Source organism: Rhodoferax sp. U2-2l (assembly GCF_020594515.1).
GTDB lineage: Bacteria > Pseudomonadota > Gammaproteobacteria > Burkholderiales > Burkholderiaceae_C > Rhodoferax.
Genome location: NZ_JAJCTH010000014.1, coordinates 1 through 115,343, shown reverse-complemented (window position 1 = coordinate 115,343; position 115,343 = coordinate 1). Strand labels below are relative to the sequence as shown.

Here is a 115,343-nt window from a genome sequence, read left to right as displayed (position 1 = left end):
GGATGCCATTTCCATATCAGTCGTGCCTAGACGCGAAGTCGATGACCGTGCTGTGACACGGCAAGGTGAAGCAACAACGGCAGGGATGATCTGGCAACGGAATTGGTTGTCGTATCAACAGCACGGCGGAAAACGAGAAACACAACGGGTTTTTGAGGGCGCTGGGGTGGTGTCTGTGGCCCTGAATCGGTCGTTCAGGCCAGAGGCCAGGTCACCAAGCACTGAGCGTGCCAACAGGGTGGCAACTGGGCAGCGTGAAGGCGCAGCCAGCGCGCCTTAGCGAATGGATGTTGTGTTGATTCTGGCGGCCACGGCCGTGTCGGACGCCAACTCAGCGTCTTCACCTGCCAACACCCGACGTGCACCGTTGAAGCGTTTTTTCCAATAGGCCACACTCATGCTTTCAACTCGCACTTCAGCACCAGCGCGGGGCGCGTGAACAAACTTGCCATCGCCAATGTAGATGCCGACGTGGCTGAAGGCGCGGCGCATGGTGTTGAAAAATACCAAATCACCGGGCTTCAATTCCTGGCGGTCGATTTTTTCGGTACTGGCGGCTTGTTGTGACGCCACTCTCGGCAGAACCATACCCAAGGTGTCCTCATACACCGTTTTAACCAGACCACTGCAGTCAAAACCGGTGTCGGCCGAGGTACCACCGCGCCGGTAGGGCACACCCAGAAACCCCAAGGCATTGGTGACCAACTCGGTCGCCTTGCTTCCGACCGTCTGTCCAACGACTTGGACTTGTTGTAACCCGGGGATGTTGACCAGCGACCGACTCGCTTCTTCGGGGGCCTCAGAGGGTGCAGCGTGGGCGACGCTGGCGAGGATCAGGCTGAAGACGAGGGGTAAAAAACGCATGGGCGCTAGCATACCAGCAAAATTGCATTTGTGGCAATGTTATTTTTAGTTAATGTAAAGTTTAGAAAGATAACGTAACTTAATGATTTAATTGAATTTAGTTAAAAATATTTGATTGCTTGGGCGTTTGCCGAGGGCATTCAGCGGGGCCGCCATCCGCTCGTGAGTGGTTGGGCGGATGTGTCCTGCGGTTTAATAGACAGCTGTTCCCAGATTCTTGAAAGACGCCTATGTTGCTAGATGCCGAACTCTCACAACTCGTTTTGGTTGATTACCAGGCGCGCCTGATGCCTGCCATTTTTGAAGCACCGCTGGTGCTTGCCAACGCGATCAAACTGGCGCAGGCCGCGCAATGCCTGAAGGTGCCGGTGATCGGCACCGAACAAAACCCGTCGAAGCTGGGTGAAAACGCACCCGAACTCCGGGCGTTGTGCCAGCGCACCCTGGCCAAGATGCAGTTCAGCGGTGTTGAAGAGGGGTTGGGGGAGTGGCTGCGCCCGCCGGTAAAACCGCCTGCAGGTAACGCCCGCAGCCTGCCCAAACACTTGCAGAAGCCGTCCAACACCCCCACTGAGCGCAGCACCATTGTGGTTGCAGGGTGTGAGGCGCATGTGTGCCTGCTACAGACGGCGCTGCATTTGCTGGAAGACGAATTTGACGTATGGGTGGTGACAGACGCCTGCAGTTCGCGCACCGAGCGCAACCGGGATGCTGCCTTTGACAGGCTGGCTGGCGCCGGAGCCGAGCTGGTGACCACTGAAATGGTGGTTTTTGAGTGGCTGCGTTCGGCTGAACACCCGCAGTTCAAAGTCGTTCACGCCCTGATCAAATAGGCCGTGAGGGCGGGCGCCATCGGTGGCGTCAAGCTATTGATTTAAAACAAGTGTTTGTCAGTTTCAGAGGCGGCGGTGGGGCAGTCAGTCAGGGTACTGCAAGTTCACAGAACATAATTATGAATTCAGTACAGCCATAACCACCGGAGACTTTCACAATGACCACCTATGCCGAATTTCACCAGCGCTCCTTGACTGACCGCGACGGTTTTTGGAGCGAGCAAGCGCAGCTGGTGGACTGGAAAGTACCCCCGCAACAGATTTGTGACTACAGCAATCCGCCGTTTGCCAAGTGGTTTGTGGGTGGCATCACCAACCTGTGTCACAACGCGGTGGACCGGCATCTGGCAACCCGTCCTGACCAAGCGGCATTGATCTTTGTCTCGACCGAGACGAATCAGGAAAAAGTCTATTCTTTCAAAGAGTTGCACGCTGAAGTTCAACGAATGGCTGCAGTGTTGAAAGAGCTGGGTGTGCAAAAGGGTGACCGGGTTTTGATCTACATGCCGATGATTCCCGAGGCCGCGTTTGCCATGCTGGCCTGTACCCGCATTGGTGCCATCCACTCGGTGGTGTTCGGTGGTTTTGCTTCGGGCTCCTTGGCGTCGCGCATTGAAGATGCGGAACCCAAAGTGGTGGTCAGCGCCGATGCCGGTTCGCGTGGCAGCAAACCGGTCCCCTACAAGCCACTTCTGGACGAGGCGCTGCGCCTGTCCAAATACAAACCGGAGGCGGTCTTGCTGGTGGACCGTGGCATGGCTGCCATGGACTTGGTGGCTGGGCGCGACCACCTGTGGGCGCCGCTGCGCGAGAAAAACCTCAACACCGTCGTTGAGTGCGAGTGGGTTGACGCGACGCACCCGAGTTACACGCTGTACACCAGCGGCACCACCGGCAAACCCAAAGGCGTGCAGCGCGATACCGGCGGCTACTGCGTGGCGTTGGCTGCCAGCATGAAACACATTTATGCGGGCAACCCTGGTGAAACCTATTTCTCCACCAGTGACATCGGCTGGGTGGTGGGCCACAGCTACATCATTTACGGCCCGCTGATCTCCGGCATGGCCACCATCATGTACGAAGGCCTGCCGACCCGTCCGGATGGCGGCATTTGGTGGAGCCTAGTCGAGAAATACAAGGTCACGGTGATGTTCAGCGCGCCCACAGCCGTGCGTGTGCTCAAGAAACAAGACCCGACCTTGCTCACCAAATACGATCTGTCGAGTTTGCGGGCGCTGTTTCTGGCTGGCGAGCCGCTGGACGAACCCACGGCACAGTGGATCAGCGACGGCTTGGGCAAGCCCATCATCGACAACTACTGGCAGACCGAAACCGGCTGGCCGATCCTCTCCTTGTGCAATGGCGTGGAAAAAGCGGTCACCAAGTTTGGCTCGCCCGGCAAGGCGGTGTATGGCTACGACGTGAAGCTGCTCGACGACCAGACCGGCGCAGAACTCACCGGCCCGAACCAGAAGGGTGTGGTTGCGGTGGAAGGGCCGCTGCCGCCGGGCTGCATGCAAACCGTGTGGCGCGATGACGAGCGCTTTGTCAACACCTACTGGAAAAGTGTGCCGGGCAAGCTGGTTTACAGCACCTTTGACTGGGGCATTCGGGACGCCGACGGTTACTACTTCATCCTGGGCCGCACTGACGACGTGATCAACGTGGCCGGCCACCGCCTGGGCACCCGTGAGATTGAAGAAAGCATCGCCGCGCACCCGAACATTGCCGAAGTGGCGGTGGTGGGTGTGGCCGACCAGCTCAAGGGCCAGGTCGCCATGGCGTTTGCCGTGGTGAAAAACGCCGCGCTGGTCACCGATGACGCCAGTGCCAACGCACTGGAAGCCGAAATCTTCAAGCTGGTGGACCGCGATCTGGGCGCGGTGGCCCGTCCGGCCCGCGTGCGGTTTGTTACCGTGCTGCCCAAAACACGCAGCGGCAAGTGCCTGCGCCGCGCCATTGCCGCGGTGTGCGAAGGGCGCGACCCAGGCGACTTGACCACCATGGACGATCCGGCGGCCTTGCAGCAGATCAAGGACATGGTGACGGCCTGATCAAACAAAACTTTTCTCTGTAAGTTTGGTGCCACCGTAGCGGTGGCACAATTGTGCTTCGAAAACGGCCCTTCCCACGCCACTGTCGCATCCGCCAAACGGTCAAGCCGTGACGCGGAAGGTTAACTAACCCAGCTTTAACCAGCTATAGCTCCCTGAAGGGGAGTGAAAGTCAGCGAAACATATGAGTGAGACAAACTCGGTTTACCAGGCCTATCAGGCCAACACCTACCTTTTCGGCGGCAATGCCCCGTACGTCGAGGAGATGTACGAAAACTACCTGGCCAACCCCGGCAGCGTGCCCGATACCTGGCGGGATTACTTCGACGCCTTGCAGCATGTGCCTGCTTTGGATGGCAGCAACACCCGCGATGTGCCGCATCAGCCGGTCATCAACGCTTTCGCCGAACTGGCCAAACAGGGCAGCAGCAAAGTGGTGGTGCAAACCGGTGCCGATTCTGACCTGGGCCGCAAGCGCGTTGCCGTCCAGCAGCTGATCGCCGCTTACCGCAACGTGGGCGCCCGCTGGGCTGACCTGGACCCGCTCAAGCGTACCGAGCGTGAGCACATCCCTGAGTTGGACCCGGCTTTTTACGGCTTCAGTGATGCGGATCATGAAACCGTCTTTAACACCAGCAATACCTTTTTTGGTAAAGAAGTCATGACCTTGCGTGACCTTCTTAATGCTTTGCGTGAGACGTATTGCGGCACCATCGGTGCCGAATACATGTACCTCACCGACCAGACGCAAAAGCGCTGGTGGCAGCAAAGGCTGGAGAGTGTGCGCAGCAAACCCAACTTCGATGCCGAGAAGAAAAAACACATCCTGGATCGCCTGACCGCTGCCGAAGGCCTGGAGCGTTTTCTACACACCAAATACGTGGGCCAGAAGCGTTTCTCGCTCGAAGGTGGCGAGAGTTTCATTGCGGCCATGGACGAGCTGATCCAGCAGGCCGGTGCCCGTGGCGTGCAAGAAATTGTCATCGGCATGGCCCACCGGGGCCGTCTGAACGTGTTGGTGAACACCTTGGGCAAGATGCCTGGCGGTCTGTTTGCCGAGTTTGACCACACCGCCCCTGAAGACTTGCCTGCTGGCGACGTGAAATACCACCAGGGCTTCAGCTCGGACGTCACCACCCCCGGCGGCCCGGTGCATTTGAGCCTGGCGTTTAACCCGTCTCACCTGGAGATCGTCAACCCGGTGGTGGAAGGCTCGGTGCGCGCCCGCATGGACCGCCGCGCAGACCCGACCGGCCGCCAGGTGCTGCCAGTGCTGGTGCACGGTGATGCCGCGTTTGCCGGTCAGGGAGTCAACCAGGAAACCCTGGCATTGGCGCAAACCCGTGGTTACACCACCGCGGGCACCGTGCACCTGATCATCAACAACCAGATCGGTTTCACCACCTCCGACCCGCGCGATTACCGCTCCACGTTGTATTGCACTGACATCGTCAAAGGCGTCGAAGCCCCGGTGATGCACGTCAACGGTGACGACCCCGAGGCGGTGGTGATGGCCATGCAATGGGCGCTGGACTACCGCATGGAGTTCCGCAAGGACGTGGTGCTGGACATCATCTGTTTCCGCAAACTCGGCCACAACGAGCAGGACACCCCGGCGCTCACCCAGCCGCTGATGTACAAGAAAATTGCCCAGCACCCCGGCACGCGCAAGCTGTATGCCGACAAGCTGGCTGCCCAAGGCCTGGGCGCTGACCTGGGTGACCAGATGTTCAAGGCCTACCGCGCTGCCATGGACATTGGCCGCCACACGGTGGACCCGGTTCTGACCAATTTCAAGAGCAAGTACGCCGTCGACTGGTCACCCTACCTGAACAAGAAGTGGACCGATGCTTGCGACACCGCCATTCCGCTGGCTGAGTGGAAGCGTCTGGCCGACAAGATCACCGTGATTCCCGCCAGCGTGAACCCGCATCCGCTGGTCAAGAAGGTGTATGACGACCGCGCGGCCATGGGCCGGGGCGAGGTACCGGTGGACTGGGGCATGGGTGAACACATGGCGTTCGCCTCACTGGTGGCCAGCGGTTACCCGGTGCGCCTGTCTGGCGAAGACTGTGGTCGCGGCACCTTCACCCATCGCCACGCGGTCATTCACGACCAGAGTCGCGAGAAATGGGACACCGGCACCTATGTTCCCTTGCAAAACGTGGCCGAGAACCAGGCACCGTTCACCGTCATCGACTCCATCCTGTCCGAAGAGGCGGTGCTGGGTTTCGAGTACGGCTACGCCTCCAACGACCCCAACACCCTGGTGATCTGGGAAGCCCAGTTTGGCGACTTCGCCAACGGTGCCCAGGTGGTGATCGACCAGTTCATCGCCTCCGGTGAAGTCAAGTGGGGCCGTGTCAACGGCATCACGCTGATGCTGCCGCACGGCTACGAGGGCCAAGGCCCGGAGCACTCTTCCGCCCGCGTTGAGCGTTTCATGCAACTCGCCGCCGACACCAACATGCAACTGGTGCAGCCCACCACGGCCAGCCAGATCTTCCACGTGCTGCGTCGCCAGATGATCCGCAACCTGCGCAAACCGCTGATCATCTTCACGCCCAAGTCGCTGTTGCGTAACAAGGATGCCGCGTCCCCGCTGTCCGAGTTCACCAAGGGCAGCTTCCAGACCATCATTCCTGACCACAAGGCGCTCAAGGCCGACAAGGTCAAACGCGTGGTCGTGTGTTCGGGCAAGGTCTTTTTTGACCTGTCCAAGAAGCGCGAGGAAAAGGGTCTGGACGACGTGACCCTGATCCGTGTCGAGCAGTTGTACCCGTTCCCGCACAAGGCATTTGCCACCGAACTGAAAAAATACCCCAACGCCACCGAGGTGGTCTGGGCGCAGGACGAGCCGCAAAACCAGGGTGCCTGGTTCTACGTGCAGCACTACATTCACGAAAACATGCTTGAGGGTCAAAAGCTCGGCTACTCCGGACGTGCCGCCTCGGCGTCACCCGCGGTTGGCTACGCCCACCTGCACCAGGAGCAGCAAAAAGCGCTGGTGGAAGGTGCGTTTGGCAAGCTCAAAGGCTTTGTTCTGACCAAATAAGCGCGCCTGATCTTTATTGCACTGGCGCAAACCTCAAGAAATTTTTGAAAGAATTGTTATGGCACTCGTAGAAGTCAAAGTCCCGCAACTGTCCGAATCCGTGGCCGAAGCCACCTTGTTGCAGTGGAAGAAAAAAGTGGGCGACGCCGTCGCCGTGGATGAAATCCTGATTGATGTCGAAACCGACAAGGTGGTGCTGGAAGTCCCGGCCCCCTCAGCCGGGGTGATTGTGGAGATCATTGAGCCCAACGGCACCACCGTGGCGGCCGACCAATTGATTGCCCGCATTGACACCGAAGGTGTGGCGGGCGCTGTGGTCGCCCCGGTGACGCTGGCGATGGCGGCTGTGTCGGCTGCCGCTGCGGCGCCTGTGGCGACGGCTACCGTGCCCGCCAGCGCCTCCATGGCGGGTGTGGCCATGCCTGCTGCTGCCAAGCTGATGGCAGACAACCAACTGGCAGCCGGGTCGGTGCCAGGCACTGGCAAAGATGGCCGTGTGACCAAGGGCGACGTGCTGGCTGCGGTGGCGGGTGCTGCACCTGTTGCTGCCGCTAAAGTTGCCGCTGCGCCGACCATGCCTGCCAAGGCAGCTGGCGCGTTGTTGCCCCAAGTGGCCACGCCGGCCAGCAATCTGGCGGCCGAGCTGGCGGGTCGCCCGGAACAACGTGTGCCCATGAGCCGTCTGCGTGCCCGTGTGGCGGAGCGCCTGATCCAGTCGCAAAGCACCAACGCCATCCTAACCACGTTCAACGAGATCAACATGGCCCCGGTGATGGACATGCGCAAACGCATGCAGGACCGTTTTGAGAAAGAGCATGGTGTCAAGCTGGGCTTCATGAGCTTCTTCGTCAAGGCCGCCGTGCATGCCCTGAAGAAATTCCCGGTGCTCAACGCGTCGGTGGATGGCAATGACATCGTCTACCACGGCTATTTCGACATCGGTATCGCGGTGGGTTCACCGCGTGGCCTGGTGGTGCCGATCCTGCGCAACGCCGACCAGATGAGTTTCGCCGCCATCGAGAAAAAAATTGCCGAATTTGGCCAGAAGGCGAAAGATGGCAAGCTGGGCATGGATGAGATGACCGGCGGCACGTTCTCGATCAGCAACGGTGGCACCTTCGGCTCAATGATGTCCACCCCGATCATCAACCCGCCACAAAGCGCCATTTTGGGTGTGCATGCGACCAAAGACCGCGCCATGGTGGAGAACGGCCAGGTGGTGGTGCGCCCGATGAACTACTTTGCCATGAGCTACGACCACCGCATCATCGACGGCCGCGAAGCCGTGTTGGGCCTGGTGGCGATGAAAGAGGCGCTGGAAGATCCGGCTCGCCTGCTGTTTGATATTTGATAGCCCTGGGGGATAAACCCAAAAGAGCGCAGCTTTTTTGCTTAATTCCCTGCGGAGGTGTTAAACATTCATTCACCATGCCCAAGCAGTCTGTTTTAGCCCGCAGCGCGCATTGGGTATCTAACTACGCGAATGTCCCCCGGTTTGGGCTGTGCCCAAACCTCCTCCTTGATTTCGCTACGTCAGACACCCAACCCAAGCCGCTAGTCGCTGTTTGGGGGGGAATTCATTCATCAGCATGGCGTTTCGTCATGGACATTGGAGAGTAAAAAATGAGCAAACAATTTGATGTGATCGTGATTGGTGGCGGCCCCGGTGGCTACATTGCCGCCATTCGCGCCGCCCAACTGGGCAAAAACGTGGCCTGTGTGGACGAGTGGAAGAACGCCAAGGGCGGCCCGGCTCCGGGGGGCACCTGCACCAATGTCGGTTGCATCCCGAGCAAGGCGCTGCTTCAATCGTCAGAGCACTATGAGCAAGCCGCGCATCACTTTGCTGACCATGGCATCACGGTCAAGGGCCTGAGCATGGACGTGGCCAAGATGGTGGCGCGCAAGGACACGGTGGTCAAGCAGAACAATGACGGCATCCTGTACCTGTTCAAGAAGAACAAGGTCAGCTTCTTCCATGGCCGCGCGTCGTTCGTGAAGGCTGTTGAAAGTGGCTACGAGATCAAGGTCACTGGCGCAGCTGAAGAAAGCATTGTCGGTCAGCAAATCATCATCGCCACGGGGTCCAACGCCCGTGCGCTGCCGGGTACCCCGTTTGACGAAGAACTGATCCTGTCCAACGACGGCGCCCTGCGCATCGACACCGCACCGAAAAAGCTGGGCCTGATTGGCTCAGGCGTGATTGGTCTGGAAATGGGGTCGGTCTGGCGCCGTCTGGGCGCCGAAGTGACCATTCTGGAAGGCTTGCCGACTTTCTTGGGCGCGGTAGACGAGCAAATTGCCAAGGAAGCCAAAAAAGCGTTTGACAAGCAAGGCCTGAAGATTGAGCTGGGCGTGACCGTTGGCGAGATCAAAACTGGCAAAAAAGGTGTGAGCATTGCCTATACCAACGCCAAGGGCGAAGCCCAGTCGCTGGACGTGGACAAACTCATCGTGTCGATTGGCCGGGTGCCCAACACCATCGGCCTGAACGTGGAAGCCGTTGGTTTGAAGCTTGACGAGCGCGGCGCGATTGTGGTCGACGGTGACTGCAAGACCAATTTGCCAGGCGTGTGGGCGGTGGGTGATGTGGTGCGTGGCCCGATGCTGGCGCACAAGGCCGAGGAAGAAGGCGTGGCCGTGGCTGAGCGCATTGCCGGTCAGCATGGGCATGTCAACTTCAACACCATCCCGTGGGTGATTTACACCAGCCCGGAGATTGCCTGGGTGGGTCGTACTGAGCAGCAGCTCAAGGCCGATGGCGTGGCTTACAAAGCGGGTACTTTCCCGTTCCTGGCCAATGGCCGTGCCCGCGCTCTGGGTGACACCACCGGCATGGTCAAGATGCTGGCTGACGCCAAAACGGACGAAATTCTGGGCGTGCACATCGTCGGCCCGATGGCCAGCGAGCTGATTGCCGAATGTGTGGTGGCGATGGAGTTCCGCGCCAGCGCCGAAGACATTGCCCGCATTTGTCACGCGCACCCGTCTTTGAGCGAGTCCACCAAAGAGGCGGCACTGGCGGTGGACAAACGCACCCTCAACTTCTGATGCGTGGTCATGGCAACCGTGCCATCCTGCAACCTGGTCATGCCGGGTTATGGGTCGGCATCCATGCATCCGGCGTCATGGATGGCGGGTTGTGGCCCGCAATGACGGCCATTTTTCATACGCCGGGGTGGCTCAACGGCCACGCCAGTTAGCGCCAAGCTTGTGACTGTCAAAAAGATCTACCTGGAAGAGCTCGCGGCGCGTGGCTTCAGCACCGATCCGGCGCAGTTGCGCGCGGTGCAGGCGCTGGAGACGTGTTCGCGCGCCTGGGGCCATTTCAAGGAAAAGCGCTCCAACGCGTTCAAGAAGCTCATCAACCGCCCGCCGATTCCGCGTGGCGTGTACCTGTATGGCGGGGTAGGGCGCGGCAAGAGCTTCCTGATGGATTGCTTCTACCATGCGGTGCCCCTCAAACGCAAAACGCGCCTGCATTTTCATGAGTTCATGCGCGAGGTACACCGCGAACTGGCCGCCATGCAAGGCACCGTCGATCCGCTGGACCGGCTGGCCAAACGCATCGCCACGAAGTACCGGCTGATCTGTTTTGACGAATTTCACGTCTCGGACATCACCGACGCGATGATCCTGCACCGCCTGCTCAAAGCCTTGTTTGAAAACGGCGTGGGCATGGTGACCACCTCCAACTTCAAGCCCGATGACCTGTACCCCAACGGACTGAACCGGGACCGCCTGTTGCCGGCCATCGAGATGCTCAAGCGCGAGTTGCAGGTGATCAACGTCGACAACGGCACCGACTACCGCGGCCTGACCATGGAGCAGTTGCAGCTCTACCACACACCGCTGGGCCCTGAGGCCGACACGGCCATGACCGGTGCGTTTGAGCGCCTGGCCGAGCAGCAGGACCAGGACCCGGTGTTGCAGATTGAGTCCCGGGTGATCCAGGCGCGCCGACGCGCTGGGGGTGTGGTGTGGTTCGATTTCAAGGCCTTGTGCGGCGGACCACGCTCGCAGAACGACTATCTGGAGCTGGCGACACAGTTCCACACGGTGCTGCTCAGTGATGTGCCACAGATGGCGCCACGCATGGCGGCCGAGGCGCGGCGGTTCACCTGGCTGGTGGATGTGCTTTACGATCGCCGGGTCAACCTGATTTTGTCGGCCGCAGTGCCTGCCGATCAGTTGTACACCGAGGGGCAAATGGTCAACGAGTTTGCCCGCACCGTGTCGCGCATCAAGGAGATGCAGACGGGCGAATTTCTGGCGCTGGAGCGCCGTACTGTGGACACGCGGCTGACATGAAATCAAAGATTTGGGGATGTTTGTTGTTATCAGGCTGGTTGGCTGCCGCTGGCGCCCAGGAGGCGGCACCCTCACCGGATGCGCTGGATGTCACCATCGAGCGCCAGCGCATTGGCCAGGAACGGGCCGAGCATGAAGCGCGGTATTTACAGGCGGAGCGGGTGTGTTACAGCCGCTTTGCCGTGTCCGACTGCTTGCGTGATGCCCGCAAGGCGCGGCGCCTGGCCTTGGATGAATTGCGCCGCGAGGAATTGATCCTGAACGATCTGGAGCGGCAAAACAAGGCGATTGCGGCGCTCAAACGCATCGAGGACAAGCTGGCAGATCAGCAGAAAGCGCTGCAAGCACCGGCCGCGCCTGACGCGCCACGCTAACGCGGCTGACCCCGTCGCCGCAACGGTCATCCGGCTTTACGGGGCGGCCAACTCCACCTTGACGACCGCCAGCGACAGGTTGTCGCCACTGCCCTTGGCACGCAGGCGCGCTTTGTTGATCAGGAACTCGCTGGCCTCACGGGCCGACAGGGTGGTCAGCACCGAGCCCAGCTCGGCGTCGGTGAAGTAGTGCCACAAACCATCGCTGCAGACCATCAGTGTGTCGCCCGGCTGCAATTTGGCGACGGAATGGAGGTCCATCGGCGGCTCTTTCTCGGTGCCCAGGCAGCCCATCAAAATATTGGACTGCGGGTGAAAGTTGGCCTGTTCCTCCGTCAGTTCACCTTTGTTGACCAAGGTTTGCACATAGGAGTGGTCCTTGGTGCGCGTGACCAGCTGCTGGTCATGAAAGTGGTAGATGCGTGAGTCGCCGGCGTGCGCCCAGTGGCAACTGGCGTCCGGATTGAGCACGCAAACGGCAATCGTGCTGTGCGGCTCTTCCTCGGTGGAAATCGCCGTCAGCTTGATCACCATGTGGGCTTCGAGCACCAGTTGGCTGAGCATGGCCAGCGGGTCATCGGTGGCAGGGACGTAACGGTCAAACAGCTGCCGCGCCGTCATCATGACCTGATCGGAGGCCTTGCGGCCACCACTGCGACCGCCCATCCCGTCAGCCAGCACCGCCATCAAACACCCGGGGACCCGGTGATGGGTGATTAGGCTGACCTGGTCCTGCTGGTAATCCCGATCACCTTTGTGGATACCGGTTGACGCGGTAACCCGGTAGCCCTTGGTGCTCATGTCCTCACCAGAACTTCCACCACGGCTGCTCTTTGGTTTTGAAGCCTTGCGTCAGGTAGGGCGACTGCGGATAGTTTTTTTCAAGCACCCGCTTGGCATCGTCACGCAAGTCGGGCATGTTGAGTTTGTCGTAGGACTTGACGACCAGAAACAGCGCTTCTTCAATGGCCGGCACACCCTGGTAGTCGGTGATGGCTGTCTGCGCCCGGTTGATGGCAGCCAGGTAAGCGCCACGCTCGTAGTAATAACGCGCCACATGCACCTCGGATTCGGCCAGTGAATTCACGATGTAATTCATGCGCGCACCGGCGTCAGCGGCGTATTTGGAGTCTGGAAAACGGGTGATCAGTTCCTTGAAGGACTCAAAGGACTCTTTGGCCGCTTTTTGATCGCGCTCGGACAGGTCTTGCCGGGTCAGGAAGCCAAACAGGCCGAGGTCATCATTGAAATTGATCAGGCCTTTCAGGTACAACGCGTAGTCCAGCGCCGGGCTGGCCGGATGTAATTTCATGAACCGGTCCAAGGTGGCCACTGCCAGCACGGGTTCACCGTTCTTGAACTGGGCGTAGGCTTTGTCGAGTTGTGCCTGCTGGGCCAGCGGCGTGCCGGCGGCACGCCCTTCGAGCTTGTCAAACAGCGGCACCGCCTTGTCATACGCGCCCGTGCTGAGTTCGTCCTTGGCTTCCGCGTAGATCTTGTTCGGACTCCAGCCTGCCGTGGGATCGACGGGGGTCGTGGAACAGGCGCCTAACAGCAGAACGCCACACGCCAGGGAGCAGACGCGGGCAGCGGATAATTTGACATCAGGCATGTAGGACAGCTTTCTTGAAAAACAGTCATCAAATTATATCGACCCCCCCCTTGGCACCGGACAACGAGGGGGCTGACGAGGGCGGGTCGGAGGCTGAATGGCGGCCCTTGTCCTTTGACCCGGCACACCATGGCCTGCGGCTGGATCTGGCGCTGACCGATCTGGTGCCCGAGTTTTCGCGCAGTTATCTGCAGCAACTGATCGACTTGGGCAGCGTGCTTGTCAATGGCAAAGTCGTCAAGAAGGCATCGGCCAAGGTCAAGGCGGGAGATGTCGGCCAGATTGAACTGCGACCCACGCCGCAAAGCCAGGCCTTCAAGGCCGAGAGTCTGCCGCTCGACATCGTGTTTGAGGATGAATCGCTGCTGGTCATCAACAAGCCCGCCGGGCTGGTGGTGCACCCGGCGCCGGGTAACTGGAGCGGCACCTTGATGAATCGGCTGCTCGGCCACGACGCCCAGGCATTTAATTTGCCGCGCGCTGGCATCGTGCACCGGCTCGACAAAGACACCAGCGGCCTGATGGTGGTGGCGCGCACCCGCTTGGTGATGGACGCCCTGGTCCAGGCCATCGCGGCACGCACCGTCAAGCGCCAGTACCTGGCGCTGGCGCACGGCGCCTGGCAAGGACCGACGTTGCGGCAGGTGGACGCACCCGTTGGCCGTGACCCAGGCAACCGTTTGCGCATGGCGGTGGTCGATCTGTCCGTGAATGCAGGCAAGACCGCGCAGACCGACTTTGCCTGCCTGGCCACGGTGGACACAGGGTGTTTGCTCAAATGCACGCTGCACACGGGCAGAACGCACCAGATCAGGGTGCACCTGGCCTCGATCGGTCATGCCTTGGTGGCGGACCCGGTTTATGGTGGGGCAGCGGCTGCAGGCATGGCACGGCAAGCCTTGCATGCGGCCCGGCTGGCGTTTGATCACCCGGTCACCGGGCAGTCCTTGGTTTTCCGGGCGCCGCTACCACCCGATTTTGCGGCTGCGCTGGCGCACTGGGGCCTCAATTACAATAGCGCTTCTTTTTAGCCTGCCCTGCAGTGCGTTTGACGTGCCACCGATGACTTGTCGGTCCAGTTCACGTTTCCCAACTCTTGATGTGCCGCACCCTACAGGTGTGTTTTGACCGGAATTTGTCAACCATGAACGCGTTGGATGCCAAGCGCATCCTCGAATCTGCCTTGCTTTGTGCGCAGCAGCCTTTGCCTGTGCGGGACATGCGCGTCCTGTTCGGTGATGAGGTGACGGCTGCCACCATTGATGCCTTGCTGGTTGACTTGCAGGCAGACTGGGTAGAACGCGGCCTGGAACTGGTGTCGGTCGCCACCGGGTGGCGCTTTCAGAGTCGTCCGGACATCCGCGTTTATCTGGATCGTCTGCACCCGGAGAAGCCGCCGCGATACACCCGGGCCACCCTGGAAACCCTGGCCATCATTGCCTACAAGCAGCCGGTCACCCGCGGTGACATCGAGAATATCCGTGGCGTGACGGTCAATTCTCTTACCCTCAAGCAACTTGAAGACCGCGGCTGGGTCGAGGTCATCGGACACCGTGACACCATCGGCAGGCCGGCGCTTTTTGCCACCACGCGTCATTTTCTGGACGACCTCGGGCTGGACTCGCTGGACCAGCTGCCGCTGCTGACGTCACCCACCGGGGCCTCCGATGCGCTGGAAACCCTGCTGGCCAGCGAGTTGTCGACATCGGATATCGCACAGTTGACGGACATGCCAGCCAAAAGCTTGACACCCTCAGGCACCGCAGATCTCGACTGGTCTGATGACACCACCGCCAGCGCCAACTCTTTCGCACCCGCATCTGAACAGGACACACCATGACTGAACATTCCAACGAGCCCACCGTGCCCGCAGACGCACTCCCGGACGTGATCCGTTTTGAGGATGTTGTCTCCGGTGTCTTTGACGCGGTGGAGAGCACCGACGAGGCGGCGACGCTCAAACGGGTCTTGCCCCCGCAACCCGAGTCGCCCAAGCTGCACAAAGTGCTGGCCCAGGCGGGCATGGGGTCGCGCCTGGAGATGGAGCAAATGATCCTGGAAGGACGCATCACCGTGAACAACGAACCGGCGCATATCGGCCAGCGCGTTCAGTTTGGTGACCATGTCAAAGTCAATGGCAAGCCGATCCGCTTCAAGATCGCACCGCCACCGGCGCGTGTGCTGGCTTACCACAAGCCCGCGGGGGAAGTGGTCAGCCACGACGACCCGCAGAATCGGCCGACCGTCTTTCGCAAGTTGCCCAAGCTCTTTCAGGGCAAGTGGCAGTCTGTTGGTCGGCTTGACTTGAACACCGAAGGCTTGCTGCTGTTTACCAGCTCCGGTGAGCTGGCGAACAACCTGATGCACCCCCGGTTTGGTCTGGAGCGCGAATACGCTGTGCGGGTGCTGGGTGCGCTGACGCAGGAAGAAAAACACAAGCTGCTGGACGGTGTGCGCCTGGACGACGGCATGGCGCAGTTTGGTTCCATTGAAGACGGTGGCGGTGAAGGTTCCAACTGCTGGTACCGGGTGACCATTTCTGAAGGCCGCAACCGCGAGGTGCGTCGGATGCTGGAGTCGGTGGGGCATGCGGTCAGCCGGCTCATCCGTATCCGGTATGGCTCCATGGTGTTGCCGCGGGGACTGAAACGCGGCGCCTGGGTGGAGTTGGATGATGCGGACATTCGTCTGCTGACACGTGCTGCGCAAGCGCAAGGAGCCCATCCGCGGGAACCCGCCTCACTGCCCCCACCGGACAAGCGCAGTCGCACCGGGCGTCCTGCCAATGGGCCCCTGCGCGGTCCAGGCAAACCCGTGCGGGGGAGCGCCAATCGCGCCAAGCCACCAGGGCAGGGGGCCTCACCACAGCCGGATCCCCTGAAAACATCCTTGGGTTACATCGGTGCCGACAGCTTGTCCAGGCAACGGCAGGAGGCCGGCAAAAAGCGCTCCGGCGGTCCGGGCGCCGGGCGCCGGGCCGGTGGACGCAGCAGATGAGCCCACCCTTCAGGGCATAAGTCAGTCAGGCGCAGGTTAAGATCAAGGGCTTTGGTTGAATGACCAAAAATCACTTTTTATTCACAAGGAAATCCCATGGCTATCGAACGCACGCTCTCCATCATCAAACCCGACGCCGTTGCCAAAAACGTGATCGGCCAGATCTACGCCCGCTTTGAGGCCGCTGGCCTGAAGATTGTGGCCTCCAAAATGGCTCACCTGTCGCAACGCGAAGCGGAAGCCTTTTACGCCGTGCACAAAGACCGTCCTTTCTTCAAGGATCTGGTCAGCTTCATGATCTCGGGTCCGGTCATGATCCAGGCGCTGGAAGGTGAAAACGCCATCCTGAAAAACCGTGAACTGATGGGCGCCACCGACCCGAAAAAAGCCGCACCCGGTACCATCCGCGCCGATTTTGCTGACAGCATCGATGCCAACGCCGTGCACGGCTCCGACGCTGCCGAGACCGCCTGTGCCGAGGTGGCCTTCTTTTTCCCTGGCATGAACGTTTTTTCGCGCTGATCTCTGGCATGACCGTTGACCATTCACACGATGAACTCCACGCCCTGGCCAAGCGGCGTGAGACGATGCAGGTGCCTGGCTCAATGGTCAATCTGCTTGAGTTCGATCTTGAGGCTCTGACCGCTTTTTGTGAGCGGCTGGGTGAAAAGCGTTTTCGCGCCGTTCAGTTGTTTCGCTGGATCCACCAACGGGGGTGCACCAGTTTCGACGACATGAGTGACCTGGCCAAATCCTTGCGCGACAAGCTCAAGGGTGTGGCCTGTGTCCGCGCGATGGATGTTGTGTCGCAGCATGAATCTGCCGACGGCACCATCAAATGGCTGTTCGATGTGGGCGGTGGCAATGTCATCGAGTCGGTCTTCATTCCTGAAGACGATCGCGGCACGCTGTGTCTGTCTACCCAAGCCGGGTGCGCCATGGGCTGCCGGTTTTGCTCCACAGGCCACCAAGGCTTCAGCCGCAACCTGACCACTGGTGAGATCATCGGCCAGCTCTGGTTTGCCGAGCATTTTTTGCGCAAGCATCTGAAGCGTGATGAGCGGGTGATCTCCAACACCGTGATGATGGGCATGGGCGAACCGCTGCAAAACTACGCAGCGCTGGTTCCGGCGTTGAAAATGATGCTCGATGACCACGCCTATGGTCTGTCACGCCGACGTGTCACGGTGTCGACGTCGGGTCTGGTCAAGAAGCTGGAATTGCTCGGGCAGGACTGCCCGGTGGCGCTGGCGGTGTCTTTGCATGCCCCCAACAATGCGCTGCGTGATTACCTGGTGCCGCTCAACATCAAACATCCGCTGGAAGAGCTGATGCCTGCCTGTGTGAATTACCTGGCGCACGCGCCCAGAGACTTCATCACGTTTGAGTATTGCATGCTGGACGGTGTCAACGACAGTGATGCCCAGGCGCACGAGCTGGTGCAGTTGGTCAAGCACTACGGCCACTCGGTGTCCTGGTGCAAATTCAACCTGATTCCGTTCAACCCGTTTCCGGCCTCCGGCCTGCATCGCTCCAAGCCCGAGCGCGTGTTGGCGTTTGCCAAGGTACTGAGTGAAGCAGGCATCACCACCACGGTGCGCAAAACCCGTGGTGATGACATTGATGCGGCTTGTGGTCAGCTCGCTGGCGATGTGGTCGACCGCACCCGCGTCACCATCCGAATCGCCCGGCAACGCAGCGCCGAGCTGAATGCCGGCCTGGCGACCGATGCGAAAATCTGAACGATGAAAGCCACGATGAAGACTGTATGGACGCGTCGTCTTGACTGGTTGCTGGCAGGGTGTGTGTTGTGCAGCTGGATCACCCTCAGTGGTTGCGCCGGGCACGCCGGACTCACTTCAGCCAGTGAAAGGCATGACGACATCATCACCGAGTCTGACGAAACCGCCGAGCGCAAGCGGGCGCGGATTCGGGTCGAATTGGCCTTGGGTTATCTTGAGCAGGGCAAGCCAACCATTGCTCTGGACGAAATCAAACAAGCCATTTTGATTGATCCGACCTATTCGGACGCCTTCAGTCTGCGCGGTTTGATTTACATGCGGCTCAATGACTACGGCATTGCCGAAGAGAGTTTCAACAAAGCGCTCTCGCTCAAGCCGCGCGACGGCAACGTGTTGCACAACATGGGGTGGCTGAAGTGCCAGGATGGTCGTTATCCCCAGTCCATGGCCTATTTCAACCAGGCGCTGGCCAATCCGCTTTACCGCGAGCGGGCCAAAACACACATGGCGCAGGGCCTGTGTCAGATCAAGGCCGGTCAGCTGCCAGAGGCTGAGGCCAGTCTGGTCAAGTCTTACGAATATGACGCTGGCAACCCGGTGACGGGCTACAACCTGGCCAATGTTCTTTTTCAGCGGCGGGACAATGCGCGCGCACAGTTTTATATCCGTCGCCTGAACAACAGTGAGATGGCCAATGCTGAAACACTTTGGCTTGGCATCAAGATTGAACGCCGCATGGCCAATCTGGAGGCGATGAACCAGTTGGCGACGCAACTGGTCAAGCGTTTCCCCCAGTCCGAGCAAGCGGCGATGTACCAGCGTGGAGCGTTTGATGAGTGATCAAGTCCTTGGCGACCCTTTGCAGGACACTTCGGCCGACAAATCGCCTTCTCAGGCCGGTGCCATGCTCAGGGAAGCCCGTGAAGCCCAGGGCTTACACATTGCCGCGCTGGCGGTGGCGTTGAAAGTCACCGTCAAAAAGCTGGAGGCGCTGGAAGCGGGCCGGTTTGAAGAGTTGCCGGACATGGTGTTTGCCCGTTCGCTGGCGCTGAGCGTCTGCCGCTCCCTGAAGGTGGATCCCGCGCCGATCATGGCGAGTTTGCCGGAGTCTAAGCCCACCCCCTTCAAGGCGAAAGAAACCGACTTGAACACCACCTTCAAGGAGTCTGGCCCCGTGTCGCACCGGGGGTGGCAGGCGCAAATCTCGACCCCGCTTGGCTTGGCCGTTGTGTTCATCGTTGTGGCGATCAGCGCGATTGTGTTCTGGCCAAACAGGCCTTTGCTGGACGGTGAAGGCGCTTCGACGACCAGCGCATCGCTGCCACTCGCGTTCAACGAGCCGCCAACTGCCTTGCCAAGCGAAGTTGATGTCAGTGCGTCGGGCCCATCCGGCCTGGCTACACCCTTACCAGCGACAGGCCAGCAGGTGGCTGCGCTGGCTGCCCCGCCCGCTGTGCCGGTGAGCAATGTTGAAGCGGTGGCGTCGACCGGACCAGCGGCCACGTTGGACCCGCAAGCGTCAGCACCTTCGGCTGTGCTGGAGCTCAGTGGTCTTGGTGAGTCATGGGTTGAAGTGACGGATGCAACGGGTCAGTCCAAATTGCGCAGGATCATCCTCAATGGCGAGATGATCCGTGTGGCCGGACAATTGCCGCTGTCCGTGACTGTCGGACGCGCCGATAGGGTGTCCGTGGCGGTGCGTGGCAAGCCGCTCGATCTGACGCCGCTGGCCCGAGACAATGTTGCCCGATTTGAGGTGAAGTGATGCATATTCCCACGCCGATTGCTGAAGCCAACGCGCAAGGCAGAACAACCCGCCAGGCCAAGGTGGTCTGGGGCAGCCGGATCGTCACGGTGGGCGGTGACGCCCCCGTGCGACTCCAGTCCATGACCAACACCGACACGGTGGACGTCATCGGCACCGCCATCCAGGTCAAGGAACTGGCGCTGGCGGGCTCCGAGATGGTTCGTTTAACTGTCAACACGCCCGAGGCAGCACAGGCCGTGCCGCATATTCGCGAGCAACTGGACCGCATGGGCGTCGACGTGCCGCTCGTTGGCGATTTCCATTACAACGGCCACCGCTTGTTGACCGAGTTTCCCGACTGTGCCCAAACCTTGTCCAAATACCGGATCAACCCCGGCAATGTGGGCAAAGGCGACAAACGCGACCGGCAATTCGGCCAGATGATTGAAGCGGCCGTGCGCTGGAACAAAGCGGTGCGCATTGGTGTCAACTGGGGCAGCCTCGACCAGGCCTTGCTGGCTGATTTGATGGACCAGAACAGCCGCCGTGCGGTGCCATGGGGCGCCAAGCCGGTGATGTACGAGGCCTTGATCACCTCCGCCCTGGATTCCGCGCAACAGGCGGTGGAACTGGGCCTGGACCCGAACCAGATCATCCTGTCGTGCAAAGTCAGCGGTGTGCAGGATCTGATTTCGGTGTACCGGGAGCTTGCCAAACGTTGCAACTACGCCTTGCACCTGGGCCTGACCGAGGCGGGCATGGGCACCAAAGGCGCTGTGGCGTCGGCTGCGGCGCTGTCGGTCCTGTTGCAGGAAGGTATCGGCAACACCATCCGGGTGTCATTGACGCCGCAACCCGGCGAGTCCCGCACGCAAGAAGTCGTGATTGCCGCCGAGATTTTGCAAGCGCTGGAGCTGCGCTCGTTTGTGCCCAGCGTCACAGCCTGTCCCGGTTGCGGCCGCACCACCAGCACGACGTTTCAGGAACTGACCCAACGCATCGAAGAGTACCTGCGGGCCCAGATGCCACAGTGGCGCAGCAAGTACCCAGGTGTCGAAAAGATGAAGGTCGCTGTCATGGGCTGCATCGTGAACGGCCCGGGCGAGAGCAAACAGGCCGACATCGGCATCAGCTTGCCTGGCACGGGCGAGGCACCGGCCGCGCCGGTCTTTATTGACGGTGAAAAGCGCATGACCCTGCGTGGGGATGCCATTGCTCAGGAATTCCAGGCCATTGTTGAAGACTATGTTGAAAAGCGCTTTGGTGCCAACGCCGCAGCCAAAGTCTGATTGTTCGTTCCATGATTGACAAAGTACCCACCCCAACCGCCAACAAACTGACTGCCGTCAAAGGCATGAATGACCTGCTGCCGCCAGATTCGGCCACGGTCGAATGGTTGGAAGCCAAAGTGCGCGGCCTGATGGCCCGTTTTGCCTATCGCAACATCCGCACCCCCATCGTGGAGCGCACACCCCTGTTCGTCCGCGGCTTGGGCGAGGTCACCGACATCGTCGAGAAAGAGATGTACTGCTTTGACGACCGGCTCAACGGCGACCCGTTGACGCTGCGCCCGGAAGCCACAGCGGGCGTGGTGCGCGCGGCCATCGAACACAGTCTGTTGTATGACGGCGGCAAGCGCCTCTATTACATGGGGCCGATGTTTCGGCACGAGCGCCCGCAAAAAGGGCGTTACCGGCAGTTTGACCAGATTGGTGCCGAGGCGCTGGGTTTTCCTGGCGCGGACGTGGATGCCGAGCTGATTTTGATGGCCACCGCCTTGTGGGCAGAGATCGGCTTGACCGATGTGCGGCTCGAACTCAACAGCCTGGGCCAACCACCCGAGCGCCTGGCACACCGGCAAGCCCTGATCGCCTATTTGGAACAGAACATCGCGCTGCTCGATGAAGAAGCGCGCAGGCGGCTTCACAGCAACCCCTTGCGCATTCTGGACACCAAAAATCCGCACATGCAGAGCCTGGTCAACGCGGCGCCCAAGTTGCTGGACTTTTTGGGCGAGGCGTCGTTGGCGCATTTCAGCACCCTGAAGGCCATCCTGGACGCCAATGGCGTCGCTTACACGGTGAATCCCCGGCTGGTGCGCGGTATGGACTACTACAACCTGACGGTTTTTGAGTTCACCACCGATCGCCTGGGGTCGCAAGGCACGGTCTGTGCGGGCGGTCGTTATGACTATTTGTTCGAGCAGTTGGGTGGCAAGCCGACCCCGGCGATCGGTTGGGCTTTGGGTGTCGACCGCGTTTTGGAACTGGCCAAAACGGCCGGACGCCTGGGGACGGCCGCGCCGCTGGACGCCTATGCGATCGTCACAGACGTGGCGGCCATGCCCATGGTTCTGTCAACACTTCAAGCCTTGCGAAACTCAGGCATCAGTGTCCAGATGCACGCCAGTTCAGCCGATGGCATGGGCAGCATGAAAAGCCAATTCAAGCGCGCTGACACCAGTGGCGCACGTTATGCGCTGATCTTCGGGACCGACGAGGTGGCATCACAACAGGTCACCGTCAAACCTCTGCGTGATGCTGGCACTGCGCAAGTGACCCGCTCCCTGGCCGACTTGGCCGCCTGGGCCCCAACCCTACAATCCTGCGTTTAGCGAAGCACGACATGGCAAATCATTTGGATCTTGAAGAACAGGAACAGCTTGACCAACTCAAGCATTTCTGGAAGCAATACGGCAATGCCATCACCTGGGCATTGATCGCCGTTCTGTCGGCGTTTGCCGCCTGGAATTTTTACAACTATTGGCAGCGCAGCCAGGCCAACCAGGCCGCAGCCTTGTTTGATGAGGTGGAGCGCTCCATCCAGTCTGGCGACACGGCCAAGATTGACCGCGTTTTTTCCGACATGAAGGAGCGCTTTGCTTCCACCACCTATGCCCAACAGTCCGGGCTGCTGGCAGCCAGACACTATGCCACGGCAGGCAAGCCGGACGAAGCCAAAGCGGCGCTGGGTTGGGTGGCTGAAAAATCGGCAGACGCGGGTTATCAGGCGGTGGCCAAACTCAGGCTGGCCGGGTTGTTGATGGATGCCAAGGACTTGGACGGCGCTTTAAGCCAACTGGGTGGCGCGTTTCCAACCGGGTTCGAAGCCCTGGTCGCGGACCGCACTGGCGACATCCTGACGCTGCAAGGTAACACGGCCAAAGCCATCGAGCAGTATCAAAAAGCCTACAAGGCGTTTGAGCCGCGTACCGAATACCGGCGCCTGGTCGAAGTCAAACTCAATGCCCTGGGTGTTGATGTGCAGAGCAATACGCCGGTGGATGCCGCGCAAGGAAAGTAAGCCATGATCTCCCATTCCCCTGTCAGTCGGCTCGCCAAGCTGGGCCTGAGTGTGTTTTTGGTTGGCGTACTCGGCGCCTGCGCCAGTGGCTCCAGCGCGCCGCGCCCGGCGGAACTGGGTGCCAACCCCGCGCTGCTGGGTGTTCGAACGGCCTGGACAACCCCGGTTGGAAAAGTTGACTTCCCGCTGTCCGTCCACACCACACCGACGACAGTCACCCTGGCAAGTTCTGAAGGCGTGGTGACCTCTTTGGACGCCCGAACCGGTGCCGTGTTGTGGCGCAACAATGTGGGTGCACCCATTGCCGCCGGGGTTGGCAGTGATGGGCAATACGCTGCGGTGGTGACCCGCAACAACGAACTGGTGACGATGGCGGGCGAGCGTGAGCTTTGGCGCTCGCGTCTGGCCAGTCAGGTTTTTACTGCCCCGCTGGTCGCCGGACAACGCGTCTTTGTTTTGGGTGCGGACCGGGTCGTGTCCGCCTTTGACGCTGTCAGTGGCAAAAAACTATGGGTCAATCAGCGACCGGGCGAAGCTCTGGTGTTGCGCCAGGCCGGGGTTTTGATGGCGGTTAACAACACCTTGGTGGTTGGCCTGGCCGGGCGCCTGGTCGGACTCAATCCGCTCAATGGCACGGTGATCTGGGATGCGCCCGTTGCCACCCCGCGTGGCACCAACGACATTGAACGACTGGTGGACCTGGTGGCAGGGGTCAGCCGTGCCGCCAATGTGGTGTGTGTGCGTGCCTTCCAAACGGCCGCTGCTTGCGTCAACACCGACCGTGGTTCGGTGATCTGGAAGCAGGCGGCCTCTGGTGCGGTGGGTCTGCATGGTGATGAGCAGCAAGTATTCGGTGTTGAAGACGATGGCAAGTTGCTCGCCTGGAAATTGACCGGCGGCACCGAGGTGTGGCGCTCCGAACGCTTGCGTTATCGGCAGCTGACGGCGCCGCTGGTGCTGGGTCGGTCGGTGGTCACAGGCGACGCCACGGGCTTGCTGCATTTCATGTCGCGCGTGGATGGCACCCCGCTGACCCGTTTGACCACTGACGGGTCGGCCATCGCCGCAACACCCGCCGTGGCGGGCACCACGCTGGTGGCCGTCACGCGCAATGGCACAGTGTTCGGCTTTCAGCCCGAATAATGCGAGACCTATCCTCATGAAGCCCGTATTGGCCCTGGTGGGCCGCCCCAATGTGGGCAAGTCGACACTGTTCAACCGGTTGACCAAATCGCGTGATGCCATCGTGGCTGACTATTCCGGATTGACGCGTGATCGTCATTACGGCAACGGCAAGCACACGGGACATGAATTCATCGTGATTGACACCGGCGGCTTTGAGCCTGACGCAACCAGCGGCATCTACAAAGAAATGGCCAAGCAGACCCGGCAGGCCGTGGCCGAAGCCGACGTCGTGATTTTTGTGGTCGATGCGCGTGGCGGCGTGTCGGCGCAAGACCATGACATTGCCAATTACCTGAGGCGGTTGGGCAAAAACTGCCTGTTGGTCGCCAACAAGGCCGAAGGCATGCTCGAAGGTGCCCAATTGGTCGAGTTCTACGAGTTGGGCCTGGGTGAAGTCCTGCCGGTGTCAGCCGCGCACGGGCAGGGCATCCGCTCCTTGCTGGACCTGGCGCTCAAGCCTTTGAACCTGGAAGAGGGCGCTGACGACGACGAAGCGGCGCCCGGCGTGATCAAACTGGCAGTGGCGGGCCGACCCAACGTCGGCAAGTCCACCCTGATCAACGTCTGGCTGGGCGAGGAACGTCTGGTCGCCTTTGATCTGCCCGGCACCACTCGGGACGCTATTTCGGTGCCGTTCGAGCGCGAAGGCCAGAAATTCGAGTTGATTGACACCGCCGGGTTACGCCGTCGTGGCAAGGTTTTTGAAGCCATTGAGAAGTTCTCGGTGGTCAAAACCCTGCAAGCCATCGAGTCGGCCAACGTGGTGCTGCTACTGATTGACGCCACGCAAGGGGTGACCGACCAGGACGCCCACATCGCGGGCTACATCCTGGAAAACGGTCGTGCCGTGGTGCTGGCCGTCAACAAATGGGATGCGGTCGACGACTACCAGCGGGAGCTGGTGAAGCGCTCCATCGAGACGCGCTTGGCGTTTTTGAAGTTTGCCAACATGCACCTGATTTCTGCCCAAAAACGTCAGGGCTTGGGGCCACTGTGGGCGTCCATCATCCAGGCCTACAAGGCGGCCAACTGCAAGATGTCCACGCCCGTGTTGACGCGCCTGTTGTTGGAATCGGTGCAGTTTCAAAGCCCGAAGCGCTCGGGCATGTACCGGCCCAAGCTGCGCTACGCGCACCAGGGCGGCATGAACCCGCCGATCATCGTGATCCACGGCAATTCACTGGAACATGTGACCGATGCCTACAAACGTTTTCTGGAAGGCCGATTTCGCCAGGCCTTCGATCTGGTCGGCACACCGCTGCGCATCGAACTGAAAACATCCGCCAATCCGTTTGCGGACAAAGCTGACTGAAGTGTCAGGTTTTAGTGACATATTTATTGTGGATATCGTCGTTCTGAAGCCGATGCGGCGGATGGCTGTGGTATCGTGGCCCCCTCTTTAATTATCCGAACACGGAGAATATCGTGAACAACAAAGGTCAACTTTTACAAGACCCGTTTCTCAACACGCTGCGTCGGGAACACGTTCCTGTATCCATTTATCTGGTCAACGGCATCAAGCTTCAGGGTCAGATCGAATCCTTCGATCAGTACGTGGTGTTGCTGCGCAATACCGTCACCCAAATGGTTTACAAACATGCCATCTCGACCATCGTTCCAGGTCGTGCGGTCAATTTCTCTGCCACTGAGGGTGACCAACCTGCCACCGCCTAACAGCATCAAGGCACCCACCTTGCTGGTGGGTGTTGATTTTGGCCTCCCCAACTTTGACGTCGAGCTCCAAGAGCTCGGACTGCTGGCACAGACTGCGGGCTTGACGCCTGTGGCGAGGGTGACCTGCAAGCGCAGGGCGCCCGATGCGGCGCTGTTCATTGGCAGCGGCAAGGCAGATGAAATCAAATTGCTGGCCACCCAGTTGGGTGTCCAGGAAATTCTGTTTGACCAAAGCCTGAGTCCGGCGCAGCAACGCAATCTGGAGCGCCATCTGGAGTTGCCTGTCAACGACCGGACGCTGCTCATTCTGGAGATCTTCGGTCAGCGCGCGCGCAGCCATGAAGGCAAACTTCAGGTGGAACTGGCGCGGCTGCAGTACCTCAGCACCCGCCTGGTGCGTCGCTGGTCGCACCTGGAGCGGCAAAGCGGCGGCATCGGGCTGCGCGGCGGCCCGGGCGAGACACAGATTGAGCTCGATCGCCGCATGATTGGCGACAACATCAAACGCATCAAAGAGCGGCTGGCCAAGGTCAAGCGACAGCGCCACACCCAGCGCCGTCAGCGCGACCGGCGTGACACGTTCACGATCTCGCTGGTCGGCTACACCAATGCCGGCAAATCGACCCTGTTCAACACCCTGGTGAAAGCGCGTGCCTATGCGGCCGACCAGTTGTTTGCCACGCTGGATACCACCACGCGGCAGCTGTATCTGGGCGATGTGGGGCGGATGATTTCGCTCTCGGATACCGTGGGTTTCATTCGTGACTTGCCACACGGCCTGATCGACGCCTTTCAGGCCACGCTGCAAGAGGCGGTGGACGCCGATCTGCTGCTGCATGTGGTGGACTGCGCCAGTGACACCTACCTGAATCAGATCGCTGAAGTGCAGGGCGTCCTGAAGGAAATTGGCGCCGGTGACATTCCCCAGATTCTGGTCTTCAACAAGCTCGATGCCCTCGACGACACGCGTCGTCCGCCCGTGCTGCAAGATGTGTATGACCTAGGGGGTGTGCCGACCCCGCGTATTTTTCTGAGTGCCCAGGATGGCGAGGGCGTGGCTGCGCTGCGCCAGTTGCTCACCGAGGCGGTGCGCGCCAGGCGCCCAGCGGTGTCTGTGGCCACGGATTTCCCTCCAGACCATGAGGCTGCCGACTGATTCGGCACAATCGATCCCTATTAGATTAAAGCTGCTGCGATGAAACTTCAATTACCGACCTTTAGCCTGGCGCTTTTGCCGCGACGCCTTCAGGGAATGTTCAACCTCAATGACCCACGCTGGGGCCGCGGCGACGACAAACCCGCTGACAACGCGGGTGGCGATGACAACAAGCCAGCGCCGACCGGGGTGGAGCCACCTCGCAACGGTGACCGCCAACCGCGTGGGGGCCCAACACAAGGGCCGCCGGACCTGGATGAATTGTGGCGTGATTTCAACCGCAAGCTGGGTGGCCTGTTTGGCAACGGCAAGCCAAACGGGCGTGGCCCTGGCGGTGGCGATTCGGGTGGCGGCAGGGGCGGTCCAGGCAACTTCCAGCCGGACATGAAAACGGCTGGCATTGGCGCCGGGTTGATCGCCGGCGTGGCGGTTCTGATTTGGCTGGGCACGGGTTTCTTCATTGTCCAGGAAGGTCAGCAGGCTGTGATCACCCAGTTCGGCAAGTACCACAGCTCTGTGGGTGCGGGTTTCAATTGGCGCCTGCCATATCCGATACAACGCCATGAGCTGGTGTTTGTGACCCAAATCCGTTCCGTGGATGTGGGCCGCGATGCCATCATCAAGGCCACCGGCTTGCGTGAATCGGCCATGCTGACCGAAGACGAAAACATCGTCGAAATCAAGTTTGCGGTGCAATACCGCTTGAATGATGCACGCGCCTTCCTGTTCGAGAGCCGTAACCCGGCCGATGCGGTGGTGCAAGCGGCTGAGACCTCGGTGCGTGAAGTGGTCGGCAAGATGCGCATGGACAGCGCGTTATCTGACGAACGTGATCAGATCGCGCCCCGGGTGCGTGAGCTGATGCAGAAAATTCTGGACCGCTACAAGGTCGGTATCGAGGTGGTGGGGATCAACTTGCAGCAAGGCGGTGTGCGTCCGCCGGAGCAGGTCCAGGCCGCTTTCGACGATGTGCTCAAAGCCGGGCAAGAGCGTGAACGTGCCAAAAACGAAGCCCAGGCCTACGCAAATGACGTGATCCCGCGCGCGGTGGGTGCCGCATCGCGCCTGAAAGAAGAAGCTGACGCCTACAAATCCCGCATCGTGGCGCAGGCGCAAGGTGATTCACAGCGGTTCAAATCGGTGCTGGCTGAGTACCAGAAGGCCCCTCAGGTCACCCGTGACCGGATGTACATCGACGCCATGCAGCAGATTTACAGCAGCGTGACCAAGGTGATGGTTGACTCCAAACAAGGGTCCAACCTGCTTTACTTGCCGTTGGACAAGATCATCCAAATGACCGGACAGGTGTCGCAAGAGGTGACTGCGGTGCCAGCGGCGGCGCCGCCTGCCACTGTGCCAGACACCACGACCAGTGCCGCCGATGCCCGTGCCCGCGACGCTGCGCGTGCCCGCACGCGTGATACCCGCTAGGAGTTAACTGATGAATCGCTTAGGTTTTATTTTTTCGACCCTGTTGCTCCTGGTGGCTCTGGGAGCATCGACCCTGTTTGTGGTGGATCAGCGCCAGTTTGGCGTGGTGTATGCGCTGGGGCAAATCAAGGAAGTCATCACCGAACCCGGCCTGAATTTCAAGCTGCCGCCGCCGTTCCAGAACGTGTCCTACATCGACAAGCGTTTGCTCACCCTCGACAGTACCGACAACGAGCCGGTGCTCACGGCTGAGAAACAACGGGTGGTCATTGATTGGTACGTGCGTTGGCGCATCTCTGAGCCCACTGAGTACATCCGCAACGTGGGGACCAACGAGGCCGCTGGCGCCAGCCAGCTCAACCGGGTGGTTCGCAACGCGTTTCAGGAAGAAATCAACAAACGCACCGTGAAAGAACTTTTGTCCCTCAAGCGTGAAGCGCTGATGGATGACGTCAAGAACGAAGTGCTGACCCAAGTGCGCGGTGCCAAACCCTGGGGGATCGATGTGGTGGACGTCCGTATCACGCGGGTTGACTACGTGGATGCCATCACCGAATCGGTTTACCGCCGCATGGAGGCCGAGCGCAAACGGGTGGCCAACGAATTGCGTTCCACCGGCGCTGCGGAAGGTGAAAAAATCCGCGCCGATGCCGATCGCCAGCGCGAGGTGACGGTGGCCAATGCCTACCGTGACGCTCAGAAGATCAAGGGCGAGGGCGACGCAGAAGCCGCACGCACCTACACCGAAGCCTTTGGTCGTGACCCGCAATTTGCCCAGTTCTACCGCAGTCTGGACGCCTACAAGGCCAGCTTCGCCACCAAGGGCGACGTGATGGTGCTGGACTCCAGCAGTTCCGACTTTTTCAAGACCATGCGCGGCGGCGCATCTGCCAACACCAGCAAATAAGCATGGAGGCCGGCCTGAACAGCACCACGTTCTGGCTGGCCATTGGCCTGGTGTTGCTGGTGGAAGGGTTCATGCCTTTTGTGTCGCCTTCCACCTGGCGACAGACGTTTTCCCAGATTCTTCGCCTCACGGACGGCCAACTGCGTTTCTTCGGCTTGATCAGTTTGGTGCTGGGCCTGCTGCTGATTTGGTGGCTGGTCTGAGTCAGCTGGCGGCATTCGCCCGGTAGAATTCAGGTTTTAACAGCCTCCCAAAATACACATGTCTGCTTGGGTCCTGCCGGATCACATTGCCGATGTCCTGCCGTCTGAAGCACGGCACATCGAAGAATTACGTCGAGATCTGCTGGATGCGGCGCGTTGTTATGGCTACGAGTTGGTCATGCCGCCGTTGCTGGAGCATCTTGAATCGCTGTTGACCGGTGCCGGTGTGGCACTCGATTTGCAAACCTTCAAGCTGGTTGACCAGCTCTCCGGGCGCATGATGGGCCTGCGCGCCGACAGCACGCCCCAGGTTTCCCGCATCGACGCGCATTTGCTTAACCGCAGCGGTGTCACGCGCCTGTGTTATTGCGGCCCGGTGTTGCACACCTTGCCCGCAGGCCCCCATGCGACGCGTGAACCCTTGCAGTTTGGTGCCGAAATTTATGGCCACGCCGGTCTGGAAGCCGACATCGAGGTTTTGACCTTGGCGCTGGACTGCCTCAAGGCCGCCAAGTTGGAGAATCCCAGCGTCGACCTGGCCGATGCGCGCCTGATCAAAGCCATGTTGTCGGGCCTGTCCCTGGGCGCCACCCAGCTCGCTGCTTTGTACGCGGCCTTGGCGGTCAAAGACAGCCCGGAGCTGGCCTCACTGACGCGTGATTTGCCAGCCCACATTCGCCAGGGTTTGTTGACCTTGGTGCAGCTGTATGGTGACGCTTCGGTTCTGGATGAGGCCCAAAAGACCCTTCCGCCACTACCCGGTGTGGCCGATGCGCTACAGAATTTGAAACAACTTGCCAGCCACTTGTCGGGTGTCCGGGTGACCTTTGACTTGGCTGACCTGCGAGGTTACGCCTATTACACCGGCTCTCGGTTCGCCATCTATGCGCCAGGCGGCAGTGGCGCCTTGGCGCGTGGTGGGCGTTATGACCAGGTGGGTGCGGTGTTTGGCCGCAACCGACCGGCTGCAGGTTTCAGCCTGGATCTGAAAACCCTGGTGAGTGCCGTGCCTGCGCGGCCGCTGCAAGCGGCCATTCGCGCACCATGGCGCAACGAGCCGACGCTGGCTGGCGCTATTGCATCTTTACGTTCACGCGGCGAGGTGGTGGTGTGTGAACTGCCAGGCCATGAGAGTGAAGTAGATGAATTCCATTGCGACCGCGAACTCGTCGAGTCTGCCGGGCAATGGCTTGTACAAACAATTTGACTGAAACCAAGCGGAACAACATGACTGCAATCAAAGGACGTAATGTGGTGGTCGTCGGCACCCAGTGGGGCGACGAGGGCAAAGGCAAACTGGTGGACTGGCTCACCGAAAGCGCCCAGGGCGTGGTGCGTTTTCAGGGCGGTCACAACGCCGGCCACACGCTGGTGATCAACGGCATCAAGACCGCCTTGCACCTGATTCCCAGCGGCATCATGCGCCCGGGCATCAAGTGTTACATCGGCAACGGTGTGGTGCTCTCGGCAGCCAAACTGTTTGACGAAATTGCCGGGCTGGAAAAGGTTGGTGTCGAGCTGCGCTCGCGCCTGCGTGTCAGTGAAGCCTGTCCGCTGATCCTGCCGTTCCACGCGGCTCTTGACGTGGCCCGTGAGGCCGCACGCGAGCAGGGTGGGGTGGAGAAGATCGGCACCACCGGCCGCGGCATCGGCCCGGCCTACGAGGACAAGATTGCCCGCCGTGCCCTGCGTGTGCAGGACATGAAGTTCCCCGAGCGTTTTGCCAAAAAACTGCGTGAATTGCTGGACCTACACAACCACGTGTTGACCACCTACCTGAACTCGCGCAGCTTCGACTTCGGCCCTGTGCTGGCCCCGTACATGAAAGACGGTGAGGTGCAGTTCCAGCCGGTGTATGACGAAGCGATGCGCCATGCCGAACTGCTCAAGCCGATGATGGCCGATGTGTCGCGCGAGTTGAACGACGCCCACCTCAATGGTGAAAACTTGTTGTTTGAAGGCGCCCAGGGCACGCTGCTGGATGTGGATCACGGCACCTACCCGTTTGTCACCTCCAGCAACTGCGTGGCGGGTAACGCTGCCGCCGGTTCAGGCGTTGGCCCGGGTTTGTTGCATTACGTGCTGGGCATCACCAAAGCCTATTGCACCCGGGTCGGTGGTGGCCCGTTCCCGACCGAACTCGACTGGGAAGTGGAAGGCACGCCGGGTTACCACATGAGCACCGTGGGCGCTGAAAAAGGCGTGACCACCGGGCGCAGCCGCCGTTGCGGCTGGTTTGATGCCGCGCTGCTCAAACGCTCAGCCCAGGTCAATGGTCTGACCGGTCTGTGTATCACCAAGCTCGATGTGCTCGATGGCCTCAAAGAGTTGAAACTTTGCACCGGCTACATGCTTGACGGTGAACTCACCGACATCCTGCCGATGGGCGCGGACGACATCGCCCGCTGCGAGCCGGTGTATGAAACTTTGGAAGGCTGGAGCGACAGCACCGTGGGTGTCACCCAATATGACAAGCTGCCCACCGCCGCGCGGTTGTATCTGCAGCGCATCGAGCAGGTCACCGGTGTGCCGATCCATGTGGTGTCGACCAGCCCGGACCGCGACCACACCATCATGATGCGTCACCCGTTCCTGGCGGATTAAACGGTCAGCCATTGATCGCCAAGTTTTCAATTTATATAAATAATCGGCCTCTGGCCCTTATACCTGTTGCGTAAGCAGCTATTTTTGCAGGAGCATATCCATGTTGACAGAAGACGGCAAACACCTGTATGTGAGCTACGACGAGTACAACAATCTGATCGAAAAACTCGCCATCAAGGTGTTTCAGTCGGGCTGGCAGTTTGACACCATCCTGTGCCTGGCACGGGGTGGCATGCGCCCGGGCGACGTGCTCTCACGCGTGTTTGACAAACCGCTGGCCATCATGTCCACCAGTTCCTACCGCTCCGAAGCCGGCACGGTGCAGGGCAAGCTCGACATCGCTCACTACATCACCACGCCCAAGGGTCAGATTGCTGGCAAAGTGTTGCTGGTGGACGACCTGGCCGACTCCGGCCACACCCTGAACAAGGTGATCGAAGAGCTCAAGAACAACTACAAACCGATCACCGAGTTGCGCAGCGCGGTGATCTGGACCAAGGCGATCTCGATCTTCACACCCGACTACTGCGTGGATTACCTGCCGACCAACCCGTGGATTCACCAGCCTTTTGAAGGCTACGACAACATGCGCCCGGAACAGCTCATCCAGAAGTGGAGCGTTTGATCGCCAACCTTTGATTTGTCAGGCTTTTGAGATATTGAACGAGGGCACCATGCCTGTTTCCAGCACCGACCTGATTCACCACAATTATGTGCCGCCAGCCGGTTTTGCCGCACCCCAACCCGGTGTTTTCAAAGCATCCACCGTGTATTTCCCCAATGTGGCGGCGATGCGGCAGTTTGAGTGGAAAGACAAGTCGGCCTACACCTACGGCCTGCACGGCACGCCCACCAGCTACACCCTGGAGGAGCGCCTGTGCACGCTGGAGGGTGGCAAGCAATGCCTTTTGGTGCCCAGCGGCCTGGCGGCCATTGCGACCGTCGCCCTGGCCCTTCTTCGAAGCGGTGACGAGGTACTGATACCCGACAACGCCTACGGCCCCAACAAAGCCCTGGCCGAGGGCGAACTTTCGCACTGGGGCATCACTCACCGGTTTTACAACCCACTCCACCCGCAAGACCTGGCCGCCAAGATCACACCCCAAACCCGGCTGGTGTGGCTGGAAGCAGCGGGCTCGGTCACGCTGGAGTTTCCTGACCTGCTCGAGCAGGTGCGCATCTGCAAAGCGGCGGGGGTGATCTGCGCGCTGGACAACACCTGGGGCGCTGGCTTGGCATTTGCGCCGTTTGACCTGCAACCCGGTTCCAAAACACCGCTGGCGGTGGATATCAGTGTGCACGCGCTCACCAAATACCCGAACGGCGGCGGTGATGTGCTGATGGGCAGCATCGTCACCCAGGATGATGCCCTGCACATGCGGCTCAAGCTGTGCCATATGCGCCTGGGGCTGGGTGTGGCGGCCAATGATGTGGAATCGGTGTTGCGTGGCCTACCGAGCCTCAAATTGCGCTACACGGCACACGACGAAGCCGCCCGCGCCCTGGCGCAATGGTGTCTGACGCGGCCCGAATTCGCCCAGGTGCTGCACCCGGCGCTGGCCAATTCGCCGGGGCACCGCCATTGGCAGGTGCTCTGCCAAGGCGGGCCAGGTACGGCGGCGGGGCTGTTCAGTGTGATCTTCAAACCCGACTACACCCAAGCACAGGTGGACGCCTTTTGTGATGGCTTGAAGTTGTTTGAGATTGGCTACAGTTGGGGCGGCCCGGTCAGTCTGGTGATGCCGTACCAACTAGTCAGCATGCGCACCCACTGGCCCGAGCACCTTGCGCGCGGCACGCTGGTGCGGTTTTCCATCGGCCTGGAATCGGTGGAAGATTTGCGTGCCGACCTGGCAGCCGCGCTGCGGTTGCTGGCCTGACGCCTGCAGTTAAAATCACGCCCTTAACTTGAAAGATCACATTGGCAACACCTAATTACGGCTACGAGAAGCGTCAGAAAGAACTGGCCAAAAAGAAGAAAAAAGAGGAAAAACTGAAGGAAAAAGCCCAGCGCAAGGTGGGTGATTCCGCGCCCGGCGATGACCATGCCGAGCCGACAGCGCCCACCGACGAGTCCGGCCAACCGGTCTGATCAAGCGCCGCCAACGTCAGACTGGCACGCTCAGTTTTTCAGCAGGATCTGAGCGGCTAGATTGGTCATCGCTCCCATGGAGCGGTCCGCAGGTGCCACACGGGTTGCTTCCTTGAATAAAACAAAATTGCGCAGCATCGACGCCATGTAAGCGGGGTCGTAATGCTGGGTCAACAAGTCCTGCACCACCTGCGGCAACTGCCCTGAGCGCGCCAGCGTCATCCAGCCCTCGACCAGCGCACGGCCTCGTAGCGGGATCAACACCGCCAAGCGGTCACACAAAAAGTCCACGTCGCGTACCAGATGGTCGTAATCTTCGATCAGCAGCGCCACCCGCTCCGTGTCTGGCAGCTGCAGATTCAGGCACGGGCTGTGGCGTATGGCCTCGACCAGGCTGGCGGGCACCGACACATTGCCCACCTTTTTGCTCTCGCTCTCGACAAACACCGGGCGGGCTGTGTCAAAACCCCGCAGTGCGTCCCAGATCAGCGTATCAAAGTGCTTCTGGCTGGGCTGCGCTAGGCCCGGAATCGCCCCCAGCACCGAACTGCGATGGTTGGCCAGCGCTTCCAGGTCCAGCACCTGGGCGCCCTGGTTGCTGAGCGCCTGCAGCAAGCGGGTTTTGCCCGAACCTGTGGGCCCGCACACGACCTGAAAACGCAAGCGGGGCACGATGCGGTCCACGTCTTCCAACATGGCCGCGCGAAATGCCTTGTAGCCACCTTCCACCAGCGTGACCCGAAACCCAATCTGACTCAGAATCAACGAGAGCGCGCCGCTGCGCTGACCGCCACGCCAGCAGTAGGCCAGTGGTTTCCAGTCCTTGGGCTTGTCGATCACCTCGCGCTCGATGTGGGCGGCGATGTTGCGTGCGGCGAGGGCAGCGCCACGTTTGCGGGCCTCAAACGGGTTGACCTGTTTGTAAAGGGTGCCAATCTGGATGCGTTCGGCGTCGTTGAGCGTCGGCCAGTTCATGGCACCGGGCAGGTGATCCAAGGCAAATTCGGCTTCGCTGCGGGCGTCGATCACGGTGTCGAACTCGGCCAGTCGGCCGATCAACTCGGCGGCGGCGATTGGCGTCAGACTCATGGCAGTCCTTTTTTGAGTTCGGGCCAGACATTGGCCAGGATCAGCGGGTGCGCGGCTTCCAGCGGGTGAATGCGGTCGGGTTGAAACCACTTCAGGCTGTCGGGCACATCGGCCAAGCCCTTGAGCATGAACGGTACCAGGCCCGTCTTGCGTGCCCGGGCGACATCCACATACACCTGGGCAAAACGGTCACTGTACGCACGCCCGTAATTGGGCGGCACCTGCATGCCCAGCAGCAGCACTTTGGCGCCCGCTGCCTGAGCCGCTTGGGTCATGGCACTCAAGTTGTCCTGCGTCTGTTGCATCGGCAAGCCGCGCAGGGCGTCATTGGCACCCAGTTCAATCACCACCAGGGTCGGGCGGTGGCTGGCCAGCAGTGCCGCCAGCCGGGCCCGCCCGCCGGCCGTGGTGTCGCCGCTGATGCTGGCATTGATCACTCTGGCCGGGATCTTTTCGGAAGCCAACTTCTTCTCCAGCAGCGCCACCCAGCCACTGCCCCGTTTGAGACCATATTCGGCGCTCAGCGAATCACCCAGCACCAAGACGGTCGTGCCTGTGCGTTTGACATTCATGGTTTGGGCCTGGGCCGAGGCTGCGCTAATCCCCGCCAGAGTCCAGGCGGTTGTCAACACGATACAGTCACGGCGATTGATATTTTTCAGATTCAAAGAATTACCCATGTCAGATTGCATTATTTCGGTCGAACACGTGTTCAAGTCTGTCACCGACTCGACCGGCACACTCGACATTCTGCGTGATATCGATTTCCAGTTGAACCAGCGGGAAACAGTGGCCATTGTCGGTGCCTCCGGCTCGGGCAAGAGCACGCTGCTGTCCATCATCGCCGGGCTCGATGTGCCGAGTCGCGGCACGGTGCGGCTGGCCGGTCAGGACATGTTTGCCATGACAGAAGACGAGCGCGCTGCCTTGCGCGCAAAAAAAGTCGGTTTTGTGTTCCAGAGTTTTCAACTGCTGGGCAACCTGACCGCGCTGGAAAACGTGATGCTGCCGCTGGAGTTGGCCAACCGGCGCGACGCACGCCACGCCGCGACCGAGTTGCTGGCCCGCGTGGGCCTGTCGCAACGCCTGGGGCATTACCCCAAGGTCCTCTCAGGTGGCGAACAGCAGCGCGTGGCACTGGCCCGCGCTTTTGTGGTGCAGCCTGCGGTTTTGTTGGCTGATGAGCCCACCGGTAGCCTGGACTTTGCCACCGGCGAGACGGTGATGGAATTGATGCTGGACCTGAACCGCGAACTCGGCACCACGCTGGTGCTGGTGACGCATGACAAGGCGTTAGCAGCGCGTTGCCAACGGGTCATCACCATCGAAGCCGGTCGGGTGCATGGCCAAGCGCAGGCTGCTTGACCACACGGCTTGCCCGGCGAGATCTTTCTCACGGGCCAACCCCACATGGGCGGGCCGGCGGGCTTAAATGTCTTGCAGCAAAGGGTAGGGTGGCGGTGTGAGTGCCAACAAGGGCCCGTCCACGCCGCCCAGTCGCACATCACCGGCTTCAAACGCGCTGATCTGCATGGCAACGATGGCGTCAAACCCGCCCGTGGGTGCGGCGGCGGCCTGCGCCACGGTGCCGCAGGGCTGACCCTCGTCCGTCGTCAAAAACACTTCATCACCGGCTTGCATCGGTGCATCCGCATGTGCCAGGTAGGCCCGGCGCTTGAGCGTGCCGCGGAACTGGCTGCGCGCCACCACCTCCTGGCCGGGGTAACAACCTTTTTTGAAGTTCACGCCACCCACCGATTCGTAATTGACCATCTGGGGTACAAAGGCCTCCACGATGGGCTGCGTCACGGTGACGATGCCGCTGCGCACCTCACCCCAGGCCCAGAACTCTGACGGCAGCATCGCGCCAGCGGGTGCGGCATGGCCAACAGGCGCCAGCCACAGCGCACGCGCCACCCCATCGGCCGGGTACAGAGAGACCACCGAAACGTCATCAAAATCAGTCTTGGCCCATGGGGCGTCTGAGTTGTTGGCCACTTTGGCGGTGGCATCCTGCACGGCGGAGCCAGCCAGCCCGTACAACACAAAGTCAGCACTGGCATCGGTCAGCTTGACCTTGGCGCGCAACACAAACATCGACAGGCGCTTCAGTGTGGCCGCCAGAAGGTCGCGGCTGCACACCAGCAAAATGTCGTCCGGGCTGCGCTTGAAGCCGATAAAACTCGCTTGCAGGCGACCTTTGGCGCTGCAAAATCCCGCCAACCGGGCCTCGGACGCTTTGAGCAGCACAAAGTCCTGGGTGAACTGGTTATGCAGAAATTTGGCCGCGTCTTCGCCCTGCGCCCGAATCAGCCCTAAATGTGTCAGCGGGGCTACGCCGTGAAGTTGGTTTTGCATGCCGCGCATTATGATGCGGTGTTCCATTTTTGGAGAAGGCATGCGGTTTTTGGGGCGTTTACTGAGCATTGTTTTGGGTCTTGTTGTGGCGGCGGGTGGTGCAGCGTTCTGGTGGATCAACCAACCGATCCGCCTGGCTACGCCGATGCTGGAGCTGTCGATTGAGCCGGGCACCAGCGCGCGTGGTGTGGCGCAAGACGTGGTCGGCGCCGGTGTGTTGACCTCACCGCAGCTGTTGTACTGGTGGTTTCGCCTCTCCGGGGACGCACGCCAGATCAAGGCGGGTAGCTACGAACTGTCGGGCGACCTGACCCCGCGCAGCCTGCTGGCCAAACTGGTGCGTGGTGAAGAAGCCCTGCGCGCCGTGACGCTGGTGGAAGGGCTCACCTTCACACAGTTTCGCCAAACACTCCTGAAAGCAGAGCAGCTCACCCCAGACACCCAAGGCCTGACGACTGATGCCATCATGCAAAAGCTGGGGCTGCCCGGTGTTGCACCGGAAGGCCGCTTCTACCCCGACACCTATACCTACACCAAAGGCAGCAGCGACCTGGCCGTGCTGCGGCGCGCCCAACATGCCATGCAGCGCCATCTGGACGCCGCCTGGCAACTGCGCACAGCAGATTCCCCGCTAAAAACGCCCGACGAGTTGCTGACCCTGGCCAGCATCATTGAAAAAGAAACCGGTCTCGCCAGCGACCGGCCCATGATCGCGTCGGTCTTCACCAACCGGCTGCGCATCGGCATGATGCTGCAGACCGACCCCACCGTGATTTACGGCATGGGCGACAAGTTTGATGGCAACCTGCGCCGCCGTGACCTGCAAACCGACACCCCGTGGAACACCTACACCCGCGCCGGTCTGCCACCCACACCCATTGCCATGCCTGGCAAGGCGGCACTGCTGGCCGCTGCGCAGCCCGCCCAAAGCCGGGCGCTGTATTTTGTGGCCCGGGGCGATGGCGGCAGCCAGTTCAGCGAGACACTTGATGCGCATAACCGGGCGGTTGCCAAATACCAGCTTGGGCGGTAAGCGCTCAAAAAAAATAGCATTGATTCATGACACAGAGCGGACTTTTTCTCAGTTTTGAAGGCATTGACGGCGCCGGCAAATCCACCCACATCGACGCCTTGGCGCGCGCTTTTGAGATGCAGGGCAGGGTGGTCACACTGACCCGCGAGCCCGGTGGCACACCCCTGGCAGAAAAACTGCGCGCCATCATCCTCAACGATGCCATGGACGCGCTGACCGAGGCCTTGCTGGTGTTTGCCGCCCGGCGCGATCACCTGCAGCAGCTGATTGAGCCCGCCCTGGCCCGTGGCGAGGTGGTCATCAGTGACCGCTTCACCGACGCCACCTTTGCCTACCAGGGCGGTGGCCGGGGTTACGACTGGACCACGCTGCTTGGTCTGGAGCAACTGGTCCAGACGAGACCCAGCCCGCAAGGTGATTTTGTTCGGCAACCCGATCTGACGCTGTGGTTTGAGCTTGACCCGGAAGTTGCCGCCCAGCGCCTCGCGGGCGCACGCGTGCCCGACAAGTTTGAATCCCAAAGCGCCGCCTTTTTTTCGCGCGTCAGTGACGGTTATGCCCAGCGCCTGCAGGCCGACCCGGGCCGTTTCGCCCGCATTGCCGCCGACAACCCGCGTGAAGCCGTTTGGCAAGACGTGTTGCAGTCGGTTCGGCAAAAAGGCTGGCTGGCGTGAGCGCCGCCGCATCACAGGCGCAGACGCCAGCCAATGCGCTGGCGCCGTGGATTGCCGCCCAGGTGCAGCGTCTGCTGTCACAGCGTGGTCACGCCTGGCTGCTGGCCGGGCCGTCCGGCCTAGGTCAATACGAGCTGGCACTGGCCCTGGCGAGCGCTTGGCTGTGTGACCACCCCACGCCGCAGGGCGCCTGTGGCGTCTGCGCCAGTTGCCACGCGATCGATGTGCACGCCCATGCCGACCTGTGTGTCTTGATGCCCGAGACCGTGTTGCTGGACATGGGCTGGCCGCTGGGGGAAAAAGCGCAATCTGACATCGATAGCAAAAAGCGTAAACCCAGCAAAGAAATTCGCGTCGAAGCCATGCGCGATGCGGTGGAGTTCGCGCAGCGCACCAGCGCCCGAGGCCACGGCAAGGCGGTGCTGGTGTTCCCCGCCGAGCGCATGAATGTGTTCACCGCCAACGCGTTGCTCAAAACCCTGGAAGAACCTGCCGGTGATGTGAAGTTTGCCCTGGCCAGCGATGCCGCCCACCTGCTGCTGCCCACCATCCGCAGCCGCTGCCTGAGCCACACCATGGTCTGGCCCGACCCGTCCAGCGCACTGCACTGGCTTGCGGCGCAAGGTGTGCCTGCGCCGCAAGCCCGGGTGCTGCTGCGGGCCTCAGGGGGCCGACCGGCAGATGCCCTGATGATGGCCCCGGTGAGTGAGCGCTGGAGCCAGCTGCCCAACGCGGTGCAGCGGGGTGATGTCAGCGTGTTCAAGGACTGGACGCCAACCCAGACGGTGGACGCCCTGCACAAAATTTGCCACGACTTGCTGGCGGTGCGCGCCGGCGCGCAGCCACGTTTTTTTGAATTGGTCGACTTGCCCCAAGGCGGGTCCTGGGCCAGCCTCACCGCGTGGGCCAAATCGCTGAGCGAAACCCGTCGCACGGTGGAGCATCCGTTCAATGCGGGGCTGATGCAGGAAGCGCTGGTCAGTCAGGCGCAATTGGCTCTAAACTTACAGCCATGAACGCCACGCACGCCGCCCAGGGCACCCCGCGCCCCAGTGTCATCCAGCTCGCCATCAAGGAAAAGTCAGCCCTGTACGCTGCCTACATCCCGCTGTTCACCGAAGGCGGCATGTTCATTCCGACCAACCGTGATTACCAGTTGGGTGATGCCGTGTATGTGCTGGTTTCCTTGCCGGACGAGCCGCAGCGCTACCCGATCGCAGGCAAAGTGGCTTGGGTCACGCCTGCCAAGGCCTCCCACAGCCGTACCCAGGGCGTGGGCATTCGCTTTCCCAAGGACGACAGCGCGCGCGCGCTCAAGCTCAAGATCGAAGAGCTTCTGGGCGGGCAATTGGCGTCTGACCGGCAAACCCAAACCATTTGAGCTTCGTCGCCCGGCTGCAGGGCGGCCTCCAACCTGACTGACGCATGTTCACGGATTCCCATTGCCATTTGAATTTTCCGGAGCTGGTCTCCAGCCTGCCCACCATTTTGCAGGCCATGTCGCAAGCCCGGGTGACCCGCGCCTTGTGTATCTGCACCACGTTGGAAGAATTTGACGGTGTGCATCAACTGGCCTTGCAACATGACAATTTGTGGGCAACCGCGGGCGTGCATCCGGACAATGAAGGTGTGCGTGAACCGTCGCTGGACGATTTGCTGGCGCTAGGTTCGTTACCACGGGTGGTGGGCATCGGTGAAACGGGGCTGGACTATTACCGGCTCAATGGCCGCAGCCTGGACGAGATGGCCTGGCAGCGCGAACGTTTTCGGGTGCACATCCGGGCGGCCCGCCAGTTGGGCAAACCGCTGGTGATTCACACCCGCAGTTCGTCGGCAGACACCTTACAAATTTTGCGCGAGGAGGGTGAAGACGGCTCGGCAGGTTGCGCGGGTGGTGTGTTTCATTGTTTTACTGAAGACTGGCACGTGGCCAAGGCGGCGCTGGATTTGGGGTTCTACATCTCGTTTTCAGGCATCCTGACCTTCAAGAATGCCCACATCCTGCGCGATGTGGCGGTGCAGGTGCCGATGGACCGGCTGCTGATCGAGACCGATAGCCCGTATCTGGCACCTGTGCCATACCGTGGCAAAACCAACAACCCGTCTTACGTACCCTTTGTGGCCCACAAGCTGGCCGAGCTGCGCGGTGTTGACACCGACGAGATCGCCAACGCGACCAGTCGCAACTTCGATAGGCTTTTTACCGGAGTTTTGTCAGCATGAAAACACGCTCTTTGAATCTCATAAATCACTTAAGAAAGTTAATTTATAGCCTTGTTTTGATTGGATTTTCTGCAGCCAACGCCGGTTCCTATGAAGACTTTTTTGCGGCCGTCAGGCAAGACGATGCCAAGGAGGTCACGGCCTTGTTGCAACGGGGTTTTGATCCCAACACGATCGATCCTGCAGGCGTGCCGGGCCTGATATTGGCCATCCAATCCGAGGCGGCCAAGGTGACTGAGGTGTTGATCCGCTGGCCGCAAACCAAAGCCGAGGTGCGCAACGCCACCGACGAGAGCCCGCTGATGCTGGCCGCCTTGGCGGGCGATGCCAGACTGTGCCGCATGCTGATCGAGAAGGATGCTGACGTCAACAAGCCTGGCTGGGCACCGCTGCATTACGCTGCAACCAAAGGGCATCTGGACGTGATGCGCATGCTGCTGGAGGAAAACGCCTACATCGACGCGGCATCACCCAACGGCACCACGCCACTGATGATGGCAGCGCACTACGGTACGCCGGAGGCGGTCAAACTGCTGCTGGAGGCCGGTGCCGACCCGATGCTCAAAAACGACCCGGGCTTGAGTGCGCTGGACTTTGCCAACAAGGCCAATCGGGAAGACTCGGCTCAGATGATTTCTGACTTTGTCCGCAGGAGTCAATCTCGCGGGGCTTGGTGAACCGCTTCCCAGCATGACGCGTATTTTTCGTCGAAGCCGCTCCAGCCTGACAAAAACGCCAGTAGATACGATATGCATTACTGGGTTTTGAGATATTCATGGAAATTCTTTCATTTGAGTATAAATAGGTAACTGCCAAATACCTGTTTTTTAGGGCGGCGTGAATCTGCCAACGGACAGGCCAATACTTCATTCGCGTCATGAACAAACTCACTGCGTGAGATTTGTTTCAGCATGCTTGCACCTCAATACCGTTTCGCTTCGCTTTCATCAGGGGCTGCGCCCCCGATACCCCGAGCCCGACTTGGTACTGGTCACTTTTGACCAGCATTTGAGGGCTAGACCAAGAGATGGGAAATCCCCCAAATTCCACGATGTGATATTTGCGGATAATTTACCCCCCGTATTACTATGACGGGGGGTAAATTCGGTTTTCAGGGTGTTTTGCCCGGGCAGGGCAGCACGGCCGAGCGCGCCCGCTTCGCCTGTCTCGTTCGTCCCTGCAGCCCCCTCACAAGCCCTTTCCTGAAGCCGCTGCAGGGCCACATCGAGTTGGTTGGCACGGGCGTACTGGCGACCAAAGCCCTCAGCCCGACGCACCAGCAAGGCCCACCAATTGGCGTCATGGGGCAAAAAGGCGTACCCCTCAGGCGACCACAAGCGCCCCGAGTGCATATGCCAGCCATCCCAACCCTGGCACGGCAAGTCGAACAAACGCATGATCCGAATCAGCCGATAGGCCGCATAAGGCACCAGCACCTTGCCGGAAATCCAGTACCGGATGGTGCGTGGTGAGACGTGCAATTCTTTCCCGGCTTGCTCAGGCGACAGACCCGCATCAAGCAGCAGGATTTTGAAGCGTTCTCCCAGCGTAGCGCGCATTTGTTTGGCGTACTTGGGGCCTACTTTCTTTGCATCGAAGTAGATACGATGTGCATTATTGGGTTTTGAGATATTCACGGAAATCCTTTCATTTGAGTATAAACAGAAACTGTTTTTCAGGGCGACGAGATACTGTCCCGTGAGTTATCCACATAACACTCGCGTCATGGACAAACTCACTGCGTGAGATTTGTTTCATCGTTCCACCCCCTTAATACCGTTACGCTTCGCTTCATCAGGGTCTACGACCCCGATACCCCGGGAAGGCCCCTCAGCGGCCCTCAGTGCGTTTTTTTGCCCAGTGCACGCACTACCCACCAGGAACGCAAAAAACGCGTCGTAGTCGTTCTCTAGCTGGTCGATGGCATCACCCATGACCCCAGGCAGCAGGGCGCTCATGCGGCACCGCCTTTGCGTGGACGGCCCCGGCCACGTCTTGGCGCGGGCAGGGTCTGGCCAGCCGATCTGGCGATCAGCCGTTCGATCAGGGATGGGGCACGGCTGGCCACCAGCTCACCCGAGCTATCCCGCTCAAGCTTGATGGGTGATGACGTGTTCAGCGCCTGACCCGCAACGAAACGGATGCTCTGCACTGGCGGCCGAAGGATGATGACTGACATGGTTGTCCCTTTTCATAAAGTGAAATGAATGCTATGGAATGCGTAGCTGGTTGAAAGCAGGTTTTCCCAATGGAGAGGGCCTGTTTTTTTTATTCATGTGCCAAAGTGTTATAGAGATAAATCTAGGCCGGTCGGCTTCGCCGCCCGCCCGACTGCGTCGGTCGGTGACGTGGCGGCGCAGCCGCCGGGCACGCTAACCGCATACCCGGCGGCGTGCACCGACACGCCATCCGGCCCCTCAAGTCGCTGCAAGGCCACGGCAAGTTGGTTCGCACGGGTGTACTGGCGATCAAAGCCCTCAGCCCGGCGTACCAGCAGGTTCCACCAGTTGGCGTCATGCGGCTGGAAGGCGTAGCCCTCAGGCGACCACAAGCGCCCCGAGTGCATGTGCCAGCCGTCCCAGCCCTCACACGGCAGCTCAAACAGCCGCATGATGCGCACCAGCTTGTACGCGGCGTACGGCACCAGCACCTTGCCGGAAATCCAGTACCGGATGGTGCGCGGCGTGACGTGAAGGATTTTCCCGGCCTGTTCGGGAGAGAGCCCGGCATCGAGCAGCAGGATTTTGAAGCGTGCGCCCAGCGTGGCGCGGGTTTCGCGGGCCTGTCTGGGTGTGCGCTTTTTCGTACCTTGGTAGATACGATGTGCATTATGTTAAGTTATGTGGATAACAGCGAAAACTCAAATCACCCACTCATGTCACTGCAAACCCGACGACCGGTGCGCTGGGATCGCTGAACGGTGTACCTAGCGAAATCTCACCGTTGCCGTGCAACACACATTCCTCACGGCGCAACAACAAGTCCGAGCCACTGCCAGCGAATCGGACCCAACAGCCATAGGAGCTGAGGTCAACCAGCACAACGCTGCCGTTGCGCCAGTCCAGGCGGGCGTGTGTCCTGGAAACGCGCGCGTCCGTCACCACAAACTCCACCTGATGTGTTCTGCCAATGTGGATCGGCAAATCAAACGCGTTGAATGACTTCTTTTGGTCCAGCCATTTCAGCTCGATATGTGCACCTAGCGCGTCGCGGTCGCTGAAACGACTGGACAGATCGAATCCTTCGTGGATGGTCAACAGTTCTGACCCCAGGTTTTCCTGCCATTCAACCTGATAAACCCGGCATGATTCGGCACGGCCCCTGATATGAATAGGTCCCAGCAGCCTGAAGCGTTCATCTGGCAGGTCGAATCCATCCTGCATGGCTTCGCTGTTGACCCAGATCTGATGTGGTCCGGTGAGTTCGCTCAGGCGCGCGGCGATATTGACTGCGTCACCATAACAGTCGTCAGCCACCAGTTCAACCCCACCGCGGGCCACACCAATGCGCAGCGGCATGTACGCCTTGGGCGGCATGTGACCCAGCAACTGTTGGTAAGAACGCTGCAGGTCCATGACCGCCAGAACCGCTTTGGTACTGTCCTCAAAAATGATCAGAACGCCGTCACCGAGAAATTTGACCACTCTGCCGCCGTGCGCGCTGCAGCGTTGCGCCACCCACGCTGTGGCCTGGGTCACCAGCTCGGTCGCCTTCGCGTTGCCCAGGGCCTCGAAGACACCGGTGCTCCCGAACAGATCAGCAAAAACGACAGTCGATTGAACACTCATTCCCGAAGACTTCCCTTGGTTGTGGCGTGAGTTTAGGACAACTGCCAACACGCCATCAAATGTGGCCCCAAACAAGGAGCACATCACGTGAATCAATACGGAGGTCGGTCTTGGCGCCGACCGGCAGCAACACCTTGGTCTGAACATGACCATAGGGCAGATTGGTCAAAATCGGCGCCTTGATGTGCTGGCGCAGCCATTGCACCACCGTGGTCATGTTGAAGCCGCGGTCGTGCGGCGTCAGCTTGAAATCGGTGAACTGACCCAGCACCACCGCTTTTTGACGCTTGAGCACGCCGGCATACAGTAGTTGGGTGAGCATGCGTTCAACCCGGTAAGGGTGCTCGGCAACATCTTCCAAAAACAGAATGCCGCCCTTGATGTTGGGGAAATAGGGCGTACCCAGCAGCGCGGTCAACACGGTCAGATTGCCACCCCACAGCACAGCATCTTCAATGCCAAAACTATTCTCAGAACGGGTGGCATCCGGGTTGGACGCTACCAATGGTGCATCAGATACGACGCTTTGGCGCGCCTGGCGCCAACCGGTGCCCTCCCCTTGCCCGCACAACATGTCGTCAAAACACGCCTCCATGATGTCGTCTGGTGTGCCTTCCACACCAAAACCCTCGCCCAGTGCGGGGCCTGCCCACGTGATGGCGCCCGTTTTGGCCAACAGGGCACTCTGAAAAGCGGTGAAGTCGCTGATGCCCACAAACTGCAGACCCTTGTCGATGGCTTTGGCAACTTTTTTGTAGCGAACGTCGGGCAGCAGCCGGGTCAGTCCATAGCCACCACGTGAGATCAGCGCCACGTCGGCACCGCTGTCCGCAGCGCGGTGGATGGCAGCCAGCCGGGTGGCATCGTCACCGGCAAAACGTTGTTGGCTGGCCAGGGCAGCAACGTCTACCTCCACCTCATGGCCCAGGGTTTGCAGCCGTTGGATGCCGCGCTTGAAGGCGGCTTTGTCGCGCACAGCGCCAGAGGGAGAATAAATATAGATGTGTTTCGTCATCGGATGTCGCGGACAGATGGGTTGGTTATCGGCATGATTTTCAGGCAGGACAAAGCCCGTGGGCCGACACGGTGGCCGTTGTCGGGATAGGGTGCGTCCTGGGCCTGGTACGTGAGCGGGTCTGGCTGGGCCAGGTCGATGGCGCTGACGGTTTCAGGCGCCAGCACTTGCAGCGCACGGGCCAAGGGCAACGCGTCTTCTGCCACGATCAGGTTAACCTGCGGCAAACCCAAATGCTCGATCAATTCCAGCAAGACCTGGGCGTGCCAGCCAAGTGTGTGGCAGGTGGCTTTTTTGGGCTTGTCGCTCTTGCCAAAACCAATCAGGTCCGGGCAGATCAAGCGTGTGCCCTTCTCAGCCGCAAGCGCCAACTGGCTTCGCCAGGCGTGGCTCCAGGTGTTGGGACCATGCAGGCACAGGCCAGCAGGTTGGGTGTTGGACTGTCCAAGCTCTACGTAGTGCAGCCGCCAGCCCGACAGGCTGGGCAGGTCATTGAGGTAACACGATGTGCCCGGCACCGTGGGCAGGTCGGCAAACCGGTTCTCGGGCGTGCGCAGGGCGTCATCGCGCAGCGCCCTGCCCGCTTGCCATTGGTTGGCCTGTTGACGCTCGCGCAGACGTTTGAAAAAAAGCTGCAACAGGTCGCCACACGCCTGAGCCATCACGCCACCCGTGATTTGGGTCTGATGATTGAGGCCCGTCTGGGCAAAAACATTGAGTACCGAGCCAGCGGCACCGGTTTTGGGATCAGGCGCACCAAACACCACCCGCTTGATGCGGGCGTGCAGCATGGCACCTGCGCACATGGTGCATGGCTCCAGCGTGACAAACAGCTCGCAGTCGTCCAGCCGATAGTTGCCCAGATGCTGCGCGGCGGCGCGCAAGGCGGCGATTTCGGCATGGGCCGTGGGGTCATGCGTCTGGATCGGCGCGTTGCGCCCTGCCCCGATGACGTGCCCGTCCAGCACCACCACGGCACCCACGGGCACCTCACCAGCAGCGCCCGCAGCTTGGGCCTGCGCCAGCGCGGCCAACATCCACTGTGCATCAGCCTTTTCGGATGTATTGGTGGTCATCGTCACGGTGGGTCGTCGGGCAAGGGGCGCGCCTGGATGGCATGGTCCAGCGCTTGCTTGAACTGCTCTTGCACGTCTTGGTTTTGCTGCGCTGGTGCGCTGGAGGCGGGCAAGGTCACCGTCTCTGTACCGCCTTGCGCATCACCACTTGGTGTTACGGGTAGTTGCAAGACAGGCATAGGCGAGTGCGTGGCTTTCAGCTGTTGCCGCAACAGCACACCAGCGATTGCCAGCGCTACCAACAGACTCAACACCCCGAAGATCGTACGCATCGAGTCCGGCCCTAAACGGTATTCACCCGCCCCGAACCCGGCATCCGGTACGCCAAGGCGCGCTGCTCATCGTTGCCAACGGCCCTGACACCATTCATGCCTGCATGGGACGGTGTCTGTTGTATCGCGGCAAAACGGATAGAAATGTACATGCTGCGATTATTCCAGTTCGCCACTGTCACAGCGTGATGGATGAGCGCAAGCCGGGTCGTTTTCTGCATTCTTTGTGCGCCTATTGGGCTGTCAGCGGCACGCTATACCAATAGCGGCTCGGTCGCATTGGCGTGTGCTGCACCGAACGCTCCCAGTGGATCCAGCGAGATGCCACCAATGCGTCGCTGAAACCAATCTGCCAGCCGTAGCGATGGAAAAGCTTTGCGAGGTGCGGCGGACAAGCCTTGCTAGCGGATTGACAAGTGCGTCGGCCCGCACTGCCAGATGGGACAGCCAGGCTGCTCTTGATGGTCAAAAAGAACAGCGGCACTTTGGCGACTTGCTGGTATTCAGGCAAGACGATGAATTGGAGCGGGTGAAGGGAATCGAACCCTCGTATGAAGCTTGGGAAGCTGCCGTTCTACCATTGAACTACACCCGCTTAGACCAAGAGGAATGAACCACCCCACAAGGAATGTTTGTCCCCGAAGCCATGTCAGTGCGGAATTTGCGTTTTCCACAATCTTTGAACCGCACCGATTGGCGAGATTTTACAAGCAGGATAGCCTGGTTTCCCGGACTTTCTAACGGATTTACCCTGTTCCGTACTTAAAGCATGGATCATGCTTACTGCCTCAACGTCTTCTCCAACGGTATCGGTTTCATCGGCAACCGCAACCGCAACTGGCTGTCGAGCAACCTGTCTTGCCCCTTTTCGCGCGTCAGCGCAACTTGTTGCGGGCCATCCAAGGGTTCTTCATCGTGATTCCCACGCCACATATCGCCAATTTTTGTCCATCAGCGACGCAGAACGCCATGGAGTGGCAAGGCTACTCCCACTCAATCGTGGCTGGTGGCTTGCTGCTCACATCGTAAGTGACGCGGTTGATGCCGCGCACTTCGTTGATGATGCGACTGGACACCTTTTTGAGCAGCGCGTAGGGCAGCTCGGCCCAGTCGGCGGTCATGAAGTCGCTGGTTTGCACCGCGCGCAGCGCGACCACGTAGTCGTAAGTGCGACCGTCACCCATCACGCCCACGCTTTTCACCGGCAAAAACACGGTGAAAGCCTGGCTGGTGAGCTGGTACCAGGTTTTGCCGGTGGCTTCATCGACAAAGTTGTTGAGTTCTTCAATGAAGATCGCGTCGGCCCGGCGCAGCAGGTCGGCATACTCTTTCTTGACCTCACCCAGAATCCGCACGCCCAGACCCGGGCCGGGGAATGGATGACGGTAAACCATGTTGTGGGGCAAGCCCAACGCCACGCCGAGTTCGCGCACCTCGTCCTTGAACAACTCGCGCAGGGGTTCCAGCAGTTTCAAGCCCAATTGCTCTGGCAGGCCGCCCACGTTGTGGTGGCTCTTGATCACCACGGCCTTTTTGTTTTTGGCACCGCCGGACTCGATCACATCCGGGTAAATGGTGCCCTGGGCAAGCCACTTCGCTCCTCTTTTGGTGGTGTCGGAGGCGGTCAGGGCCAGCGCCTGCGCCTTGAACACTTCAACAAACTCACGACCAATGATTTTGCGTTTGGCTTCCGGGTCACTCACACCGGCGAGGTGCCCCAAAAACTGGTCGGCCGCGTCCACACGCACCACCTTGGCGTGCAACTTGCCAACAAACATGTCCATCACCATGTCGCCTTCATTCAGGCGCAGCAGGCCGTGGTCGACAAACACGCAGGTGAGCTGGTCACCAATCGCCCGGTGGATCAGCGCTGCTGCCACCGAGGAGTCGACGCCGCCCGACAAACCCAGAATGACTTCTTCATCACCCACCTGGGCGCGAATTTTTTCCACCGCCTCAGAGATGTAGTCACCCATGATCCAGTCAGCGCGGGTGCCGCAGATGTCCAAAGCAAAGCGCTCCAGGATCGCTGCACCGCGCTTGGTGTGGGTGACTTCGGGGTGGAACTGCACCGCGTAAAAACGCCGTTCCTCGTCGGCCATGCCGGCAATCGGGCAACTGTCGGTGCTGGCCATCAGCTTGAAGCCTGGCGGCAGCTCGGTGACCTTGTCGCCGTGGCTCATCCAGACCTGCAGCATGCCGTGGCCCATGGGCGTGGCGTAGTCCTGAATGCCGTCCAAGAGCTTGGTGTGACCGTGCGCCCGCACATCGGCATGACCAAACTCACGCTCATGCCCGCTGGTGACCACGCCACCCAACTGGTGTGCCATCGCCTGCATGCCATAACAGATGCCCAGCACCGGGATGCCCAGCTCGAAAACGGCTTGTGGCGCCTTGTCGGTGGTTTCTTCGTAGATGCTGGCGTGGCTGCCCGATAGGATGATGCCTTTGAGGCTGCCGTCACGCGCGTAGTCGCGAATCCACGCGTCACTCACGTCACACGGATGGACCTCACAAAATACATGCGCTTCGCGAATACGCCGCGCAATCAGCTGGGTGACTTGGGAGCCGAAGTCGAGGATGAGAATTTTTTGATGCATAACAATCAAAGAACAAAAAAAGATGGGGATGGTCGCCGCGCGCGTGCCCTCAACCAGGAACACCGTGGAACCGGCTTAGCCGGGCCACCGGTGTTGCCCCCTGCAAGGGGGTGGCGCAGCGACACGACGTGCGCGCAGCCTGGGGGTGTGCTTAGTCCGCCCTGTAGTTCGGCGCTTCTTTGGTGATCTGCACATCATGCACGTGGCTTTCGCGGATGCCGGCGGCGGTGATTTCGACAAACTCGGCGCGGTTTTGCATCTCGTCGATGGTGGCGCAGCCGCAGTAGCCCATGCTGGCGCGCAAGCCACCGGCCATCTGGAAAATGATGGCCACCATCGAGCCTTTGTAAGGCACACGGCCTTCAATGCCTTCGGGCACCAATTTGTCGGCATTCGGGTTGCCGGTGCTGGACTCTTGGAAGTAACGGTCAGCACTGCCCTGCTGCATGGCGCCAATCGAGCCCATGCCCCGGTAACTCTTGTAGCTGCGGCCCTGGAACAAAATCACCTCGCCGGGCGCTTCCTCGGTGCCTGCAAACATGCCGCCCATCATCACCGAGCCGGCCCCGGCGGCAATGGCTTTGGCGATGTCGCCGCTGAAGCGGATGCCACCGTCCGCAATCAACGGCACGCCGGTGCCCTTCAGCGCCGTGGCCACACTGTCAATCGCCATGATTTGCGGCACACCCACCCCAGCCACGATACGGGTGGTGCAGATGGAGCCCGGGCCGATGCCGACCTTTACGGCGTCCGCCCCGGCTTCCACCAAGGCCAGCGCAGCGGCACCGGTGGCGATGTTGCCGCCGATCACCTCGACGTGCGGGAAGTTCTGTTTGACCCAACGCACCCGGTCAATCACGCCTTTGCTGTGGCCATGTGCCGTGTCCACCACAATCGCGTCCACGCCAGCTCGGGCCAGCAGCTCAACGCGTTCTTCGGTGCCCTCACCCACACCCACGGCAGCGGCCACGCGCAGCTTGCCTTGTGCATCACGGGCCGCGTTGGGAAAACTGGTTTGCTTGGTGATGTCTTTCACCGTGATTAGGCCCTTGAGCTCAAACGCGTCATTGACCACCAGCAGGCGCTCGATCTTGTGCTGGTTGAGCAGCACCTTGGCCTGTGCCAGCGTGGTGCCATCAGGCACCGTCACCAGCTTGTTGCGCGGGGTCATGATGTGGCTGACCGGCAGATCAAGGCGGGTCTCGAAACGCAAATCCCGCCCGGTCACCAGGCCGGCCACCTTGCCGCCATCCATCACCGGAAAACCTGATACGCCCAATTGTTCAGACAGCGCCATCACCTGGCGCACCGTGTGCTGCGGTGTGATCACCACCGGATCACGGAGCACGCCCGATTCGTAGCGTTTGACCTTGGAGACCTCGGCCGCTTGCTGCTGAGGCGTCATATTTTTGTGCACCACACCGATACCGCCCTCTTGCGCGATGGCAATGGCCAGGCGCGACTCGGTCACCGTGTCCATGGCAGCAGACACCAGGGGCAGGTTCAGCGAGATATTGCGGGTAAAACGGGTGGCGAGGGAGGTGTCCTTGGGAAGGACTTGGGAGTACGCAGGCACCAACAAAACATCGTCGAAGGTGAGCGCTTTGCCAATCAGGCGCATGGTTAAAGCTCCAAATCGTCAATTGTATCTGGGCCAGCTCACCCAGCTCGGGCGGCCTGTGACCGCCCTTGACAGCCCGACTGGGGATCACCTGTGGCGATCACGCACCGAAAGTGGCACACCAGGCATCGGCTGGCATAAACTTGGCGCCCATGAAACCAATCATCGGATCCATCTTGCTCGTTGCGGCAGTGCTGCTGTCCACCGGCGCCCAGGCCCAGTGGCAGTGGCTGGACAAGGATGGTCGCATGGTGTTCAGTGACCGTGCGCCGCCGCCCGGCGTGCCGGATAAGCAGATTGTCAAACGGCCCGGTGGGTCCAGAGCTGGTGTACCGCCAGTGAATGTGGACGCTGACCAAACTGTTCAACCAGCCGCACCGAGCCCTGCTGCAGCGGGTACTCAAAGCGCTGCCAGTGCGCCCAAAGCCAGTGGCGTCGACAAAGACCTGGCTGACAAAAAGAAGAAGGTCGAGCAGGAAGAAGCTGCCAAACGCAAGGCCGAAGAAGACAAGCTGGCAAAAGTCAAAGCTGACAACTGCTCCCGCGCCCGGGATGCCAAGGCCAGTTACGAGTCAGGCATGCGCTTGGCGCGGGTGAACAAGCAAGGCGAGCGTGAAATTGTTGACGATCTCGCCCGAGCGACCGAGTTGCAGCGCATTCAGGCTGTCATTGACTCTGATTGCAAATAAACAGTCGGCTGGGCTGGGCCTGCATCAATAACCGGCTTTGGCCCCCGGGCGTTTTTTGACAAATAGCCCGGCAGCACGGGCACCCTGCTTAACAAAACGCTCCCGCCGCGCCACTTTGGGGTCAACGCGCAACGGCCGGTAAACCTCTACCCGGTCAAATTCACGCAAGACGTGACCCAGGCTCACTTGGCTGCCCCAAACGCCCACGATGGCGTCCTGCATATCGAGTTCAGGAAACCGTGCCAACAGGCCGCTGCATCGCAGCGCGTCGATGGCGGTGGCCGCGTCTGGCAGGTTCAACGCGACCTGCTCAACCTGGCGCGCCTGCGGTGCATACACAACCCAAACCTGCATGGCGTGGGCCTACTCGCCGTAGACCTGCTTGGCGCGTTTGATGAACGCATCCACCATGTTGCTGGCGATCTTGTCAAACACCGGGCTCACCAGCCTGCCCAGGGTGGTGTCGAAGCCGTAACTCAGCACCAGCTCAACTCGGCAGGCACGTTGTTCATCCCCAAGGGCAACAAAATTCCACTCACCTTCCAGTTTGGAAAAAGGTCCGTTCACCAACTTGATGACCACTTGTTGGTTGTCCACATGCACGTTTCGGGTGGTAAAGGTCTGGTGTATGCCGCCGAAAGCGATACCAATTTCAGCCACCATCCCGTTTTCTTCAAGCGTAACGACACGGCCTTTGTCGCACCAGGGCAAGAACTGGGGATACGCATCCACGTCCACCACCAAGCGGTACATTTCTGCGGGGCTGTACCAGATTAAAACGGACTTTTTGACAGTTTTCATAGAATGGAGTTTTGCGCGGGATTGTAGTCAAGCCTGGTTCGCATTCTTTCCCACTCAAGCTCTCCCTCATGGCCAAAAAACCCGACACCGCATCCCGCATCGCTGACAACAAAAAAGCCGCATTCAACTATTTTTTTGAGGAGCGGTTTGAGGCCGGCATCGTGCTCGAAGGCTGGGAGGTCAAATCCCTGCGCGAGGGCAAGGTGCAATTGACCGACGGCTATGTGGTCATCCGCAACGGCGAGTTGTTCATCATCGGGCTGCAAATTCAGCCGCTGGGCACCGCCTCCACCCACATCAGCCCGGACAAGCAGCGCACCAAAAAGCTGTTGATGCACCGCGAGGAAATCAAGCGGCTGATTGGCAAGGTAGAGCAAAAAGGCTACACGCTGGTGCCGATCAACCTGCACTGGAAGGCCGGCAAAATCAAATGTGACATTGCCCTGGCCAAAGGCAAGGCCGAGCATGACAAACGCGACACCATCAAGGACCGCGAAGGCAAGCGCGAGGTGGAGCGCGCCATGAAGTCACGCCAACGCTAAGCTGGGCAGCGCGGTCGCTGAAGCGGGCCGGCGCTGGGCCCGTCTCCCCGGCGGGTGTCAAGCCAGATCGCGCAACGGGTGGCTGTGAGGCGGCCAGGGGCTGTCAAAAAACGGCTGCACCATCTCGGGCGTGACATCTTCAATGCGGGCTGGTTGCCATTGCGGCGCGTTGTCTTTGTCGATGACGAGCGCGCGGACACCCTCGGCAGTTTCGGTCTGTGCACCGCTGCGGCCCAGATGGGCCGGCAAAAAGCAGTGCCGCACCATGTTGCGCTCCAAACGCAAATCGTCGGCCAAGCTCAGGTGGCGGGCGCGGCGGATCTGTTCCAGCGTCACGTGCAGCATCAAGGGCGAGCGCTGGCGCAACAAGGCAGCGGTTTGCTGCGCCCAGTCCGTGCTGGCAGCCTCCAGAGCCTGCACCATGCGGGTGACAGAGTCCATCGAAAAATAATGGTCAATTTGGTCTCTGGTCTTTAGATGATCTGCGCTGACAGCGATCGAATATGCAGTCACCCATTGTTCCAGCTGCTGCGGGTTGGCCACGTTGACACGGCCCAAGGCCTCCCAGGCTGCGGCTTGCTGATCCACTGCCAGGCAATGATCCGCCAGCCCCAAAGCGATGGCATCTGTTGCGCCGAGCGTGGTTCCGGTGAGTGCCAGCCATTCACCGGTGTGGCCCGGGCAGCGGCTTAAAAAATAACCGCCCGCCACGTCCGGAAACAAGCCGATCAAGGTCTCGGGCATGGCCATTTTGGTGCGGGCCGTCACCCAACGTATTTTTCCGCCCTGGCCACGCGCAGATGGCGATTGCCGGGCAGCCCAGGCTTGGCCTTGGCAAAGCCCCATGCCGCCCCCCATGACCACGCCATCCATGAAGGCCACGTAGGGCTTGGGATAGGTCTGGATCAGGTGGTTGAGGGTGTATTCTTCGGTGAAAAAATCCTCGGCTCTGGGGTCGCCGGACAACAGGGCCTGATGAAAAAAGCGGATGTCGCCACCAGCGCAAAACGCGCCAAACGGCCCGGCTTTGTTGCTGCCACGAATCGCCACGGCCTGCACCCGATCATCGTCGCGCCAGGCCAGCAGGCACAGCGTCAGGTCGCGGATCATCTGCAAGCTCAGGGCGTTCAACGCGCCGGGCCGATGCAGGGTGATGAACCCGACCTGACCTCGGATGTCTGTCAGCACTTCCGTCACCTCAGCCTTCATGCCCTGTTCCTCCAGGAAACAACCTCGTTGGCCACCAACGCACCAATGACCAGCGTGCCGCCAACCAACACATCATGGCCAGGTACTTCGCCCGCGCCAACCCAAGCCAGCAAAATCCCAAAAATCACTTCCAGCAGCCCCAGCAACGCCACCTCGGGTGCTTTCAACACCTTGGTACAGACGACCGCCAGCACACACGGAATGGCCAATTGACCGAGCCCCAGCCCCGCCAGCAACACCAGGTCATGGCTGGATGCCTGAAACGGCCAGGCCAGCGGCAAGGTGATCAGTGACGACAAGACGGCGCCTATCAGCACGGCGGGAATCAGGTCCACATCGTGTCCTTGCGCGTGGGAATGCTGGGTGACGGTCCAGTTGGCCGCACCAGCGATGGGGACACACAGCGCCACCAGGGTGCCCGCCATGCTGACGCCCTGTCCCAACTGGTTGGCGTACATGTAGGCAATGCCAAAACCTGCCACGCCAATGGCCACCCAGGTGCGAGCCAGGACGCGATGACCAATGAAGATGCGTGCCGACAGCGCGGTGAACAGCGGGACCAGCGACATGGTGACCAGCACGTTGGCCACCGTGGTCAACATGATCGCCACCATGAAAAACGTGAACATACCAGCCCAGCACAGGCCGGAAATCCACAGCGCGGCGCCGCCGTGACGCATGCGGGCAAACACGCCCCGCCCTCGTATCAGGGGCAGGATGAGCAGCAGGCTCAGCATCGTGAAGAAGCTGCGCCAGAACGTGACTTCAAACTTTTGCGCGTGTTCCAGATGGCGTGTGACCACACCCGCGGTGGCCCACATCAGGGTCACCGCCACCATCAGCAACACGGCCCGGTTGTGACTGAGCTTCAATGTGTACCTTGACAGCAATGCTGGGCAGTTGGCGTGGCTGGGCGTTGTCAGGCAACCCCGCCATGGGCTCGCCCGAAACTTGATCCGCTGCCGGGCCATGTGCGGCGGTCAGCGACCACCCGCACACGCCCCGGCGCTGACCGCTTAGGAGCGGCTGGCCTTCTTGCGGTCGCTTTCCTTGAGGTGACGCTTGCGCAGACGCACGCTCTTGGGGGTGATCTCAACCAGTTCGTCGTCCTCGATGAATTCCACACCGTATTCCAGCGTCAGCTCGATGGGTGGCGTGATCTTGATCGCGTCTTCCTTGCCAGACACGCGGAAGTTGGTCAGCTGCTTGGTGCGCGTGGCATTGACCACCAGGTCATTGTCACGGCTGTGGATGCCCACAATCATGCCTTCATACACCGGGTCATTGGCGCGCACAAACATGCGGCCGCGGTCATCGAGCTTGCCCAGGGCGTAGGTGAAAATTTCACCATCGTCCATCGAGATCAACACACCGTTTTTACGGCCGCCGATGTCACCCTTGTGCGGCTCGTAGCAGTCAAAAATGTTGGAGATCAGGCCGGTACCCCGGGTCAGGTTCAAAAACTCGTTGGTGAAACCGATCAGGCCCCGTGCCGGAATGCGGTATTCCAAGCGCACGCGGCCACGGCCATCCGGGTCCATGTTGAACAGCTCGCCCTTGCGCTCGCCCAAAGCCTGCATCACGCCACCCTGATGCGTTTCTTCAATATCAGCGGTCACCAGTTCGATGGGCTCATGTTTTTCGCCGTTGATGTCCTTGAACACCACGCGCGGCTTGCTCACAGCCAGCTCATACCCTTCACGGCGCATGTTTTCCAAAAGGATGGTCAGGTGCAATTCGCCCCGGCCCATGACTTCAAAAATGCCTTCTTCGTCGGTTTCCTTGACGCGCAACGCCACGTTGTGCTGCAGTTCTTTTTGCAGACGGTCCCAGATCTGACGGCTGGTGACATATTTACCTTCGCGACCGGCCAGCGGGCTGGTGTTGACGCAGAAGTTCATCGTCAGGGTGGGCTCATCCACCTTCAGCATGGGCAGCGGCGCGGGGTTGACGGGGTCGGTCACCGTCACGCCAATGCCAATGTCGGGAATGCCGTTGATCAACACGATTTCGCCCGGGCCGGCCTCGTCGGTCTGCACACGCTCCAGCCCCTGGAACGTCAGCACCTGGTTGACGCGACCTTTGATGGCCTTGCCATCCGGGCCTTCCATGACCACCACGTCCATCATGGGCTTGAGCGTGCCCTGGCTGATGCGACCCACGCCAATGCGGCCGACAAACGTGGAAAAGTCCAGCGCTGAAATCTGCAGCTGCAGAGGCGCCTTGGGGTCACCCAACTGGTGCGGCACGTGTTCCAGAATGGTGTTGAACAGGGCCGACATGTCGGGGCCCCACTGCTCGCCCTGGCCGCCTTCCACCAGGGACGACCAGCCGTTGATGCCCGAGGCGTACACCACGGGAAAGTCCAGCTGCTCGTCGGTGGCACCCAACTTGTCAAAGAGGTCGAAAGCGGCGTTGATCACAAAGTCCGGGCGCGCACCGGGCTTGTCCACCTTGTTGACCACCAGAATCGGCTTCAGCCCGAGGGCCAGTGCCTTTTTGGTCACAAAACGGGTTTGCGGCATCGGGCCTTCCTGGGCGTCGATCAGCAGCACCACACCGTCCACCATGCTCAAGGCGCGTTCCACCTCGCCGCCGAAGTCGGCGTGGCCGGGGGTGTCAACGATGTTGATGTGAGTACCTTCCCAGGTCACCGCGCAGTTTTTGGCCAGAATCGTGATACCACGCTCTTTTTCAATCGCGTTGTTGTCCATCACCGTGTCCACCACTTTTTCGTGCTCGGCAAAGGTGCCGGACTGGCGCAGCAACTGGTCCACCATGGTGGTTTTGCCGTGGTCAACGTGGGCGATGATCGCAATGTTTCGGATTTGTTTATGAGCCATGGTTCACTTTCTTAAATAGCTTGAGTCATTTGTTCAATGTCGGTCTGGCTCAGCAGCCGACCGGGGATCAATTCACCGGCCACCACCTGCGCTGTACCCAGCAGCACCTGACCTTTTTCTGCATAAACCGCCACCTTCGACGCGTCTGGCCAAGGGCCTCGGCGCCGCAAGCCGTTGGAAAACCTGGCGGCATTGTCGTCGTCCAGCGTGACTACCGTGTGATCAGCCAACAAGGACGACACCGGCAACAGGCAAGCCAGACGCTCTGGCTCACTCATGGCTTCCAGGTCGGCCAAGGTGACGCACTGCGCCACGTGGTAAGCACCCGTGGCCACGCGGCGCAGCGCGCTCAGATGTGCGCCACAACCCAATGCTTCGCCAATGTCTTCACCCAAGGTGCGGATGTAAGTTCCCTTGCTGCAAGTCACGTCCAAATCAATCGCTTGTCGCCCTTGACTGTCAAGACTGAGCGCCATGGCCAGCTGGTGGATCGTGACCGCTCGCGGCGTGCGTTCGACGTCGACCCCGGCTCGGGCGTACTCGTACAAGGCCTTGCCGTCCTTCTTCAGCGCACTGTGCATCGGCGGCAACTGGCTGATGGGCCCGGTAAATTGCACCGCGACGCGTGCCACGTCTTGCGCAGAAACCGACACGGGACGGGTTTCAATCACCTCGCCTTCAGCGTCTGCCGTGCTGGTTTTCACACCCAGGCACATCACGGCTTGGTAAGACTTGTCCGCATCCAGTTGCAGTTGACTGAACTTGGTCGCTGCCCCAAAACACAGAGGCAACACGCCACTGGCCAGCGGGTCCAGCGTGCCGGTGTGCCCCGCCTTTTCAGCGCGCAACAGCCATTTCACCTTCTGCAAAATATCGTTGCTGGACCAGCCCAGTGGCTTGTCCAGCAGCAGCACCCCATGCACGGGGCGCCTTGCAACCCGTGCACGCGGCGCTGTGGTCATGCTTAATCGTCCTTGGCTCGCGATGCCACGGCACGTGCAATCAGCGCGTTCATGTCGGCTGCACGTTCAGGCGTCTGATCAAACACAAAGTGCAGGGTCGGCACCGTGTGGATGTGCAGGCGTTTGAACAAACCAGCGCGTAAAAAGCCTGCAGCCTGGTTCAGGCCTTCGGTGCAGGCTTTCACATCACCGGCCAGCAGGCTGAAAAACACCTTGGCGTGGGCGTAATCGGGCGTGACTTCCACGCCCTGAATCGTGACCATGCCCACGCGCGGGTCTTTCAACTCGCGGGCGATCAGTTCGGTCAGATCGCGCTGGATCTGGTCAGCGACCTTGAAGGCGCGGTTGGGGGCGGCTGCTTTTTGACGCACGGTGAGGTCTCGTCAGATTACAGGGTACGCGCCACTTCGCGGATCTCGAAGAACTCCAGCACGTCACCCTCTTGGATGTCGTTGTAGTTCTTGATGTTCAAGCCGCAATCGAAACCTTCGCGCACTTCCTTGGCATCGTCCTTGAAACGTTTGAGCGAGTCGAGTTCGCCGGTGTAAACCACGGTGTTTTGGCGCAGCAGGCGCAGGCGCGCCGTGCGGCGAACAATGCCTGAGGTGACCATACAACCTGCGATCGATCCGATCTTGGAGACTTTGAAAATCTGGCGGATTTCGGCCGTACCGATGATTTCTTCCTTCTTGTCGGGCGTCAGCATGCCGGACATGGCCAGTTTCAGGTCGTCCACCGCGTCGTAAATGATGTCGTAATAACGAATATCGACACCGTTGTTCTCGGCCAGCTTGCGGGCACCGGCATCAGCACGGGTGTTGAAGCCGATGATGACAGCTTTGGCGGCAATGGCCAGGTTCACGTCGGACTCGCTGATGCCACCCACGGCGGCATACACCAGTTGCACCTTGATCTCGTCGGTGGAGAGCTTGAGCAGCGACTGCGCCAGCGCTTCCTGCGAGCCTTGAACGTCGGCCTTGACGATGATCGGCACCATCTTCACTTCGCCAGCGGTCATGTCGGTGAACATGTTTTCCAGCTTGGCGGCTTGTTGTTTGGCCAGTTTGGTGTTGCGGAACTTGCCGGCACGGTAGGTGGCAATTTCACGGGCCCGACGCTCGTCAGACAGCACCATGAACTCATCACCAGCCTGTGGCACTTCGGTCAAGCCCTGGATTTCCACCGGAATGGAGGGGCCTGCCGATTTGATGGTCTTGCCGTTTTCGTCCAGCATGGCGCGCACACGGCCAAAGGTTTGGCCGGCCAGCACCACGTCACCCGTTTTGAGCGTACCGCTTTGCACCAGCACGGTGGCGACCGGGCCGCGGCCCTTGTCCAACTGCGCTTCAATCACCAGGCCCTTGGCCATGGCTTGTACCGGTGCCTTGAGTTCCAGGATCTCGGCCTGCAGCAACACTTGTTCCAGCAGCTCGTCAATGCCCATGCCGGTTTTCGACGACACGGGGACAAATGGCGAGTTGCCGCCGAATTCTTCCGGGATCACCTCTTCCACAACCAGTTCGTTCTTCACACGTTCCGGATTGGCATCGGGCTTGTCAGCCTTGGTGATGGCCACCACGATCGGGACACCAGCGGCCTTGGCGTGTTTGATGGCCTCTTTGGTCTGCGGCATGACGCCGTCGTCGGCTGCCACCACCAGAATGACGATGTCAGTGGCTTGCGCGCCCCGGGCACGCATCGCGGTAAATGCTTCGTGGCCAGGGGTGTCCAGGAACGACACCATGCCCCGCGCAGTTTCCACGTGGTAAGCGCCAATGTGCTGGGTGATGCCGCCCGCTTCGCCCGAGGCCACTTTGGTGCGTCGGATGTAGTCCAGCAAGGAGGTTTTACCGTGGTCCACGTGGCCCATGACGGTCACCACAGGTGCGCGCGGCAGCGACTCAGCCTGCTGCAAGGACACTTCATCGTCGGTGAACGCTTCCGGGTCGTCCAGTGCAGCCACGATGGCTTTGTGGCCCATTTCTTCCACCAGAATCATGGCGGTGTCCTGGTCCAGCGGCTGATTGATGGTGACCATCTGCCCGAGCTTCATCAGGTGCTTGATCACTTCAGAAGCCTTGACCGCCATCTTGTGCGCCAGTTCCGCCACGGTGATGGTTTCTGGCACGTGCACTTCCAGCACGCGCGCTTCCACCGGTGCGGGTTGGTTGTGGTGGTCATCGCGGTCGCGGTCATTGCTGCCACGGCGGCCACGCGGCCCGCCACGCCAGTTGCTGCTGCGACCGGCACCGGCGCCGGTGTCACCGCGTGTCGGAATCCCCTTCTTCTTGGCAGGATCGCCGGCCCAGCTGCTGGACAGCTTGGCGGATTTGACTTCTTTGCCAGCACCCGCGGCGGCGGCGGTACCGGGTGCGGCTGGCGCAGCCGGTTTGGCCGTGGGGCTACCGGCCGGCTTGTGCAGCGTGCCCTTGAGACCCGCCTTGGCAGGTTCAACGACCGGTTTGGGGGGCTCTTCCTTCTTGGGTGGGAGTTTTTTGCCGGGTTGCGACATCATCAGCCGGATGGCGGCAGCTTCGGCTTCCGCTTTTCGGCGACGCTCGTTCAAGTCCGCCGCCCGTGCCTGCTCTTCAGCGGCACGATTTTTCGACTCGGTAGCGGCCTGTTCCTTCGCTTTGTCTTGAACCTGCTGCTGCGCCGCCGCTTTTTCGGCAGCGGCGGCTTTGGTTTGGGCCATCGCTGCCTCGGCAGCTTCATTGCGTGCAGACATCGCTTCGGATTGCACCGCGGCCTTTTGCGCCTGGGCCTTTTGCTGTTCCGCCAGCGCCTTGGCGGCCTGGGCGGCGGCAAGTTCAGCCTCGCGGGCGGCGGCCTCCTGGGCCTCACGTAGGCGGCGGCGTTCAGCCAACTCTTCTTCCTGGCGGCGAATCAGCTCGGCCTGACGTCGCGCTTCTTCTTCCCGGCGGGTCAGTTCAGCGTGATCAATTTGCGGCTCGACGCTGGCATGATCTTCTTCGACCTGCTCGGGCGCCGATGCGGCGGCAGGTGTGTCCAGTGGGTCGTCGCGGCGGACAAAAGTGCGCTTCTTGCGCACTTCCACCTGAATCGTACGGGCCTTGCCGGTGGCGTCGGCTTGCTTGATTTCCGTGGTCGATTTTTTGACCAAGGTAATCTTCTTGCGCTCAGCCGATGCCGTCCCGTGGGCGGTTTGAAGGTAACCCAGCAGGCGCTGTTTGTCAGCCTCTGTCAGGGTGTCGTTCGGGGCTGTTTTAGCCACGCCGGCCGACTTCAATTGCTCAAGCAAGGTGCCGGTGGATTTTTTGAGTTCGTTTGCAAACTCGGCGACGGTCATACTGGACATGTGTGGGGTAACCTTTGGTTTCGGCAGACTCAGCCCTGCGGGCGGTCATCGGCCGTTACTGAAATTTTGTTTTCATAATTCAAGACGTTTGAGACGCCGCATCACCGGAAAACCAGTGTGCACGCGCTTTCATGATCATCGCCGTGGCATCTTCTTCAGACTGCCCCGTGATGTCGGTGAGTTCATCTCCCGCCAGATCTGCCAAATCGTCCAGGGTATGAATGCCATGCTCTGCCAATTTGCTGATGAGATCATCCGTGAGGCCTTCCAGATCGCGCAACTCGGTCGCCACGTTGGCGACATTTTCTTCGTTGGCGATTTCCATCGTCAAGAGGGCATCTTTGGCACGGGTACGCAACTCGTTGACCGTGTCTTCGTCGAAGCTCTCGATCTCCAGCATTTCTTCCAGCGGCACGTACGCCACCTGCTCCAGGCTGATGAAGCCTTCGGCAATCAGCAGGTCGGCAATTTCTTCATCAACGTCGAGCTTTTCCATGAACAGAGCCCGGCTGGCATCCACTTCGCTCGCCTGTTTTTGGGCCGACTCGGCCGCATCCAGGATGTTGATCTTCCAACCGGTCAGCTCGGACGCCAGGCGCACGTTCTGACCACCCCGGCCAATGGCAATTGCCAGGTTTTCTTCGTCCACCACCACATCCATGGCGTGACGCTCTTCGTCCACCACGATGCTGGTCACGTTGGCCGGTGCCAGCGCGCCAATCACGAATTGCGCCGGGTCTTCGCTCCACAGCACAATGTCCACACGCTCGCCGGCGAGTTCGTTGGTCACGCCATTAACACGCGTGCCGCGAACGCCCACGCAGGTGCCGATCGGGTCGACGCGTTTGTCATGTGACAACACGGCAATCTTGGCGCGCGACCCAGCGTCACGGGCGCAGGATTTGATCTCCAGCAGGCCTTGTTCGATCTCAGGGACTTCGTTGCGGAATAACTCAACCATGAATTCGGGGGCCGAGCGCGACAACACGATCGGGGCGCCGCGCAGGTTCAGGTCCACTTCCATGATCATCGCGCGCACCCGGTCACCGGTGCGGAAATTTTCCTTGGGGATCATCTCACCCCGTCGCAAACGGCCTTCCACACGACCCGATTCCACAATCAGGTCACCTTTGTCCATGCGTTTGACGGTACCGACAAAAATCTTGTCGCCGCGCGACATGAAATCGTTGAGCAGCATTTCGCGCTCGGCATCACGGATTTTTTGCAGGATCACCTGCTTGGCCGCCATCGCGCCAATGCGGCCGATCGGCACGGACTCGATGGTTTCCTCGATGTACTCATCCACTTCAATGTCAGGAATTTGTTCGCTGGCTTCAAACAGCAAAATTTCCTGATCTGGCAGTTGCAGCCCGGCTTCGTTGGGAACCACATGCCAGCGACGGAAAGTTTCGTACACACCGGTGTCGCGGTTCAGCGAGACACGGATATCGACATCACCCGCGTACAGTTTTTTTGTGGCCTGCGCCAGCGCGGCTTCCACGGCGCCGAACACCACATCACGCTCCACGTTTTTCTCACGTGAGATGGCGTCTACCAACATCAACATTTCGCGATTCATGCCATGACTCTCCTGTTTCAATTCAATTCAACTGTGTCGCCGTCGGGGCCATCCACTGCGGCATGGCCCCGGCCTTTAAAACTGACGATGGGCGCCAAACGAGCGTCGCGCAATTCATCCAGCGTGAACCCCAGGGCCTGCAACGGTGCCAACGGCCGCTTCTTGCTGACCCGGGCGCCAGGTTTGACGTCCGGCTCATCACGCCAGACAATCTGCCAGCTACCGACTGCCGGCGCATCAGCACCCGCCATCTGCTCGGCACGCTCCAGCACCCCTCTAAACTTCTTGCGATTGGCGCTGACTTGACCGGCAGCAGCGGCGCCGAGCGGCGCCTTCAGGGTGATATCCACCACCTGACCGGCAAAACGCTCAAAGTCCAACTGGTGGCGCAGTGGCCGGTCGATACCCGGCGACGACACTTCCAGCCTTTTGTATTCAATGGCGTCAACTTCCAGCGCAAACTGCAACTGGCGTGTGACTTTTTCACAATCTTCGACGGTGACAAACTGTTCTGGCGCCGCCACGCCTTCAGCGGGCGGTGTCCAGGGCAAGTCAATGGTGATGCGCAGCAAACCACCGGCGGAGCGCTCAATCTCCACCAGGTCATAGCCTAAGCCGATAACGGTTTGTTCAACAATTTCTTTAAGCGCCACCAAAACCCCAGATCAATCTGAAAACCAGCCAAAAACAATCGACCAAAAAAAACGGGCGGAAGTGACTCGCCCGTTTGGTCGTGAAGCGACGGATTGTACCTGAAAATCAATCAGAACGCTTTGATTTTGAACGCTTTAACCAGCGGCACTGACCAAAATCCGGGTGTAAGCATGTTTTGGGTTGGTAAGCACGGCATGCACCAGGCCCGTCTCCACCACCTCGCCAGCCCGCATCACCAACACCGTGTGGGCCATGGCGCGAATCACCGCGACATCATGGGTGATCAGCAAATAGCTCAAGCCGTGTCCGCGCTGCAGGCGTTGCAGCAGTTGCAGCACCTGTTTTTGCACGGTGACGTCCAGCGCGCTGGTGGGTTCATCCAGCACCAAGATCCGGGGCCCGATGATGAGCGCGCGGGCAATCGCCAGGCGCTGACGCTGCCCGCCCGAGAACTCATGCGGGTAACGCCCCAGCAAAGCCGTGACCGAACCCGTGGTGTCTGCGTCCAGCCCGACATCCTGTAGCGCTTGCACCACACGTTCGCGCCGTTGGCTGGCGGGTAGCGTGGGCTCAAACACGCCCAGTCCCTCGCCGACGATTTCTTCCACCGTCATGCGCGGTGACAGGGACGAAAACGGGTCCTGAAACACCACCTGCACCTGTCGGCGCAGCGCCTTGTTGCTGGCGCTGTCATGGCCCCAGCTGTCGCCCGCAAACGTCAGCTTGCCCTGAAACGGCAGCAAACCCAGCACTGCCAGCGCCAGCGTGGATTTGCCGGAGCCCGACTCACCCATCACGCCCAGCGTTTGGCCTGGTGCCAGCGCAAAGTCGGCACCATGCACCGCGACAAATTCACCGCGCTTGAACCAGCCACGCAGGCCCGGCAAGGGCGTTGGGTAACTCACCCGCAGACCGGTTGCCGTTAAAACCGGTGCTTGCCCCAAAGGGGTTGGCGCCGTGTCGGCCAGCGGGTCGCGCTCGGGCTGACTGGCCATCAGCCGCTGCGTATAGGGATGTTGCGGGTTGGCAAACAGCGTGCGGGTGGCGCCCTGCTCCACCACGCGCCCCTGCTCCATCACCACCACACGGTCGGCAAAACGGCGCACCAGGTTCAGGTCGTGGGTGATCATCAGCACCGACATGCCACGCTCGCGCTGCAGCCGGTCCAGCAGGTCCAGAATCTGGCCGCGCAGGCTCACATCGAGTGCGGTCGTCGGCTCATCGGCCAGCAGCAGCTTGGGGTGGCAGGCCAGCGCCATGGCAATCATGGCGCGCTGACGCTGCCCGCCACTGAGCTGGTGTGGGTAGGCCCGGTAACGGCGTGCGGGGTCGTCGATGCCCACTTCCGCCAACAAGTCAACGGCTGCCAGCCCCGCCTTTGGCGCGGCCAGGCCTTGCTTGAGCGTGATCACTTCGGCAATCTGGTCGCCCACACGCATCAGCGGATTGAGCGCTGTCATGGGTTCCTGAAAAATCATGGCGATGTCCTGGCCACGAATCGCACGCAATGCCCGCTCTGGCAAGGCGAGCAAGTCTTGCCCGTCAAACCAGGCCTGGCCAGAGACAGTGGCCTGCTCAGCCAGACGCAGCAGGCTCAGCGCCGAGACGGTTTTGCCAGAGCCTGACTCCCCCACCAGCGCCAGTTTTTCGCCGCGCGCGATGCTGAAGCTCACCCCATGCACCACCGTGCGGCTGCAAAAAGATACCGACAGGTTCTGCACATCCAGGAGCGGCATCGGCTTTAAATCATGGGCACCCGAACCCGCACTGGACGACATGCCGCCAGCGTTGGACAACACGGCAACAGGTCGGCTCATTTGTCGGCCTTGCGCGGGTCCAGCGCATCACGCAACGCGTCCCCCATGAAGGTCAGCAGCAGCAGCGTGATCACCAGCACGGCAAAGGTGAACAGCGAAATCCACCATGCGTCGATGTTGTTTTTGCCCTGTGACAACAATTCCCCCAGTGACGGGGTACCGGGTGGCACGCCCAAGCCCAGAAAATCGAGCGAGGTCAGCGCCAGAATGGCGCCACTCATGCGAAACGGCAGAAACGTCACCACCGGCGTCAGGCTGTTGGGCAGCAGGTGCCGGGTGATGATGTGCCAGTTGCTCACCCCCAGCGAACGCGCGGCTCGCACGTAATCGAGCTGGCGGTTGCGCAGAAACTCGGCACGCACATAGTCCGACAGGCCCATCCAGCCAAACAGGCTCAGCAACACCAGCAGCAGCGCCAGACTGGGTGCAAACACCGCGCTGAAGATGATCAACAGGTACAACTCGGGCATGGAGCCCCAGATCTCGATGAACCGCTGAAACGCCAGATCGGTTTTGCCACCAAAAAAGCCCTGGATCGCCCCGGTGACGATGCCCAGCACCGTGCCCACCAAGGTCAGCGCCAGCGCAAACAACACACTCACGCGAAAGCCGTAGATCAGTTGCGCCAGCAAATCCCGGCCTCGGTCGTCGGTGCCCAGCCAGTTGTCAGCCGATGGCCCCGACGGGTTGGGCGCCTTGGCAAAATAATTCAGCGTTTTGGGGCCGTAGGGGTTGGGGGCAAACAGCGCCCAGTTGCCGTTGCTGCTGAGCTGCTTACGGATGAACGGGTCCAGGTAATCGGTGTGGGTATCAAAATCGCCACCGAAGGTTTTCTCAGAATAATCCCGCACGATGGGCACATACAGTTCACCCTCATAAGACACCAGCAGCGGGCGGTCGTTGCTGATCACCTCGGCCAACAGGCTCAGCACCACCAGCGTACAAAAAACAACCAGACTCCAGAAGCCCAGCCGATTGCGCCTGAAGCGTTGCCAGGCGCGCGCAGACGGTGTTTGGGAAGAGAAAGTCACGAAAGTCCGCCCTTTCGCACGGCGACACAAAGTGAGTCCGCCACAGGCGGCTTAGTCAAACTTGACACGCGGGTCCACCCAAACATAAGACAGGTCGGAAATAAGTTTGGTCACCAGACCAATCAACGTGAAGAAATACAACGTGCCCAGCACCACCGGGTAATCACGGCGGATGACACTCTCGTAACTCAGCAGGCCCAGGCCGTCGAGTGAAAAGAGCGTCTCGATCAGCAGCGAACCGGTGAAAAACGCGCCGATAAACGCCGCCGGAAAGCCGGTGACGATGGGAATCAGCGCGTTGCGAAAGACGTGTTTCCACAACACCTGGCGCTCGCTCAGGCCCTTGGCGCGCGCGGTGATCACATATTGTTTGCGGATTTCTTCCAGAAAAGCGTTTTTGGTCAGCATGGTGGTCACGGCAAAACTGCCCAGCACCATGGCGGTGACCGGCAGCGCAATGTGCCACAGGTAATCGATCACGCGGGCGCCCCAGCTCAGTTCGTCCCAGTTGCCCGATGTCAGGCCACGCAGCGGAAACCACTGCAACTGGCCGCCAAAAATGACCAGCAGCGCCACCCCCAACACAAAACCCGGAATGGCATACCCCACCAGTACCACCAGCGTGGTCACCAGATCAAACCGGGAGCCGGCGCGCACCGCCTTGGCCACGCCCAGCGGCACTGCAACCAGGTAACTGATGAAAAACGTCCACAGCCCCAGGCTGATCGACACCGGCAACTTCTCCCAGATCAGGTCGGCCACACTTTTGTTCTGGAAAAAACTCTTGCCCAGGTCGAACCGGGCGAATTGGCCAAGCATCTGGAAAAACCGCTCGTGCGCCGGTTTGTCAAAGCCATACAAGGCCTTGATCTGCTCGATGCGCTGCGGGTCCACCCCTTGTGCACCGCGGTAACTCAGGCCACCGCCCTCGGCGGCTGCGCCCTTGCCAGCGCCCGCCTTGGCTTCGGCCAGATATTGCTCCACCGGGCCACCGGGCACAAACTGGATCACCACGAACGTGATCAGCAACACCCCGAACAGCGTGGGGATCATCAGCAACAGGCGTTTGAGGATGTAAATCCACATATCAATACCGTGCTATCAGTTGGTGCGGGACAGCTGTAGCGCAAAAGCCAGAAACACCGTGGAACCGGCTTCGCCGGGCCACAGGTGTTGCCCCCTGCAAGGGGCTGAGGTCAGCGGCTCCAAGTCTGCCTGCGCAGACTTGGACTGACCGAAGGGCCCCGCCTTTGGCGGCTGGCATGTCAAGCGGCCACGAGCGGCATCGGCAAGAGCCGATGCCGGGGCAGTGGGCAAGCCGGGGGGTGTTCATCTTTTAGCCCACCAGGTGTCAATCGCCCAACCCTCGCCCTGGGCGTACGGCGGCATGGCGGCGGGTTGGTCCAGCCGCCAGTTGTTGAACACCATCCGGTGCGTCGGGGCTGACCACTGGGGGATCAGCACATGGCTGTGGGCAATCACCCGCTCCAGCGCACGGCAAGCAGGCAACAACTGCGCCTTGGTTTTTGCGGCGGTCATCTGGCGGATCAAGGCGTCCACGGCTGGGTTCTTCATGCCTGACATGTTGCCGGAGTCTTCCTGATCGGCCGCCTTGGAGCCAAACAGGTCGGCGTATTCCTGCCCGGGGTTGTGCGTGCCGCCATATGCCAGCGAGGTCATGTCGAACTCAAATTTTTGCAGCCGTTGCTGGTAGAGCGCAAAGTCCACTGGCCGGAATTTGAGCGTGATGCCAAGTTTTTCCAGATTGCGTGCCCAAGGGGTGACCACCCGCGCGCTGCCTTCGTTGCTGTCCAGAAACTCGATCTCCAAAGCCTGACCCAGGGCGTTGCGCAGCACACCGCCCTGCACTTCCCAGCCCGCCGCCTTGAGCAGCGCCTGCGCCTGACGCAGGTTGGCACGCAGCGACGACGGCGGGTCGGTGCGCGGCGGCACGGTCATGGGGCCAAACACAGCCTGCGGCAATTGATCACGCCAAGGTTCCAGCAACGCCAGTTCTTCCGCACCCGGCAAGCCGCTGGCCGCGCAGTCGGTGTTGCCAAACAGGCCGTTGACGCGCTGGTAGGCGTTGTAAAAAAGCTGGCGGCTCATCCATTCAAAATCCATCGCCAGCCCCAGCGCCTGGCGCACCCGCACGTCCTTGAAAACCTCGCGACGGGTATTGAGCACATAACTCTGAAAACCGGTGGGCAGGCGGTGCTGGAATTCCTTTTTAACCAACTCACCGGTGTCAAAACGCTTGCCGTTGACACGCCGCGCCCAATCACCGGCCGAGAAAAAGCGCATCAGGTCAAACTCACCCGCCTTCAGCGCCTCCAGCCGGGCCGTGCCGTCTTTGTAAATTTTGACGGTGATGCGGTCGAAATTGGCCGTGCCGCGGCGCACCGGCAGGTCTTTGGCCCAGTAGCCGAGGTCGCGCACGTAGGTGATGTCCTTGCCAAAACGCACCGGGCCAATTTTGTAGGGGCCGCTGCCAATGGGTGTGTCGGTCACGATCGCATCAAAACGTTTGGCCTGGCCGTTTTCCACCCCCCAGGCCCGGCTGAACACCGGCAAGCCTCCTACCGTCAGCGGCAGTTCGCGGTTAGGCTTTTTGAAACGGTAACGCACCGTGTGGTCATCCAGCACATCCAAGCCCGCCACATCGTCGAGCAGCGTCTTGTAGGCCGGCGAGGTGTAAGGCCCCATCAGCGCGTCGAAGCTGAATTTGACGTCTTGCGCCAACACCGGGTCGCCGTTGTGAAATCGCGCCGCCCGGCGCAGGGTGAAGGTGGCGCTCAGCCCATCCGGGGCCACGGTCACGTCTTGTGCCAACAGGCCGTAGCCGGAGCCGGTTTCGTCCAGCGCACCCGTCAGCAGCGAGTCAAACATCAGGTCAGACAGGTAGGCTGGGGCGGAGCCTTTGATGGTGAACGGGTTGTATTTGTCAAAGGTGGAGACCCGCAAATTGCTGACCAGCCGCAGCTCACCGCCTTTGGGCGCGGCCGGGTTGACATAGTCGAAATGCGCAAAACCCGCCGGATACTTCAAGTCGCCCCACAGGGCGTATCCGTGCGCGGCCCACAGCGGGTTGATCCAAGTCAGGCACACAAAAAACAGAAGGCAACGCATGCGACAATTCTGCATCATCTGTCACTGCAGTTTCATCGGCCAGTTGAATGGCGTCGTTTGCAGTGCTTTCCAGCAGCAAGAAAAATTGAAGAGGTCGAAATGGGATTCCTGACAGGCAAAAAACTATTGATCACCGGTGTGTTGTCCAACCGCTCCATCGCTTACGGCATTGCCAAGGCCTGCCACGCACAAGGCGCCGAACTGGCATTCAGCTACGTGGGTGAGCGGTTCAAGGACCGCATCACCGAATTTGCCGCCGATTTTGATTCGAAGCTGATTTTTGACTGCGATGTGGGGGACGACGCCCAGATCGAGAAGCTGTTTACCGACCTGTCGGCCCATTGGCCCAAGTTTGATGGCTTTGTGCACAGCATCGGTTACGCCCCGCGCGAAGCCATTGCCGGCAATTTTCTGGACGGTTTGACCCGCGAAAACTTCCGCATCGCGCACGACATCAGCGCCTACAGCTTTCCCGCCATGGCCAAGGCCGCCCTGCCGTATCTGAACGACACCGCGTCGTTATTGACCTTGACTTACCTGGGCGGCGTGCGGGTGGTGCCCAGCTACAACACCATGGGCTTGGCCAAGGCGTCACTTGAATCGTCGGTGCGTTATCTGGCCGACGCTGTGGGTGCCAAGGGCATCCGTGTCAATGGCCTGAGCGCTGGTGCCATCAAGACGCTGGCCGCCAGCGGCATTAAGGACTTTGGCAAGTTGCTGGGCATCTCCGCTGCGGCATCTCCGCTCAAGCGCAACGTGACGATTGACGAAGTGGGCAATGTGGCCGCCTTTTTGCTCAGTGATCTGGCATCGGGCATGACCGGTCAGATTTCTTATGTCGATTGCGGCGTTAGCCAGACCGCCGTGGCCGTGGTCGAATCCAACGGTTCTTGAAAGACATGAGACGCCAGTCCTGATGTCATCAGGACTGGCGTCTATCCGTTTTAGATTGTCTTGACCGCGCTCAGGGCTTCACACAGTCCGCAAAGTAGCGCACCTGGCCATCTGCCCCCAGCTCTTCCACCAAGCCGTGGATGTCGGTCTCAAACCCTGGGCACTGCGCGTTGAACTCGCGTGAGAACTTGAGGTAATCCACGATCTTCTTGTTGAACACCTCACCCGGGATCAGCAGCGGAATGCCCGGTGGGTAAGGTGTCACCAGCCCAACGGTGATGCGGCCTTCCAGATCATCAATCTCGACCCGCTCGGTCTTGCGCAACGCAATGTGGGCGTAGGCATCGCTCGGTTTCATGGCCGGGGTCAGGTCGCTCAAGTACATGTCGGTGGTGAGTCGGGCAATGTCGTACTTGGCATACAGCTGGTGGATGTGCTGGCACAAGTCGGCCAGGCCCATGTTCTCGTACCGGGGGTGTTTCTGGCAAAACTCGGGCAGGATGCGCCACATCGGCTGGTTTTTGGCGTAATCGTCCTTGAACTGCTGCAGCGCGGTCAGCATGCTGTTCCAGCGGCCCTTGGTGATGCCAATGGTGAACATGATGAAAAAGCTGTAGAGCCCGGTTTTCTCCACCACCACCCCGTGCTCGGCCAAAAACTTGGTCACGATGCTGGCTGGAATGCCGGTCTTGGCAAACTTGCCATTCAGGTCCATGCCCGGCGTGACAATGGTGGATTTGATCGGGTCCAGCATGTTGAAGCCGGTGGCCATCTTGCCAAAGCCGTGCCAGTTGACACCGCTCTTGTTGGTGCGTGATTCGCCCTTGATGATCCAGTCATCGGCGCGGCCAATGCCTTCATCCACCAGCTTGTCCGGGCCCCAGACCTTGAACCACCAGTCGTCACCGTACTCTTCGTCGATCTTGCGCATGGCGCGGCGGAAGTCCAGTGCCTCGGCAATGCTTTCCTCCACCAGCGCGGTGCCGCCGGGCGGCTCCATCATGGCGGCGGCCACGTCGCAGCTGGCAATGATGCTGTATTGCGGGCTGGTGCTGGTGTGCATCAGGTACGCCTCGTTGAACAAATGTTTGTCCAGCTTGACGGTTTGGGAGTCCTGCACCAGCACGTGGCTGGCCTGGCTGATGCCAGCCAGCAGCTTGTGGATCGACTGCGTGGCATACACCATGGCGTGTTTGGGCCGTGGGCGGTGTTTGCCCATGGCGTGGTAGGTGCCGTAAAACGGGTGAAACGCGGCATGGGGTAACCAGGCTTCGTCAAAGTGGATGTTTTCCACGTAGCCGTCGAGCATGTTCTTGACGGTTTGGGTGTTGTAGAGCACGCCGTCGTAGGTGGACTGGGTCAGCGTCAACACACGCGGCTTGATCTGGTCCACATCCACGTCTGGCAGATGTTCCTTGACCAGCGGGTTGGCCTTGATCTTGGCCTTGATGGTGGCCGGCTCAAACTCGCTTTTGGGGATCGGGCCGATGATGCCGAAGTGGTTGCGCGTGGGCTTCAAAAACACCGGAATGGCGCCGGTCATGATGATCGCGTGCAGGATCGACTTGTGGCAATTGCGGTCCACCACCACCACATCGTTGGGCGCCACCGTGTGGTGCCAGACCATCTTGTTGGAGGTGCTGGTGCCGTTGGTGACAAAAAAGCAGTGGTCGGCGTTGAAGATACGCGCGGCATTGCGCTCGCTCTTGCCAATGGCGCCGTCGTGGTCCAGCAGCTGACCCAGTTCTTCGACCGCGTTGCAGACGTCGGCGCGCAACATGTTTTCACCATAAAACTGGTGGTACATCTGGCCCACCGGGCTTTTCAGGAAGGCCACACCGCCCGAGTGCCCCGGGCAGTGCCAGGAATAAGAGCCGTCTTCGGCGTAGTCCAGCAAGGCTTTGAAAAACGGCGGCTGCACGCCCTCCAGGTAACTTTTGGCCTCACGGATGATGTGGCGCGCCACAAACTCGGGCGTGTCCTCAAACATGTGGATGAAGCCGTGCAGCTCGCGCAGGATATCGTTGGGCAGGTGGCGGCTGGTTTTGGTTTCGCCGTAGATGTAAATCGGCACGTCCAAATTTTTGCGGCGCACTTCCTCAATGAAGTGGCGCAAGTTGACCACCGCGGGGTCCAGCTCCGGGCCCGTGGAAAACTCTTCGTCGTCAATCGACAAAATAAACGTGCTGGCGCGGCTTTGCTGCTGGGCAAATTGGCTCAAATCACCATAACTGGTCACGCCCAGCACCTCTGAGCCCTCAGACTCGATGGCCTGGGCCAAGGCGCGAATGCCGAGCCCCGAGGTGTTTTCGGACCGGTAATCTTCGTCGATGATGACAATGGGAAAGCGAAACTTCATGGCGGACTCCAACGACTCACAGTGATTGAACAAATTGGCGCGAAGTGTAAGGACTAAACCAGACCGAACGATGGCAAGGCCGCTCTTTCATCCGAAAATGGCATGCTGACAACACAACAGGAAACCAGGATGGCTGACTCGACACTTTGGTGGCTGGCTGCAGGGGCTTTGGTGGCGGCCGAGCTGGTGACGGGCACGTTTTACCTGCTGATGCTCGCCGTGGGTCTGATGGCGGCGGCCTTGGCAGCGCATGCCGGTGCCAGCACCACCTGGCAGTGGGTGGCAGCCGCGTTGGTGGGAGGCGGTTCCACCCTGCTCTGGCGCGCTTTCAAACGGTCCCGGCCCTCGGCTGCCCCGGCCCGGGCCAACCACGATGTGAACATGGATATTGGTGAGACCGTCCACGTCGCGGCATTCAACGACGATGGCAGTTGCAGTGTGCACTACCGCGGTGCGCGTTGGGACGCCAGCCTGGCGGCCGGGGAAGTGGCCACTGGGGGCGTGTACCGCATCACCGAGGTGGTGGGAAGCCGCCTGATCCTGAAAAAAAACTGAACAACCATCCTCTTGGAGATCGTCATGGAAATCGCTGTCATTCTGTTCATCATCGCCGCCATCTTTATCGGGCAATCCATCAAAGTGGTGCCGCAGCAGCACGCCTGGGTGGTGGAGCGGCTGGGCAAGTACAACGGCACACTGACGCCGGGGCTGAACTTTCTGATGCCCTTCATCGACAAGGTGGCCTACAAACATGTGTTGAAGGAAATCCCGCTGGATATTCCCAGCCAGGTGTGCATTACCCGTGACAACACGCAGTTGCAGGTGGACGGCATCTTGTACTTTCAGGTGACCGATGCCATGCGCGCCAGCTACGGCTCCAGCAACTACATCGTCGCCATCTCGCAACTGGCCCAAACCACGCTGCGCTCGGTCATCGGCAAACTGGAGCTGGACAAAACGTTTGAGGAACGCGACATCATCAACGCGCAAGTGGTGCAAGCCATTGATGAAGCCGCGCTGAATTGGGGCGTGAAAGTGCTGCGTTACGAGATCAAGGACCTGACGCCGCCCAAGGAAATCCTGCACGCCATGCAGCAGCAGATCACCGCCGAGCGTGAAAAACGCGCGCTGATCGCCGCCTCGGAAGGCCGCCGACAGGAGCAGATCAACATCGCCACGGGTGAACGCGAGGCTTACATTGCACGCTCCGAGGGTGAAAAACAGGCGGCCATCAACAACGCGCAAGGCGAGGCGGCAGCCATTCTGGCCGTGGCAGAGGCCAATGCCCAAGCCATTGAGCGGGTAGCCGCTGCCATTCGCCAGCCGGGTGGCGAACAGGCGGTGCAGCTGAAAGTGGCAGAAAAAGCGGTGGACGCCTACGGCAAGGTTGCCGCCGATGCCACCACCACGCTGATTGTGCCGAGCAACATGACGGAAGTGTCGTCGCTGCTGGTCTCGGCCATGAGAATGATTCAGACGCAGAAATAGAGTGCCCAGCAGGCGCGAGACAACGCCCGTACCCATGAGCGCACATCCGCCATGCCAGTTTCGCCCGGCCACGCCGCAAGATGCCGAAGCTGCGGTGCCGCTCATCTACAGTTCCGGCCCGCAGGCCATTGATTACGGCTTTCCTCGTCACGACAAGACCCAACAGGATTTTTTGCATTTCGCGTTTGTTGACGGCCAAGGATTTTTGGGCTACCAAAACCACACTGTTGCCACCCTTGACGACCAGGTGGTGGGCATTGCCGCGCTGTACAACCTCTCGGCCTACCTTCGGCTGACCCTGGCACATCTTTGGCAACTGTGGCAGTTCTATCCAGCGTGGAAGTTGACCGACTTGGCCGTGCGGGGTGTTCACCTGACATCCCTCATGCCGCCGCCCGCTCAAACCATGCATTACCTGGCACATTTTGCAGTCGTCAAACAATTTCAAAGCACCGGCATTGGCAAATGCATGCTGGACTACCACCGAGCCCAAGCCCGGGCGCTGGGGCGACACCAGTTTGCGCTCGATGTCTCCGTCAACAACCCCCGCGCCCAGGCGCTGTATGAACGTTATGGGTTCAGTGTCGGCAAAGAAAACCGGTTTTCCGGGCCCAGGGCGGCGGTGCCAAATACCCGTCGCCTGGTTTTGGCGATCCAAAACAAGCGCGTGGAATAATCAGGCCGTCAACACACCGGTTGCCTGTTTACCCTCTTGAATGAATCGCCCCATCTGCACCCGTTTGCCTAGAAAAGCTGAAGACATCGGCGCTTTTTTGTTTCTTCAAGGCCCAATATCTCCCTTTTTTACCCAGATCGGCAACGGTCTGGCGTCGTTAGGCCACCACGTCCACTGCATCAATCTGAGCATCGGCGATCAGTTGTTCTGGCGCCGACCCGGGGCCACCAACTACCGTGGCCGCCTGCAAGACTGGCCAGCTTTCATCGAAGCCTTCCTGGACAAGCATCAGATCACAGATCTGGTGCTGCTTGGCGAGCAGCGCGACTACCACAAGCAAGCGATTGCTGCGGCCAAGACGCGTGGCATCCACGTGACCGTGACAGATTTTGGTTACCTGCGGCCCGACTGGATCACCCTGGAGCGTGACGGCATGTCTGGCAACTCCTGTTTTCCCCGCGACCCGGCTGTGATCCGGGCGCTCGCAGCCAGGGTCCCGGCGGCTGACATGAGCAGAAAATTCACTGACAGCTTTTTCCGCATGGCAACCTGGGACGTGGTTTATCACATCGCGAATGTGTTATTTCGTTGGCTTTTTCCACACTATCGCACCCACAAGATGCAGCCGCTTCCGCTGATCTATTTGGGCACGGGCTGGCGCATGCTGAAGGAAAAACTGCTCAGAAAGCGTACACATCACGCGATCTCGGTGTTAACCAACAACCATCCTCGCTACTTTGTTCATCCGCTACAGCTTGCCTATGATTTTCAGCTCAGGGCATATTCCAACTACCCGGACCAGGGGGACTCGATCAAAGAGGTTGTGACCTCCTTTGCTGCCAAGGCGCCACCAGACACCCACCTGATCGTCAAGGTTCACCCGATGGACACCGGGCTGCGTGATTGGAACAAGCTGATCCAAAAAATAGCCTCACTGCAAGGTGTGGCGGGTCGGGTTCACTATCTGGACGGCGGCAATCTTGACCACCTCTGCGAAACCGCCCTTGGCATGGTCACCATCAACAGCACATCAGGGTTGCGCGCACTGCAACTGGACTGCCCGGTCAAAACCCTTGGTCAGGCCATCTTCGATGTGCCCGGTTTGACCTTTCAAGGTAGCTTGGATGCCTTTTGGTCAGAAAGGACGTCGCCCGACAAACCGTTGCGCGATGACTACATCAAACTGATGGCAGCCAGCATCCAGATCCGCGGTGTTTTCTACAACCAGCCTGGCCTGGACAACGCCGTGGCCGCGGCGGTAGACCGGCTGCACAAGGTTCAGGTCAACACGGCTCGGGGCATTCACCAAGAGCTGATCAGGCTCTAAGCGTCGTTTCTTACGAGCGCTTCTGCGGCGACAGACCCAGAAAGCTCATCACCGCGTCGCCCCAGGGATCAGGCAAGGCATTGAGCAACTTGAGACCCAGCCACAAAATGGCAGGAAAGGCGATGGTGGCCTTTCGGGCATCCAAACCACGTCGAATGTGCGCAGCAGCCCGTGGCGCCTCCATCAAAAACGGCGTACTTGCCGGAAACGCATCGCTCATTTTGGACCGCACAAACCCAGGGTAAATCAGAGTGAGTGAAATTCCTTTGGCGCGCAGCAACGGCCTGATGGACTGCCCCCAGGCATGCAGCGCTGACTTGCTGGCGCAATAAGCCGGCGAAATCGCCATTCCCCTCAAGGCCGCCAGCGAACTCACGATGGCGATGTGTCCGCGACCGCGCTCTCGCATGCGCTCTGCAATGGGCTGCACGGTGTTGATGGTTCCCAACAAATTGGTGCTGATCACCTCTTCCACCGCAGCAGGCGTTTCCCAATGACCCAGGTCGTCCAGCACGCTGGCCACCCCGGCATCGGCAATCAGCAGATCCACCGGGTGATCGGTGTCAAACGCTTCCAGCCAACCACGCAGCGCCTGCGCATCCCGCACATCCATTTCGCACACAAAAACGTCAGCCCCCTTGGCTTGACACTGCTTGACTGTGGCATCCAGGCGCTTGGTATGGCGCCCTTGCAGTGCCAGGCACATCCCCGGCGCGGCGTACACATCCGCCAGCGCCGCGCCAATAGCGCCGCTGGCCCCTGTGACAACCACGATGCGCGGCAAGGTAGGCTTCATGGTGAATCGTTCATATAACCAACTCATCTTTAAGTTGCTTTAACCAAATGCGCGCCACCGTGTTTAACTTTCGGAGTTGTCTTCTGCCATAGCCCACACGCAGTTTTTCCAGCCCGCCACTGGCCTCTAACGCGCTGCGGGTTTCCACAAGACGGTGCAACACCGCCTCGCAGGTGGTGTAGCCCTTCAATGCCGAGTCCCAATAAATGGGATAACGCAGCAAGGTGCCGGCTACCAACTCGTCCAGCGACAAACGACGTTTGCGGCGTGCAAACGCGACGCCTGCCGTCAGCACATCATCTGTCAGCCCCCAACCCGCATAAAACGGCTGGCCATACACCACCACCCGCTTGCCACGCAACAGCGCATCAAAACCCGTGAGCGACGTCATGGTGTGCACCACATCGCAGGCCGCAATGCAGCTCACCACCGACAGCCGCGCCTCGACATGGTCCGCCCATGGCTGCGCCTGCGCCAGGGCCAGCTGGCCAGCCCGGTTGCCCGACAGCACATCCGGGTGAGGCTTGTAAACCACAAAAGCCTCCGGGTGCGCCCGGCGCGCGGCCTGCAGCAGGCCCAAATTCGTTTTGACGTCTGTGCAGCCAAAGCGAATGGAGGCGTCGTCCTCCACCTGGCCCGGCACCAGCACCACCTGCTTGCCGCCGCTGGGCCAAGCCACCGCCTCGCGCGGTTCCAGGTTGTATTTGGTGATGCCATGCGCCACCATGAACGCCCGCACTTTGCGGGCCATGGCCAATTCATCGTCTGTGAAAGCGGCGGTGCCCAGCAGATGCTCCAGATCAGACGGCTGCCTCGGGTCAAAATAAATGCCACGCCCGTCCAGCACCAAAGACAATGGAGGGATCAAGTCCGAGCCCAACCCCACTGAGCGCACAAAGCCATCCTCCATGTGCAGCAGCTGCGCCCCGGTTTGTTGCGCCAAAGCCGCGGCGCCTGTCGGCTCTGTGGCGCCCCAAAACACCAGCGCATCACCCGGCACGGGCTGCAGCTGTGCTGCCGCTTCGGTGTTGGGGACAAAATGCACACGCTCGGGAGACAACGACAACAGCGGCTTGATGTATGCCGCTTTCCAGCGCCCGAAACCCAGGCAAATCATGCTGCGCGGGGCTTTTTTGTCAATGCCCAGGCCGGCGGCTTGGCGCTGTCGCACCAGCCAATCAATGACATCAAAAATGGTGCCTCGCTGATGCGTCACCGGGTTCAAATACCTGGTGTAGTGAAAGTACGCTGCGGCAAACAGTTCGTCTACCGAACGTTGGCGGGAGCGGCGGCTGCAGGTCTGGCGGTCATCTGTTGCCCCCCAGCCGGCATACCAAGGCAATCCGAACACGGTCACGGGTTTGCCCGCCAGCAAGGCCTCAAAACCCATGGTGGACGTCACCACATACACCCTGTCCATGTGTTCAATCAAACTCAGCGGATTGATGGCCTGACGCAGCACCACCGTGTGTGCGTCATCCTGCACCTGGGTCAAATATCCCCCCTTGCGGCCCGAAGTCACTTCGGGATGCGTCTTGACATAAATGGTGGCCTGCGGGTTCTCCGAACGTGCTGCAGCCAGCATGGCGACAAAGGTGGCCGCGTTGGCACCGCCAAGCGCCACACTCAGGTCGCCAGCAGTCTGGTCCACCACCAGCACCCGCCTGATACCCACCTCCCCCGCATTTGTCCCCTCTCCCTCTGGGCGAGGGTTCGGTTGAAGGCAGTCGCCCCAATCCGGCGCATGGTTGTACTTGCTCAGCCGGTGGTCAAGCACCAACGCCTTGGCGCGTGCCACCTCGTCAGCGAGGCCAGCCATGACATCAGCTGACGAATTCAACATGCTCTCAAGGGCACAAGGCGCTGTGCAGTCATAGTAAATGCCTTGCGCGTCCACCACGAGCGACATGGCGGGAAAGTGCTCACCCGTTCCAAAAGAGCGCAAAAAACCGTCTTCCAACTGCACCAGCGGCAGACGCCGTTTTGCGCAAGACGGGCCGCCAACCGTGCACTTGGCTTTCGCCCCCAAGCCACGACTGCTTGTGCAACCTGGGTCTCACGCAACTCGTGCGGGGACAGCAACGGTTGCCCGAGCAAGGATTCCGCTTGAACCATGCTGCGCAGGCGTCGCGTCGCCGCAAGCCATACCGGCTGCTGCCCCTGCTGTGAATCTGGCCGCTCAATCATCCCCACTGTCCATCTGTCGAACAGCGTCATCCAGACAGCGTCGTGCATGAACCTGCGAGACCGCAATAGCCTCGGGCACGGCATAAGGCCTGGCATGCCGAACGTCTGGCATCACCGGCTTTTGCTTGGCATGAAGCGAAGAAATATGCCAATGCGTCCAGGCTTCCCAATAGGCAAGCCGTATTGGCGACACACCGGTGGCACCGTAACCGGTTTCAGTAGCGGTCATCAGCGAGCCCGGCCGGTGTGACCCCAAGGTCAGTGGCAACACCAGTCGCTTGATCGCCTGCCGTCCAAAAACCAGGCGCAACCTGCTCAAAAACTCACTGTCTGCACCCGTGCGCACGGCGTCCCACAACCCGGCTCGCTCGACCACCTCCTGGCGTCGAAACAGCGGCGAGGCCGGGTTCAAACGCGCCAGTGGATGCACAGGGCGTGCATAGAAGTTTCCGTTGTCCTCCATCCGCACCCACTGTGACGTGGTGGCTATCAGCCGGGGGTTGGCGAGCAAGGGGCGCACCTGCTGCTCAATGCGCTGCGGGTGAGACCAGTCGTCCGAGTCGTGGCAGGTAGCGAACTCACCACGCGCCAGATGCAAGCCCACCGTTTTGGCAACATAAGTGCCCACATTGCACGGCAATCGGCAAAGGCGCACCCGGGCATCTTTGGCTGCCAGTCCCTCGACCAATTCGGCCGTGCCATCGGTACTGGCATCATCCACCACCACCACCTCCAACTGGCGCCAAGACTGAGACAGCATCCCTTCAATGGCGTAACCAATGCGATCCTGGGCGTTGAAGGCCGTCATGATCACACTCACCAGTGGCCCTTGCAGGCCAGGCAAAGGCTGTGCACTACGCAAATTGCCGGGCACAGGTGGCAGAGCCGCATCCTGCAAAGCAAGGGCAGGCAATGCAAACGAGCCCAGATAGGCGTTCAAACGCTGCAGTTGCTCTGCGGGCTCACCCCCAAAAGCGTTGGTCGCCAGCAGCCACAGTTCGGGCTGATGGGCAGCAGCACCATGCGCAAATGCTGTTTTCAAAACTGCGTGCGCTTGATCCATCTGGCCATTTCGCAGTAGCAAGGCCAAATGAAGCACCCTTGGCGCGTGCAACGGCTTCAGCAAGTCAAGCGCCAGCGCTGGCGCAAATGGTGCCAGGTCGTCTGCGAGTCTGTGCAGGTAAGCGCCGTCACCGTGGCGAGCCTTCAGGCGCCGTACCACCGCCGCGGCATCCTCGGCATGCCCGCACGCCGCAAGCGACACAGCCTTTGCCATGCCACCCATTTGGTGTCGGCCGTCCCAGCGAGCGCTTGCCACCGTGGCGTAAAGCCCCAGCCTGTAAGCCGCCCATAAATCCCAGCCGCTTTTAGGCCAGGTTTGCGGCTCCAATTGCGCCAAGGCATCGGCAAAGCGCCGTTGCGCAAGATACGTGAAAAATCCCAGTCTGCGCCGCACGCTTTATGCACCCTGAATGTTGTCAATCTGACAGAGCACCAGCACTGCCTACCCAACCTGGCGACAAATCTTGCTGTCTTTGCAAATATCGTATTTCAATGGAACCTTTGGATATTCGAGTTTGAGCTGTTTGCTAGCCTCTAGCCAAGCATTCCCAAGCAATTCATCAAATTCATCTGAAAAACGGTACATGGACCCATACCATGGCCCGCCAGGTGTGGATGTGAGCTCCCCGATGACAACGCCATTATTTGTGGCATAACAATCTACAGAAACAAAAGGGTACGCAAACTTACGGGATATCTCACTTGCTGACTGAAGTATCTGGTTGTAACACTGGGGCTTCCGTTGATGCCCCATTGATTCCGCCTTAAAGGTTGGAATAATAACCCGTCCGTCAGTAATCGGGTCAAATAAGCCATCATAGAAAAACAGCTTCGGTTTTTGATGATTTCGATCCACCTGCAAGATAAATTTATTTATCCCGTTGAAAGAGAAAACTTTGTAATCCAACGGAATTATATTGTCGATATTTTCATCAAACACACGTTCTTCGACTATGAATTTAATTGGCTTTTTTAATTTAATTTCCAGATTTTTCTGAGAATCAATAATTCGATCTTCAGAAATAACAGATTTTGTCATCGCATTGAAATACAAATTAGTTCCATGCACACGATGCAGCAGCATAACCCCAGTGGCCGACCAAAGTGAACTTGGTTTTAATACAAACGCCTCAGGCAATCCAGCAAGTAATATTTTTGACGCAGAGTCAAATTCGGCAATTTTCTTTGCGCAAGAAATGCCAATCTCAGCCAAACGAGTCTTTAATATTATTTTGTTTAATCTATTTATTTTGGGCTCTTTTTGTTTCCATCGGAGATATGAAAAATCAGTCCAGGTCTTGGGATTCCTGAATTCACCCAAATTATCTACATTGGTATTCATTGGCTCGTCTATTAATTAAATTCATTGCATTTCCAGCGGCGCATCAAAAGCGCGGTAGCGTGCCGGGAAGTCGATGCGGGTTTTTTTGTTTTTCTGGTGCCAGTGCTTCCAGCTGTCGCGGTAGGCTCGGCGGGATTCTGACAGGCCGGACTCTTCAGATATGCCCGTTTCCGTGTTCATGGTCAGGCTGTCTTGGTGGTACAGCGCAAAGCACAGTGGCCGCTCCATCTTATGCACCGCCTTAGGTCCAAAGTGCTTTTGCAGGCGGTGATAAAACTCGGTGTCTGCGGCATACCGCACGCTGTCCCAGTAGCCAATGCTCTCCAGCACCGGCTCTCTGCGGATCATCAGCGTGGCCACTGCCTCGTGCAGGTAAGAAGCGGTCCAGTTCTTGAACACAAATCTGCCCGCCGGCGTAATACGCACCCAGTGGCCCAGCGTGCCCACCCATGCCGGGTTGCTCTCCAGGGCTGCCACCTGCTTCTGCAGGCGGTCAGGCAGGGCCAGATCGTCGGCGTCCAGCGTGGTGAAAAAGCGCCCGCTGCACTGGCTAAAAACCAGGTTGCGTGACACATAGGTACCGAGGTTGCTGGTGTTGTGCAGTGTTTTGATGCGCGGGTCTTGCGCCTTTAGCCGCTCCATGATGGCTGCAGAGCCATCCGTACTGCGGTCGTTCACGATATACAGCTCAAAATTGGCATGGGTTTGGGCCAATACCGAGCGCACCGCGTATTCCACCGTCTTCTCCGCGTTGTAACAAGACATCATCACCGTGACCAAGGGCGTATCACTCGCACCGCTCGCCGCTGGCGTGTTGGCCCCAGTCGGGGTTGCCTGCAATTGGTGCAACACAATGTCGTGTGAGCTAGCTGGTGCAGTCAGGCCCAGCGGCGCGGCACCATGGCTGGCCAAATACCCGTTCACCGCCTGCAACCATTCGTTTGAGGCCTTGTCGGCAATCACATTGGCCTGGCCCATCAAGGCCTCAGGGCTTTCCTTGGCGACTGCCAAGCACCACTGTGCTTGCGCAAGGTGCCCGTCTTCAGCCAAGAAGTGGGCCGCGTGCAAGGCCCGGTAAATCATCTTGCGCGGCACTGTGATTTTGTCGCTCTTCAAAAACGGCCGGATCATCTCCCGGTTGGCCCGGTAAGGCGCAAACGCTGGATACATCTTGGCCAACAAGTCGTACAACACATAGGCCTTGTCAAAAGCTTGCCGCACAACATATTGATTCGCCAGGTTAAAAATGTTTGGTAAATCCATATCAAGAAAAGCTCAAATTGAAAGTTATAAGAGGAGAACCCCATTCATTCCCAGGGGTTGACAATAACCACTGGCACTGCCGCAAAGTCTTGCACGTTGCGCGTAACGAGCGCCAATCCGTTTTCAACGGCTGATGCTGCAATGATCGAATCAAAAGCCGCTATGGACTTACCCACGCTTTCTGCGCGGGCACACATCGCCGCCCAGTGCTCGGCCGTCTGTGACGTAAAGGGCAGCACCCGTTTGTCAAAAGCCTTTTGCAGATTCTCTAGCCACTGCGTCAATTCCTGCTTGCGTCTTGAACTGGCAAGCCTGGTTACACCTCGATGCAACTCAGCCAAGACCATAGCTGCTGTAAAAAGATCTGAATCGGCACGCGCACTCACCCAGTCCAGCACCGCCCGGTTGGGTTCTGGCTTGATCAGCTCTGACAAAACACATGTATCGAGCAGGTATTTCATAAATAAAGGTCGCGAACAGGCTCGACTGAGCGCTGCAACACCAGCGGCTCGCCCCTGGGCGCGTTTGTTAACACTTTTACCAGTGACGGCCCTTGCTGGAGCAGGCGGTAGTCGGCCGCAGCCAGTACCACCACAGCCTCTTCGCCGCGGCGGGTAACCCACTGCGGACCGTTGGACAAAGCCTGTTCAACCAATTCACTGAAGCGACTTTTCGCCTCTTGCAGCTGCCATGTACTCATCATTTACCTCCGGAAATACGCCAGTCAGTGTAGCTTCTGACTAGTCTGATTAGGTGCTCTATCACGCATCCCCACCAAACAGATCCCGCGTGTCAACCTTGTTGGCCACATCATCAAGCTCTGGCGCTAGGCGGTTGTCCACCTTGGCTGGGCGCGATGTCCAGCGCCACCACCTCGTTGTGTTGGGACAGAAGCTCGGCCAAGGACAGGCCGAGGTAGCCGGTATCGGAGATGGTGATTTTCATGACTGAAGTTTTGAGCACTTTATATAAAGAATATGCCTCTAGCCTTTACGGGTAAAGAGCGAGAAGCTACAAATTTTGAGACCATCACAAGGCCAGACGCGGCGTCAACTCCAATGAACGTACCGCAGAAACCATGGGCGCCACATTCATGTCCCAGGTCAGCGCATCCAGCGCGCTGCACCTGGCCAACGGCGCATCACACCCAGCCAACACCTTGGCAAGCTCTTCAGCCAGCGACTTCATATCGCCCTTTTTGAAATAGCTGAAATTCGGGCACAACGCTGCCAAATCCGCCAGCGGGCCAACATCTGACATCAACACACGCTTGCCATGTGCTGCTGCCTCCAGTGGCTTCAAGGGCGAAACAATCTCACACACAGCTAAAGGCCGCCGGGGAATGACCACCACATCCAGCAGGGCGTAATACTGGTCGGCCAAATCTGGCGCCACGCGGCCCGGCGTGAACACAACGTCACCAATACCTAGACGCTGCGCCAAATTGCGGTAGGCCAACGTAGCCGGGCAGGCCATGCCAACACCCGCGCCCAGCCCGCGCGACTCTGATGAGCCCACCAAAAGCAGCGCCACGTCCAGCCCACGCCCGCGCAGCAAAGCTACGGCCTCTATCAAGTCTTCCAGCCCCTCATAGCCATTGAACGACCCGATGTAGCCCACCACATAGCGTGCCTTGATGCCCAAATCAACCCGGCCAAGCGCCTTCGTCTCAAGCGGGGTGGGCCACCCCGCGAACCCATTGGGCACCAACTGCACCCGCGCCTGATCCACGCCACGGCGCACCAGCTCGTCTCGCATAAATCGGTTGATGGTAAACACCGTCTGCGCAGACAGCGCCACAGCGGTTTCATGCGCCACTTCCCGGTGAAATTGTGGTGACTGCGCCCAAACGGCGTCCCGGGCTGCGTGAGATAGCTCCCAAAACCCACGCACCTCGTAAAAAAATGGCATCCCCAGCTCACGCGCCGCAATGGCCGCTGGCAAGGCATTGCGCCAATTTGATGCGGCCATCACAACAGTCGGCTTAAAAACCCGCATCAGTTCCTTGAACACCTCAACAGCACGGGCCATGTATTGGGCCAGCGGCCCATCTTTTTCTGATGGCTTCGGCGTGTGCACATACCGCACCCCGTCAATAACATGGCTGCATGCAAAGTCTTGCCCCTGAAAACCCGGCTGATCCCACGGCGCGCCAGGCCGGGTGGCAGCAATTACATCCAACCCCGCCTTGACCAACGCACTGGCTACACCATGCGTACGCACCGCATAGCCGTTAGACGAAAAAGGCATGGAATGGTTGACGGCATACAGTAATCGCGCAGGCGCAACGTAACGCCGCAGTGGTGCAATCAACACACCATCAGATGCCGTCAGGCGGTTAATTAACTCATCCATAGGTAAATCCAAATCACACCACGACCCTACCCAGCCCCATACTCATTAACCCAAAAAGCCAACTCACCCAACGCCTGCGCCAGCCGCAGTTCGGCCATAGCCGACGATGGGCGATTCACCGCGGTGGACCAATCGCTGGTTAAAAACTCTGCTCGCATCAAGCCACCTAGCGTGCCAGCCGCGCGCTGAATCTCGTCGTGATAACTTTGTGTGGCGGCCGTGGCCATGACTGGGCGGCGGCGGGCCAATCCTTGTCGTTGCTAGATGGAATCTTTTCAAGCGCGGGGCGGTTCGTGCGCAGCACCCGGCGATACAACTCACCCGACAGCTTGCCCTGCGGCGGCACAGCCATGGCGAGTGCCATGAACTCACGGTCCAGAAACGCGGCCACGCTGTTGAGTACGGTCAGCTTCCGTGATGGCAAACTTAGCATATTTGATCAAGATACGCGATGGACGAATGGCCTATTCCATCAAGCTATTTGAAAAATTCGTGAGTTTAACGCAGGAATGTGTCGTGATGAATCAATTTTTTTATGTTTGTGGAAAATACCAATCTAAGAATCTTGCCTCACCGCCAATGTTTCCCTTGCACCAATAATAGCCGGAATATCTTTCGAAGTTGTTTCGAGTTACCATTCCGACAACTCTAGCTGGGGAGCCAGCAACTATCTCAAATGCTGAGACATTGGTTAATACTACACTATTCGCGCCAATGATCGCGCCATGATTAATTGTTATATTTCCGATTACTTTACAGCCAGAAGAAAAGAAAACATCATTCCCAACGGTCGGGACACCAACTCTATCCCCTCCAATAGTTACATTAGATCCAATATTCGCCCGCTCACCAATCAGCGCGTTAGCATGAATGATTACACCTATTCCTCCATATGCAAATACGGTATTTTTTCCGATATCAGCTGTATATGGTATTTCCGAATTATGCAAAAAATAATTTAAACGTTTAATTTTTTCAGCCCGAGCCAAATCACCTCGAAGAAATGAATCTCGACTTTCTTTATACAGAGCATAAGCCTTTGGAATTCCATTCTCAAGTAACTCCGTATATTTAGAAAGCATGGAATCGATAAAACCATCTAGGTTTTCTTCATTATAATTAAGTTTTCCCATGGGGAGCACCAATAGTAATTTCAAATGCAAGTCGAACAGATGTATCTTCGCCATGAAAGCAGATTGTGCGATTTTCAATTTCTTTCATAAAAGTTGGCGAATACCTGGTGTGCTCGATCTCTAACTTACCACGTCCGTTGATCTCTCGCAATCCTATTTGCGTACTTCCATTACGCAAAATTAACGAATTCGCAAGCTGATCTACCTGGCTGATGACAACATCCGGATGCAAAACAAACTGAACTCTCCATTGCTCGGTTTGATGGGATTGGAAATGATCAGTGATTGTCAAGGTGTTGCATTGATATTCCAATTCCCTATTGACTTCAATTTTAGATAACTTATGTACTGCCTTTATATTAAAAAATTCGGAATCATGCCGCTCAGATGTGAATTCTGACATCGCCATGGGTGATTCGAAATTTTTGAATAGTATATGACCCGCTGATTCAAGATAAATACCACTGTGTGCTCTGCTGGATATAAACCACCTTCGCAACTTGTCGGAAGTGTCATAGTTATACATGCCTGAGTCGATTATGAATTCCTTACCCTGCACCCAAAGGGTAAAGCTCAAATCATCAACATGCCGATGTGTGAACTTTGATCCGCCAGCACGAAATGTAAGGTGTAAATTATTTATGCTTGCAACAAAAATACCGGCACTTGGGTAATAACCTATTCCGCCTATTGAAGACTCATCTTCTATTTTAGGAAAAAATGTACCTGGGCGAATCTCTGAGTCACCCACAAGTGGAATCGTGCCATCAGGTCGTAATAGCAAATGGCCAACGTATCTTGCCTTGGCTAGTTTCGCACCCCATTTGTCAGTATTTCCTAAGCGATAGTGCTGAATGAATTGCTCAATCGTAGAAAATAGTCCGTAATTAACAAAGTGATACGTTGGGCTGTTCTCCGTACAGCAACCATCATCATCAAAGGTGGAGTCAAGCATCTTTTCCAGCCTGCGCAAAGCCGTCGCCAAATAACGATCTGAGGTTACCGGATCTATCACTTTTAGAAATACTGCAAACTGCGCAAGAGCAAGATCCATCATCGTGCCATGGTTGTTCTCAATGTAGTGCTTATCGTCATTGAGCCATTGTGCGTGTTTATCGGCCTCGAAAAGCAAGCGCAGTATCGGAACATACTTTGAAAGTGTCGTATAAATTGATGGGTCCGCCCCGCCACATGATGCATGTAGGAATGCAATAATTACAAACAGTCGATTAGCTACCGCATGTTCATCCTGCCATGCCCCTTGAAATGTGGTCGACTCATGCAAGTGTTTATCCAAATAACTTTTAAGAATGCGCCCGGCAGTTTCCGCCTTCATTGTTCGTGTTGAGTCTTCATCAGTTTTTGTTGCTACCTCAAGAGATGCATGAGCTGAAACCAATGAATTTAACCAAAGGCGCTTCGAATTAGCCGCCTCACCCAGGTCAGCCTTCCACGAATTATCGGGATCGATAGTTATATAGCCAATATTTGGCATGTACAACTCCCAATTGTCCGCACGGGTTGCGACATCCTGCATGTCCATTTTTGGCCATGGCCAATGTGCTTTAATCAGGGGGCTTTTTAAGCTTGAAAAATATTCAGTCATTACGCAATATATTTTGGAATATTAAATCTCTTGATACAAATCACTCACAGCCAGAATAAATTTATCATGATTATAACGCTCCTCAACCAGTTCTTTTCCTAGCGATGCACGCGCTTTATATAAATCGGAGTCTTTGCTTACCTTAATTATGGCATCGACTGTTTCCTGATGATTGCTTTTCAAGCACGTTGCTGGCCAGATATATTCTGCCCCTGGCCAGCGTCTAACAAATGACATTCCATTGGACGCAAAAGCATCCGCAACGGCCAGATGAAAGCTCTCCGGTCCTGGAAAGTCAAACTCCGATTCACTGACCGACAACACATAACCAACACGACGCGCTGCCAATGCTTCCTTGATGTCAACATGGCCATTGAAATGCACCGCATCCTGCAATTGATGCTGCTGGATGTATTGCTCGCACTGTTGAAAATAAGCCATTTCGACGGTATCTCGCGCGATCCAAGTTAACTCGGAAGGATGTTTGCTGAACACTTCCAGTCGGAAACGCTTATCGACTAGGCGTAGTGCTTGCAATATTTCCAAGGCCCGGTGATAGCCTTTGCGCGATGGCAAGATGCCAATCAACCCTAACGTGAATAATCGGTCGGCGTGCCAATCCGTTCGGTACTCATCGACTCGAACGTAATTAGGGATCAGGCGTACCTTGTGGCGCGGGATATTGGGATAGCGCTCTAGAAGTCGTTCAAAGAAAAAAGTGGACACCGCCACAATGGCATCCACTTTACTCATATCCAGCTTTTCGCCATGCACACGTCCCAACTCCATTCGGTGCATCCGAGCCACCAGGCGTTGATCAGGGCGTTTATGTGTGGCATACCATTCGGCGTTTTTTAGCAACCATTCGCACCAGATATATTCAGCCCAGTCGAGTAAAGCCTTGCTTTTTTTCTCGTCATGGAGTTCGTGACCCTTCCACTCGTCAAAGCGGATGTCGAAGTGTGCTGCCAAGGCTGGCACAGCATCCTGGATGAATTTAAGATCGTGGCCGGCAATGACCATGCGTGGCCGGCATAGCGATTTGAAAAGCCCGTAGTCACCTGTCTGGATAACTCCAAGCAATTCCATCAAACGCGCGGTGTAACGAAACTGGCCAATTACTAGCCAGTTCTTGCTGACAAATTGATGTAGCTCGTGAAAAGTGACCTCATCCACATCCCCACGGTTGCGAAAGATGAGCGATTCCAGCGCCACCCGTAGTCCGACAGGCAAGCGCCCCTTGTAGTAATCAACCCCCAGCGGTAACAGCATGGCCTGGACTGCAGTCCAGACTTGGAGATGATCCAACAATTCCCTCTTTCCGTAGCGTTGGGTGCTGGCAGGTGTGAGCGAAGGAAGTTTGTAATATACGAACGTTGGCTCAGGCAGGTACTCAATCCGCTTAGAGTGCATGAGCACTTCAGCTAAAAATACGGTGTCTTCCCCCATACGAATTTTTTCTGGCCACTGAATTTGATGCGAGCGTAAGAGTGAGCACTTGACAAAACTAGCCACTACCGTGCTGGTACGCGTCATAACGATTCCGCGCCGCTCAACTACACCCAATTTTTTCGACCACCCCGGTATCTGGTTCATCAACTTTCGCCCCCGCCCGTCATCCACCAGTAACTCGGAGCGGATCAAACAAGCGTCGGTCTGCTTAGCGCGCTTGAGCAGCGCTTCCAATGCACCGGGGAGTAGTTCGTCGTCGCAGTCAAGAAAGTAGAGGTACTCCCCTCGCGCAGCATCAATGCCAAGGTTGCGTGGTCGAGAAGGTGAGCCGCTGTTTTTTTCCAGCCTCAAGACTTGCCAATTGGGCTGGTCGGTACAGACGGCTGACAATAGTTCGTAGGTGCCGTCGGTGGAGCAGTCGTCCACAAACACCACTTCGAAATCGGCAGGGTTCAACGTGATCTGACGCAGCGAGTTCAGGCAACGCCCAATCTTGTCTGCAGCGTTGTAGCTAGGAACGATAACTGAGACCTTCATGGATTACCTCAAACAAAATAGGCTGTGCGGACTTGCTGTGGATGTTGCAGCCATTGTGCGAAACGCCCGCGCAGTTCGATTAGCGGCGCTTCGGCGCTTGCTTGCCCAATGCGATAGCGCTGGCTGGTGTCAAGCGCGTGGGTGAGCGGATAGGCCGTGGCGTATTCCAAATGCAAGCTTGCCTTGGCAAGCCAGTCAGAAGTAGGGGCAGTTTTTGGGTCGACCGCTAAAAAGTGAGTCGTCTCAATCGGTTGATAGCGGTCCAACATGGCATGACGCGAGGCATAACTACTGGCAGTCACGCTGACGCCAAACCGGTTGAATTCTCGGTAGAGTTCGGCAACATCGAGATCGGGCACAGTGCTGCCAGCCATTAGCAGCAAACGGGCACCGGGCAAACGCAAACCATGCTGCTGAAACCAGGCAATGGCTGCAAGTGCATCGCTACGCTGATGCACTTGGCAGACTGCAGTGACGCTGATCTCACGTGCTTGGTGCGCAAAGCCGATGTCGCGCAGCACTTGCAGCCAGCGATGGCGATAGGTGTGCTCACCCAGTACCTTGCGCAGCGCACGGTCGCGCAGCGCGTCAATATAGGTGTCAGTCAATGAGCGCAAACGGTCGGGCTCCACATCCGGATAAACGATCAAATCGCCGAACATTTCTGCGGTGCCACGTGCGTGGTTGGAGATCACCAGCGTGTTACTCGACATCAACTCAAACACACGCCGCGCAAACATGGTGCTGGATTGGGTGACTGTGTTGAAATTCAGGCCAAAGCGACTGGATTTATAAACGCCAGGCATTGACTCATGCGGCTGCGACGGCTTCAAGTAGCTTTGATACCGCTCGGGCCAGAGGTGTAACGGATCAGGGTCACCGTGGTAGCGGTCATAGATTTCAAGCTCGAAGCCATCGGTACGAATAGCATCGAGGATGTGCTCCATATCTTTGGAGCGCTGCACGTGGTTGGCATACCAACTGCCCGCAAAGACCACACGCGATGAGCGGTGCTGAGTTTCAATCGGGTTGAACAGCCTCGAATTGGTAGCAAAGGGCAATGCAAATGCATTTTTTACCCCATATTCCTTCTTGTAACCGTCTACACACTCTGCTGCTGTTGTGAAAACGAAGTCAAAATCCTTTGCGGTTTTGACAAAGTCGTGAACACGGTCCGTGAAGTGGGTTGGATCTTCTTTGTTCCAGAATACCGTCGGAATACCTTCTTTGCGGCAGTGTGCAAGTATTGCCAACAAGACGGTTCTATTTTCCTTGGCAAAGTTTTTACTTGCATAAATCTGCCCTTTCCAAACCCGCCGGTTCGGATCAGGGCCGCTCCAGGCAGATTCACAAAAAAAGAGATCGGGTTTGTGTTCATCGAAGCATTTTTGCCAATTGGATGGTTCAATGGAAATAGCGTGGAATTCATCCGAAAAACTATTGGTGGTGAACTCATCGGCAATCAAGGCGACGCGAAGACGGTCAGCGAACTTGATCCTTTTTTTAAAATCGGAAAATTCGGTGGAGCGAATTTGGGCTGCGGCATTTGAGGCCTGCGCCGCATAAGCGCGGTTTTGGCAGATTTGAATATTCGCATCAAATAGCCCGCCGCCCATCTGGTCATCAGCTTGCCGATATAGCTGCAGGGCTGCCGCATATTCACCTGACTTAAATGCATCAGCAGCTTCACTACTTAGTAACTTTTTCATAATGTCCCCCCTCTCACGCCAACATTATGATGAAAGGCCGACAGCATCAATTGCTGAAGTATGTTCTTTAATAATCGTAGCTGCCTCGATAAACGACAGGTGCTTGACCAACACGCACACAACGTCTGCATCCGCAATAGCATTTGCCAGCGGGGTCAGTGTCAAGTTGGGCGCGGCAAGCTTGCCGGGTAGTCTTTCGATATTCGGCTCCACCGCCAGCACGCGGCAGCCGAACTGCGCAATATGTTGCGTAATCTCCACTGCCGGGCTTTCCCGCAGGTCATCAATATCGGGCTTGAACGCCAGCCCCAGGCAAGCCACCTTGACATCGGCCATGGTTTTGCCGGGGGTGGCGGCCAACACGTCGGTAATGGCGGCCTTGACCTTGTCCAGCACCCATTCGGGTTTATGGTCGTTTACCTCGCGCGCGGTTCGGATGATGCGGGCTTGCTCGGGCGTTTTGTCCACAATAAACCACGGGTCCACCGCAATGCAGTGGCCGCCTACGCCAGCGCCAGGCTGCAAGATATTGACGCGTGGGTGGCGGTTGGCCAGGGCAATGAGCTCCCAGACGTTGATGTCGAGTTTGTCGCAGATCATCGACAGCTCGTTGGCAAAGGCAATGTTCACGTCCCGAAAGCTGTTCTCGGTGAGTTTGCACATTTCGGCCGTGCGGGCATTGGTGACAATGCAGCCGCCTTCGACGAAGGTCTTGTACAACGCTACGGCCATGGTGCTGGCCTTGGCTGTCATGCCGCCAATGACGCGGTCATTGGACACCAGCTCGTGAACCACTTTGCCGGGCAGTACACGCTCTGGGCAATAGGCTACTTGCACGTCAGCCACTTCACCGGCATGTTGTGGAAAGCTCAAATCTGGCCGTGCGGCTGCCAGCCAGGCGGCCAGTTGTTCGGTGGCGCCTACCGGCGAGGTGGATTCCAGCACCACCAGGTTGCCTTTTTGCAGCACTGGCGCTATCGATTTGGCTGCAGACTCAATGTAGCTGAGGTCAGGCTTGTGGCCGTCGAAAAACGGGGTGGGCACGGCTATCAAAAAAGCTTCGGCTGGCTCTGGCATTTGGGTGGCGCGCAAGTAGCCTTGCTCTACAACGGCTTGCACCAAAATGTCCAGCTCAGGCTCAATGATGTGGATCTTGCCTTGGTTGATGGTGTCCACCGCGTGTTTGGAGACATCCACGCCAATGACTTTGATTTTGCGCGAGGCAAACAGGGTGGCAGTTGGCAGGCCGATGTAGCCCAGGCCGATCATGCTGATGGTTTTAAACATTTTTTATGTTTCCCTTTTGATTTAACTGTCGATTACATGGATTTAAGAATGGCCGCAATACGGCTTGCCGCCTTGCCATCGCCATAGGGGTTGTGGGCACGCGTCATGGCCTGAAAAGCATCAGCGTCGTCCAGCAACTGGTTGGTCTCGCTGATGATGCGGGCCCTGTCGGTGCCCACCAGCTTGACGGTGCCAGCGTCTATGGCCTCTGGACGCTCGGTGGTGTCGCGCATCACCAGCACGGGTTTGCCGAGTGATGGGGCTTCTTCTTGCACACCGCCCGAGTCGGTTATCAGCAGGGTGCTGCGGTCCATCAGGTAGACAAATGGCAGATAGTCTTGCGGCTCCAGCAGGGTCACGCCGGGTTCGTTGGCCAAGATGCGGCGCACGGGCTCTTGCACATTAGGGTTCAGGTGCACTGGGTAGACCACTTGCACATCACCACGCCGGGCAATGGTGGCCAAGGCTTGGCAGATGGACTCGAACCCGTCGCCAAAGTTTTCGCGCCGGTGGCCGGTGACCAAAATCATGCGTTTGGTGGGATCAATAAAGCTGAAGCGGTTGCTGAATTGGGTGCGCAATTGTTGGTCGTTGCGTACACGTTCAACCACGTCCAACAAAGCGTCGATCACTGTGTTGCCGGTAACGTGGATGGTGTCTGGCGCGATGCCTTCGCGCAGCAGGTTGGCCTGGGCTTTTTCCGTGGGGGCAAAGTGGATGTCGGTGATCGCGCCGGTAATGCGGCGGTTCATTTCCTCAGGCCAGGGAGCGTATTTGTGGCCGGTGCGCAAACCGGCTTCTACGTGCCCCACCTTGATTTTGGCGTAATAGGCCGACAGGCTGGCACCCAGGGTGGTGGTGGTGTCACCATGCACCAGGATGATGTCTGGTTGCCATTGTTTGTACACATCACGCATGCCCAGCAGCACATTGCTGGTGATGTCGCTCAGGTCTTGGCCTGGCTTCATCAGGTTAAGGTCAAAGTCTGGCTCGAGTTGGAAGAGGTCAAGCACTTGGTCCAGCATTTCGCGGTGCTGGGCGGTAACGCAGAGCTTGGCGTCAAAGGTGGGGTCAGCCTGCAAGGCTTTGAAGACGGGGGCCATTTTGATGGCCTCGGGGCGGGTGCCGAAGACTGCTAATACTTTCACGAAACTCCCTTTTCTAAGAACAAAATTTTGGTTTTACAGGGTGCCGGTTCTGATCAAGCAAGCATCTTTTTCCAGCTTGATTTCGGCGGTGGTGTGTTTGATCTGGCTGCCGGAGAACTCGGCTTGCCACAGGGCCGAAATCTCTTTCTCGTCGTCGCGGATGTAGTCGTCCAGCAAAAAGTCAATCTGTGCACCAGCAAATGCTGCCAGCACCGCTGGTGCAGCCGGATAGCGGGCATGTTTGCCGGTAGATGCGGGCGGGCCATCTACCAGCACCAGCACGCGCTGGCCCTTGGGTGGGTGCTTGGCTGCCAGTGCGGCCAGGGCGGCTTGGCAGGTGTAATACGGGTAGGTGTTGCCATTGGGCGCGGTGTAGGGCTGCAGTGGCGCCAGTTCCAGTTGCACTGAATCGGCCAAACCCGCCTGGTTGAGCTGGGCCAGGGTTTGCTGGTAATACGGCTCTAAGTGGTCAAACGACACCATAACCACAGGCGGTTTTGGCTGGCGACGCCCAGCCATTTTGGCCAGTGTTTTGGCGACGATGACGGTTGAGATGCCGCTACCAAATTCGATGATGACGTCGTAGTCATAGGTTTCAAGCAGTTGAATCAAGTAAAGCGCAAAGTCCGGGCTGATGGGCCAGCTGTGTCGCTCTATGTTGATGTTGGGCAGCTCGCCAGTGGCGAAGTAACTTTGCAAACCGACTGCGGCTTCTATTTGCTTGGTGGCGTTGGCGACTTCTTTCTTGAGGCTGGCGTCGATGAACTTGCGCATGCGGATGAGTTCGTCGGCTTGCTTTTTGAGTTGCGCATCCAAGTCGACCTTTTGCTTGGCCAGGGTTTCACCTATTTCTTCAAAGCCTTTGCTAAGCGGAGGCAACTGCAGCGGGGCTAATGATGGCAGGGCACCCAAGACCGCTGCCGAGAAGGAAGCGCTGTTGACCAAGCCAAGCTGGGTGAGTTGGTGGCCAACCCTGGCTTGGGTGAGCAGGCGCACGTCGCTGCCTGCAGCGCCGGTTTGCATGGCGGCCTGAAAGTGGCGAATGGCGCGGTTTTCTTGGCCGTTGATGGCGGCGGCGCAGCCCAGGGTGTTGTAAACGCCCGAGATCAGCACTTGGCTTACCAGTTTTTTGCTGCAGCCCCAGTCGATGGCCAAGCGGGTGTGCTGGCGGGCTTCAGCCGCATTGCCCAAGGCTTGGTGGCCTGCGGCGCACAGCAAGGCAAGCTTGGCGCGGTCGGGGTGGTGTTGCAGGGTGTCGCGCTGCAGCGCAGCCAAGCTGGCCCAGTCGCCAAACTGCCATTGGGTGCGGCTGCGCTCCAGCAGGTTTTCGTCATAGGCCACCAACTGCTGCTCAGATATAACGTCAAATTGGCCTTTAGACCTTGTCGAGGCTTGGCTGATAGCTACTGTTTTTATGGCAAAAGTTGGCTGATACTGCCGCTTTTTTAACCATTTTCTAACTTTGGGCATGGCTTACAACCCGGGCTCGCGCAGAAGCAAGTCTTTGATCAGGTCGATCTGGGCTTCTGCTTTGATGAGCTCTTCTTGCAGCATGGTCTGGCGGTTGGCCAATTCCAGGTTGTCAACTTCGAGTTGCTGAAGGCGTTGCTGTTTGGAAGCGGTGGCTTGCTGCTGGGTTGTTAGCGCTGTTTGGCGCTCTGCCGCCAGTTTGGCTTGTTCGTCGCGGGCGGCAGTGAGCGCTGCTTTGTCTTTGGCCAAGTTATCGCGCTGCGCAATGGCTTCTGCTTTGGCCTTGGATTCGGCGTCACGCTGGGCCAGTGCTTCTGCTTTGGCCTTGACTTCGGCATCACGTTGGGTGATGGCCTCAACTTTGACCTTGGACTCTGCATCCTTTTGAGCGATTGCTTGATCCTTGGCTTTTGCCAGCTCTACGCTGTCAGCCATAAGTTTGGCCTTTTCCTGCGCCAGGCTATCGTGGTGCGCTTGCAGGGCAGTGAGCGCTATTTGACGCTCTGCGGCCAGTTTGGCTTGCTCGTCGCGGGCGGCAGTGAGCGCTGCTTTGTCTTTTGCCAAACTATCGCGCTGCGCAATGGCTTCTGCTTTGGCCTTGGATTCGGCGTCGCGCTGGGCCAGTGCTTCGGCTTTGGCCTTGGCTTCGGCATCACGTTGGGTGATGGCCTCAACTTTGACCTTGGACTCTGCATCCTTTTGAGCGATTGCTTGATCCTTGGCTTTTGCCAGCTCTGCGCTAACAGCCATAAGTTTGGCCTTTTCCTGCGCCAGGCTATCGTGGTGCGCTTGCAGCGCGGCGAGCGCTGTTTGGTGGTCGGCAGCCAGTTTGGCTTGATCGTCACGGGCGGCCGTGAGCGTCGCTTTGTCTTTTGTTAAAGCGTCGTGCTGGGCAATGGCTTCAACTTTGGCTTTTGCTTCCGCGTCGCGCTGAGCCAGCGCTTCGGCTTTGGCCTTGGCTTCGGCATCACGCTGGGCGATGGCCTCAGTCTTGACTTTGGTTTCGGCGTTCTTTTGAGTGCTTAATTGGTCTCTAGCCCTTAACAGCTCTGCGCTGTCATCTATGAGTTTTGCATTTTCCTGGGCCAGGTTGGTGTGCTGCGCTTGCAGCTCAGCCACATTTTTTGCAAATTGCTCTTCGCGTTGTTGAGCTTGGGCCACGGTGTCGCGAACAAACAGAGCGTGCCCAATGCCTGGGTGGCGGCTAGTTTCTATGGCAACACACTTAAAACCGGGGGCATGCAGGGCTGGTGGCGTGCTGTCCGTCAGCAAGACGCGCAGGGCAATCACATCGAAAGCTGCGAGTTGCAGGGCGGCACCCTGGATGATGGGGAGCGCGGGCAGGCAGTCAACCAGCAGCCAGTTGGCGGGGGTTTCTGCGTCTTCTTGCAGTTCGGCCAGGGCGATAGCTTGGCGGGTTTGCTTGTGGGTGGTCTTCAAGTTTGGCCACAGGCTGCGCAGGCTTTCGGGCTCTAGCAGGCCACTCTCGGCGGTGTTGCTGGCCTGGTAGTAGGTGACAGGCTCAGTGCGCGGGCCAACTACTAGTTTACGCAGCCGCCAGCCGTCGCGCTGGGGCACGCTGCGCTGCAGGTGTTCAAACTGGCTGTCGTCTGCCTCGACCAGGGTGGCGCTGGGTACGGCCAGGGTTTGCAGCAACTGCACCCAGGGGCCAGCGCCGTTGCCAGCCCCCACCAGCAGCACGCCGGTGGGGGGCATGAGCTGGCTGAGGAGTTGCAGCCACGGGGTGATGGGCGTAGGGGTGGGTGGGTTCATGTGGTGCTCAGTGCGGTGGGCAGTAGGGGTGCTGGCTGGTGTTTAGCCATGCTTGCGTTGTTTGAAATCTTTGACTTCGCGGCGCAGGGCAAAGGGCATCTTGACCCAGCCAATGGGCGACCGTGAGTGATCAATCAGCGTGGTGCCCAGCTTGTAGGACAGGTGTTGTTTGACGGAGTCGGCCATTTGTTTGTCGTGCACGTTGGCAGGGGCTGGCCTGGGGTGGCCCGCCCTGGCGGCAAGGTCACGGCGGTATTGGCGCGTTGTTTTGACAAGTGCCACTGGCATGCTTAGCCAGCCTGTGAGCGTGCGGGATCGCTCGATCATGGTGCTGCCCAGCCGGTATGACAGTTGTTGGCGGACTCGGTCGGCCGGAGTCAGGTCAACCAGTGCGGGGGGGGCCGAGGTTATGCCGTGGAAGCGGCGCTCCTGCTCTTCTTGTGCTTGAAATAGCTGGGTTAAAAGCTGCTCGTTGATGGGGGCAAGCGCAGGCACAGGGGGGGCGGCTTTAAGCGCTTGCAGTTCGGCCTGAAGTTTTTCCAACTCTTGTTGATGGGTGGTGGTGCCTTCTTCTGCTTGTGCCAGCTTGGTCAACTGTTGTGACTGTGCCTGTGACTGCAGGTAATAGCGCTCAAGCTCTTCTTGCACTTGATGCAATTGGGATAGCAGCAGCTCGTTTTCTTGCTCCAAGGCGGGGTCTACCACGGGGGCGGCGGCGGCGGCCTGGGTTTGCGCGGCTGTGAGCTGTGCTTGCAGTTGCGCTGCTTGTGCCCGCGCTTGCTGTTCTTTTTCCGTGAGCTGCTGTTTCAGATGTTCGGCTTGCTGTTGCTGTTTTTTGGCGAGCTGCTCTTTTTCAGCCAATTGCTTCTTGAGCTGTTCGGCCTGTTGACTGAGCTGGGTGGTTTTTTCGCTTGCGAGCTGGGTTTGGGCGGCGAGTTGTTTTTTGAGTTGCTCGTTGTGGGCGGCGCGCTCGGCAGCCAGCTTGGCCTGGTTGTCCTTTTCACCGATCAGTTTGGCTTTTTCCTGGCTGAGTTGGGTGATGTTTTTGGCACGCTCTGCTGCGAGCTTCTCCGCCTCTTGCAGGGTTTTGAGCGCTGCTTTTTGCTGCTGGACTTCAAGGTAGTGGCGCTCCAGTTCTTCCTGCACTTGGTGCAGTTGGGTGAGCAGCAACTCGTTTTCTTGCTGGCTGGCAAGTTTTTCGGCCTGGCTCTGGTTGGCTTGGGCAGCGTGGTTTTGAGCGAGTTGCTCTTTTTCAGTGAGCTGCTGTTTCAGCTGTTCGGCCTGTTGGGTGAGTTCGGCGGCACGCTGGTCGGCCAGTTTTTGGGCGGCGGCCATGCTGGCTTGATGGGCATCTTGCAAGGCTTGTTGCTCGCGCTGCAGTTCGGCCAGTCGGCGCTGGCTGGCTTCGCTTTGGCTGTGGTGCAGGCGGGTTTGCTCGTCGATGATGCATTGCAGTTGGGCGGCTTGTGCCTGCGCTTGGCGTTCTTTCTCAGTGAGCGCCTGTTTCAGCTGTTCGGCCTGTTGGCTGAGCTGGTTTGATTTTTCGCCTGCGAGCCGCTCGGTCTCTTGCAGGGTTTTGAGCGCTGCTTTTTGCTGCTGGGCGTCAAGGTAGTGGCGCTCCAGTTCTTCCTGCACTTGGTGCAGCTGGGTGAGCAGCAACTCGTTTTCTTGCTGGCTGGCAAGTTTTTCGGCCTGGCTCTGGCTGGCTTGAGCGGCGTGGTTTTGAGCGAGTTGGTCTTTTTCAGTGAGCTGCTGTTTCAGCTGTTCGGCCTGTTGGGTGAGTTCGGCGGCACGCTGGTCGGCCAGTTTTTGGGCGGCGGCCATGCTGGCTTGATGGGCATCTTGCAAGATTTGTTGTTCGCGCTGCAGTTCGGCCAGTCGGCGCTGGCTGGCTTCGCTTTGGCTGTGGTGCAGGCGAGTTTGCTCGTCGATGATGCGCTGACGATCTTGGGCGAGTTGTTCGGCCTGGGCCTGCGCCTGGCTGAGGCGCTCAACCAGTTGCTGTTTTTGCTGGGCCATGGCTTCGGTGTGGCTCAGGCGCTGGTCGTTTGCAGCCATCGCGAGCCAAGCGTCCATGGCCGAACGCTTGTTGATCACAACATCCGAACCGTCGGCCAAGGGCAAGTTGGCCACGGCTTGCAGGTCTTGGTAAAGCTGCAAGCTGGTTGGGTGCTGTTGCAGCAAGGCTTCGGCCAAAAACAAGGCCAAGGCGTGGCGCTGCGGTGTTGCCGGGTTGTGGCTATCAGGCACTTGGCTTGTGGCCAGTGCGTCTTGAAACGGAGCCGGGTCGCAGAGCGGTTCACAGGGTGTGTTCTCGCTGTCTTGGAGCGTGACCGGTGCAGCAAGCTCATGCATGCGTTCAGACCAGGGCGCGTCAATACGGGCGCGGACCTGTTGTAGATAGCTGCCGGCTGCTTCACGCACCTGCTGACTGTGCACAAGCAGGCAGCGTTGCGGGTTGCGATGGAAGAAGTGGAGCATGGCCGCGTTGTAGGCTGCCCAATTGCGGGCGCGTGCAGACAGTGTCTCGGCATTGAGCGCCAGGGCTTCATCTGCGTCGGCTTGTGTCAGCATGCTGTGCGGCCGGTCATACACCAAGATGAAGGTGATGCTGGGGTCAAGATCACGCCAGTAGTTCAGAAGGTAGATGGCTTGCGGGTCTGCCCAGCCCCAAATGGGTTGCTCCAGGTTGCCCAGCATCAGGTCTAGCGCCATGCCGTGCCAAACCGGGCCGGGCTCAATCTGCTGGATGTGGTCTTCACGATCAAGCTGGCTCAGTAACGGGGTGTCGTGCACCTTGCACAGCGTGGTGCTGATTTGTTCGGGCATGAAGCCCTCGCGCCGTGAGGGCTGTGCCACCGCCATGCCACAGGCATTAAGCAGATTCTGAACCTCTTGGTAGCCCGACAACGGGTGCCCAACAATGACGATCTTGTTCATGAGTTTGGTACGTATGCAGCTGTAACTTAGAGGCCAAAAACAACTTTGGCGCTGACGGCAATCTGGTAGATGATTTGGGTCATGTCTTTCCAGATCTGGCGGGATTTCACGTCAATTTTGGGCAGCACCAAAATCTCGTCCCCGGCGCGGATGGCCACGTTGCCATTGCCCAGGCTGAAGGTGCCGCTGTCGCCCACGGCCTCGGTAAAGCTGCCGTCGCGCCGCGCTACCACCAGGCGTGAGGTTTCGGCGTTTTGGGTGTAGCCGCCAGCGCGGCGCACATAGTCGTCCAGGCTGAGCGCGGTGTTGAAGGCCACGGCATTGGGGAACAGCACCTCACCACTCACCAGCACCAGGCCGTCTTTGGTGGGCACACGCAAGATGTCGCCGTTTTCCAGCAGCAGGCTGCCCCGTGTGTCGGCCTGGGCGATGACCACCTGGCCGGAGGGCTCGATTTTTTTGGCGCGGTCTACCCATTGCAGCAACAACTCGGCCTCTTCTTTGCGCAGGCGGGCTTCGTCACTGGTGCCAGAGCGGGCAGTCAGCGCTGCGGTTTCCAGGCTTTTGAGCGAGGTTTGCAGCATTTGCCGTTGGCGCTCTTTGACGCTGACGCGAAAGAGTTGCAGGCTGTCTTGGTCAGAGCGCTCAGAGTACTGGATGTTTTGCAACAGCTCACCCATGCGGGCGCCGTAGGGCAATACATATTCTTGCGGGCTGAGGTGTTCGCCCTCTACCCGCACGGTGATCGTGCCGGGCTTTTTGTCGGAGGTAAATTCAACGTCGTCACCGTTTTGCAGCGCCACACTGGCGGCATCTGCCAGGGGGTAGTACTCGGTGTTTTTGGTGGCACCGGTGTTGCGCACCACACGGACATGGGTGGCGGTGGCTTTGGGCTTGGCGACTTTGGCCAGGTCAGCCACGGTGCGGGTGCTGTCGGTGAATTCGAAGCGCTTGGCATTGGCGGTCAGGCCCGACACCTTGACGGTGTTTTGCCGTGGTGCCACAAAGATCACGTCGCCGTCGGTCAGCTGTGTCAGGGGCAAGGTGCCGTTGAGCAAAAAGTCATACAGGTTGATGGTGGCGCGCACTTTGGCGCCGCGTTTGATTTGCACGCTTAAAAACGAACCCCGGTCGGGGTCGATGCCGCCGGCCTGGTCCAGGTAATGCAGCAGGCTGTCCATGCTGGTGCCGCTGTACAAGCCGGGCCGGTTGACAAAACCGCTGACAAAAATGCGCACCGGTTGCGCGGCTGCCAAGCTGGCGTAGCTGAACACATTGGACTTGAACACTTTGCCCAAGGCGGCTTCCACCAGGCGCTGCAATTCCTGGTTGCGCACGCCCAGCACTTTCACGGGCCCGGCGTGGGGCAAAAAGAGGTTGCCCTGGGCGTCCACAGTTAACGGGGCATCAAAGTCAAAAGCACCCCACAGGCGGACCTGGATTTTGTCGCCCACCGCGACCGCGTAGTCCGGGTTGAACTGGGTGGCGCCTTCGCGTGCAAAGGCACCCGTGAACAGGTTGGCGCCAAAGACATCGCTGGCTTGGTTGGCGCTGTAGTCAAAAGTCTGTGGCGGCTGCACGCGCGCTGCAGCGGCGGTGGCGGGCTGGCTGGCGGCGGCTTGCGGTGCCTGCAGTATCTGCGGTGCGGGCTGGGCTTGTGCCGTGCCGAACAGTAGGCTGGCGATGGCGCCTACTGTTAATAATTTAGCTAAGTTTCTTTGCATGGGAATTAGTCCTTATGGTCGCGCACGATGGCCGCCAGCAGGTGCGCCACACCAGCCAGCAGCAAGGCGACCAGGGTGAACACCAGGGTGTTGTAAAAGCGGCGGGGCTCCAGCGCGTATTCCGGAACGGTGGGTGCCTGCAGCACCGACACTTTCTTGATCATGCGGGTGGCTTCAATACGGCCCTTTTCGAGGGCTGTGAGGCCGGTTTTGTAAATATCTTGGGCAAAGGCGGCTTCCATCTCAAGCCTCTGGAATTCTTCGACCGTGCGGTTGAGTGGTTTGCCGTTGGGCGAGGTCAACTTGGCCTGTTCCTGGTCGATCTGCTTTTCCAACGCGCTGATTTGTTGGCTGAGCTGGATGATGGTGGGGTGGTTGGGCACCAGATACGCTTGCGCTGCGCTGCGCTGTGTCTGCAAGTCAGTGCGCTGGGCTTGTAACTTGCCGACGATGCCCGCTATGTTTTCGGCCGTGGCCTGGGGGGATACCAGCCCAGCCTTGTCCTGGTAGCGCAGCACGGCTTGGCGTGCCTGCAGAGCTCGCTGGTTCATCAAGGTCACCTGGCCTTCGAGAAACGCCACCTGGCCTTGCGCGAGGCTGTGCGCCATGCTGTTCATGAAGCGCTCGCCCTCTTGCACCAGCAGGCTGGTGATGGCATGGGCCATGTTGGCGTCAAACCCCTGCGCCTTGATGACCAGCACGCCAGCAAATTCGTCCAGCTCCACGCTGACGCGCGACAGGTAATACTGATGAAACCATTCCATGGACAAGTCTGGCGACCACATGCGCGCCAAGGGGTCGTGGCTGGTGTCGCTGTAGTGCGCGCGCAGCTGCAAGGTGGCGTCCAGCTTTTGCAGCATGTCCACCGACAGCAAATAGTCGCGCAGCAAGAGTTGGTCGCCCCGGTTGCCGCTGGTCCCGCCCAGCAGGCTGGCAAAGTCCACCGTTTGGCCGCCAGGCAGGTCCGTGCGCTGGATGATGACGTGCGCCTCAGACACAAAACGGTCTGAGGCAATGGCCAGCCAGTACACCGCTGCCAGAACCGAAGCCATGAGCGCCGTGCTGATCATGGGGCGATGTAAAAAAGATTGTCGGATGCGGGAAATCATTTTTTGATACTGTCTTTGTAGGCCTTGAGGGCGTCGTCGATCTGGTCGAACCAGTGCGCCTGGCCGTTTTGAATCCAGATGCCCGCCTGGCAAAATTGTTTGAGGGTGCCGTCGCTGTGCGACACCATGATGAGGCCGGCGTGGTCGGCCAGCTTCTTGAATGCCGCCGCGGCTTTGGCCCTGAAGGAGGCGTCGCCCGCGGATGTCACTTCGTCTGAGATGTAAACATCAAAGTCAAACGCCAGCGACAGGCCAAACTGCAGCCGCGACTTCATGCCGCTGGAATAGGTTTTGACGGGCTCGTCAAAAGCGTCACCTATTTCGGCAAAGTCTTGAATAAAAGCCAGTCGGTCGGGAATGTCTTGCTCAGGGCCATGAACGCGGCAGACAAATTTGGCATTTTGTCGGCCCGTGAGCGAACCTTGCAAACCGCCGCCAAAGCCCATGGGCCAGGAAACGCGGCAGTGCCGCTCGACTTGGCCTTTGTTGGGTTGGTCCACGCCGCCCACAATGCGCAGCAGGGTGGATTTGCCAACACCGTTGGCCCCCACAATGCCAACGCTGAGTTTTTGGGGAATGGTAAAGCTGACGCCTTGCAAGACCCATTTGCCAGGGCCGTGGTCGGTCTGGTAGCGCTTGTGGATATCTTTCACGATGATCATTGGGTGACCAGCTTGGTAGCAAAACGGCGGTACAGCGCCAGGCCAAAAAAGATGAAGACCAGCGCAAAGGCGTAGAGGTAAGCCATGCTCAATTCAGGGACGGCATGGTAATACGGTGCAAAGCCCAGACGGGCTGCCTCCAGACCATGTGCCACCGGGTTGAGCATGAGCCAGCCTTGATAGGGCTGTGGCACAGCTGAAATGGGGATCATGACGCCCGAGAGAATCATGAGTGGCGCCATGACCAGTTTGAGTACTTTGCCCAGTTCAGGCACCAGTTCAATCACCACCGAAGTCACCAGGCCAAAGCCCAAGCCTGCCAGCCAGAGGCCCAGAAAAGCCTCCAGCACAGCCAGTGGATTGGCCGGCACCACCGAATGCCCCAGCAGGGCCGCACCGATCAGCAACACGCCCGCCACGGCAACCATCAGCAGGGCCTCGAGCGCAGCACGCACCAGCGCCGTGTCAACCGGCAAAACCTGGCGGTAGGTAAAAAGTGTCCTGTTGGCGCTGATGGCGTTTTGCGCCTGGGTGCCGGTGCGGCGAAACATGAAAAAGCCCAGCATGCCAACCATGAGCCACAGCATCGTGTCGATGCCGCCAACGGTACGTACACGAATCACTGTGAAAACGAACAACATGATCGCCACGCTAAACACGGGTTCGGCCACCAGCCAGAACCAGGTCGCCCTGCCGGAAAAGAGCCGTGCCAGCGCTTCACGCAGAAACAGGGCGCGCCAGACAGACAGCGTGATAAGCAACGAGGGACGACCGAAACGCTCGGCGTTGCCGGTCGTTGGTGTGCCCTCTGCATTGAGTTTGGTCAGGTCGCTCATAAACTAAGAATCAGCGGGCCAGTTCTTCAGCAATGGCGTCAACTGTGAACTTGATCTGCGCCTCGGTGTGCTGGCAAGACATGAAAAACCGCAAGCGTGCCGCTTTTTCAGGCACAGCGGGGAACAGGATGGGTTGCACACTGATGCCGCGCTGAAACAGCGCCTCAGACAACCTGGCCGCTTTGATGGAACTGCCGGTAATGACAGGTAACACGGCCAGGCCGGTGCTAAGCCCGGTGTCAATGCCATGGGCTTGAGCCAGTTCCAGAAAATAAGCCCCACGGGCCTGTAGCGCTTCTACCCTGTGGGGTTCTAACAATAGTTTTTGTATCGCCGCCAGGCTGGCTGCTGCCACGGGGGGCGCCATGCCCACACTGTACAAAAAACCTGGGGCCATAAATTTGAGGTGCTCGACCAGTGCCGATACACCCGCTATGTAGCCACCGCAACCAGCCAGTGCCTTGCTCAAAGTGCCCATCCAGATGTCAACGTCTTTGCCCGCGACAGCAAAATGTTCGCGAATGCCGCGGCCGGTTGGGCCCATCACACCGAAGGAATGCGCTTCGTCCACCATCAAGAAAACGTGATGACGGCGCTTGATGTCGATGAACCGAGGCAGGTCGGGGTAGTCGCCATCCATGCTGTAGATGCCTTCAATGACGATCAGCACGCGTTCAAAGTGAGGGCGCTGCTCCGTCAACAGGGCGTCAAGGGCCGCCCAGTCGTTGTGCGGGAAAGAGAGGCGTTTGGCGCCAGAGAGCTGCGCACCTTGCAGCGTGCTGTTGTGAATCAGCGCGTCGTGCAGTACCAGGTCTTTGGGGCCGAAAAGGTGGCCGATGACGGACACGTTGGTGGCGTGACCACTCACGAACACAATGGCGTCTTCCACCTCGTACACATCAGCCAGTGCGCGCTCCAGCTGGCGGTGAAGCGGGCGCTCGCCCGAGACGATGCGGCTGGCTGACACGGTGGTGCCGTAGTCGTCTATGGCGGCTTTGGCTGCGGCAGACACGTCCGGGTCGCCACACAAACCCAGGTAGTTGTAGCTGCCAAAGTTGATGAATTCGCGCCCGTCAATCTGGGTGGTGGCACCGGCAATGCCTTGGTGTTGCTTGAAAAACGGGCTTTTCAGGCCCAGGCGCTCGGCCCCGTCGTTGATGATGCGGATTTGCTGGTAGCCCGGATGCAAATCAAAGCGGTAAAAAGCCTCGGGCACCGAGTCCGTTGCGCGGCGGAAAAGACGCTGCGTCAACGCTTGCGGTGATTGTTGCGTTTGTTGCAGACGTCGCTCCAGGGTTTGCTGGATCAACTTGTCTTTGATTTGGGCACTCAGGCCTTTGACACCTTTGTGGACCATCATTGAATGATACGTTGGGCATGGGCGGCACCGGGGGTGCTACCTGCTTCAATCTCGTTCACCAGCAGGCTGATGGTTTTGCTGTCGACATCGGCGCCATGTTGCGTGGCCACATGCTGCACTTGGGCTGCGGTTGAGGTTGGCTGTGCACCATCTTCTTCGCCCGATGCGGTGGGTTTGAGCTGGCTGATGAGCTTGTCGGCGAGTTTGCTGATGGTGGGGCTCTCGCTCAAAGCCATGACCGACAGTTGGATGCCAAAACGACTCTCAATCGCTAAAATCAATTCAACGCCCATCAACGAATCCAGGCCCAGCTCGTAAACGGAGCGGTCGGGGTCAATTTTTTCAGGCGCCATGCGCAGTATCTCAGCCACCTCGGCCCTGAGCAGGTCTTTGACTGCCAAGGTGAGTTCTTCAGGGCTGAGTTCTTCCAGCAGGCGGTGGATATCGTCACTTTGGCCTTCGTCGGATTTGACATCGGTGTTGAAGGCGGCCAAGTCGGCAAACTTGGGCTCGGTGGCGCTGGGCAAAAAGCGGCTGAGCGCGCTCCATTCAAGCTCCATGGCACCAAGGTCTGAGCGGTTGGACACCAACAGGTCTTCCATCAGGTCAAGAGCGTCGGCAGAAGGGATGGTTTTGCCACCCATACGGCTTTGCAAGGCGTCTTTGATTTTTTGGTTGCGGGCGAGAAAGCCAACGTCGTCAATGGCACCCCAACGCACACACAAGGCGGGCAATCCGGCAGATCGTCGCGCCGCAGCAAGCGACTCCAGGTAGGCATTGGCCGCCACGTAGGCGCCCTGCCCCGGGTTACCAAAGAGCGTGGTGGCAGAGGAATACAGCACGAAGAAGTCAAGCGGTAGCCGCTGGGTCAAATCATGCAAATGACGGGCGCCCAAAATTTTGGGGGCGAAGATGGTCGCCAGTTGTGCCGGTGTGGTGTTGCGCGCCAGTGCGTCGTCAATGACCACGGCGGCATGGACCAGCCCGCGTAAAGGCGGCATGGTGGTGGCGATTTGGTCAAACAGCGCGGCGAGCCTCGACAGGTCGGTGACGTCGCACGCTTGCGCCAATACTTTCACGCCTTGCGCTTCAAGGGCGGCAATGGCACTGACGGACTCTTCAGACACCGGGCCACTGCGGCTGATCAGCACCAGGTGGCGCGCCCCTTTGCCAACCAGCCATTGCGCTGTCTTGAGGCCAAAGCCGCCCAGCCCGCCGGTGACCAGGTAGGTGGCATCTTCAGAGAGTGTGAGCGGGATTTGGACGGATTGAAGGGCATGAACGTGGTTGATGCCATGGCGGTAAGTCACCACAATCTTGCCAATGTGGCGAGATTGCTGCATGTGTCGGAACGCCTCCACCACGTCGTCGGCTTCAAAGGTTTGGAATGGCAAGGGGTGTAGCACGCCTTGCGCAAACAAGGCGAGCACATCTTTGAACAGCGATTCGGTGAGCGCGGGCTGGGCTTGCAGGAGCTGGTCGGCATCGATGCCAAAGTAGGCAATGTTGTTGCGGAAAGGTCGCAGACCGACTTTGGTGTTTTCGTAAAAATCGCGCTTGCCCAGTTCCAGAAAGCGGCCGAAGGGCTTGAGGATGCTCAGGTTGCGGTTAATGGCCTCGCCCGCCAGTGAGTTGAGCACGACATCGACGCCCTGCCCTTGGGTCACGGCCATGATGTGGTCGGCAAACGCAAGGGAACGGGAATCAAAGATGTGGTCTGCACCCAGTAGGCGCAAAAAGTCGCGCTTATCGTCTGATCCGGCGGTGGCAAAAACTTCGGCACCGAGATGCTTGGCAAGCTGGATGGCGGCAATGCCGACACCACCCGCTGCACCATGGATCAACACCCGCTCGCCTGGCCGCAGACGGGCCAGATGGTGCAAGGCGTAATAGGCGGTGAAGAAAGTGGTGGGGATGGTGGCAGCAGCCTCAAAAGAGATGGCACGGGGTAAGACAGCCACGGCCGAGGCCCGGGTGATGACCTGATTGCTGAAGCAGGAGGCACCGAAGGCCAACACGCGGTCGCCAACAGTTAGGCCCACAACTGACGCGCCCAACGCCGTCACTACACCCGCGCATTCCAGGCCCAGGGTGGGTCCGGCAAAGCCGGATTCGACGGCTTCATCCGAGAGCATGCCCAAGGCATACATGACATCGCGAAAGTTCAGGCCGGTGGCTTTGACCTCAATGGCCACATCGTAGGCCTGCAGGTCAGGGCTGGCGGTGGCTTCCCAACGCAAATGACGCAACTGCCCTGGGGTGGCAAAAGACAGTTGCACGGTGGTGGGTTTGAGCTCAACTGAAGGCGTTTGCAGGTGCCGAGGCGCCACCCGCAAGCGGGGGGCAAAGCGCTCGCCAGTTGCCGTGAGGATGACTTCCCTCTCTTGGGCGGGCGACATCAATTCTTGCGCCATGGCCTGAAGAACGACCGGGTTGAACGTGCCACCGTCCGATTGGTGCTCCAGATCCAGCAGTCGAACACTGAGGTACCCAGGCTCATTGAGCAGTGTGCGACCCAGTCCGTACAAAGGCGCATCGTTGGTTTGACTGGACGCCGTGCGACGGTTTGGCAGCAACCGGGCAGCCGCGCCTGCAGTGACCAACCAGCAGGTTGTGCTGGTTTGCGTGGCTTCGCAGGCCTGCACCAAGGTGGTGGCAATGGCCGAGCGCTGCAGTTGATGCGCCAACATGTCTTCAGGGCGAAGCGGCGAGGTGGCCGCCGTAAAGCCATATAGGTGAATGACGCCGCAGACCTTGCCGTGCTGGGTTTTGAGCGTGCTTAGGAGGTTGCCAACGGCGGTGACATCCAGCAGGTCAAGCTCGGGCGCGCCAATGAGGGTGCTTTGCGGCGGCAAAGCATTGGCCAGCGCGGTTGCCCAATGCTGGCTTGGTTCCGATGTGTCAGCCAGCACAAGCCAGGCACCGCTGCCTGTCACTTCAGCGGCTGGCGTCGCCGCGCGCAAGGGCCCCTGCCCCACCAATGCGTAAGGTGAACTTGGACTGTCAGGCGACAACAAAAGGCAAGGGTTGACAGTGACGCCACGTTGCTCAAGCTGTTGCTGCCATTGCTGCGGCGAAAGGTGCAATGCACTTTGGGTACCAAAGAGCAGGTCAAGCCAGCGTGCGGGAGGGGCACTGAGCCAAAGAACCACGCCTTGGTTGGCCAACAACTGGGTCGCAACGTCAAGCGCCTTCAGGGCGTCTTGCTGGCTCAGGAAGTCGTTGTGAACAATGACCAGATGGGCGTTTGGCGCAACGCCCTGGCTGTTGGCGTCCGAGCTTAAATGGGTGAGCGCCAAGGCCGACCAGCGTTCCTGGTGACGCTGGCATTCGTCCAAAGTTTCGGCGTTACTGGTAATGAAGGTGAATTGGCACCGGTCAGCAGGCAAATGGCGCATCAGCTGCCCCGCCAGGACCGGCGGGCCACTGCTGATCTCCACAACATTGAAACGCTGTCCTTCGGTCAGCTGTGACAGGCAAGATTGCGCTGTGGTAACCACCGCCTGGGCGATTTGCCCGCTTTGAGACAAGCCGAAACTGGCGGTTGCCATCTGCGCAAAGGTACAGTCTGAGGGCAACAATTTGGCCAGGGTGGTTTGCCCTTTGACCAAGGCTGCCAGATGCATGCCAACGCGGCTGACCGCGTGAATTGCCGCGAAATGCTCCGGGTGATCAGCCAATAGTGCGTGCCAAATGTCACCAGACCTGAGCAAGCCTGAGGTGTCGCGCAACTGCCAGCCGGACGGCAGGCGTTCAGCCAAGTGATCTTCTTCAAGAATGGTGATCATGCGGCCCAGCATGGCTGGCGCGTCGGGGGTGTTACCTAGCACACGTGCCAGTGATTGCTCAGACAGCATTCGGCATGGATCCGCCAACAGCAGAAACGCTTCAACGGCATAACTGGCGCACAAGGCCGCCAGCAAAGGCTCTACCTCGTGTGCATACACCAAGCTGGCCACATCGCTGTCTAGCGCAGTGGTGGCAGAAAGCACTGCGCTCTGCAGGCTACCGGCCAGTGACGGGGGCACAACGATGTCGGTTTGTGGGTGGGCTGCGGGCACGGCGGTGTAAGACAGCAAACTCAGTGGCGCAGACGCCTTGTGACCCATGGGAACCCTGCGAAACCGCACTTGCTGCAGACAGGCCGCCACGGCACCTGCCCCGTCATACAGCGTGAAATTGGCGCTCAGGCTGTGCGGTGACAGGTGCAACAACTGGGCTTTGGCGATGACGGGTAAGCCTGCGCCAGTGCGTAAGCTCAGCCGCCCAATTTTGGTCGGCAAATAGGCCACGCCTGACGGCTGCGCCGTGTGATCACGCAGCAAATGGAATACCAGCTGAAAGCCGCAGTCCAGCAGCGCTGGGTGCAGCAGCGATGGCGTCAACGTATCCGCCGGGCTGGCAGCGAGCTCTAGCCGTGCCCAAGCGGTGTCTCGTTCTACCCAGCCCACGTCGATGGCCTGAAAAGCGGGACCATAGTTGAGCCCGACTTGCCTGGTCAACAAGGCATGGGATGGGGCGTCGAAATCAGGTTGGCGGTCAGGCACATGCGCTTTGTCTTGCGGCAGCAACAAGCCGGTTGGCTCGGTGATGACGCGGCCGTTGGCATGCAGGGTCCACGCATCGGCGCTGAATTGGTCGCGGCTGGTAATGGCAAAGCTGCCGTCGCTGGGCTCTAACGAGACTCGGACCAATTTGGTGCTGTCTGCGTTGAGCACCATGAACATTTTGATGTCAAGCTCTTCGATCTCAAGCCACTCGGTTACCCCTTTTTCAGCAGCCCATTGCGCTGCTGCGGCCAGGCCCAGCTCGGCATAACCGGCACCCGGAAAAACGACCGAGCCGCTGACCACGTGGTCAGCCAACTCGGGATACTTCAAGGGATCAATCTGGTTTTCCCACGCCAGCGCTTGTTGGCGTAAGGGGTACCCTAAAAGCGGATTGACTTTGCGCCGCTGTAACAGGTGATGCGACTCAGGGGTGACGGTTTGCCAATGCCGATCACGCTGCCACGGGTAGTTGGGCAACTCTGTGAAGCGCCCTGGATGTGGAAAAAATGGCTTGAGGTCGGTATCGACGCCAGCAAGCATGACTTGGGATGCAGCCTCCCATACCCGTTCGGACGAGTCGTCTTGGCGCAGCAAGGTGGGCAAAGTACGACCGGGCTTGGCGTCCGCTTTCAAACACTCGTTGATGTAGCCGCGCAACACGGCATGTGGCCCCACCTCAACGAAAACGTCAATGCCAACAGCGCGAATCGCGCCAATGGCCTTCTCGAACAGCACCGGTTGACGGATGTTTTTCCACCAATAACTGGCGTCAAGCTGATGGCCAAGCACGACGCCACCAGTCACGGTGGATACGAAATCAACCTGTGTCTTTTGAGGGTTGAGAGACCGCAGTGCTTGTTCAAGTTCAGCTTGAATCGGGTCCATGGCCTCGCTGTGAAAGGCGTAGTCAAGGTCGAGACGTTTGTAGATGAATTGACGTTCGGAGAGCAGAACTTCAAGCTGCGTTAATGAATCAGAAGGTCCGGCAAGGGTGACACCCCGCGCACTGTTGATGCCTGCAATCGTGACCCGATCGGTTAGTTTGGCCTCTTCAAGCAGGGATTGCATTTGCGCTTCGCCCAAAGCGACGGCTGTCATTTGCCCCTGGCCCTTGGTCAGACCTTGAAAATGGCTGCGGTAGTAAATGACTTTGACGGCCTGTTCCAGCGTTAAAGCGCCACAAGCCCACGCTGCAGCCACTTCGCCCACACTGTGGCCTGACACCGCGGACGGCACCACACCCTGGAAACGAAGCATTTCGGTGACGCCAACCTGAATGGCAAACAAGGCGGGCTGGGCAATTTCGGTACGCTCATAACGGCCTGGCCCATAGGAGCCTTTGAGTTCTTCTTCAAGAGAGAAGTCCTCATATTTTTCAAAGTAGCGCTCAACTGCCTGAACAGCCGCCTTGAAGGTGGCACTTTCTGCCAAAAGTCGGCGCCCCATGCCCTCCCATTGCGACCCATTGCCTGAATAAATAAACGCCACTTTGGGCGCTGGACTGAGGCCCGTCGCGGTAACCACCGGAAGCTTGGCAGGCTTGTCTTGCGCAAAACAGGCCAATGTAGAGGCCATAGCGTGTGGCGTATCACCAAAAACGACAGCACGATGTTCATGCCACTCTCGGTGGAATGCAGCGTTGTATGCGATGTCATACAGGTCAACAACATCTTCCTTGCGCAACAACGTCACGTATTGTTTAGCAGCCTCTTTCAGGGCAGCTTCTGATTTCCCAGAAATAAACAACGGTGTTCGGACCGGTCGGAGGTCTTTGGATCGTTTTGGCCGAAGGGTGCTCACCTTGGCAGCAGGGCTTTCCAAAATGACGTGTGCATTGGTGCCGCCAAAACCAAAACCGTTAATGCCCACCACGACGCGACCCGTGGCTGGCAACGCAGTGGTTTGGCTCACGACTTTTAAGTTCCAGTCTTCAAACGGTATGTTTGGGTTGGGCGTTTTGAAATGAATGGTGGCAGGCACAACACGATGCTTGATGCAATGCAATGCCTTGACCAAGCCGGCAATCCCGCTGGCAGCTTCCATATGACCCAGGTTGCTTTTGACAGAGCCAATCAACAATGGATGGTCGGTCGGACGCAAAAAGCCCAACGCCTTGGCCAGAGCCTTGGCTTCAATAGGGTCGCCAACCGGAGTACCGGTGCCATGCGCTTCCAGATAAGAAATGTCCGCCGGAGAAATGCCCGCTTTGGCATAGGCCTCGGTCAAGAGGGCAGACTGTGCTGCCGCACTGGGAACCGTCAGCCCGGTCTTTTTCCCGTCGCTGTTGACGCTGGTGCCAGCCACCACGGCCAGGATGGGGTCACCATCCGCCAGGGCCTGGTCATAGTCCTTGAGGACAAAGATGCCGCCACCTTCAGAGCGCACATAGCCATCGGCCGCTGCGTCAAACACATTGCAAATGCCTTTGCGCGACAGCATGGAGGCTTTGGAGAAAGTGATGAAGCCATAAGGGTGAAGCAGCAGGCTGACGCCACCCGCCAGCGCCATGGTTGTTTCGCCCAACGCAATGGACTGGCACGCCTGATGAAACGCCACCAACGAAGAAGAACAAGCGGTGTCGATGGACATGCTCGGCCCTTTCAGGTCGAACAAATACGAGATCCGGTTGGCAGCTATGCAGGAGGTGTTGCCGGTGCCAACGGTTGAATCAACAGCGCCCAGGTCATCGGCAAAACGCATGGCGTAATCCACCGAAGATATGCCAATGAAGACGCCGCACTTGCTGCCTTTGACAGAACTTGGTTTGATACCGGCGTTTTCAAATGCCTCCCATGTCATTTCAAGCAACATGCGTTGCTGTGGGTCCATCTGAGCTGCCTCGCGCGGCGAAATCCCGAAAAATGACGCGTCGAAGCCTGATACGTCGCCCAGGGTGCCCGAGGCGAAGGTATAGCTGGTACCCCCATGTTTTTTACTGGGGTGACGATAGGTCTCCATGGCCCAGCGGCTGGGGTCAACCTCTGTGACCAAATCCTTGCCATTGACCAGATCAGGCCAATACTGATCAGTCGTGGTACCTGGGAATCTGAAGGAGCAACTGACAACCGCAATTTTTTTCAACGAACTCAAACAATCACCTGCAATGAAGCTCGCAAAAATGTGCGATTTGGATTTACGACGACCAGAAGGCTGTTATGAATTTGTAATGACAGCTGATCGTTTTTCAGACGTCAAACTAATAGGCAAGTTACAGGCCATTATCATATTTTACATGTCGTGCCTAGTGAGGGCTATCCCCCATTTTGGGGATATGACAGCTGAAAATGTCGGTTTTTTTGATCTTTCGCGTCAAATTCACGGTCAGCGACCTTGTCCAATTGGTCAAGTCAAGCGTAGCGAGAAGCGGATGGTTAAGCTGGGGGCTCGGGGCAACGCCGTGAGCAGGGGGCCGTTGGCCGCTTCATCTTCATGGCGGAGCGTGAAGCGGACAAGGTCCTTGGCAACTACCGCTCCAAGTGGGCGCAAAAGCGGCTGTCACTAATGAATCTGATGCGCTCAAGTCAGGCGGCGGCGTCACCTGTGTGAATGTGCATGCGGACGATATGGCGGCTGACGCAGTGGCGGCGATGGCTGAAGCCAGCAGTGGCCTGGTGCGGTTTGGCTACTACACCAGCGTGGTGTTGCTCTCCAGTACGACAAAGCACAGCGAGTTCGTTTTGACACTCCGTTTGAGCATTGTTCAGGGGTTAGCGAAGTAATCGGCCCGCCTGCGCCGCAAATCGTTCCGAAGAAACACGTGGCGCGGGCGTTGCAAATGTGGCAAGGTGGAGCGTGGCACAGGCAAAGACCGGTGTAGCAATGGTGCATAT

The 115,343-nt window shown here is 58.9% G+C and carries 100 protein-coding genes and 1 tRNA gene; 45 read left to right on the top strand and 56 right to left on the bottom strand.

The window, feature by feature from the left end:
- Positions 1 to 276 precede the first annotated feature (276 nt).
- The gene (locus LHU53_RS13635) at positions 277 to 864 is read right to left on the bottom strand and encodes a C40 family peptidase (protein ID WP_227333206.1); all 588 of its coding nucleotides are present in this window, start codon (positions 862 to 864) and stop codon (positions 277 to 279) included.
- A 230-nt stretch (positions 865 to 1,094) separates the two neighbouring features.
- On the opposite strand from LHU53_RS13635, the gene LHU53_RS13630 reads away from it, so the two are divergent.
- The 7 genes from LHU53_RS13630 to LHU53_RS13600 all read left to right on the top strand — a co-directional run bounded on the left by LHU53_RS13630 (position 1,095) and on the right by LHU53_RS13600 (position 11,491).
- Positions 1,095 to 1,697 (top strand): isochorismatase family protein, encoded by a 603-nt coding sequence (locus tag LHU53_RS13630; protein ID WP_227333205.1) that lies wholly within the window; start codon positions 1,095 to 1,097, stop codon positions 1,695 to 1,697.
- 158 nt (positions 1,698 to 1,855) lie between these two features.
- Positions 1,856 to 3,751 carry a propionate--CoA ligase gene (locus tag LHU53_RS13625; protein ID WP_227333204.1) on the top strand — a complete coding sequence of 632 codons (1,896 nt, stop codon included), beginning with the start codon at positions 1,856 to 1,858 and terminating at the stop codon, positions 3,749 to 3,751.
- Positions 3,752 to 3,935: 184 nt separating this feature from the next.
- Entirely contained in the window at positions 3,936 to 6,806 is a 2,871-nt protein-coding gene (locus tag LHU53_RS13620; RefSeq protein WP_227333203.1) for a 2-oxoglutarate dehydrogenase E1 component, read from the top strand.
- Between the two features lie 58 nt (positions 6,807 to 6,864).
- On the top strand, positions 6,865 to 8,157 hold the full coding sequence (gene odhB / locus LHU53_RS13615; RefSeq protein ID WP_227333202.1) for a 2-oxoglutarate dehydrogenase complex dihydrolipoyllysine-residue succinyltransferase: 1,293 nt from the start codon (positions 6,865 to 6,867) through the stop codon (positions 8,155 to 8,157).
- A gap of 272 nt (positions 8,158 to 8,429) precedes the next feature.
- Complete coding sequence (lpdA, locus tag LHU53_RS13610; protein WP_227333201.1) at positions 8,430 to 9,857, top strand: dihydrolipoyl dehydrogenase; 1,428 nt, start codon at positions 8,430 to 8,432, stop codon at positions 9,855 to 9,857.
- Between the two features lie 162 nt (positions 9,858 to 10,019).
- A complete protein-coding gene (gene zapE / locus LHU53_RS13605) occupies positions 10,020 to 11,117 on the top strand; it encodes a cell division protein ZapE (protein ID WP_227333200.1) in 1,098 nt (365 codons plus the stop codon).
- Complete coding sequence (locus tag LHU53_RS13600) at positions 11,114 to 11,491, top strand: hypothetical protein (protein WP_227333199.1); 378 nt, start codon at positions 11,114 to 11,116, stop codon at positions 11,489 to 11,491. Before zapE ends, LHU53_RS13600 begins: the two co-directional genes overlap by 4 nt.
- 36 nt (positions 11,492 to 11,527) lie before the next feature.
- Here LHU53_RS13600 and LHU53_RS13595 read toward each other — a convergent pair whose 3' ends face one another.
- Entirely contained in the window at positions 11,528 to 12,292 is a 765-nt protein-coding gene (locus LHU53_RS13595) for a PP2C family serine/threonine-protein phosphatase (RefSeq protein ID WP_227333198.1), read from the bottom strand.
- Between the two features lie 4 nt (positions 12,293 to 12,296).
- Entirely contained in the window at positions 12,297 to 13,103 is an 807-nt protein-coding gene (locus LHU53_RS13590; protein WP_227333197.1) for an outer membrane protein assembly factor BamD, read from the bottom strand.
- A gap of 14 nt (positions 13,104 to 13,117) precedes the next feature.
- Here LHU53_RS13590 and LHU53_RS13585 point away from each other — a divergent pair, with 14 nt between their 5' ends.
- From LHU53_RS13585 to LHU53_RS13480, 22 genes are all read left to right on the top strand, one after another.
- Complete coding sequence (locus LHU53_RS13585) at positions 13,118 to 14,134, top strand: RluA family pseudouridine synthase (protein WP_370632303.1); 1,017 nt, start codon at positions 13,118 to 13,120, stop codon at positions 14,132 to 14,134.
- A 113-nt stretch (positions 14,135 to 14,247) separates the two neighbouring features.
- Positions 14,248 to 14,943 carry an SMC-Scp complex subunit ScpB gene (scpB, locus tag LHU53_RS13580; RefSeq protein WP_227333196.1) on the top strand — a complete coding sequence of 232 codons (696 nt, stop codon included), beginning with the start codon at positions 14,248 to 14,250 and terminating at the stop codon, positions 14,941 to 14,943.
- Positions 14,940 to 16,100 carry a pseudouridine synthase gene (locus LHU53_RS13575; protein ID WP_227333195.1) on the top strand — a complete coding sequence of 387 codons (1,161 nt, stop codon included), beginning with the start codon at positions 14,940 to 14,942 and terminating at the stop codon, positions 16,098 to 16,100. Before scpB ends, LHU53_RS13575 begins: the two co-directional genes overlap by 4 nt.
- Before the next feature lie 96 nt (positions 16,101 to 16,196).
- Positions 16,197 to 16,622 carry a nucleoside-diphosphate kinase gene (gene ndk, locus LHU53_RS13570; protein WP_227333194.1) on the top strand — a complete coding sequence of 142 codons (426 nt, stop codon included), beginning with the start codon at positions 16,197 to 16,199 and terminating at the stop codon, positions 16,620 to 16,622.
- Positions 16,623 to 16,705: 83 nt separating this feature from the next.
- Complete coding sequence (gene rlmN, locus LHU53_RS13565; RefSeq protein ID WP_227333235.1) at positions 16,706 to 17,842, top strand: 23S rRNA (adenine(2503)-C(2))-methyltransferase RlmN; 1,137 nt, start codon at positions 16,706 to 16,708, stop codon at positions 17,840 to 17,842.
- Positions 17,843 to 17,857: 15 nt separating this feature from the next.
- Positions 17,858 to 18,682 (top strand): type IV pilus biogenesis/stability protein PilW, encoded by an 825-nt coding sequence (pilW, locus tag LHU53_RS13560; protein WP_227333193.1) that lies wholly within the window; start codon positions 17,858 to 17,860, stop codon positions 18,680 to 18,682.
- The gene (locus LHU53_RS13555) at positions 18,675 to 19,607 is read left to right on the top strand and encodes a RodZ domain-containing protein (protein WP_227333192.1); all 933 of its coding nucleotides are present in this window, start codon (positions 18,675 to 18,677) and stop codon (positions 19,605 to 19,607) included. The genes pilW and LHU53_RS13555 overlap by 8 nt, the downstream gene beginning before the upstream one ends.
- Positions 19,607 to 20,878: a flavodoxin-dependent (E)-4-hydroxy-3-methylbut-2-enyl-diphosphate synthase gene (ispG, locus tag LHU53_RS13550; protein ID WP_227333191.1), complete on the top strand. Its 1,272-nt coding sequence runs from the start codon at positions 19,607 to 19,609 to the stop codon at positions 20,876 to 20,878. The genes LHU53_RS13555 and ispG overlap by 1 nt, the downstream gene beginning before the upstream one ends.
- A gap of 11 nt (positions 20,879 to 20,889) precedes the next feature.
- The gene (hisS, locus tag LHU53_RS13545; protein WP_227333190.1) at positions 20,890 to 22,203 is read left to right on the top strand and encodes a histidine--tRNA ligase; all 1,314 of its coding nucleotides are present in this window, start codon (positions 20,890 to 20,892) and stop codon (positions 22,201 to 22,203) included.
- 11 nt (positions 22,204 to 22,214) lie between these two features.
- On the top strand, positions 22,215 to 22,892 hold the full coding sequence (locus LHU53_RS13540; RefSeq protein ID WP_227333189.1) for a tetratricopeptide repeat protein: 678 nt from the start codon (positions 22,215 to 22,217) through the stop codon (positions 22,890 to 22,892).
- A 3-nt stretch (positions 22,893 to 22,895) separates the two neighbouring features.
- Positions 22,896 to 24,035, top strand: a complete 1,140-nt coding sequence (gene bamB, locus LHU53_RS13535) for an outer membrane protein assembly factor BamB (RefSeq protein WP_227333188.1) — start codon at positions 22,896 to 22,898, stop codon at positions 24,033 to 24,035.
- 16 nt (positions 24,036 to 24,051) lie between these two features.
- Positions 24,052 to 25,389, top strand: coding sequence for a ribosome biogenesis GTPase Der (der, locus tag LHU53_RS13530; RefSeq protein WP_227333187.1), 1,338 nt, complete (start codon positions 24,052 to 24,054; stop codon positions 25,387 to 25,389).
- Between the two features lie 113 nt (positions 25,390 to 25,502).
- Positions 25,503 to 25,751: an RNA chaperone Hfq gene (hfq, locus tag LHU53_RS13525; RefSeq protein ID WP_227333186.1), complete on the top strand. Its 249-nt coding sequence runs from the start codon at positions 25,503 to 25,505 to the stop codon at positions 25,749 to 25,751.
- Positions 25,729 to 26,907, top strand: a complete 1,179-nt coding sequence (hflX, locus tag LHU53_RS13520; RefSeq protein WP_227333185.1) for a GTPase HflX — start codon at positions 25,729 to 25,731, stop codon at positions 26,905 to 26,907. The genes hfq and hflX overlap by 23 nt, the downstream gene beginning before the upstream one ends.
- 39 nt (positions 26,908 to 26,946) lie before the next feature.
- Positions 26,947 to 28,338 (top strand): FtsH protease activity modulator HflK, encoded by a 1,392-nt coding sequence (hflK, locus tag LHU53_RS13515; protein WP_227333184.1) that lies wholly within the window; start codon positions 26,947 to 26,949, stop codon positions 28,336 to 28,338.
- Between the two features lie 10 nt (positions 28,339 to 28,348).
- Positions 28,349 to 29,245 carry a protease modulator HflC gene (gene hflC / locus LHU53_RS13510; RefSeq protein ID WP_227333183.1) on the top strand — a complete coding sequence of 299 codons (897 nt, stop codon included), beginning with the start codon at positions 28,349 to 28,351 and terminating at the stop codon, positions 29,243 to 29,245.
- A 2-nt stretch (positions 29,246 to 29,247) separates the two neighbouring features.
- Positions 29,248 to 29,448, top strand: a complete 201-nt coding sequence (locus tag LHU53_RS13505) for a DUF2065 domain-containing protein (RefSeq protein WP_227333182.1) — start codon at positions 29,248 to 29,250, stop codon at positions 29,446 to 29,448.
- A 58-nt stretch (positions 29,449 to 29,506) separates the two neighbouring features.
- Positions 29,507 to 30,655 (top strand): ATP phosphoribosyltransferase regulatory subunit, encoded by a 1,149-nt coding sequence (locus LHU53_RS13500; protein ID WP_227333181.1) that lies wholly within the window; start codon positions 29,507 to 29,509, stop codon positions 30,653 to 30,655.
- Between the two features lie 20 nt (positions 30,656 to 30,675).
- Positions 30,676 to 32,052: an adenylosuccinate synthase gene (locus LHU53_RS13495; protein ID WP_227333180.1), complete on the top strand. Its 1,377-nt coding sequence runs from the start codon at positions 30,676 to 30,678 to the stop codon at positions 32,050 to 32,052.
- Positions 32,053 to 32,152: 100 nt separating this feature from the next.
- On the top strand, positions 32,153 to 32,677 hold the full coding sequence (locus LHU53_RS13490; protein WP_078365653.1) for a phosphoribosyltransferase: 525 nt from the start codon (positions 32,153 to 32,155) through the stop codon (positions 32,675 to 32,677).
- Between the two features lie 49 nt (positions 32,678 to 32,726).
- Positions 32,727 to 33,932 carry a PLP-dependent transferase gene (locus LHU53_RS13485; RefSeq protein ID WP_227333179.1) on the top strand — a complete coding sequence of 402 codons (1,206 nt, stop codon included), beginning with the start codon at positions 32,727 to 32,729 and terminating at the stop codon, positions 33,930 to 33,932.
- A gap of 41 nt (positions 33,933 to 33,973) precedes the next feature.
- Complete coding sequence (locus LHU53_RS13480; protein ID WP_227333178.1) at positions 33,974 to 34,144, top strand: hypothetical protein; 171 nt, start codon at positions 33,974 to 33,976, stop codon at positions 34,142 to 34,144.
- Positions 34,145 to 34,174: 30 nt separating this feature from the next.
- Here LHU53_RS13480 and mnmH read toward each other — a convergent pair whose 3' ends face one another.
- Both mnmH and LHU53_RS13470 read right to left on the bottom strand, forming a co-directional pair.
- Positions 34,175 to 35,233: a tRNA 2-selenouridine(34) synthase MnmH gene (gene mnmH, locus LHU53_RS13475; protein WP_227333177.1), complete on the bottom strand. Its 1,059-nt coding sequence runs from the start codon at positions 35,231 to 35,233 to the stop codon at positions 34,175 to 34,177.
- Positions 35,230 to 35,913: an arylesterase gene (locus tag LHU53_RS13470; RefSeq protein WP_370632302.1), complete on the bottom strand. Its 684-nt coding sequence runs from the start codon at positions 35,911 to 35,913 to the stop codon at positions 35,230 to 35,232. The genes mnmH and LHU53_RS13470 overlap by 4 nt, the downstream gene beginning before the upstream one ends.
- Between LHU53_RS13470 and LHU53_RS13465 the strand changes: the two genes are divergently transcribed.
- The gene (locus LHU53_RS13465) at positions 35,912 to 36,598 is read left to right on the top strand and encodes an ABC transporter ATP-binding protein (RefSeq protein WP_227333175.1); all 687 of its coding nucleotides are present in this window, start codon (positions 35,912 to 35,914) and stop codon (positions 36,596 to 36,598) included. The genes LHU53_RS13470 and LHU53_RS13465 overlap by 2 nt on opposite strands.
- Before the next feature lie 63 nt (positions 36,599 to 36,661).
- Here LHU53_RS13465 and LHU53_RS13460 read toward each other — a convergent pair whose 3' ends face one another.
- Complete coding sequence (locus LHU53_RS13460) at positions 36,662 to 37,591, bottom strand: folate-binding protein YgfZ (protein WP_227333174.1); 930 nt, start codon at positions 37,589 to 37,591, stop codon at positions 36,662 to 36,664.
- 40 nt (positions 37,592 to 37,631) lie between these two features.
- On the opposite strand from LHU53_RS13460, the gene mltG reads away from it, so the two are divergent.
- From mltG to LHU53_RS13430, 6 genes are read left to right on the top strand one after another with little or no spacing between them, the layout of a single operon-like run.
- Positions 37,632 to 38,624: an endolytic transglycosylase MltG gene (gene mltG / locus LHU53_RS13455; RefSeq protein ID WP_227333173.1), complete on the top strand. Its 993-nt coding sequence runs from the start codon at positions 37,632 to 37,634 to the stop codon at positions 38,622 to 38,624.
- Between the two features lie 26 nt (positions 38,625 to 38,650).
- The gene (tmk, locus tag LHU53_RS13450) at positions 38,651 to 39,298 is read left to right on the top strand and encodes a dTMP kinase (protein WP_227333172.1); all 648 of its coding nucleotides are present in this window, start codon (positions 38,651 to 38,653) and stop codon (positions 39,296 to 39,298) included.
- Positions 39,295 to 40,314 carry a DNA polymerase III subunit delta' gene (locus LHU53_RS13445; RefSeq protein ID WP_227333171.1) on the top strand — a complete coding sequence of 340 codons (1,020 nt, stop codon included), beginning with the start codon at positions 39,295 to 39,297 and terminating at the stop codon, positions 40,312 to 40,314. The genes tmk and LHU53_RS13445 overlap by 4 nt, the downstream gene beginning before the upstream one ends.
- Positions 40,311 to 40,679: a PilZ domain-containing protein gene (locus tag LHU53_RS13440; RefSeq protein WP_227333170.1), complete on the top strand. Its 369-nt coding sequence runs from the start codon at positions 40,311 to 40,313 to the stop codon at positions 40,677 to 40,679. The genes LHU53_RS13445 and LHU53_RS13440 overlap by 4 nt, the downstream gene beginning before the upstream one ends.
- A 44-nt stretch (positions 40,680 to 40,723) precedes the next feature.
- Positions 40,724 to 41,521, top strand: a complete 798-nt coding sequence (locus LHU53_RS13435; protein WP_227333169.1) for a TatD family hydrolase — start codon at positions 40,724 to 40,726, stop codon at positions 41,519 to 41,521.
- A gap of 56 nt (positions 41,522 to 41,577) precedes the next feature.
- Positions 41,578 to 42,198 (top strand): ankyrin repeat domain-containing protein, encoded by a 621-nt coding sequence (locus LHU53_RS13430; RefSeq protein ID WP_370632300.1) that lies wholly within the window; start codon positions 41,578 to 41,580, stop codon positions 42,196 to 42,198.
- 270 nt (positions 42,199 to 42,468) lie between these two features.
- On the opposite strand, the gene LHU53_RS13425 is transcribed toward LHU53_RS13430, so the two are convergent.
- The 10 genes from LHU53_RS13425 to guaB all read right to left on the bottom strand — a co-directional run bounded on the left by LHU53_RS13425 (position 42,469) and on the right by guaB (position 51,893).
- The gene (locus LHU53_RS13425) at positions 42,469 to 43,158 is read right to left on the bottom strand and encodes a VC1465 family Xer recombination activation factor (RefSeq protein ID WP_227333167.1); all 690 of its coding nucleotides are present in this window, start codon (positions 43,156 to 43,158) and stop codon (positions 42,469 to 42,471) included.
- A gap of 317 nt (positions 43,159 to 43,475) precedes the next feature.
- On the bottom strand, positions 43,476 to 43,700 hold the full coding sequence (locus LHU53_RS13420) for a hypothetical protein (RefSeq protein WP_227333166.1): 225 nt from the start codon (positions 43,698 to 43,700) through the stop codon (positions 43,476 to 43,478).
- Positions 43,701 to 43,808: 108 nt separating this feature from the next.
- Positions 43,809 to 44,258, bottom strand: coding sequence for a VC1465 family Xer recombination activation factor (locus LHU53_RS13415; protein WP_227333234.1), 450 nt, complete (start codon positions 44,256 to 44,258; stop codon positions 43,809 to 43,811).
- A 136-nt stretch (positions 44,259 to 44,394) separates the two neighbouring features.
- The gene (locus LHU53_RS13410) at positions 44,395 to 45,393 is read right to left on the bottom strand and encodes an adenylate/guanylate cyclase domain-containing protein (RefSeq protein ID WP_227333165.1); all 999 of its coding nucleotides are present in this window, start codon (positions 45,391 to 45,393) and stop codon (positions 44,395 to 44,397) included.
- Positions 45,365 to 46,324 (bottom strand): LD-carboxypeptidase, encoded by a 960-nt coding sequence (locus LHU53_RS13405; RefSeq protein ID WP_227333164.1) that lies wholly within the window; start codon positions 46,322 to 46,324, stop codon positions 45,365 to 45,367. The genes LHU53_RS13410 and LHU53_RS13405 overlap by 29 nt, the downstream gene beginning before the upstream one ends.
- Positions 46,321 to 47,400 (bottom strand): tRNA adenosine(34) deaminase TadA, encoded by a 1,080-nt coding sequence (gene tadA, locus LHU53_RS13400; protein ID WP_227333233.1) that lies wholly within the window; start codon positions 47,398 to 47,400, stop codon positions 46,321 to 46,323. Before tadA ends, LHU53_RS13405 begins: the two co-directional genes overlap by 4 nt.
- A 2-nt stretch (positions 47,401 to 47,402) precedes the next feature.
- Entirely contained in the window at positions 47,403 to 47,672 is a 270-nt protein-coding gene (locus tag LHU53_RS13395) for a hypothetical protein (protein ID WP_227333163.1), read from the bottom strand.
- Positions 47,673 to 48,193: 521 nt separating this feature from the next.
- A tRNA-Gly gene (locus tag LHU53_RS13390) sits at positions 48,194 to 48,267 on the bottom strand.
- Between the two features lie 388 nt (positions 48,268 to 48,655).
- Positions 48,656 to 50,272, bottom strand: coding sequence for a glutamine-hydrolyzing GMP synthase (gene guaA, locus LHU53_RS13385; protein WP_227333162.1), 1,617 nt, complete (start codon positions 50,270 to 50,272; stop codon positions 48,656 to 48,658).
- 151 nt (positions 50,273 to 50,423) lie between these two features.
- Positions 50,424 to 51,893, bottom strand: coding sequence for an IMP dehydrogenase (gene guaB, locus LHU53_RS13380; protein ID WP_227333161.1), 1,470 nt, complete (start codon positions 51,891 to 51,893; stop codon positions 50,424 to 50,426).
- Between the two features lie 152 nt (positions 51,894 to 52,045).
- On the opposite strand from guaB, the gene LHU53_RS13375 reads away from it, so the two are divergent.
- Positions 52,046 to 52,582: a DUF4124 domain-containing protein gene (locus LHU53_RS13375; RefSeq protein WP_227333160.1), complete on the top strand. Its 537-nt coding sequence runs from the start codon at positions 52,046 to 52,048 to the stop codon at positions 52,580 to 52,582.
- 24 nt (positions 52,583 to 52,606) lie between these two features.
- Here the strand turns inward: LHU53_RS13375 and LHU53_RS13370 are convergent, their stop codons facing one another.
- Positions 52,607 to 52,936, bottom strand: coding sequence for an RnfH family protein (locus LHU53_RS13370; protein ID WP_227333159.1), 330 nt, complete (start codon positions 52,934 to 52,936; stop codon positions 52,607 to 52,609).
- 9 nt (positions 52,937 to 52,945) lie between these two features.
- Positions 52,946 to 53,383 carry a type II toxin-antitoxin system RatA family toxin gene (locus tag LHU53_RS13365; protein ID WP_227333158.1) on the bottom strand — a complete coding sequence of 146 codons (438 nt, stop codon included), beginning with the start codon at positions 53,381 to 53,383 and terminating at the stop codon, positions 52,946 to 52,948.
- Between the two features lie 68 nt (positions 53,384 to 53,451).
- Here LHU53_RS13365 and smpB point away from each other — a divergent pair, with 68 nt between their 5' ends.
- A complete protein-coding gene (gene smpB, locus LHU53_RS13360) occupies positions 53,452 to 53,925 on the top strand; it encodes an SsrA-binding protein SmpB (protein WP_227333157.1) in 474 nt (157 codons plus the stop codon).
- Between the two features lie 57 nt (positions 53,926 to 53,982).
- On the opposite strand, the gene LHU53_RS13355 is transcribed toward smpB, so the two are convergent.
- From LHU53_RS13355 to LHU53_RS13300, 12 genes are all read right to left on the bottom strand, one after another.
- Entirely contained in the window at positions 53,983 to 55,134 is a 1,152-nt protein-coding gene (locus LHU53_RS13355) for an enoyl-CoA hydratase/isomerase family protein (protein WP_227333156.1), read from the bottom strand.
- Positions 55,131 to 56,006, bottom strand: a complete 876-nt coding sequence (locus tag LHU53_RS13350) for a DMT family transporter (RefSeq protein WP_255632034.1) — start codon at positions 56,004 to 56,006, stop codon at positions 55,131 to 55,133. Before LHU53_RS13350 ends, LHU53_RS13355 begins: the two co-directional genes overlap by 4 nt.
- Before the next feature lie 144 nt (positions 56,007 to 56,150).
- Positions 56,151 to 57,977 carry a translational GTPase TypA gene (gene typA, locus LHU53_RS13345; RefSeq protein WP_227333155.1) on the bottom strand — a complete coding sequence of 609 codons (1,827 nt, stop codon included), beginning with the start codon at positions 57,975 to 57,977 and terminating at the stop codon, positions 56,151 to 56,153.
- 11 nt (positions 57,978 to 57,988) lie between these two features.
- Complete coding sequence (gene truB / locus LHU53_RS13340; RefSeq protein WP_227333154.1) at positions 57,989 to 58,939, bottom strand: tRNA pseudouridine(55) synthase TruB; 951 nt, start codon at positions 58,937 to 58,939, stop codon at positions 57,989 to 57,991.
- Positions 58,940 to 58,941: 2 nt separating this feature from the next.
- Positions 58,942 to 59,310 carry a 30S ribosome-binding factor RbfA gene (gene rbfA, locus LHU53_RS13335; RefSeq protein WP_227333153.1) on the bottom strand — a complete coding sequence of 123 codons (369 nt, stop codon included), beginning with the start codon at positions 59,308 to 59,310 and terminating at the stop codon, positions 58,942 to 58,944.
- 17 nt (positions 59,311 to 59,327) lie between these two features.
- Positions 59,328 to 62,258 carry a translation initiation factor IF-2 gene (gene infB, locus LHU53_RS13330; RefSeq protein ID WP_227333152.1) on the bottom strand — a complete coding sequence of 977 codons (2,931 nt, stop codon included), beginning with the start codon at positions 62,256 to 62,258 and terminating at the stop codon, positions 59,328 to 59,330.
- 79 nt (positions 62,259 to 62,337) lie between these two features.
- Complete coding sequence (gene nusA, locus LHU53_RS13325) at positions 62,338 to 63,837, bottom strand: transcription termination factor NusA (protein WP_227333151.1); 1,500 nt, start codon at positions 63,835 to 63,837, stop codon at positions 62,338 to 62,340.
- Positions 63,838 to 63,854: 17 nt separating this feature from the next.
- Entirely contained in the window at positions 63,855 to 64,490 is a 636-nt protein-coding gene (rimP, locus tag LHU53_RS13320; RefSeq protein ID WP_227333150.1) for a ribosome maturation factor RimP, read from the bottom strand.
- A 135-nt stretch (positions 64,491 to 64,625) separates the two neighbouring features.
- Entirely contained in the window at positions 64,626 to 66,269 is a 1,644-nt protein-coding gene (locus LHU53_RS13315; RefSeq protein ID WP_227333231.1) for an ABC transporter ATP-binding protein, read from the bottom strand.
- A 35-nt stretch (positions 66,270 to 66,304) separates the two neighbouring features.
- Positions 66,305 to 67,339, bottom strand: a complete 1,035-nt coding sequence (locus tag LHU53_RS13310) for an ABC transporter permease (protein WP_227333149.1) — start codon at positions 67,337 to 67,339, stop codon at positions 66,305 to 66,307.
- 51 nt (positions 67,340 to 67,390) lie between these two features.
- Positions 67,391 to 68,425, bottom strand: a complete 1,035-nt coding sequence (locus tag LHU53_RS13305; protein WP_227333148.1) for a microcin C ABC transporter permease YejB — start codon at positions 68,423 to 68,425, stop codon at positions 67,391 to 67,393.
- Between the two features lie 243 nt (positions 68,426 to 68,668).
- A complete protein-coding gene (locus LHU53_RS13300) occupies positions 68,669 to 70,468 on the bottom strand; it encodes an extracellular solute-binding protein (RefSeq protein ID WP_227333147.1) in 1,800 nt (599 codons plus the stop codon).
- 99 nt (positions 70,469 to 70,567) lie between these two features.
- Here LHU53_RS13300 and fabI point away from each other — a divergent pair, with 99 nt between their 5' ends.
- Positions 70,568 to 71,362, top strand: a complete 795-nt coding sequence (gene fabI, locus LHU53_RS13295) for an enoyl-ACP reductase FabI (protein WP_227333146.1) — start codon at positions 70,568 to 70,570, stop codon at positions 71,360 to 71,362.
- A 70-nt stretch (positions 71,363 to 71,432) separates the two neighbouring features.
- Here the strand turns inward: fabI and LHU53_RS13290 are convergent, their stop codons facing one another.
- Positions 71,433 to 73,721 (bottom strand): arginine/lysine/ornithine decarboxylase, encoded by a 2,289-nt coding sequence (locus LHU53_RS13290; protein WP_227333145.1) that lies wholly within the window; start codon positions 73,719 to 73,721, stop codon positions 71,433 to 71,435.
- 129 nt (positions 73,722 to 73,850) lie between these two features.
- Between LHU53_RS13290 and LHU53_RS13285 the strand changes: the two genes are divergently transcribed.
- From LHU53_RS13285 to LHU53_RS13270, 4 genes are read left to right on the top strand one after another with little or no spacing between them, the layout of a single operon-like run.
- Positions 73,851 to 74,276, top strand: coding sequence for an NfeD family protein (locus LHU53_RS13285; protein WP_227333144.1), 426 nt, complete (start codon positions 73,851 to 73,853; stop codon positions 74,274 to 74,276).
- A gap of 24 nt (positions 74,277 to 74,300) precedes the next feature.
- Positions 74,301 to 75,209 carry an SPFH domain-containing protein gene (locus LHU53_RS13280; RefSeq protein ID WP_227333143.1) on the top strand — a complete coding sequence of 303 codons (909 nt, stop codon included), beginning with the start codon at positions 74,301 to 74,303 and terminating at the stop codon, positions 75,207 to 75,209.
- A 34-nt stretch (positions 75,210 to 75,243) separates the two neighbouring features.
- Positions 75,244 to 75,885 carry a GNAT family N-acetyltransferase gene (locus tag LHU53_RS13275; protein ID WP_227333142.1) on the top strand — a complete coding sequence of 214 codons (642 nt, stop codon included), beginning with the start codon at positions 75,244 to 75,246 and terminating at the stop codon, positions 75,883 to 75,885.
- A 40-nt stretch (positions 75,886 to 75,925) separates the two neighbouring features.
- On the top strand, positions 75,926 to 77,212 hold the full coding sequence (locus LHU53_RS13270) for a capsule biosynthesis protein (protein WP_227333141.1): 1,287 nt from the start codon (positions 75,926 to 75,928) through the stop codon (positions 77,210 to 77,212).
- 10 nt (positions 77,213 to 77,222) lie between these two features.
- Here the strand turns inward: LHU53_RS13270 and LHU53_RS13265 are convergent, their stop codons facing one another.
- From LHU53_RS13265 to LHU53_RS13185, 18 genes are all read right to left on the bottom strand, one after another.
- Positions 77,223 to 78,008 (bottom strand): SDR family oxidoreductase, encoded by a 786-nt coding sequence (locus tag LHU53_RS13265; protein ID WP_227333140.1) that lies wholly within the window; start codon positions 78,006 to 78,008, stop codon positions 77,223 to 77,225.
- A 10-nt stretch (positions 78,009 to 78,018) separates the two neighbouring features.
- Positions 78,019 to 79,974 (bottom strand): capsular polysaccharide biosynthesis protein, encoded by a 1,956-nt coding sequence (locus tag LHU53_RS13260; protein ID WP_370632305.1) that lies wholly within the window; start codon positions 79,972 to 79,974, stop codon positions 78,019 to 78,021.
- Between the two features lie 213 nt (positions 79,975 to 80,187).
- The gene (locus tag LHU53_RS13255) at positions 80,188 to 81,237 is read right to left on the bottom strand and encodes a glycosyltransferase family 2 protein (RefSeq protein ID WP_227333138.1); all 1,050 of its coding nucleotides are present in this window, start codon (positions 81,235 to 81,237) and stop codon (positions 80,188 to 80,190) included.
- Positions 81,238 to 81,699: 462 nt separating this feature from the next.
- Entirely contained in the window at positions 81,700 to 82,599 is a 900-nt protein-coding gene (locus LHU53_RS13250; protein ID WP_227333137.1) for an ATP-grasp fold amidoligase family protein, read from the bottom strand.
- A 21-nt stretch (positions 82,600 to 82,620) separates the two neighbouring features.
- The gene (locus LHU53_RS13245) at positions 82,621 to 83,862 is read right to left on the bottom strand and encodes a glycosyltransferase family 2 protein (protein WP_227333136.1); all 1,242 of its coding nucleotides are present in this window, start codon (positions 83,860 to 83,862) and stop codon (positions 82,621 to 82,623) included.
- 44 nt (positions 83,863 to 83,906) lie between these two features.
- Positions 83,907 to 84,323, bottom strand: coding sequence for a type II toxin-antitoxin system VapC family toxin (locus LHU53_RS13240; RefSeq protein WP_227333135.1), 417 nt, complete (start codon positions 84,321 to 84,323; stop codon positions 83,907 to 83,909).
- A complete protein-coding gene (locus tag LHU53_RS13235; RefSeq protein WP_227333134.1) occupies positions 84,320 to 84,562 on the bottom strand; it encodes a type II toxin-antitoxin system Phd/YefM family antitoxin in 243 nt (80 codons plus the stop codon). The genes LHU53_RS13240 and LHU53_RS13235 overlap by 4 nt, the downstream gene beginning before the upstream one ends.
- Before the next feature lie 113 nt (positions 84,563 to 84,675).
- Positions 84,676 to 84,807, bottom strand: a complete 132-nt coding sequence (locus LHU53_RS19735) for a hypothetical protein (protein ID WP_255632032.1) — start codon at positions 84,805 to 84,807, stop codon at positions 84,676 to 84,678.
- A gap of 84 nt (positions 84,808 to 84,891) precedes the next feature.
- Complete coding sequence (locus LHU53_RS13230; RefSeq protein ID WP_227333133.1) at positions 84,892 to 86,112, bottom strand: glycosyltransferase family 4 protein; 1,221 nt, start codon at positions 86,110 to 86,112, stop codon at positions 84,892 to 84,894.
- A gap of 271 nt (positions 86,113 to 86,383) precedes the next feature.
- The gene (locus tag LHU53_RS13225; RefSeq protein WP_227333132.1) at positions 86,384 to 86,608 is read right to left on the bottom strand and encodes a hypothetical protein; all 225 of its coding nucleotides are present in this window, start codon (positions 86,606 to 86,608) and stop codon (positions 86,384 to 86,386) included.
- A gap of 142 nt (positions 86,609 to 86,750) precedes the next feature.
- Positions 86,751 to 87,350: a serine O-acetyltransferase gene (locus tag LHU53_RS13220; RefSeq protein WP_227333131.1), complete on the bottom strand. Its 600-nt coding sequence runs from the start codon at positions 87,348 to 87,350 to the stop codon at positions 86,751 to 86,753.
- Complete coding sequence (locus tag LHU53_RS13215; RefSeq protein WP_227333130.1) at positions 87,337 to 88,956, bottom strand: heparinase II/III family protein; 1,620 nt, start codon at positions 88,954 to 88,956, stop codon at positions 87,337 to 87,339. Before LHU53_RS13215 ends, LHU53_RS13220 begins: the two co-directional genes overlap by 14 nt.
- Before the next feature lie 21 nt (positions 88,957 to 88,977).
- Complete coding sequence (locus LHU53_RS13210; protein ID WP_227333129.1) at positions 88,978 to 90,945, bottom strand: glycosyltransferase; 1,968 nt, start codon at positions 90,943 to 90,945, stop codon at positions 88,978 to 88,980.
- Between the two features lie 8 nt (positions 90,946 to 90,953).
- On the bottom strand, positions 90,954 to 92,654 hold the full coding sequence (locus tag LHU53_RS13205; protein ID WP_227333128.1) for a glycosyltransferase: 1,701 nt from the start codon (positions 92,652 to 92,654) through the stop codon (positions 90,954 to 90,956).
- A 24-nt stretch (positions 92,655 to 92,678) separates the two neighbouring features.
- Positions 92,679 to 93,941: a UDP-N-acetyl-D-mannosamine dehydrogenase gene (gene wecC, locus LHU53_RS13200; protein WP_227333127.1), complete on the bottom strand. Its 1,263-nt coding sequence runs from the start codon at positions 93,939 to 93,941 to the stop codon at positions 92,679 to 92,681.
- 32 nt (positions 93,942 to 93,973) lie between these two features.
- On the bottom strand, positions 93,974 to 95,089 hold the full coding sequence (gene wecB / locus LHU53_RS13195) for a non-hydrolyzing UDP-N-acetylglucosamine 2-epimerase (RefSeq protein WP_227333126.1): 1,116 nt from the start codon (positions 95,087 to 95,089) through the stop codon (positions 93,974 to 93,976).
- Between the two features lie 33 nt (positions 95,090 to 95,122).
- Entirely contained in the window at positions 95,123 to 96,430 is a 1,308-nt protein-coding gene (locus tag LHU53_RS13190) for a hypothetical protein (protein WP_227333125.1), read from the bottom strand.
- 132 nt (positions 96,431 to 96,562) lie between these two features.
- A complete protein-coding gene (locus LHU53_RS13185) occupies positions 96,563 to 97,720 on the bottom strand; it encodes a hypothetical protein (protein WP_227333124.1) in 1,158 nt (385 codons plus the stop codon).
- On the opposite strand from LHU53_RS13185, the gene LHU53_RS13180 reads away from it, so the two are divergent.
- Complete coding sequence (locus LHU53_RS13180) at positions 97,712 to 98,035, top strand: hypothetical protein (RefSeq protein ID WP_227333123.1); 324 nt, start codon at positions 97,712 to 97,714, stop codon at positions 98,033 to 98,035. The two genes, LHU53_RS13185 and LHU53_RS13180, sit on opposite strands and share 9 nt — an antisense overlap.
- A 339-nt stretch (positions 98,036 to 98,374) precedes the next feature.
- On the opposite strand, the gene LHU53_RS13175 is transcribed toward LHU53_RS13180, so the two are convergent.
- Genes LHU53_RS13175 through LHU53_RS13145 form a run of 7 tightly spaced genes read right to left on the bottom strand, consistent with a single transcriptional unit; the run spans position 98,375 to position 114,594 of the window.
- Positions 98,375 to 101,272, bottom strand: a complete 2,898-nt coding sequence (locus LHU53_RS13175) for a hypothetical protein (RefSeq protein WP_227333122.1) — start codon at positions 101,270 to 101,272, stop codon at positions 98,375 to 98,377.
- A 26-nt stretch (positions 101,273 to 101,298) separates the two neighbouring features.
- Positions 101,299 to 102,996, bottom strand: coding sequence for a polysaccharide biosynthesis/export family protein (locus tag LHU53_RS13170; protein ID WP_227333121.1), 1,698 nt, complete (start codon positions 102,994 to 102,996; stop codon positions 101,299 to 101,301).
- Between the two features lie 5 nt (positions 102,997 to 103,001).
- Entirely contained in the window at positions 103,002 to 104,048 is a 1,047-nt protein-coding gene (locus LHU53_RS13165; RefSeq protein WP_227333120.1) for a chain-length determining protein, read from the bottom strand.
- 53 nt (positions 104,049 to 104,101) lie between these two features.
- Positions 104,102 to 104,767 carry an ABC transporter ATP-binding protein gene (locus LHU53_RS13160; RefSeq protein WP_227333119.1) on the bottom strand — a complete coding sequence of 222 codons (666 nt, stop codon included), beginning with the start codon at positions 104,765 to 104,767 and terminating at the stop codon, positions 104,102 to 104,104.
- The gene (locus LHU53_RS13155) at positions 104,764 to 105,603 is read right to left on the bottom strand and encodes an ABC transporter permease (protein ID WP_227333118.1); all 840 of its coding nucleotides are present in this window, start codon (positions 105,601 to 105,603) and stop codon (positions 104,764 to 104,766) included. Before LHU53_RS13155 ends, LHU53_RS13160 begins: the two co-directional genes overlap by 4 nt.
- Before the next feature lie 10 nt (positions 105,604 to 105,613).
- Positions 105,614 to 106,960: an aminotransferase class I/II-fold pyridoxal phosphate-dependent enzyme gene (locus tag LHU53_RS13150; RefSeq protein ID WP_227333117.1), complete on the bottom strand. Its 1,347-nt coding sequence runs from the start codon at positions 106,958 to 106,960 to the stop codon at positions 105,614 to 105,616.
- On the bottom strand, positions 106,960 to 114,594 hold the full coding sequence (locus LHU53_RS13145) for a type I polyketide synthase (protein WP_227333230.1): 7,635 nt from the start codon (positions 114,592 to 114,594) through the stop codon (positions 106,960 to 106,962). Before LHU53_RS13145 ends, LHU53_RS13150 begins: the two co-directional genes overlap by 1 nt.
- Positions 114,595 to 114,989: 395 nt before the next feature.
- On the opposite strand from LHU53_RS13145, the gene LHU53_RS13140 reads away from it, so the two are divergent.
- On the top strand, positions 114,990 to 115,232 hold the full coding sequence (locus LHU53_RS13140) for a hypothetical protein (RefSeq protein ID WP_227333116.1): 243 nt from the start codon (positions 114,990 to 114,992) through the stop codon (positions 115,230 to 115,232).
- The last annotated feature ends 111 nt before the right edge of the window (positions 115,233 to 115,343 follow it).

Coding starts and splice junctions, on each gene's coding strand:
- LHU53_RS13375 (WP_227333160.1), top strand. CDS start 52,046: ATGAAACCAATCATCGGATCCATCTTGCTCGTTGCGGCAGTGCTGCTG.
- LHU53_RS13505 (WP_227333182.1), top strand. CDS start 29,248: ATGGAGGCCGGCCTGAACAGCACCACGTTCTGGCTGGCCATTGGCCTG.
- LHU53_RS13215 (WP_227333130.1), bottom strand. CDS start 88,956: ATGACTGAATATTTTTCAAGCTTAAAAAGCCCCCTGATTAAAGCACAT.
- LHU53_RS13150 (WP_227333117.1), bottom strand. CDS start 106,960: ATGGTCCACAAAGGTGTCAAAGGCCTGAGTGCCCAAATCAAAGACAAG.
- LHU53_RS13575 (WP_227333195.1), top strand. CDS start 14,940: ATGACTGAACATTCCAACGAGCCCACCGTGCCCGCAGACGCACTCCCG.
- LHU53_RS13245 (WP_227333136.1), bottom strand. CDS start 83,862: ATGGATTTACCAAACATTTTTAACCTGGCGAATCAATATGTTGTGCGG.
- infB (WP_227333152.1), bottom strand. CDS start 62,258: ATGTCCAGTATGACCGTCGCCGAGTTTGCAAACGAACTCAAAAAATCC.
- LHU53_RS13210 (WP_227333129.1), bottom strand. CDS start 90,945: ATGAAGGTCTCAGTTATCGTTCCTAGCTACAACGCTGCAGACAAGATT.
- LHU53_RS13285 (WP_227333144.1), top strand. CDS start 73,851: ATGGCTGACTCGACACTTTGGTGGCTGGCTGCAGGGGCTTTGGTGGCG.
- wecC (WP_227333127.1), bottom strand. CDS start 93,941: ATGTTTAAAACCATCAGCATGATCGGCCTGGGCTACATCGGCCTGCCA.
- LHU53_RS13205 (WP_227333128.1), bottom strand. CDS start 92,654: ATGAAAAAGTTACTAAGTAGTGAAGCTGCTGATGCATTTAAGTCAGGT.
- LHU53_RS13275 (WP_227333142.1), top strand. CDS start 75,244: ATGAGCGCACATCCGCCATGCCAGTTTCGCCCGGCCACGCCGCAAGAT.
- guaA (WP_227333162.1), bottom strand. CDS start 50,272: ATGCATCAAAAAATTCTCATCCTCGACTTCGGCTCCCAAGTCACCCAG.
- rlmN (WP_227333235.1), top strand. CDS start 16,706: ATGGTCAATCTGCTTGAGTTCGATCTTGAGGCTCTGACCGCTTTTTGT.
- LHU53_RS13465 (WP_227333175.1), top strand. CDS start 35,912: ATGTCAGATTGCATTATTTCGGTCGAACACGTGTTCAAGTCTGTCACC.
- LHU53_RS13485 (WP_227333179.1), top strand. CDS start 32,727: ATGCCTGTTTCCAGCACCGACCTGATTCACCACAATTATGTGCCGCCA.
- LHU53_RS13440 (WP_227333170.1), top strand. CDS start 40,311: ATGAACGCCACGCACGCCGCCCAGGGCACCCCGCGCCCCAGTGTCATC.
- LHU53_RS13635 (WP_227333206.1), bottom strand. CDS start 864: ATGCGTTTTTTACCCCTCGTCTTCAGCCTGATCCTCGCCAGCGTCGCC.
- LHU53_RS13420 (WP_227333166.1), bottom strand. CDS start 43,700: ATGTCAGTCATCATCCTTCGGCCGCCAGTGCAGAGCATCCGTTTCGTT.
- LHU53_RS19735 (WP_255632032.1), bottom strand. CDS start 84,807: ATGAAAATCACCATCTCCGATACCGGCTACCTCGGCCTGTCCTTGGCC.
- LHU53_RS13620 (WP_227333203.1), top strand. CDS start 3,936: ATGAGTGAGACAAACTCGGTTTACCAGGCCTATCAGGCCAACACCTAC.
- typA (WP_227333155.1), bottom strand. CDS start 57,977: ATGGCTCATAAACAAATCCGAAACATTGCGATCATCGCCCACGTTGAC.
- hflK (WP_227333184.1), top strand. CDS start 26,947: ATGAAACTTCAATTACCGACCTTTAGCCTGGCGCTTTTGCCGCGACGC.
- hisS (WP_227333190.1), top strand. CDS start 20,890: ATGATTGACAAAGTACCCACCCCAACCGCCAACAAACTGACTGCCGTC.
- LHU53_RS13265 (WP_227333140.1), bottom strand. CDS start 78,008: ATGAAGCCTACCTTGCCGCGCATCGTGGTTGTCACAGGGGCCAGCGGC.
- nusA (WP_227333151.1), bottom strand. CDS start 63,837: ATGAATCGCGAAATGTTGATGTTGGTAGACGCCATCTCACGTGAGAAA.
- LHU53_RS13165 (WP_227333120.1), bottom strand. CDS start 104,048: ATGGCTTCGGTTCTGGCAGCGGTGTACTGGCTGGCCATTGCCTCAGAC.
- LHU53_RS13500 (WP_227333181.1), top strand. CDS start 29,507: ATGTCTGCTTGGGTCCTGCCGGATCACATTGCCGATGTCCTGCCGTCT.
- mnmH (WP_227333177.1), bottom strand. CDS start 35,233: ATGAGTCTGACGCCAATCGCCGCCGCCGAGTTGATCGGCCGACTGGCC.
- LHU53_RS13175 (WP_227333122.1), bottom strand. CDS start 101,272: ATGAACAAGATCGTCATTGTTGGGCACCCGTTGTCGGGCTACCAAGAG.
- LHU53_RS13290 (WP_227333145.1), bottom strand. CDS start 73,721: ATGAAGTTTCGCTTTCCCATTGTCATCATCGACGAAGATTACCGGTCC.
- LHU53_RS13220 (WP_227333131.1), bottom strand. CDS start 87,350: ATGGGAAAACTTAATTATAATGAAGAAAACCTAGATGGTTTTATCGAT.
- LHU53_RS13470 (WP_370632302.1), bottom strand. CDS start 35,913: ATGGGTAATTCTTTGAATCTGAAAAATATCAATCGCCGTGACTGTATC.
- ispG (WP_227333191.1), top strand. CDS start 19,607: ATGCATATTCCCACGCCGATTGCTGAAGCCAACGCGCAAGGCAGAACA.
- LHU53_RS13365 (WP_227333158.1), bottom strand. CDS start 53,383: ATGAAAACTGTCAAAAAGTCCGTTTTAATCTGGTACAGCCCCGCAGAA.
- guaB (WP_227333161.1), bottom strand. CDS start 51,893: ATGCGCCTGATTGGCAAAGCGCTCACCTTCGACGATGTTTTGTTGGTG.
- LHU53_RS13540 (WP_227333189.1), top strand. CDS start 22,215: ATGGCAAATCATTTGGATCTTGAAGAACAGGAACAGCTTGACCAACTC.
- der (WP_227333187.1), top strand. CDS start 24,052: ATGAAGCCCGTATTGGCCCTGGTGGGCCGCCCCAATGTGGGCAAGTCG.
- LHU53_RS13405 (WP_227333164.1), bottom strand. CDS start 46,324: ATGACGAAACACATCTATATTTATTCTCCCTCTGGCGCTGTGCGCGAC.
- LHU53_RS13280 (WP_227333143.1), top strand. CDS start 74,301: ATGGAAATCGCTGTCATTCTGTTCATCATCGCCGCCATCTTTATCGGG.
- tadA (WP_227333233.1), bottom strand. CDS start 47,400: ATGACCACCAATACATCCGAAAAGGCTGATGCACAGTGGATGTTGGCC.
- LHU53_RS13305 (WP_227333148.1), bottom strand. CDS start 68,425: ATGTGGATTTACATCCTCAAACGCCTGTTGCTGATGATCCCCACGCTG.
- LHU53_RS13435 (WP_227333169.1), top strand. CDS start 40,724: ATGTTCACGGATTCCCATTGCCATTTGAATTTTCCGGAGCTGGTCTCC.
- LHU53_RS13625 (WP_227333204.1), top strand. CDS start 1,856: ATGACCACCTATGCCGAATTTCACCAGCGCTCCTTGACTGACCGCGAC.
- LHU53_RS13170 (WP_227333121.1), bottom strand. CDS start 102,996: ATGCAAAGAAACTTAGCTAAATTATTAACAGTAGGCGCCATCGCCAGC.
- LHU53_RS13410 (WP_227333165.1), bottom strand. CDS start 45,393: ATGTGCTCCTTGTTTGGGGCCACATTTGATGGCGTGTTGGCAGTTGTC.
- LHU53_RS13250 (WP_227333137.1), bottom strand. CDS start 82,599: ATGAATACCAATGTAGATAATTTGGGTGAATTCAGGAATCCCAAGACC.
- truB (WP_227333154.1), bottom strand. CDS start 58,939: ATGACCACAGCGCCGCGTGCACGGGTTGCAAGGCGCCCCGTGCATGGG.
- LHU53_RS13235 (WP_227333134.1), bottom strand. CDS start 84,562: ATGAGTACATGGCAGCTGCAAGAGGCGAAAAGTCGCTTCAGTGAATTG.
- LHU53_RS13230 (WP_227333133.1), bottom strand. CDS start 86,112: ATGCCTTTTTCGTCTAACGGCTATGCGGTGCGTACGCATGGTGTAGCC.
- LHU53_RS13155 (WP_227333118.1), bottom strand. CDS start 105,603: ATGAGCGACCTGACCAAACTCAATGCAGAGGGCACACCAACGACCGGC.
- LHU53_RS13355 (WP_227333156.1), bottom strand. CDS start 55,134: ATGAAGGCTGAGGTGACGGAAGTGCTGACAGACATCCGAGGTCAGGTC.
- LHU53_RS13590 (WP_227333197.1), bottom strand. CDS start 13,103: ATGCCTGATGTCAAATTATCCGCTGCCCGCGTCTGCTCCCTGGCGTGT.
- LHU53_RS13370 (WP_227333159.1), bottom strand. CDS start 52,936: ATGCAGGTTTGGGTTGTGTATGCACCGCAGGCGCGCCAGGTTGAGCAG.
- LHU53_RS13160 (WP_227333119.1), bottom strand. CDS start 104,767: ATGATCATCGTGAAAGATATCCACAAGCGCTACCAGACCGACCACGGC.
- LHU53_RS13595 (WP_227333198.1), bottom strand. CDS start 12,292: ATGAGCACCAAGGGCTACCGGGTTACCGCGTCAACCGGTATCCACAAA.
- LHU53_RS13490 (WP_078365653.1), top strand. CDS start 32,153: ATGTTGACAGAAGACGGCAAACACCTGTATGTGAGCTACGACGAGTAC.
- odhB (WP_227333202.1), top strand. CDS start 6,865: ATGGCACTCGTAGAAGTCAAAGTCCCGCAACTGTCCGAATCCGTGGCC.
- LHU53_RS13315 (WP_227333231.1), bottom strand. CDS start 66,269: ATGTCGTCCAGTGCGGGTTCGGGTGCCCATGATTTAAAGCCGATGCCG.
- LHU53_RS13270 (WP_227333141.1), top strand. CDS start 75,926: ATGAATCGCCCCATCTGCACCCGTTTGCCTAGAAAAGCTGAAGACATC.
- LHU53_RS13395 (WP_227333163.1), bottom strand. CDS start 47,672: ATGCGTACGATCTTCGGGGTGTTGAGTCTGTTGGTAGCGCTGGCAATC.
- tmk (WP_227333172.1), top strand. CDS start 38,651: ATGACACAGAGCGGACTTTTTCTCAGTTTTGAAGGCATTGACGGCGCC.
- hflC (WP_227333183.1), top strand. CDS start 28,349: ATGAATCGCTTAGGTTTTATTTTTTCGACCCTGTTGCTCCTGGTGGCT.
- LHU53_RS13555 (WP_227333192.1), top strand. CDS start 18,675: ATGAGTGATCAAGTCCTTGGCGACCCTTTGCAGGACACTTCGGCCGAC.
- fabI (WP_227333146.1), top strand. CDS start 70,568: ATGGGATTCCTGACAGGCAAAAAACTATTGATCACCGGTGTGTTGTCC.
- bamB (WP_227333188.1), top strand. CDS start 22,896: ATGATCTCCCATTCCCCTGTCAGTCGGCTCGCCAAGCTGGGCCTGAGT.
- lpdA (WP_227333201.1), top strand. CDS start 8,430: ATGAGCAAACAATTTGATGTGATCGTGATTGGTGGCGGCCCCGGTGGC.
- LHU53_RS13460 (WP_227333174.1), bottom strand. CDS start 37,591: ATGCAAAACCAACTTCACGGCGTAGCCCCGCTGACACATTTAGGGCTG.
- mltG (WP_227333173.1), top strand. CDS start 37,632: ATGCGGTTTTTGGGGCGTTTACTGAGCATTGTTTTGGGTCTTGTTGTG.
- smpB (WP_227333157.1), top strand. CDS start 53,452: ATGGCCAAAAAACCCGACACCGCATCCCGCATCGCTGACAACAAAAAA.
- LHU53_RS13600 (WP_227333199.1), top strand. CDS start 11,114: ATGAAATCAAAGATTTGGGGATGTTTGTTGTTATCAGGCTGGTTGGCT.
- LHU53_RS13495 (WP_227333180.1), top strand. CDS start 30,676: ATGACTGCAATCAAAGGACGTAATGTGGTGGTCGTCGGCACCCAGTGG.
- LHU53_RS13300 (WP_227333147.1), bottom strand. CDS start 70,468: ATGCGTTGCCTTCTGTTTTTTGTGTGCCTGACTTGGATCAACCCGCTG.
- LHU53_RS13630 (WP_227333205.1), top strand. CDS start 1,095: ATGTTGCTAGATGCCGAACTCTCACAACTCGTTTTGGTTGATTACCAG.
- scpB (WP_227333196.1), top strand. CDS start 14,248: ATGAACGCGTTGGATGCCAAGCGCATCCTCGAATCTGCCTTGCTTTGT.
- LHU53_RS13240 (WP_227333135.1), bottom strand. CDS start 84,323: ATGAAATACCTGCTCGATACATGTGTTTTGTCAGAGCTGATCAAGCCA.
- ndk (WP_227333194.1), top strand. CDS start 16,197: ATGGCTATCGAACGCACGCTCTCCATCATCAAACCCGACGCCGTTGCC.
- pilW (WP_227333193.1), top strand. CDS start 17,858: ATGAAGACTGTATGGACGCGTCGTCTTGACTGGTTGCTGGCAGGGTGT.